We start from the raw sequence: 115,343 nt of genomic DNA on the forward strand, positions 1-115,343 counted from the left end.
AATCGCAATGCTTTTAGTAATTTATTAATACAATTTTTAATATCCTTTTGAATTTGCAACTAATAATTTAGCATAAGAAGTACTGAAGAACCAATTTATAATTTCTACTTAACAATTCCTGATTATCTAGTTAGCCAAATTGCTAATGATCAAGAGAACTTAGAGAATGAAATTCTGGAAAAGACATCCTATGTGCTAAGACCATATATGACAAATTGGTATATCAAATGCGTTGTTATATCACCGACGCTATCAAGTGACCCTCAATGGAGAGAAAAAGCAAAAGCATCGATAGAGGGGCAAGGTATCACTAATCAAGGTCGTGTACGTTCAGACAACATTGCAAATAAGTCATGTGATGGATTGTTATTCCGGTCTCAACCCGAAATATATTTGTATCAGGCGTTTAAGGCTCTTGGTGTTTCCTTTGCACCGCTTCCAGTATTTATTCGAGGAGGTAAAGATTATCGCCGTATTGAACCAGATTTTGTAATTATTAAAGATGGACTAATAATGATTATCGAGGTTGATGGTGATACTGTTCATCGAGAAACGCCCGCGGAAGCCCATACTCGTTTAACCATGCTCACTCACGAGGGAGCTATTTCAGAACGGGTATTAGCAAGCGAATGTAGCACGCCTGAAAATGCAAAAAAATGTGCATCTCAATTACTAGAAATTCTTAATAAGAGAAGAAAAGCGTAATCACTCGAATACTATGTTAATAATTGATTAAATAGCCATCTACCCCTCTTTGTTGAGAAGTAGATTACCATATTCTCGAATTAGTGGAATAGATTAAAAAATCTATGGTAATGATTAACTAAATCTCAATCCTTCTATTGATGTGTTTTCTACTGTTATCTTTGCTGTACCAGGTATAGATGCTAAATAGAAAATCCAGGCATCACCAGTATGTTCACTATATGTCCAATCTCCTAATGGTTCACCTTCTGTAGTGGTGACTTTGTATATTTTCCCTGGAATCAACGATATATTTATAACCATAATTTGTTAATACAGAAGTTGATACAGCTATTTTAGGCTTTTAATAGATTGTTTAACTAGTTATCATTTATACAATAAATTTTCAGTTTGCAAAGTGACAAAAGCCATTCTTATGTAAGAAAGGTACACAGCACTGGCTGATGCAAAACCTTATAAATAAGGCTTTGGAGCGAGTTAGAAATTTCTTTGCTTATTTTTGTTTCTTATTTACGCCCAATTTTATAAACAAATCCCTGATTAACACTATTTAGGCATTAATTATAATCTATGCCTTGTTTAATTCTTCATCATTCATATATGGGATTCAGACTTATGTATCTAATGAAGTAGTCGTAGTTTGATTAATGCGTTCTGCTTTGGTTTTCAATGTTTGGTTCATAGCTTCAAACCCTTGGCGAACGTCGATATTTAATCGACGAGCCAACAGAGGTACTAGTAAACCCTGGAAAGATTCTTGCTGAATGAAGCGAACGCGTAGGCGTAGCCCGTCGTAGACATCGCTTACTAACGGTTCAATGATAAAGCTATGTTCAACGTCAAATAACCCTGGGATCAAAAAGTGCCATAACCAGCGCAGTTTGCGATTAGGTTCTACCGTAATCACCGTAGGTCGAAAGGTCATAATATCTCTACCCGGAGGCTGAAAGTGAACGGTTAGCTGTGCCCCTTCACTCAGCAAACCACTAATTTGACGAATAAACAGATTCCAATGTGGAAAACTGGCAAAATCAGTAAGTAGGTTCCAGACTTGCTCATCGGATGCCTGAATTTCAATTTCAGTGTAGATTTTCATGGGTATGAGTTGATAGGAAAACCAAAATTAAAACGGTTATTCCTGCTAAAAACAACCCCATGTATTCTAGTCCTAGTAATCGACTAACCCAAAAATTACGGGTGAAGGTAGGTAGATAAAGCAGGGGAAGCAGGGGGAGAAAATAACTTGATTTTCCTACCATAAAATAAACCATATAAAGTTTCTTTGCTGGACTACGAGGAAACTAGATTGTTTCTTGTAAAACATAATGAATACTATTCGTAGAAAACTCACGTTTTAACAGCAAAATTCTAGTGGTTAGTAGACAGTTGTGAAGCATTGGTGTCAACTTAAGCTCAAATGTATGTCCCACAGGCGTTTTACCCCCCTTAATTCCCCCTTGTCAAGGGGGGAAACAGGAAATTTGTTCCCTATATTGATTTCGGGTGGTCATTTTATTGAATTCAGGTGGTCATTTATTGAATTCGGGTAGTGGTTTATTGAATTCGGGTAGTGGTTTATTGAATTCGGGTAGTGGTTTATTGAATTCGGGTAGTTGTTTATTGAATTCGGGTAGTCGTTTATTGAATTCGGGTGGTCATTTATTGAATTGGAGGTATCGTTCATTGAATTCAAGCAGTGGTTAGGGTGGAGTAAAACCCAAATTCTTGAACAACTTCAGACTTGTGTGTACACCGTAGCCTTGACAAGGGGAGGGTTAGGGTGGGTGATGCGAATGGTGATAGGAAGCCAGAGAATTGAATATCACGTCATTACGTTAAGTTGACACGTATGGTTCTGAAGGAACTACTGACCTTGAACAACCAGGACAGAACATGGAGCGTGATGAACTACGTGATTGCTCACACTTCCTGCTAAAAGTTCGGCAAATCCATTAAGTCCTCTACGACCAAGCACAATCAAATCTGCTCCCCAACTCCGGGCTAAATCACAGATGTTAGTACCAGGATCTCCTGTTTGATAACTGGATTCTGCCATAATGCCTAGTATTTTCGCTTTCTGATAGTACAACTGGAGTAAACTTTGTGCCTGTTGTGTTTCTATTTCCAGGTCTACTAAATTCACAGTGAGTTGACTAGAATCTGCTAGCTCAATGCTGTGACCAATCATTAACTGAGCAGCATCTTTTTGAGCTAACTCCAGCGCTTTTACAAACACTGTTGCAGTCGCAGGTGAATCATCGACCGCCACCAAAATCTTCTTAAAGGTCATATCCAGCTCCAATAATCAATAGACTTCTTGCATAAATCGGAAAAAGGTGAAGGGGGAAGGGGGAAAGGTTCTGTATTGTTCCCTTCCCCTTTAACCTTTACCCTTTTCCCCTCTTGCAAAAGTGCTTTTTGCAAGAGGTCTAATTACTTCATTCACATTTGTTGTCTTTTAGCTTGAGGGACAAATGTGATTTAAAAGTGAAATTAGGTAGACAAACGATTTATTCACTTTTCGTTCACATTCATCAGCAATCCTGAAAAAGAAGCGGATAAACGAAACTAACCCAACTGAGGTTGAAAACGAATACCTAAACTAACACGGTTCCTACTCACACTAGAAAACTATAGTTTTTTCCTATTTGGAGATTAATAAAGCTTCGTTTTAAACTTACTGATTTTTATAGGAGATATTGTTATGAATTTATGTCCAGTTAAAAATGCGATCGCCATCATTTCTACCCGTCAGGCAATAACACAGGTGCTTGATGAACTCAGAGCGATTGACTTTCCTATGCAGAAAATTTCTGTGTTCACTTTAGACTCTGAAGACGAAAAGTTGCACAAGGATGCTAATGCGGATAAACATACCATAAATACCATAACTCCTATCGAAGGTGCTAAAGCAGGTGCAATTACAGGAGGAACAGCCGGGGGCTTCCTGGCACTAACAGCCGGACTTGGCGTATTAGTTATTCCCGGTTTTGGCCCGGCATTAGCGGTTGAATCTGTGGTAAGTACACTCCTTGCGGGTGGAGCGAGTGCGATTTTTGGCAGTGTTTATGGTGCATTTCAAGGTTGGTTTGCTCCCGAAAGGCAAGCTAAACTCTGTGAGCCAACCACCTGCCAAGAAAAATTTTTGGTGAAGGTAGAGGGAACAACAGATGAAATCTGGCAAGCAGAATCGATTCTCAGTTATTGGGGTGTGCGGGAATGGCATATTTATGAACTTAGCCAAAGATTCTCGCAATAACACCAATTTCAAAGAAGAAAGATACGGATTCAAACAGATAAATCTAAATTAAATCTGTTAATTACTAATTATTTTTTGGAGACGAAAATGACAGCAAATACGATCGCTACAAATACTTTTGCTGAAACAACACAAGATTCACTCAACTATGAATGGCATACTCTCAATGAACACAAAGTTGTACAAACGTTAGCCAGCCATCCGGAAGCAGGTTTGACCCATGAAGAGGCTACGAAACGACACCAGCAAATGGGTGCAAATCAACTGACTGGTAAAAGTGGAAAAAGTCCTTGGCTGCGATTTTTAGAGCAATTTAATCAACCACTACTATATATTTTGCTGACGGCGGGAGTGGTGACGCTGCTGCTGCGAGATTGGATAGATGCGGGAGTAATTTTTGGTGTCACCCTAATTAATGTCATCATTGGCTACATTCAAGAATCGAAAGCAGAAGGCGCGATCGCTGCTCTATCCAAAGCCATCACTACCGAAGCAACTTTGATTCGCAATGGTCAAAAAACCCGTCTGGCTTCGACTGAACTTGTTCTGGGTGATTTAGTATTGCTGGCATCTGGGGATAAAGTACCCGCCGATCTGCGGTTATTAAGTGTGCGTGGTTTGCAAGTTGACGAGTCTGCCTTAACAGGTGAATCCGTTCCGGTTGAGAAAGCAACGGCATCGCTGGCCGTCGAAACACCGTTAGCCGAACGCAGCAATATGGTATATGCCGGAAGTTTCGTCAGTTTTGGACAGGCAGAAGGGATTGTAGTAGCGATCGCAGATGCCACCCAAACCGGTCGCATCTCCCAGTTAATTGAAAGCAGCACAAATCTGAAAACACCGCTAACACGAAATATTGACAAATTTAGCAAAAGCTTGTTGTATGTCATTTTAGGTTTAGCTGCCCTGACATTTGCAGTCGGATTAGGACAAGGCGAATCTTGGATTGATGTTTTCAAAGCGAGTGTGGCTCTGGTAGTCAGCGCGATTCCCGAAGGATTACCTGCGATCGTTACCGTCACTTTAGCGATCGGAGTTTCCCGGATGGCACGACGTAAGGCGATTATTCGCAAGCTACCTGCTGTGGAAACCTTGGGAAGTACCACTGTGATTTGTTCTGACAAAACTGGGACGTTAACTGAGAATCAGATGACGGTTCAAAAGATTTGTGCAGGTGGACAACATTACACCGTTAGCGGTATTGGTTATGCTCCAGACGGTGAAATCCTCATCGATCGACAACCTGTTGATTTCAATGCAGATGGACATGTTGCTCTTTGGGAATCCCTGGAAGCAGGATTGCTTTGCAATGATTCTCATATTGAATGGGGAGATGGACAATGGGACTTAGTAGGAACCCCAACTGAAGGAGCATTGATTACGGCTGCCAATAAAGTGGGATTGACGCAAGCCAATCTAGAGCAAAAATTACCTAGAATAGACACCATTCCCTTTGAGTCTCAATTCCAATACATGGCGACTTTGCATGAATTAGATGCAAAGCGATCGCTGAATGTGATTTATCTCAAAGGTTCTGTAGAGGCAATTCTCCAACGATGCGATCGCCTGCTCGATGCTCAAGGACAACAGGTTGCGCTCAATCCTGCCGCAGTGGAACAGGAAGTTGCTGCTATGGCAAACCAAGGGTTACGAGTGCTAGCTTTTGCCAGCAAAGAAGTTCCCACTAAGCGATCCTTGGATCGCAATGATATCGATCGAGGACTGGTATTTCTAGGACTTCAGGGCATAATTGATCCGCCTCGTGAGGAAGCGATCGCCGCAGTGAAAGCCTGTCAATCTGCTGGAATTCAGGTAAAAATGATTACAGGCGACCACGCACTAACAGCAGCTGCGATCGCCCGTCAAATGGGAATTTGCTCCACTGAAGCACAAGTTTTCACAGGACGGCAATTAGCTCAGATGGATGAAAAAGAATTCACCCAAGCGGCTGAACAAGGTATGGTATTTGCGCGAGTTGCTCCAGAACAAAAATTGCATCTGGTGAAAGCGTTGCAGTCTCAGGGTGAAATAGTTGCCATGACTGGAGATGGTGTCAACGATGCTCCCGCTCTCAAACAGGCAGATATTGGTGTAGCAATGGGCATAGCCGGGGCAGAGGTTGCCAAAGAATCGGCAGATATGCTGCTAACTGACGATAACTTTGCCTCAATAGAAGCGGCTGTGGAGGAAGGACGCGGGGTTTATCGCAACTTACGAAAAGCGATCGCCTTCTTGCTGCCGATCAACGTTGGCGAATCCATGACAATTTTGATTGCCATTCTCCTAGCCACCGTGCTTCCCATCTTACCAATCCAAATTCTCTGGCTCAACATGGTCAGTTCAGTAGGGTTGATTGTTCCCCTCGCCTTTGAGCCAAAATCTGGACAGGTGATGCAGCAACCACCACGCAACCCTAGAGAAAAGCTTTTATCAGGTAGTTTACTTAAGCGCATATTAGCGATTTCTGTTTTCAATTGGGTGGTAATTTTTGGGGTGTTTCAATGGATACTTCAAACTACAGGTAATGAAGCCTTAGCTCGCACGATGGCGATTAATGGATTGGTGGCAGCAGAAGTCTTTTACCTGTTAAGCATTACCCAGTTTTTACCATCTCTAGTCGTGAGAATCCAAGGTAAACGCACACCCGTAGCCTATGCACCTGCGATCGGAATTGTGGTTGTGGTGATTTTACAATGTGTGTTCAGTCAGTGGAGCATGATGAATCAAGTGTTTGACACCACACCTTTAACATTTATCCAAGCTCTCATTTGTATGGGTGTAGGTTTGCCAGTGGTGTTTATAGCTCTCATCTTGCAGCGTTTCGATCCGCTCAACTAGGGATATAGGACTTTTTTAGTAATTTCATCCAATGCCAGATGATTACGTTAGAGCTACACCCAAATAAATTAAAAACTCCATCAGTACATTTTGCTAGGTATGATATTTGATCTGAAAGCATTTACCTAGTAATAACCAGCTATGACCCAGAACTACCGCATTACTCTACTCCCCGGCGATGGCATTGGCCCTGAAATTATGGCAGTGGCGGTAGATGTGCTGAAAGTCGTAGGGAAGCAATTCGATCTGAAGTTTGAATTCCAAGAAGCCCTTATCGGTGGTGCAGCAATTGATGCCACAGGGGAACCTCTGCCCTCTCTCACTCTAGATACTTGCCGTAACAGTGATGCTGTATTACTTGCAGCGATTGGTGGTTATAAGTGGGATTCTCTGCCATCCAATTTACGCCCAGAAGCAGGTTTGTTAGGGCTACGCGCAGGTTTAGGATTATTTGCCAATTTGCGCCCAGCGAAAATTTTGCCCCAGCTAATCGACGCTTCAACTTTGAAGCGCGAAATTGTAGAAGGCGTGGATATTATGGTGGTGCGCGAACTCACTGGTGGGATTTACTTTGGTAAACCTAAAGGGATTTTTGCTACAGAAACCGGTGAAAAACGCGGTGTTAATACAATGGTTTACACCGAATCAGAAATTGAACGTATTGGCCGCGTGGCCTTTGAAGCGGCAAAAAAACGCGGTGGAAAACTTTGTTCGGTGGATAAAGCCAACGTATTAGAAGTATCTCAGTTGTGGCGCGATCGCATCACCCAACTTTCACAAGAATATCCAGATATCGAACTCTCTCATTTATATGTAGATAATGCTGCTATGCAGTTAGTACGCGCTCCCAAACAGTTTGACACCATAGTTACAGGCAACTTGTTTGGTGATATTCTCTCTGATGCTGCCGCCATGCTCACAGGTAGTATTGGGATGTTACCTTCCGCTAGTTTGGGTGCTTCTGGCCCTGGTGTATTTGAACCAGTTCATGGTTCCGCCCCAGATATTGCTGGACAGGATAAGGCAAATCCTCTAGCACAGGTTTTGAGTGTGGCGATGATGTTACGTTACGGTTTAGACCAACCAGAAGCGGCAGATCGCATCGAACAAGGAGTGTTGCAAGTTTTAGAACAAGGCGATCGCACAGGGGATATAATTTCTCCAGGAAAAAATCTCCTTGGTTGCCGTGCTATGGGAGACTCACTCATCAAAGCGATCGAACAAAAATAATTTTATATAGCAACTTGGGCAACTTGGCAACCTTTGCTATAAGTTTCGGGTAGACTAAAGGGAAATCTAGCAATCAAATAACAGTCGATAGTGTACGCATTACGACAAGGTCAAGTAAATTTTACCGCCCCAAAGAACCAATCGCCTTTGATTGATCCCTCTGTAATTAGAGCTGCTGGGCAGATATACTATACTCACTGTGAAGTCCATCCCGAAATAGCTGGGCAACCTTCCGGTGTAGCAATTAATCGTGTGACTCATCGAGGTAAGGTTATTTTTACTAACCAACCAGTTCTTTTACCTCAAGAGTGTTTTGTGCCCTTAAGTCAAATTGAATCGCACATGTATTAGTCATTGGTCATTAGACCTCTTGGCATTTGTGCTTTTTGCAAGAGGGGGAAAAGGGTAAAGGTTAAAGGGGAAAGGGACTTTTGCAGAACCTTTTCCCCTTCCCCTTTCCCCTTTTCCCGACTTATGCAAGAAGTCTATTGGTTATTAGTCATTGGTCATTGGTCATTCGTTATTGACAAAGGACAAATGACAAAGCACAAATGACACAGGACAAATGACAAAGGACAAATGACTGTATGGACATTTTGTTCGCCATCCCGGCGAGTGTAATGGTCTTTGCTTTGGGTGCATCTATTGGTAGTTTTCTCAATGTTATTGTTTATCGCCTACCTGCTGGGTTGTCAATTCTTTGGCCGCCTTCTCGTTGTCCTAAATGCTTAAACCAGCTAAAAGCTTACGACAATGTACCAGTGTTCGGCTGGATTTCCTTAAGAGGGCGGTGTCGATATTGCAAAAGCAAAATTTCTGTCCGTTATCCCGTGGTAGAAGGGGTAACGGGCATAATTTTTTTACTAATTTTTTTGGTATTTCAAGTTTCGACTTTGACAATAGGCTATTGGGCTTTTTGCAGTTGGTTATTGGCGCTATCACTGATTGACTTAGATACAATGACCCTACCCAATCCACTTACTAAGTCGGGTTTAGTGGTGGGAATTTTGTTTCAAATGGTAGTTGGTTTTCTACCAGAGGGTAGTTTTGTGGCATTGGTAAATCACCTTATGATCGCTATAGTTGGTGCAGTATTAGGCTTATGGCTGTTTGATGCGATCGCCCTTTTGAGTTCAATTGCCTTTGGGAAAACTGCAATGGGTGCAGGTGACGCCAAGTTAGCAGCAATGATGGGAGCCTGGTTAGGCTGGAAATATTTGCTATTGGCTAGTTTTATCGCCTGTGCGCTGGGAGCATTAATTGGTATCAGTGTTTTGATTATGCAGCGATCGCGACAAAAATTAGGACAAAAAATACCTTTTGGCCCTTTTCTGGCTTTAGGATCTGTGATTACGCTGTTTAGCGGCGAAGCCATTTTGTCTAGCTACCTGCGTTTATTTTTTCCAGCGTCTTGAATTGAAGTAGGGAGCAGGGAGTGGGGAAGGTAGGGGAGCAGAGGAGTTGTAGTAAGTTTTATCCCCTCTGCCCCTCTGCACCTCCGCCCCTCTGCCTCTTATGCCCGATACCGTATACCCATAACTAATACCCTTTGATAAGAAATATTTATAATTCGTGACTGTAACCAACATTACCCCATCTGCCTTTCACATTTTGATAATATTCAGCTTGTGACTTGTATTACCCTCTTAACGACGATTAACCGTTGGCAAGTACAACTAGTGCAATAGATGCTGATTGTTCAAAACCCAGCAATACAAATAATTGATTAGGGTGGGAGGGGGAGAGCATTTTATTTGGAGGTTGGTATTCTCATGGTTTTGTCACTACGTCCATATAATTAAGTCTGCTGAAAAAAAGAGCAAGAGACTTGTATTGGTATAAGTATTTTCGTTAAGCTGGCAACCAAAGACGAAAATTAAGGTCTGAATTGCTTAAAAACGTAGTTTAACGATGTAACCATTAGTCTCAATAAAGAAAAACGACTAATGACTAAGGACAACCCAATACGGTTTGACATGTTTTCGACCTCATACCCACTTAAAATAAAATAAAAAATGGCTAACAACGAAGAATCACGTGGTTTAAAGTCTCTATTTGATTGGTTTGCAAATCGAAGGAAGTCGGGATCTACCAGCCTCGAACGCCAAGAACGTGAAATTGCTGATGGTTTGTGGCATAAATGCTCTAAGTGTGGCGTGTTGGCATATACAAAAGACCTGAAAGCCAACCAGATGGTTTGTGCCGAATGTGGCCATCACAATCGAGTAGATAGTGATGAGCGCATCCGTCAATTGATAGATAACAATACCTGGAAACCTCTAGATGAGCATTTGCGTCCAACCGATCCGTTGGAATTTCGCGATCGCAAACCCTACAGCGATCGCTTGCGGGAAACACAAGATAAAATTGGCTTAATAGACGCAGTTAAAACTGGTTTAGGTCAAATCAATGGTTTGCCCATTGCCCTTGGGGTTATGGACTTCCGTTTTATGGGTGGTAGTATGGGTTCGGTCGTGGGAGAAAGACTCACCCGGATGATTGAGCAAGCCACTCAACGACGCTATCCTGTAGTTATTGTCTGCACCTCCGGTGGCGCGAGAATGCAAGAAGGAATGCTCTCTTTGATGCAGATGGCAAAAATCTCCGCAGCCCTACAGCGCCATAAAGATGCCCGACTATTATATATTCCTGTTTTGACCAATCCGACAACGGGCGGCGTTACCGCTAGTTTTGCAATGTTGGGCGATATCATTTTGGCAGAACCCAAAGCAACCATTGGTTTTGCTGGTCGGCGAGTGATTGAGCAAACCCTGCGGGAAAAACTACCCGAAAATTTCCAGACTGCTGAAGATTTACTCCAGCACGGTTTTGTTGATGATATCGTACCCCGTACCCAATTAAAGAACACCCTAGCCCAGCTGATTGCTCTACATCAGCCTGTATTAACAACACCTCACATGGTGTTGTGGGAAACAATGTCCTTGACTTCTACCGCCGCAGAATAAAGTATGGGGCATTGGGCATTGGGGATTGGGGATTAGGCATTGGGCACAAGAGGCAGAGGGGAAAAACTTACTGCAACTTCTCCTCGGTCACTGAGCGTAGCCGTTCGCGAAGCGTCTCGTAGAGAAGTGCTGCTCCCCTGCTCCCCTGCACCCCTGCCCCCCAACTCCCCACTCCCTCATCCTCTGCTTGGCTCTTGAACAAACATGAGTGGAACAAGGGCTACTAGTCGAAATATGCCTGAGAGGGCAAACAAGCCCAGTAAGCCTCCAGACTGAGTAAATTGCACGAGAAAGCTGCCTATAGTTGTGCCCAAAGCACCACTTCCTCCAGCAACGGCAGCTGCGATCGCAAAATAGATAGACTGATTTTTAGTTGGTGCAATGCCCAATTGGATATTGTTGCTGCACAAGTCAATCGCCGCCCAAGTACCTCCAGTCAAGATGTGTAGTAGTGGCAACCACAACCAGATGTCAAGGCGATCGACACTAATCCCCAACCACAATAGTGGTGTGACTCCAACCAAAATCCCAATACAGATGAGAATAGGACGATTACCAATCTTGTCTGCTAATTTTCCCCACAGGATAAGCATCAGCAAAGTTGCCCCCGCCTGAAGGCTGTTGTAGATAGTCACGTAGCTAACATCTAAATCCAGCGTGTCGAGCATATAGAGGTTAAAAAAAGGACTGCTGAGGTTAACAGCAAGCGTCCAGAAGCTGAAATACAGCAGAAATACCAAAAAGTTAGAGTTTTTCCAGATGCTATTAGCTAACTGGTCTTGTGGCGGATGAATTGATTGAGGTACTTCAGAAGATTCATCTTTTGCAACCTCTGATTGAATCTCAGTGGTTTGTGATGACTTGCCATAACAAGTATTTTGCCATAGCGGATTCATATCCACCTGGAAATACTGACATCCCAATCCCACAATCCCAAACACAATACTTACCAGTAGAACTACACCATAACCTTGGAGAGTTCCCCCATACCAATGTGATACAACTAGACCGGCCATTGGTACGCAAATCAAATTAGTTAGACTAGCAGCACTATTGCGTGTGCCAAAATACCTGCCTCGTAATTGTCGGGGAACTATCATCGCCACCCAACTGAGCCACGATGCGCTTCCTAGTCCTCCCAAAAGATTACTGAATAGAACTATCAAGAGTGTCAATATGACTAACTGGTGAGCATCAATCACTCCCAAGCTGGCGCTGACAATACCAATTACTAAAATCAGCCATAGCAACCGACCAATTCCGTGTGTCCGAAGCGAATATTGAAAGCGGCTGGTGCTGCGTTCCGACAAGTAAGCACCCAACGGCTGAATGAGATTGACCAACATGGGAATAGAAGACAGCATCCCAAATACCACTGGACTAGCACCCAATTCCACCAATAAATTGCTGAGTAAAATCCCGCCAGTTCCAAGAGAGTAAACCGATGCTAAGACAGAATCCGCAGTGGAAGCTTTTAAACTAGTGCGAATAGTATCCTTGGAAATTCGAGAGTTGGGAGAGATTGCTGTTGGTGGTAAGGCAATCTGGGGAAATTCTAGAGTTAGTGGCGCAGTTGTTTCAATCTGAACAGAATCCATCAACATAAATTATGGGTGAAGTATCCTCGAACAAATCAGGTTGGAAACGGACTCAGTATGCTTTCATTCGCATTGCTGATAATTTTTCGTTATTTTAGCTTGCAATTTTCAGCCAAAATTTCAAATAAGTAAAATATCATTCCTTAATAGCACAAGGTATAAGCGAAGAAAGAGAATATTATTTGTTTGTGAACAATAAAGGATTATTTAATTTTTTGGCTTTGGTGATGGCGATCGCGATCGCCATTATTGGTTGTCACACCCTAGAATTACCAAGCAAACTCTCAGTGTCTACCCCAGTCACCATTAAACTCAGTGGTTGGGGAGGCAATCTTGTTGAGCAAAAACTTTTGAAACAGGTTCTGCTAGACTTTGAGGCACAGCATCCAAATATTAAGGTCAAATATGAGGCGATTGCTGACCAATACATGGATGTAATCAAAACTCGTTTGGTTGGAGAAGCAGCGCCTGATGTCTTTTATCTGGAGTCGGTGGAAGCTCCTTTTTTGATGAGTCAAAATGTTCTAGAACCGCTAGAAGCTTACATTACCCCTGAATTTGACTTAGTGGACTTTGAGGATAGCTTACTTGACAGCTTCAAATACCAGAACCATATTTATGGTCTTCCTAAAGACTATTCCACTCTTGCCCTGTTTTATAATAAAAAAGCCTTTGCCGCCGCAGGCTTGAGTAATCCGCCAGCTAATTGGGAGGAATTACGTAACTACTCGAAACAATTGACAGGCAAACTTAACAAATACGGCTTTGGGGAAATTCCAGAATTAGCGCGTCAAGCTTATAAAATTAAAGCCTTTGGTGGGCAACCTGTCGATCAAAATAGTTATGCTACTTTTGCCAGCGAGGCAAGTTTACAGGGTTTAGAGTTAGTAGTAAATCAGTATCGAAAAGACCACTCCTCTGCTCAAAAATCTGATGTTGGTACAAACTCAGGTAGTGAAATGTTTGGTCAAGGTAAAGTGGCAATGGTGATTGAAGGTAACTGGGCAATTCCCTATCTAATCGAAACCTTTCCCCAAGTAGAGTTTGCTACCGCACCAGTACCTACTATTAATGATAAAAAAGGCACAATGATGCTGACTGTTGCTTATGTGATGAACAAGCAGGCACATCACAAAGCCGAAGCTTGGGAATTGATTTCCTATCTCACGGGTAAAGAAGGGATGCAAAAGTGGACAGGGACAGGGTTTGCTTTGCCAACACGTAAATCAGTGGCAAAGAATTTGGGCTATGACCAAGACCCATTGCGATCGCCATTAGTAGCGGGGGTTAAATATGCTACACTCTGGCAGGTAGGTCAGTATCCAGGTGCGATCGTCAATAATTTTGATAACCAGTTTGTCAGCGCCTTGTTGGGACAACAACCATTAAGGCAAGCGATGCTAAAGGCACAGAATGAAGCTAATCAGCAAATTAAGACGATGGAGTAAGCAATCTTTCTTACTTTCACCAAATTATTTCTGAGCAGAAATTTCCTATCTCTTTATTAGATGTCCATTCTTCAGTGGTTGGTGTAGTTAAATCCTCAAAGTACTTCACTTTACCGCGCATTTCCCCAAATAACTCTTCTGTTGAAGGTGCTTGTGCGTATTTGGAAATTTTTACAACTGGCTTACCGCGATCGGTAACTACAATTTCTTCTCCCTCTGACTCTACAAGTCGTAAGAACTCAAGAAGTTGAGATTTGAGTTTCCTTTGGGAAATTGATTTCATAATAACCGTAGTCATGACTATAGTCATATTCTAATAGGACATGATGCTTCCTAACGAAAGGGGGATGAGAGGTGATAATAGTTATTGAACAAGTAAAGGTAACTGTGATATGTCGTATAAAGTTAGCATTATTATCGAAAAAGATGAATATGGATATTATGCTTATTGTCCTGAACTTCCTGGTTGTCAATCTCAAGGTGATTCCCTAGAAGAAGTACAGGCAAATATTAAAGAAGCAGTTGAGCTTTATATAGAAACCTTGTCATATTCAGAAAAACAGGCGCTTTTTAACAAGGAGATATTCACAATAACCTTGGAGGTAAAAGTTGCCTAAGCTGCCACGTTTGACTGCAACAGAAGCTGAAAAACTTTTATTAGATGTAGGTTTTATTCAAATTAGAAGCAAAGGAAGTCACAGGATTTATTTTCGAGAAGAAGTGAGAGTAGTGATTCCTTTTCATTCAGGAAAAATATTGCACCCAAAAATAGTTAAACAGGTTTTACAAGCCATTGACATTTCTAAGAATGAAGCGACAGCAGAAGAAGTAATACCTGAGACTGATGAATAAAAATACCATCCCCTAAGCGGCGCTTTTATATCCTCCACCAAAAGACCTACAGTGTACACACAAGTGATTGAATCACCCCAAATCTCGTTTCTTCGGGTGTTTATCGCGCTAACGTAATGCACCACCAAAGATTTACGGTGCGTTAGGACGTTCCCGTTAATAACGCACCCTACAAGCTATGAGGAGCGTCTCGCAGAGAGAGGTGCAGGCTACGCCTACGCCATTTTTCTTAGCCTATTACTAATACAATCCCCATTCTAATTTCAGAGTTTCTAACTTAGGATTTTTCACACTCATTCTCCTACATTCTTCCAAAAATTCTTTGACTTGTCCTTCGTTAAGACTTAAGCCACCATCTTGTAAATTATTAATGTAAGTAATTACATCTGAAGTTGTTAAAGCCGAACTTATTTCTTCTAGTAGAATAGCATTTTTAACTTCCCGGCAAACCAACTCAATATCTGATGAAGTAAATCTCCCACTTTTATCTGCCAGAATTTCAAAGTTTACTAGCTGATTCATATCAATTTTTGATAGGTAGTGTTTGAACAAATCTATTCTTTCGACTCGATCGGGTGGAAAAACAGGAATCTTCCAATCCAATCTACCAGAACGCTTCAAAGCGCTATCAATACCACTCAAATAGTTAGTGGCAGCAATGACAATTACATCACTATTTTGCAGATTATTTAGTTCTATGAGTAATTGGTTGATAGTTGCCTTTTGGTCTGTGTGTGCATTGTCTTCATTACGATTAAACCCAATACTATCTAACTCATCAATGAATAAAAGTGAAGGAGCTTTTTTCTTAGCTTGAGCAAAGATATCTCGAATATTCTTTTGACTTTGCCCTATCCAAACACTGACTATATCGGCAGGAGAGAACTTAAAAAAATATCTTTCAGACTCATTAGCAAAGGCATTTGCTAGTAAAGTTTTACCACATCCCGGTAAACCATAGAAAAGAATTCCACCAATTGAATTCTTATATCCTTTAGATTGTAGCTTCAGAAGTCTAGTTAGTTTCTCTTTTTCTTCATTCAGCCCTTGTACTTGGCTAAAGTCAAGTTTAAATTCTTTGACGCGGTTAGTAATTGGATATGCTTGTAATAAACTAGGTTTTTTAGCTCCATAATTAAAAGATGGATAGTCGATAGAGTCAAAGGATACTGGGACTAATTGGTGTTTTTCATAATCAGGAGCCATGATTACAACTTGGAAGCGATCGCCATAATATCCAGACAACTTATATTCTAATATTTCTTTCACTTTTTTCAGTTGGTAATAGTTACGTGCTATCTCAAAACCGGGAATTACCAACCAAAGGCTTTCTAGTTGATTTGGCCATACTTTTGATTTTCTTAAAACTCTTTTAATTGAATCTAAAAAGAGATTGTTATCCTGAAACTCTTGGTATTTGAGAGTTTCTATCTCAATCACTACCTGATTTTTTACATAGACTTCTATGATTTCACTTTGGTACTCTTCATCATCGTCTGATGTTTCTTCATCTCTAGAAGTCAACTCAACTTCACAACCAATATTAGACAATCCATACCCTAGACTTTCCAAAGTTTTAATAGCAAAATACTTAAGATAGATATATTCTTTACTTTCCTGTTGCCACTTCAGAGTGTAAAAATGTTCAGTTTTCATCTTCAGCAATAATTGAGATTCAGCTTGAATTTGAGCTTTTTGTAATTCGACAAAGTAATCTTGCAAAGATGCGTCATCTTCTTCTATTTCATAATATGGAAGTTCTAATAGTAGACGAAAATGGGCATACACTTCCTCTTTATATTCAATAGATGCTTCATTTGGATATTTACACCTGAGAGTAAAAGTAAAAGGAATTTTACTAGCAACTTTATCTACCAAGTACCCTAAAGCATCTTCTTGCTGATGAGCTTGGATTTCTAATGTCGATGGACAATGAAATAAAATAAAAAACTGTTCGGAATTATATTTATTTGCATATAAGGATATTTGTTCAAACTGCCGATCGAATTTTTCGGAATCAAGCAACTCTAAACCAGTGTTACCAAGTATAATGCTGGTCATAGTTGAGCGATAAAATTGAAAAATACTAGCATCAGAGATAGGATTTTCTTGTTCGTCTTCACAATCCTTGTCTTCTGAGACAATACTTGTAGGGATTTTTCTAGTAGCAGCTTTGGGTATACTATTGTAGCCTCCATATTGAGATTTTCTAATTAATTCATAATTAAAGATTTTGACAACAATATCGCAGAAGAAATCTTCTACTTGCGGAATCAAAAAAATACCTACTGGCTGGTGAGAATCTAAACACGCTTGGAATCGTTCATATTCTTGTTCAGAACCAAAATCAAACAAGTAGTAGAAAAAATCGTGTTTAACTGAAATTGCCTCTTTTAGTTTGGCTGAAATTGATTGAGATTCAGCAACTTCATTTGTTGGTTCTACACCTTTAAGAGAAATAGCTATTTTTGTATCTAACGGAATATGCAAATCCAACCGAGGATTTGCACAAAGCCCCAATTCATCAAGAGCTATATTAAAATCATCTATGAATGATTGACTTCTACGCTGGTAGCCAAACTGTTCTATGATAGTTTTCACCCGTAGGCTTTTTTGAGTTTTACCAGTTCTCTGGAGTTGATTTTTAATCGAACGTAAGTAGGCTGTATATGACATTTTGTGTCCTATTGCTTGAATCGGGTTAATATATAGTTCCCTAAGTTGCATATCCAGCTAACTCACACAAGCGATGTCTTTTGACTTGCTACTTCGATCTACGCTTTCCAAAGGTAGAGAATTATTTGATGAGGTTAAATATTTTTGTACAGGAGTACGATAAATAATCATGCACAACCCATCGCTACAGTCTGGTGAGTGCGGGATTAAGCGGAGGTTCAGTAATGTTTGAAATTAACAGGCGGCGCAGAAACTCCAGGTGGAACATCACTGAAGACTTGGCTGGGTATATGTTTATGATGCCCACTATTCTAGTTTTGGGGACTTTTGTAGTCTTACCTATTCTCTACTCCGTATTTCTTTCTTTGCAAAAAGTGCAACTTCTTGGCGGTATTGAGTACGAGTTCATCGGTTTTCGGAACTTCACGCGATTAGCGGAAGATGAAAGAGTTTGGATTGCTTTGAGAAACACAGCCGAATATGTAGCTATTGTTGTGCCAACTCAAACTATCCTGGCTTTAATTCTGGCAGTAACTCTGAATTCTGGGATTCGCGGTAAAAACTGGTGGCGCATCCTCTATTTTTTGCCGACAGTCACTTCTTCAGCAGTGCTGACACTCATCTTTATGTGGATTTATAACACTGATGGGCTACTAAACGATTTTCTCGCTTTTGTCGGGCTACCTACTTACAACTGGTTGGGCGATCCAGCAGTTGCGCTCAAAGGCATTATGATGATGAACATTTGGTCAACTGCACCGTTTTTTATGGTGATTTATCTGGCGGCGTTGCAAGATATACCCCAAACACTTTACGAGGCCGCAGAACTTGATGGCGCAAATGGATGGCAACAATTTATCCACATTACTCTTCCCTTGCTTAAGCCTGTAACCTTCTTTGTGGTAACAGTGGGGGTAATTTGGACTTTTCAACTTTTTGACCAGTCTTACATCTTTTCTGGCGGTACTGGCGGGCCAAACAACGCTACGTTAACTGTGGTGCTGCTGATTTATCAAGCTGTGTTTCGGAATTTACAAATGGGATATGCAGCTGCGATCGCATTTCTGTTAGCAGCAGTCATCATTGCCATCACTTTGATTCAGCGACGACTTTTCGGAGGCGAACGAATTTGACTAACACCTCTGGCTTATCCTGGCTCAAAGCCTTGTTGTACGTCTTGCTGACACTCTATGCCATCATTACCCTAATTCCCTTTCTCTGGGCACTTTCAGCATCATTTAAGCCGCTATCAGAGATTATCGGCGGTGAACCCAACTTTCTCCCCAAGAATTTTACTCTTGATAACTACAGGCAAATCTTTCTCCAAGAACCGCTATTTTGGCGCTGGTTGTTTAACAGTGTGGCGATCGCCGTCAGCGTCACGCTTTTAAACTTGTTGTTAAATTCAATGGCTGGTTATGCCTTGGCTAGACTGCGTTTTGTGGGCAAGCGTTTTTGGTTCTTCCTAATTTTGGCTGTGCTGGCAGTACCGACGCAAATCACCCTGATTCCCACTTTTTTGATTTTGAAAGCGATCGGTTGGCTGAATTCTTATCAAGGCATGATTGTCCCTAGCATGGTTAATGCCACTTTTATCTTCATGATGCGGCAGTTTTTCGTTAATTTTCCTAAAGAACTAGAAGAAGCAGCTCAACTCGATGGCTTAAATACCTTTGGAATTTTTCGATACATTGTTTTACCTTTGGCAAAACCAGCACTAGCAGCACAGGCAGTTTTTGTGTTCATGGGGAGTTGGAATAATTTTTTACTGCCCATAGTTATCCTGTTTGACCCAGAAATGTTTACCCTCCCCTTGGGGCTGAACAGCTTCAAAGGTCAATACATCAGCTATTGGAACTACATTATGGCGGCTTCTATGGTCTTTACCCTGCCAGCTTTAGGCATTTATGCCTTTTTTAATCGTTACTTTATTCAAAGCGTCACCTTTACCGGGGGAAAAGGTTAATAGGCATTGGGCATTAGTCATTAGTCAAAAGTTAAAAATTCTACCCCTGCTTCCCCTGCTTCCTCTGCCCTCTGCCCCCTCCCATTCCCCAAACAGTATTTTGGGCAACAAATTGCACTCCTAACGTGATATTGGTATTACAGCGACTCAATCTCTATCTATCAGTAAACAAGCATTATGGGTTTTGCAGACCTATCGATCGCAGAGATAGCAGCCGACTACAGCATTCCTGTAGAACAAGTGTTTTCTCTGTGCAACCAACTGGGAATCGCCTACAAACACCAAAAGACCCGTTTGGCGTTAGAAGATGCAAAGGCAATTATTTCCCAAATATCCTCTGAAATACGCCCCAATGGTATTAACGACTTGGTGGGCGATCGCGAAGTCACCTGAAGGGTTATCTCAGAACTTTGGCTAATAACTGATAGCTAATGATAAAAAACAATCAGTCATTAGCAATTAGCAGCTTGGAGATTGAGAATCGCGTTCTTAGCTGTGTTGAGCGTCAAAATCTTTAAGGGGAAACATGTTTATAAGACTAATTGGCGTTGTTGTGGCTACTGTTTTACTCTCGTTTCAGTTGATTGTCGGTAGCGCGACAGCAGTGGAACTAGACGAAGCTACCCGAACAGTGCCATTAAATGCTCAGGGTGATACCGTTGTACTCAGCCTTAAACAAGTCAAAGAAGGCAAACGCTTATTTAATTACGCTTGCGCCCAATGTCATGCTGGTGGAGTTACCAAGACAAACCAAAACGTGGGACTTACTCCAGAGGACTTGGCACTGGCCACTCCTAACCGTAACAACATTGAAGGTTTAGTAGATTACCTGAAAAATCCCACTACTTACGACGGGGAAGAAGAGATTTCCGAAATACACCCCAGTCTCAAAAGCGCAGATATTTTCACAGCAGTGCGAAATCTGACAGATGATGACTTGGAGGCTATTGCCGGTCATATTCTCTTACAACCCAAAATCGTTGGTACTAAGTGGGGAGGCGGGAAAATCTATTACTAAATCCCGGAGTTGAGTCATTGGGAATAGGGCACTTGTACTGAGCGTAGTCGAAGTATTGGGCATTGGGAATAGGGCATTGGAAAGAATTTAGTCCCCGTTCCCCATTCCCCATTCCCTATTCCCCATTTACTGTTGATTAGACGGCTTTTTGCAATAAATTGCTCTCCATTCTTAAAAAAAAAATAGATATATGACAGATTGTCATACTTTGACGTTGATTTTATTTAAAATGAGAAAGGGAAAAAAATTGTTTGTTAGGAGAGAGCTATGAAATTAATTTCGGCAAGCTGGCGACGCCTTAGTTTAGCTGTGTTGACAATCCTTTTAGTTGTTAGCAGCTTTGCTGTTTTTACTCCCAGTGCTTCGGCTGAAACCTACCAGGTGAAATTGGGTACCGATAAAGGACTGCTAGCATTTGATCCGAAAAAATTGACCATTAAAGCAGGTGACACAATTGAATGGGTGAACAATAAAGTTCCTCCCCATAATGTGGTATTTGATTCTGCTAAAAACCCCTCTAAGAGCGCTGATCTAGCTAAATCTCTGTCTCATAAGAAGTTGCTCATGAGTCCCGGTCAAAAGGAAACAACCACCTTTGCAGCAGACGCACCTGCTGGTGACTACACCTTCTACTGTGAACCGCATCGTGGTGCTGGTATGATTGGTACAATTACTGTCCAATAGCTGAAACACCAGCGTTTGACACGAGATGATTACTCAGTGAAATTAGCTCATCGCCACACGCTACACTCCTAGAGTGACGCACAAAATGCAGAAATGGCGGTAACGAGTTCTATCCTTCCCTAAGACGCTAAACAATGTGTAGCGTATCGAGGAGTGAACTTGTTACCGCCAATTTCGATCAAATTTGACTTAATCAGGGATTAATCGCGTTTATACTCTTGCTGGAGGCTTGTTGCGAGGAAATACTGTTGAGAATACTTTTATTAATTCTACTGTCGGCGATCGCCCTATTCAAATTCACATTCATTAGTCCAGCACTAGCTGCCGAAACATCCAACGGTGCTAAAATTTTCGAGGCTAACTGCGCTTCTTGCCATATAGGTGGCGGTAACATCCTTATCAACCAGAAAACCTTGAAAAAGGAAGCATTGTCAAAGTACCTAGAAAATTACAATCAAGACTCAATCGAAGCGATTATCCATCAAGTACAAAATGGTAAAAATGCCATGCCTGCTTTTAAAGCCAAGTTAAGTTCTGAGGAGATTCTGGAGGTAGCTGCTTACGTTTTTCAAAATGCAGAACAAGGTTGGTAAAGTAGCTATACTGTATAGTTTTTTTATGGTGAGCGTTTGCCTATCTTTGGTTAATAGCTAGCTAGACGCTCACCCGAAAACATTGGAGAATTTATTTGTTGGAAATCCCTAAGTGCATTTCCTTCTTGAAACCTTTTAACGAACTATTAAGTATTATGTATGACGAACTAGCGATCGCTAATTCGTCAACAACTAAAAAATATTTTAAATCCAAAACCCTGATGTAGAGACGCGATTTATCCTGTCTTGAAATTACACCAATAACTCTTAACCCAAACGTATTGTATTTTAAACAGGACTTATGCAAAAAATTTTTCAGATAGGGATAATACCCTGCGGTTACTCCAGTTGAGAACTCGTAGAGTAGACGCTGCAAATGCGTCTAGCTAAATTACCCCTACCTGAATCCGAAATTATCAACGGGCGATTATTTTTCTGAATTAGACTTTTGTCTGTTTTCCTTGACTTCGCGCAACCGTTCTACTAATTTTTTATCTGATTCAACAGCAGATGTAGATTGACCCTGATTGATTTTCGGCAACAATAAAGGTTCAGCAGTAGTAGCTGCCGATGAAGGCGTAGACTGGTTATTTTTAATTTGCAGTTCCGATAATGGTTTGGGAGTAACTGTTGGTACAGTTAATGGTTTGAGAGTACCTGCTGGTGAGGACGTAGGGGGGTTATTTCTGATTTGTAAATTAGGTAATGGTTTAAAACTAGCTGCTGGTGAGGGGGTAAGCTGATTGTTATTGATTCCCGGTGCAGATAATGACGAGGGGTTTTGCTCTTGAGTAGTCCCAGTAAGATTGCTCGTGCTGTTTTGGAAACGTAGGTTGAATGGATAGGAACTAATCTGTTTATCTCCCTTGGGGGATTGCTTGTTGAAGTATTGCCTTGCTTTTAATTGCAATTCCGGGGAAATTAACTTGTCTTGAAATTTGATATCTAAGACCTTCCCATCAGGATCTACCACCAATACACCCAAAACAGCACCTTCAAGATTTGACTTATTCGTGGATAATGTTTGCCGTATGACTGGTTTTTGTTCGGCGTTGGGGTATTGTCGCTGCACTTCCTTTCTCAGGTTGGCGTATGAATCTAGCTGTGCAATTGCCTGTTGAGTTCCCTTGGTTGATAAATCCGCTGTTTGTAATGTGCTTCCCCTAGTTCCAATTAAAGTATTCCCATTGCTTGGAGCTGGTTTTAAAGAATTTATCAGTGGGTTTTGAGCAATTGTAGACGACGCATTAGGAATTGGTTGCGTCATTGGCTGCGAAGTCGTATTTACCTGTGCTGTTGCAACGGGTGTACTGTCAGATAAGATTGGAGGCTGGGGATTCCGCAGAAGATCGGCAGGTATTTGCTGCGACTGCAATTCTGGCAACCTATTTACAGCTAGCGGTTTAGGTGGCTCGTATTTGGCAACGCTCTCATTCACATTCACACGAGGAACTGGTCGAGAGAATCTAGCGCCGGTATTAAATTTAGAACTATCAATTTTGGAAGCGTCAAACCGTAAATTATCACTCGGAATCATCCGCAAAGACTGCTTTGTAGGCAAGGAAGAGACTCGATAGTTATTCGATGATGCCGGTAGCGGAGGTAATACTAGCTGACTGGATGGTGATGGCGCTAATGGGGTTAATCCCGGTTGGACGCTAAAGTTTGGAGCCGCAAGTGGGGCGACTGGAGGTAATTGTTGTAAACCAATTTGGGGTGTGGTTTGCGGCAGACGGTTTTGGTCGGCTTGACTCAATTCCAAAAGTCCGACTGTCTTGGATGATGCTGTTTCTTTGGGCTTGTTAGACTCCATCGGCATCAATGGTACGATCATGGCGATCGCACCGTGGATACCCAGGGAGGCTATAGCTGCTATCCCAATTGGCTGGCTTAAGAGTTCTGGTATATTTCTCAGCAGGGAGACGTAAGACATGGCTGTTATCGTTCACTCACTCAGTTACAGTTGACTAGCGATTTTATCTTTCCGGCATTGCAATATCTTGCAAGATATGCGTTCTTCATAAGGAAATAATAACTTCCTCTGCTGGCAATCAAAACGCCAAAATTGCCATTTATTTATTCAAGTTTTTAATTAATCAATGACGCTGTATCATATTTTCAAAATTCGAGCTTGCTAAAGAGATATTTGAAAAATTACTACTTTTGATTTTTTATTCTTATGACGCACACAATTAAAATTAATATCTAGGAGTTTTATAAAGTTTAAGTAAACGCACAAGTTTGAATACATCAAAACATCTGCCGAAGTTGCCTTGTTTTTTCAACTGTTTTTCAGTCAACTACACTTCTGTAACAGATGACACACGTGTTTGTCCGAGACTGGGCCCTATTTGAAAATACTACCACATCTGTAGCCCCTCAAACTGTTGCAAACTGTACAATTTTATTGACATTCTAGCCTTAAATTCCACCAAAGCTATTGGTTTTTTCTCTAAGGGGTGAGTCAGGCGATCGCAATTCTAACTCTTGAATATGACTACTTCTTCGTTAAAAAAGTTCAAAACCTCAATTATTGCATCCAAAATTTAAAATGCCGTTACCGACAGTTATTTTGCCTGGATATCTAGAAAGTGCGATCGCTTATCGCCAACTAGAACAATCCCTACAGCAGTTAGATTTTCCCACGGTTACAGTACCACTGCGACGGCGTGACTGGCTCCCCACTCTCGGAGTAAGACCCGTAATATCGATTTTGCAACAACTCGATTACACGATCGAGCATATATTGCAGCAACATAATGCTACTCAAATTAACTTAATTGGTCACTCAGCCGGAGGTTGGATATCCCGGATTTACATGGGAGAAAAGCCCTATTTAGTACGCGGTGATGTCAAACCATTTCTCTGGCAAGGGCATCCCTTGGTTGCTACTTTCACCACCTTGGGTACACCTCATATTAGCCAAGAACGCTGGACACGTTCCAATCTAGATTTTGTCACCAATAACTACCCAGGAGCTTTTTACAAAAACGTTCGTTACATTTGTGTGGCTGGCAAAACTATCTTTGGGAAAAGGCGGCCTGGTAGTTGGTTAGCTTACAATAGCTACCAATTAACCTGTGGTAAGGGTAACACTTGGGGAGATGGCATTACGCCCATTGAAGCTGCTCATTTGGAGGGCGCGGAAAATCTAACGATCGCAGGTGTCAAGCATTCTCCCAGAAGTCCTGGAATTTGGTATGGTTCACCAGAACCCTTAAAAACTTGGGTACAGTATTTGATTTAAAAAACTTTATTTTTATATAAGAAAAGTAAAATTTATTAAAATTTATTAGCTAAAATCGTAACAAGAATAAATACTTAGTTAAGAACAGGAGGGGTGAGCCATGCAAAGCACCCAGTTCGATCAGATTTTGCGACGAATAGCGACGATATTATCAGTCGTGATTTTGACTCTGTGTTTAATTTATATTTCTACTGGAATTTTGTTGTCTTTTTACTATGAACCGACAGCAGGCGGAGCTTATAACTCCTTAAAGATGATTAATACACAACTGCCATACGGTTGGTTGTTTTGGAGAGCGCATGAAATTGCTGGTAACGGGGTAATTGCGATCGCTCTAATTCAAATTGTGGTGATGTTTTTAGGTCGGCAATTTCGCAAGAGTTGGCTGGCTGCTTGGATTAGTGTGATTTTGTTAACCCTAAGTGCGATCGGGCTGGATTGGACAGCGATGATTTTAGATTGGACTCAGGAAGGGTACTGGCGTTTTAGCATTGAGCTAGGAACCATCGAAGCCATTCCTTTGATTGGTGGGCAACTGCGCGAAATCCTGACTGGTGGTGGAGCCATTAACACAATTACCGTCGAACACCTTTACACAATCCACAGTTATCTGATTTCGGTAGCGACGCTAATTCTCGCCATAGTACATTTGTCTGCTTTACTCTGGCAGGAATGGCAAATGTATCAAGAAGCGCCAAAACCAGAAGGCGAATTTATTCCTTCCCAAAGCTAATAAAGAGTCAGGAATTCCTCCCCTGCCCCTCTGCTCCCTTGCTCCTCTGCCCCAATCCCCTCATCCCCCAGAAGCCTCAGTAGGAGAAAGTTGAGATAACTGGGCGAGGGATAGGTCTTCAACCTCTGGTAACTTTTCTAGAGAGAGGGGAGTAGATTGGGTAGCACCAGATAAGCGTTTTAAAAGGCTAGGTCTGGGGTCATGTAACAGATAAATAATGCGATCGCCAATTTCCCAATCTTGGTTAGCTGGCATTACTTGTAAGCGTTCTGCTCGTTCTATCAATAGCGGTATTAAAGCCCCAGTCCGAATCTTTTCTTGGATGCGATCGCATTGAGTCGAAAACTCCAACTCATCTAGCGTAGTTGTCCCTAACTTCACTCGTCCATCATTCAAATATTCATTCCAAGTTTTAATTGCTAAGTCTGGAATAAAAGCTTGATTAACTTTATTACTAGTCGAGGTACTCGCTTGCGGATCGCGGGGAAAAACAGCTAAGACGCGCGGGGGTTTAAACTCCTCAGCTGCTCGTTGAGCCAAAACAAAATTCACCTCGCCATTACTTGTCATAGCCAAAAAAGTACCTATAGAGGCAAGTCCGGCCTCTTCTAAAACCGCAGCATCTAGCGCACTGCTGGCAATAACCCGGAGATTTTGCGCCTCGGCTTGCACAAGACATTCGGGATCGGTATCAATCATCACCACGTTTTCTCCCCGTTCTTGAAAGAAACGAGCAATTACAAGACTCAAGGGATTACAACCCACAATCACTGCCCCAGTTACGTCCTTGGAGGTGATTTGCAGCCATTTAGCAACCCAGCCAGCTGTTAGCCCCTGGCAGACAACAGTCATGATAATTGTCAGGAAAACTAAAGCTTTGATGGAATCACCGCCGTTAATGCCTCGCTGTGTCAACGAAATCGCAAAAAAAGAAGCTACAGAGGCAGCAACAATTCCTCTTGGAGCAACCCAGCTTAAAAACAGTTTTTGTCGCCAGTTGAGGTCACTGTTCCAGGTACACAAGAGGATATTGATCGGGCGAACGACAAACATTAGTACCAAAACAGTGAATAAACTACCCCAACCCAAAGCAAGCACACTTGCAATGGATAGGTCAGCAGCTAATAAGATAAATAGCACCGAAACGCTGAGAATTGTTAACTGACCTTTAAAGCTGCGTAACAGACGTTCTTCCGGGACTGAGGAGTTGGCAAAGACTGCTCCTGCAACTACTGTTGTCATGACTCCCGATTCACTGCGGATCATCTGCGATAAGGTAAACAAGCTCCAAAGTATCGCCAACACCACTAAGTTTTTTAGCTCAAATGACAGAAAGCTGGCGCGTTTGAAAATCAAACTCATCAGATAACCACCAGCACCACCAATAGCTGCGCCAACACCCAGGCGGATAAGTAAACCGACGATCGCATTGATCGGGTCAGCATCGCCGTTCAAAATCGTATCGAGGACAACGAAGGCGAGGATAGCCCCTACAGGGTCAATTAAAACCCCTTCTCCTTCCAAAAGTGTTGCCACTTGTCGATCTACATTGATTTGTTTGAGCAATGGGCCAACGACGGTTGGGCCTGTCACCACGACTATAGAAGCATAGAGAAAAGCTATGTTCCAGGGAAATTCACCCAGCCAGTGAGCAGCCATACTACCGCCAAGTAGGGTGATTAGCGTTCCTTGAGTGACGAGCAATTGTAGGCTGACAGAAACTCTACCTAACTCACGCAGATCCAAGTTAAGTCCGCCTTCAAACAAAATGATTGCCGTGGCGAGGGCGACTATAACTTCCAGTCCAGTGCCTAGCGAATGGGGATGCAATAGCCCTATACCATCGGAGCCAAACAAAATGCCCAACAGCAATAACAAGACGATGCTGGGTACACGAAGGTATGCAGCCAGCACTTGGGCGCTAATGCCTGCAAAGACAGCGATCGCCATCTGTATGGTGATTTCAAAAGATGCTTCCATATTGTAGATTTTGAGCGATTTATTTCAAAATCTCTTGTAAAAAACCGTAGATATTAACTCTAAAGGGTACAACATCATACCCTTTGTTCCTTGCTGTCTTCAGCGTTTTTTAGATATGTGTATACCCCGAAATTCCCAGCGCCCAACGCTGACGCACTCTGCGGCTGACCACAGAAGTATCTACGGACTTTTTTATCTGTCTCCATATCTTTGTATCTTCTTCAAGCTTTTGCTTTCACCCAGTTTAGCTGTCACAAACTTTTTTTGGCAAAACCTGTTGACAACGGCAAGGAAATTGGTTAACTTATAAAAGGTCTGAGTCCGATGCCCCCATCGTCTAGAGGCCTAGGACACCTCCCTTTCACGGAGGTAACGGGGATTCGAATTCCCCTGGGGGTACTTAAAAAAATAAAAAGCAAAAGCTTTTTTATTTGAAATGTAGCAACAATAAACCATCATTCAGGAATACATCTGAATGGTGGTTTATTGTTGTTATGCATACGGTTCTTTGCTGGCTAGTTCTTCTACACGTTGGTAAATAGCCAAAAGATTTAACCGCAAATCTTTGCTCAGACGATTTTCAATAATTCCCACTGGCATAGTGAGTTTAGGCCAAACTTGAATTGTGTAGGACAGATTTGTTCCTAAAGACTCTCCGAAAGAATAAGGCTCTAAGCACCAGCTACCAGAAAAGCCTTTAAAATCTCCCTCTACCATGCGGAAATTAATTGCTTTAGGGAAGCATTCTTCCAAATCTAGAACTACCCGCGCACAAAAGTTGAAATTCAGTAAGCGTTGGGAGCCTACTTGCTCCAGTCGAATTCCACCATCGGGATGCTCGATTAGACAACTCTTGGCGAGGTTGGGGAGGAAGTCTGGTAAGGCTTCATAATTTGTCAGAACCTTCCAGATTTGCTCCACTGGGTGAGGAATTTGGACTTTAGCAGTGATTTGCCGCTGTCGCTCTGCTATTTTCTCAATTTGAACTTCTACCTGAGCAAGTAAATCCTCTTCTAGGTTGGTGTCATCAGTGGAAGATTGCAAATCAGGGTTCTCTGTTGCGTTCTGTTTTTTAGTCACTTTCAGAATTATGGTTTGCTTTCGTCAGAAAATTGGGGCAGAGTCAAGGTGAAGCAAATTTCGCTCTGTTCAGAATCCAAGATTGGGAGACTTTCAACAGCGATCGCTCCATTTAGATGCTGCACTAAAGACTTGACCAAAGCAAGTCCCAAGCCAGTCCCTGGAGTCCAGCGCCCTTTTCCACGACGGAACTTATCAAAGATGTAGGTCGCTTCTTCTTCAGAGATGGCACGTCCTGTATTCGTCACCTTCATGATAACTCGATCGATTTGTCGATCGACTCGGTGAGCCGCTTCAAGGCGAACTATTGTATCAGGCTCTGAGTATTTACAGGCATTCGTTAATAATTCTTGCAGGATGCGGTCAAAGCTCTCCAGTTCAGTTTGCAGTTTGAGCGATTCTTCCGGCAAATCTATAGAAATTTTTAATCCTTTTTCGCCAAGTTTTTTCTCAAAAGATGCTGCTATATCCTGAATTCTAGTATTTAAATCTATAGATTCTAATTGCGGGGCTTCGTGAGGCGACTCTAGCTTTTGGAGTGTCAACAAGTCATTAATCAAGTTAATTTCTTTTGAACATTCCTGCTCAAGAATATCTAGATATTTACCCTGACGCTCTGGTGCTATTCCTGGCAAACGCAAGTTTTTTATTGACATCAGCATATTTGTCAAAGGGTAGCGTAGGCGATCGCTCATGTTACTCAAAAATTCATCTTTGAGTTCATTAAGTTTCCGTAGCTGCTCGACATACTGCCGGGTTCTTTCATGCAATTTCGCTTGCAGTTCTAGACTACTTTGAAGTTTCGCCGTCCGCTCATCTACCAACATTTGCACTTGGCGCAATGTCTGTGACTGAATTATGGCGTTACTCACTTGAGCGCAAACCATTTCCACAAGATTTAATTCTTCTGGTTGCCAATCGCGAATCACAGATTGCTGTAGCACCAAGAATCCTAAAATTTTACCTTGACTTTCCAATGGCACTAAAAGTACCGCAGGCAATTTCTCTACCGCAAATAATGAAGCAGCTGTCAAGGTATCGTTTTGATCTGTATAGTCATCGAAGATTACTGGTTTTCCAGAATCCATGAAGGCACGCTGGCATAAACCACAATCTGAAATCAAGAAAGACTCAGCTAAGGTGTCTGGTTGACTAGTGCCAGAATTTTGTGTTTCTCTAGCCCATTGGGCGATTACACTAGCTTTCGCTTTGGGGATTTGTTTTTTAGCTTGAGTCTTAAATAGTGGATCTGTATATTTTAGTAAGATGAGTAAACCCCGATCTGCCTGTAGAGATTCGGCTGTCGAGGCGATAACTAACTGGAGCATTTGATTCAGCTCCAAGTTGCTACGACTTAATATGGTTAATTGCTTGATCAAGCTTTGATGGTGCTTGCTTTTTTGCAGGGACTGCTCTTGATGAGTAATTTGTTGAGCTTGTGCCACTCCAGAAAAAGCGATCGCGCAAGCCGACTCCACTTCTTTGAGCAATTGTTTTTCTGATTCACTCCATTCATAGGGTTGGAATTTAATCAGATTAATCACTCCATTATTATTGCCACCAAAGCGAGTGGGAATTGCCAAAACCGCTTTTATCGGTAGTGGTAAATATTGACACCCAATTACCAGACTATTCTGAATGATCGAAATATCTTCAATAGTCAATGGTTGGGCAGCACATTGCAGCACTGGCGAGTGCATAAGCAACTGTTCCATCGAAAACATTTCTTCTGGGTATGGCAACCCTAGAAACTCATCAGCACACCAATTAGTAGTAGTTGCTTCATCTGATGTCTCATCCGCCACTGAAACCAAGCAGCAGCAATCTACTTGAAAAGCAACTCCTAGCAATTGGGCAATCTCTTGCAGCATCAAAGCCGTAGCAGAGCCATTAGCAATGATTTGGTTAATCTTTTGTACCAACTCGCGGGCAGGTTCTTCCTGATGCTGCATCAGCTTGACTTGGTAAGGTTGTAGTCGATCTATGTCATCTACGTAATGTGGCGGCGATGATAAAGGCTTTTTCATTTTTGGCACGCCCTCGGATAATAACCCCTTTGTTCTTGCACCCAACTTCTTGGCATATTCTTCACCGTTAGTTGTGTTGCTACACCCTGATAATTGACAAATTTTGTGTGAATACTTTCTCTCACCTGTTATAGCCCTTTTCTATCTCAGATGGCCAAATTTCCACTGCATCAAGCAAATTGCTACATTGGTACATAAGTAATAAAATACTCAAGATATCCTATAAATGCTTAAGTTAGCTTATTTTTAACTGCACTGTCTTGAAATAATTTACTAACTTTATCCTGTCTGTAAGTATACATAAACCGTAATTTCTCTGGAATTACAGCAAAATTCCCCTTTTGAGGGCGTAAAATTACGTAACTTGCTTTATAAAGCTTTATTACATTTCTTGAAAAAACTAGTAGGTTTAACAAGCTACTCCTCGATCTCCGTAACTCTCAGTAAAATATCAACAAAAGTAAAGGAGGTATGAAGAGGTTATTCTTGCAGTGTAGGCTTCTCTTCTCTAGGAGAGGCTGCATCAACGAGACGTACTCATGTTCAGACCCGATTTACACTGATAGCGTAACTATGGTAGCGAGTTCGTAAGCGTCTTGTTCCCAACCTATGGTAGAAATTTGGAGTAGAGCTTAAATTTAAATAAATTCTTGCTCACTAGAGGTTGCGGCAGTTCTGGCTAAATTGTTAATGCAGCCCAGTTATAAGTAAAAATAACTAGGCTGCATTCGTCTGAATATAAAACTAAACCACATCTTTGAAACGATCTACGTAGTCAAGGAACAGGGAACAGGGAACAGGAAAGAAGGCTTTCTAAGGTGTACTGAGTTTTTTCAGAAATCAAATATGAGTCCTATATATTTTTTAAAGTAGTAAGAGCATTTTGTACTCCCTGCTGGTAGGGCGGGCTAGATGCCCTCCCTACACCAGGTTGCAAAATAGACGAAGTTTATCCAGCCAAGCTCTCGACACTCAGAGGAACCATATCGCCATTTCTCGTTAGTCCTAACAACATCGGTTCTTGGGGTTGAATTAGTTGACCTGTAAGCACACAGCGTTCTTCTTGCTGAGCTGTGGCAGCTATGCTAGCTCGAATGTCGGATCGCGAAAATCGAGGCTTCCACTCACCTGATTTTTGCTGGACATAATTCCAAAGGATATCTCGGATCAGAGCTTGATATCCCTGATTCCCAGCTATTTCTTTGAGCTTATCTTTGAGTTCTCTCTCTAGGCGAATGCTGGTAACTTCCATATCAGTGGTTGGGGTGCGAGCGATCGTATGCATCAGTTTTTCTCCTTAAAGGTATAGACAGGATAGTAATACAAGTGTAGTATGTTTAAAGGAATGTTCAATAGGTGAAATTTTCTGTGAAATCCATTTACCCCATCTCTACTTCAATTTTGTGCGCTACCAATTGCCGAACCAATTGGGAATCAGCTGCTATGGAAGTGGAGTATTTATTTATGGGCGATGGTAGCCGAAATCATGGGCAAATCACAGAGGGTAATGATGATTATAAGTATGTAGGCTTTAGTGCACTAATTGCAAAACCACAACTAAATCAAAAAAGCGGGGGGTACAGGCGAAGGAATCCTGTACCGATATGAGACCAGAAAATTTTCCGGTCAATTCTAACCCCCGCTTCACCAAAAACTTGAAGCGGGGGTTTTTTTATAAGGAGTTAAGCTGTGACGATATCTTCCATGCGCGGCGCGAACGCAATGCAAGTGTTAGAGCAATCTGTGGTGGTGTTTTCTCAAAATTATTTGCCACTATGTCGGGTCAATATCAAGCGGGCGATTGTGCTGTTAGTAACCAACAAGGCGCAACCGCTGGGTTTTACCACAGAAAGCGGATGGCAAGTTCACTCACCCAGTTTGGTAATTGATGTGCCAAAACATATTCGCTTGACAATCACTTCTAATGAGCGGATGTGGAAAGTTCCGCCAGTGAATCGGCGAGAAGTATTGCGACGAGACCATCACAGTTGCCAATATTGCGGCAGCAGCAAACATCTAACGCTAGATCATGTGATGCCGCGTTCTAAAGGCGGTTCTCACACTTGGGATAACGTAGTCGCAGCTTGTGAAAGATGTAACTCCCGTAAAGGCGATCGCACTCTGTTTGAAGCTGGTATGCAACTGCGTACCAAACCAAAAGCGCCAATCCACCCCGCGATTTCTTTTGCTGAACAGTTTTGGATAGATATGCAAGCAAACCTGGAATAACAGGAGAGCATAAGGAATGCTGAAATTAACTTACACTGAAAGCAGTTTTGATTTGGAATGTCTCACTCTGTCGCTAGAAGAATGGGTAGCGCAACGAGTGATTTTAGCCCTGCGAGTTGGGCAAAGTTTGTGCATTGAACCCAGTACCGCTTCCTTTTTGCTTCCTGTTGATTTGCCAGGAGTAGAAGTACTCAGGTCTGAGGTAAAAAGAGATGACAGAGAAATCATTGCCCTCTGTGCCTGCGATACCGAATATATGGAAGTCACCCTGCGGGGTTCTTGGCTATCAGATAGTTCTAAGGATTCTGTCGGTGTGTTTGTCACCACTATGAGCGATCGCGCTGAGTTCTTTTTGCACAAACTTTGGCAAGAAGCTCAATCTTGTGCCTCTGTTATGAGTGAATAAACGAAATAGTCGGGTGACTCAATTTTGGATTTTGGATACTTCGACTTCGCTCAGTACAAGTTTTGGATTTTAGATTTGTTCTCACGTTGAAATTCGGGGGTAACTCTTGGAGACTTGCGAGAACAAACATTTTGGGATTTCGGATTACTCAATCCAAAATCCCAAATTTAAAATCTAAAATCAGGTGAGGAGAATTTCTCACCCTTTATTGCGTCATTTTTAGTAGTTCAGGAATTGTTACAAATCGGTAGCCTTGCTGTTTGAGTCCGTTGATGATTTGTGGCAAAGCTTCTACAGTTCTGTGGCGATCGCCACCACCATCATGCATTAAAACAATGAAACCAGGTTTTGCGCCTTTCAGGACATTATTTACAAATGCCTGTGGTTTGGCGTGAGGATCGGTATCAGCTGAAGTTAGCGACCACATAATTACAGCGTCTTTACGGCTTTTGGCGTAAGCGGCTAGTCCGTTATTTAAAAAGCCTCCAGGAGGACGAAACAGAGACGTTTTCACTCCTGTAGTTTTGTATATCAAATCGGCTGTGCGATCGATTTCACTCTTGGCTGTGGCTTCATCCATTCGCCGATACCAATGATGCCAAGTATGGTTGCCAATGGCGTGTCCCTCGGCTACTTCACGCTTGGCTAAGTCTGGATTTGCTTCTAAAGCTTGTCCTACCCAAAAGAATGTGGCTTTAACATCATTTTGCTTCAAGATATCCAGCATTTCTAGGGTTGTTTTTGGCCAGGGGCCATCATCAATGCTAAGAGCAATAACCTTTTCGTTGTTGTTGGGTTGTACCTTATAAACTGTTTTTCCCTGAAATTTATCTGGGACTGTAAAGGTAGGGCTTTCTACTTTGACTGATTGCGGTAATTGGGCATTAATGTGGCCCTTTGCTGGATCTGGAAGTGCAGTGTGGATTTTGCTTATTGGCTGGTTCAATCCCGATTGTGGAGAGATACCTGGAGCAATACTACAAGCTGTAATACTAGAGGCGATCGCGACAATACTAATTATCTGTTGTCGCTTGAAGAAGTTGTCTGTCACGTCAGGCTTTTAAAGATTCACCCAATCATAAACTGTAGTTTGACTTTTCAGAGGGTTTAGCAAGCTCAAATATAAGTGCAGAAGCTTTTCTAGACAATTTCAAAAAAACTTTCTGAAACCCCTTGACACCTTTTGTAGTATTTTGTAGTATAAATGTAGTGGAGCAGAAAACAAGCTTCCCAAGAGTCAAAGTTATGTTCTACATACAACTAAAGGACAGGCGTTGGAATAAACCAAAGTCCCCAGTCAATAAAGCTGTTTCTACTTGCAAACCATCCGCAGTAGAAGCAAGAAACGAAAAAAGTTCTAAGTTTGCACTCATCAAAACCACTGAATACATCCGTAATACACAACAGGCTTGCTACCTAGAGTTTCGGTTGTTTTCCTAATAGTAAAAAGTCAATTTTCTGAACCTTGAAAACTAAATAAGAAATGGGCAAGTTCACCAACAAAATCTGTGCCTAAAAACCTCAATGTTTAAGCACAGATTCTCAAAAATCGGGGTGTAGCTCAACTGGCTAGAGCGTTCCGTTGTCTGCGGAAATGTTGCGGGTTCAAGTCCCGTCACCCTGGTTATAGTCCTGTAGGCGAATAGTTTAAGCCGTCAGTTTCTCAAACTGAAGATTGCGAGTGCGAATCTCGTCGGGACTCCCAAATGGCTGAGTAGCCAAGTGGTCGAAGGCGTTGGTCTGCAAAACCGACATCGTGAGTTCAAATCTCACCTCAGCCTTTGGTGCGATCGCAGCGTAGCTTAATCAGCAAAGCCCCAGGTTCATACCCTGGTATATGCGGGTGCAAATCCCGCCGCTGCCACCAAATGCAGGGATGGTGTAACGGTAACACCTCGTGACTCCAAATCCGATGTTCTAGGTTCAAATCCTAGTCCCTGTGTCAGACAATTTTAGATTAAAAAATTTAATCCAAAATCTAAAATTCGGTAAATTATGCCCTCGTGGACGAATGGTTAAGTCAGTGCTCTTTCAAAGCACAGATGCGAGTTCAATTCTCGTCGAGGGAATGATTATGGGTCGGTGGCCGAGTCTGGTTGAAGGCGACAGTCTGTAAAACTGTTCTTTTTTGCACGCAGGTTCAAATCCTGCTCGACCCACTATGGAGAGGTGGCTGAGTGGCTGAAAGCGTCCTCCTGCTAAGAGGAAGCGGGTAGTTAATGCCCGTCGCAGGTTCAAATCCTGTTCTCTCCGTTTTGAGAGTGTGGTGTAACTGGATAACATCTCAGTCTACGAAACTGAAGATTTGAGGGTTCAAATCCCTCCGCTCTCGTTATATCGGAGAGATGCTGGAGTGGTTGATTCGAGTTGAATTAAACCAGTCCCTGGGTAAAACCTATCTCTCCTTCTTCTATCTCCCGGTAGCTCAGTTGGTAGTTAGCGCCTGTCTGAAGAACAGGAGGTCGTCGGTTCGATTCCGACCTGGGGGGCTTCGTTGCCTCATAGCTCAATGGCAGAGCAAGCGGCTGTTAACCGCGCGGTTGTAGGTTCGAGTCCTACTGAGGCAGCCATTCATTGCCGGGTGGACGAATTGGTAAGTCGCATCGCTCTGAACGATGAGGTTGCAGGTTCAAACCCTGCCCTGGCAATAAAGCCCTGTGGTGTAATTGGCAACATAGCGCCCTTTGAAGGCGAAGATTCCAGGTTCGAGTCCTGGTAGGGCTGCCAAACTCTGCTCTTGTAGCCCAACTGGAAGAGGCTGCCGTCTCAAAAACGGTAAGTTGTGGGTACCCTGCGGGAAGCCGCTGACGCTCCTTCGTCGCTACCGCTTCGCTAATGCGTCTACGATTCCCACCAAGAGTACCAAAATTTGCTCCTGTAGCCCAATTGGAAGAGGTGGCAGACTTAAAATCTGTTTGGTTGTGGGTTCGACTCCCACCAGGAGTACCAACGGGATGTAATTCAGTGGCCAGAAGCCATGCTTTGGGAGCATGGAGTCGCAGGTTCAAATCCTGCCATCCCGATATGCCCCTGTGACGGAACTGGCATACGTGCTGGAATCAGAGTCCAGATTTTGCAGGTTCAAATCCTGTCAGGGGTACTAAGCTCTCGTGGCGGAACGGAAGACGCACTAGACCGAGGATCTAGTTTTTTGCAGGTTCAAATCCTGTCGAGAGTACCAAAATATCTGGGTGTAGCGCAGTTGGGAGCGCAGGAGTTTCGGGAACTCCAGGTCGTAGGTTCGATCCCTGCCACTCAGACTTTGCCCTTGTAGCCCAACGGAAGAGGCGCTTCGCTTAGAACGAAGAGGTTGCTGGTTCAAATCCAGTCAGGGGTATTGACTTCTTGCAAAAATTCTTTTGCAAGAGGGGGAAAGAGAAAAGGTAAAAGGGAAAAGGTTTCTTATTACTCCTTTCTCCTTTACCCCTTACCCTTTTCCCACTTCTGCAAGAAGTCTATTGGTGAATATGCGGGGATAGAGCAACGGTGGCTCGTCAGGCTCATAACCTGAACATCGGCAGGTTCAACTCCTGCCCCCGTTACCAAAAATAGTGCTGGTGTAGCTCAATTGGCAGAGCAACTGACTTGTAATCAGTAGGTTGCAGGTTCAATTCCTGTTACCAGCTTGATGCGGGTGTGATGTAACGGCAGCATGAGACGTTTCCACCGTCTTCGTGCGAGTACCCTGCGGGAAGCAAGCTACAAATCTCGCCGTCCGCTCTGAACTTGCGGGTGTGATGTAATCGGTAGCATCTGAGTGCGCCATACTCAGTGCGTGGGTTCAAGTCCCTCCACTCGCTTGCGTAGTCCTGTAGCTTCAACGGTAGAGCAAGTGCCTTACAAGCAAGAGGTTGCAGGTTCAAATCCTGCCAGGACTACCAAATATTGGGAGTGTAGCTCAATGGAATAGAGCTTCGAGCTTCTACCTCGAAAGTTGTGGGTTCAAGTCCTACCACTCCCGCCTAAACAAGTCAAAAGTTAAAAGTCAAAAGTTAAAAGTCAAAAGTCAAAAGAATGAATTTAATATTTCTCTTTCTTTTTAGTTTTTACTTTGCTCTTTTTACTTATTTGATGGGGTCATAGCTCAAGTGGCTAGAGCGCCTGCCTTGCAAGCAGGAGGTTATGGGTTCAATTCCCATTGATTCCACTGATGATGGTGTCTGAAGCCAAAGTGGTCGAGGCGCTGGTTTGTGGAACCAGTCATAGCGGGTTCAAGCCCCGTCAGACGCCCCTCAATGGAAGATGCCGCTGAATGGACGGCAACTGGTCTTGAAAACCAGGGTATGGGCAACTGTAGGGGTTCGATTCCTCCATCTTCCTCTTTTTCCACCTGAAGCCGAAAAGTGAGGCGCTGTGCTGATAACACAGAAATAGGAGGGGCAGTACCTCCCTGGTGGATTTATATCTAGTGTTGGTGTTACAAAGATTGCGATGTAATACGATCGCACTTGCTCATTTCTTTTTCAAATTAACTAGGGTGGTTGGCATACCGGCTGTGCAGCGGGCTTTTAACCCGCAGAAATAGGTTCGACCCCTATACCACCCACTAAACAATTAAAAATTAAAAATTAAGAATTAAAAATTACAATCTTTGTTAGGCTTTTGGCAATTGCTAATATTCAACTTGAATTCACGTTGGGTTATGAATAGCAACTAGCGATCGCTAGTTGAGCGTGTTGCAATAATACATCTTTATCCAAAGCATGTATGGGATATTGCGGTGTTACTGCCAGTAGTTTCTCAATTCTTTCTCTGGCTGTTTCTACGACTGCTTCATCTAAACTACCGTTACTGAGCGAATCAGCAAAATCTTCAGCAATCCGATAAGTTCTTTCAATAGATGATGAATTAATATTACGCGACACAATAAACAGATCGCAGCCTGCATTAAATGACCGCGCCACAGTACCAGCTTTCATAAACATATCTGAGATCGCTTTCATATCCAAATCATCAGATACAACTACTCCCTCAAAGCCAAGTTCCTCTCTAAGTATGGTTTTGAGGATAGTCTGAGAAAGCGTTCCTGGCACATCAGGATCTATCTTGGGAAATAAGATATGGACAGTCATAATCAAAGGAATCTTTACTTCGATTAAAGCTCTGAAGGGTATAAGTTCTCGAAGTCGCAGGTCTTCTAGAGTTAAATTCAGTATTGGTAGCTCAATGTGAGAGTCCTTGCTGGTGTCTCCATGTCCGGGAAAGTGTTTAGCACATCCCAAAATTCCTGAATCTCGAAGTCCAAGGTAATAGTCACGGGCACCTTGAGTGGCAGTTTCGGGAGTGTTACCAAAGGCACGCGACCCAATCACGGGGTTGTCGGGATGGGAAAATATATCTGCAACAGGTGCCCAAGATAAATTGATTCCCAATGATTTGAGTTCTACTGCTGTAGCTTTTGCTACTTCATGAGCGTGCGATCGCAGCAATAAGGCATGAGGAAAGCGGGTAATTGGCGATGGTGTACGAATTACACGACCTCCTTCATGATCGAGAGTGAGGAACATGGAATCACGTTCAGTATATTCTCGTATCTGGTTATTCAAATCCTTGAAGCTTTCCAGCCAAACCTGATATGGGGTGCCATCCAAAAAGTTCTTAGCAAAAAAGATTGCCCCAATCGGTTTTAATTCATTGAGTGCGCGTTTATCGTCATCGCTTAATGTAGTGCCGGAAATACCTAAAATTAAGTGATGTCCAAAGCGCCTTAGCTCCTGCGATACACCCATAATCTTTTACCTGTTCAACCTAGAGAACATAAACATTTATCCTACACCCTTATAGGGAGAGGAAAGTTTTCTTTAAGTAATGCCCCAGATATTTCCTAATAGCAAATACACAAATTAGCCAAGAAATCAACTACTTTAAGACAACTTTTAAAATTAGCTATTTTCAGTCAAAGGAAATACTTTTGTTTCCCTAAATCACTTGCATGTAAATATAGATAAAGTGCGTGCCGCAAAGCTATTGCCAACAATGGTATTAGCAATTTGTTTGGGTAGGCGCGCGTAGGTAAAATTCCCTTTGGCAAAAGTTTTTTGGGGAAGCGATCGCACAATAGCTGCCAAATGTAACGGATTGCAACGTATAATGAGAACGATAAAACGGTTAAGAAATATTGAAGAGCAGTAGGGTTACATGCGAGTAGCGATCGCGGGAGCGGGACTAGCAGGACTTTCCTGCGCGAAATATCTTACAGACGCAGGTCACACACCCATTGTCTTGGAACGTCGAGACGTTCTAGGCGGTAAAGTGGCCGCATGGAAAGATGCTGATGGAGACTGGTACGAAACAGGTCTGCACATCTTCTTTGGCGCATATCCCAATATGTTGCAGTTATTCAAAGAACTGGACATTGAAGATCGATTGCAGTGGAAAGAACACACAATGATCTTCAACCAGCCGGATGCACCAGGTACTTACAGTCGCTTTGATTTCCCAGATTTGCCGGCACCAATTAATGGTATAGTGGCAATTCTGCGAAACAACGACATGCTGACATGGCCAGAAAAAATCCGCTTTGGCATCGGATTATTACCGGCGATGATTCAGGGGCAAAAGTACGTTGAAGAAATGGACAAATATTCCTGGACAGATTGGCTGCGTAAACACAAAATTCCAGAACGGGTCAATAAAGAAGTTTTTATTGCTATGGCCAAGTCGCTGAACTTCATCGGCCCAGATGAAATTTCGGCAACCATTCTTTTAACTGCCCTCAATCGTTTCCTCCAAGAAAAAAAAGGCTCGAAAATGGCCTTTCTGGATGGTTCGCCAACAGAACGATTGTGTCAGCCGATAGTAGATTACATCACCGAACGCGGTGGAGAAGTCCGCTTGAATGCCCCTTTAAAAGAGATTTTGCTAAACGCCGATGGTAGCGTCAAAGGATACTTGATGCGGGGATTGAATGGAAACGAAGATGAAGTTTTCACGGCGGATTTGTATGTATCTGCCATGCCGGTTGACCCTCTGAAGGTGATTTTGCCAGCACCTTGGAAAGAAATGGAGTTTTTCCAAAAGCTAGAAGGGTTGGAAGGCGTACCTGTAATTAACGTGCATTTGTGGTTCGATCGTAAACTTACGCAAATTGATCACTTGCTATTCTCGCGATCGCCCCTCCTAAGCGTTTATGCTGATATGAGCAATACCTGCCGTGAATACGCCAACCCCGAACGCTCGATGCTGGAATTAGTTCTAGCCCCGGCAAAAGATTGGATTGCCAAATCCGATGAGGAGATTGTGGCTGCAACTATTGCCGAGTTAGAAAAACTCTTCCCCGACCACTTTGGGGGAGACAATCCAGCAACATTGCTGAAATCTCATGTGGTGAAAACGCCCCGTTCAGTTTACAAAGCGACCCCTGGTCGTCAACAGTACCGTCCCTCGCAAACAACCCCCATTAGTAACTTCTATCTCTCAGGGGATTACACCATGCAACGCTACCTAGCCAGTATGGAAGGTGCCGTACTTTCTGGTAAGCTGACAGCGCAGGCGATTTCTGAGGCCCTCCCGGTAGCAAATTCCTCAAACCTGCAAACGCTCACCCGACCGCCCGCAACGAATGCTGCAACTGCCTGATTCCCCGCCGCGCATGAAAACGCTGGTCTCTGTAGACGAGTCATACAAACTTTGTCGGCATCTCACAGCAAAGTATGCCAAGACTTTTTACCTGGGTACTTTGCTAATGAGTCCGGTAAAACGTCAATCTATTTGGTCAATTTACGCTTGGTGTCGCCGTACAGATGAATTGGTGGATGGCCCTGCATCTGCTATTACCACGCCAGAAACCCTAGACCTATGGGAACAGCAGCTGGAATCGATTTTTGCGGGGCGTCCATTAGAAAATTACGATGTAGCTTTAGTTGATACCCTCCAGCGCTTTCCGATGGACATTCAACCATTTCGGGATATGATTGCCGGTCAGCGTATGGACTTATATCGCAGTCGTTATGAAACCTTTGAGGATTTATACCTCTACTGTTACCGCGTTGCTGGCACTGTTGGCTTAATGTCAACATCAGTTATGGGTGTGGATAACACCATATATGCAGCACCGTGGCAACATAACAAACAACCTTATGTTCCCACAGAAGAAGCGATCGCTCTCGGAATTGCCAATCAACTCACCAACATCCTGCGGGATGTGGGAGAAGATGCCAAACGGGGACGGATTTATATTCCCCTGGAAGACTTGGCAAAATTCAACTATACCGAGCAAGACTTCTTCAAAGGTGTGGTAGACGATCGCTGGCGGGCATTGATGCGCTTTCAAATTGACCGCGCCCGCCAATTTTACACCACATCCGACCAGGGAATTACTTATTTAGCATCCGATGCCCGTTGGCCTGTGTGGGCAGCATCAATGCTGTACGGTCAAATTTTGGAGGCGATTGAACGCAACGATTACGATGTATTCAGTCAGCGAGCTTTTGTTCCCCAGTGGAAAAAGTTACGCACCTTGCCCATAGCTTGGATGCGATCGCAAGTCCTTTAAAAAATTAGTCATTTGTCCCTAGTCCTTAGTGTTTTATAGATAACCAACGGCAAATGACAAATGACTATTGACTCTTACTGGCAATTCTGGTAACATTGATATTCGTGAGTCAGGAGAGGTGGCTGAGTGGTCGAAAGCGGCAGATTGCTAATCTGTTGTACGGCAGGCAACTCCGTACCGAGGGTTCGAATCCCTCCCTCTCCGTTTTTCGGCTTTTGATACACAGAATATATTCTGTGTAAAAAAGAAATACTAATATCGGCGTAAATATTTCTACTCCTAAAGATGGATGATATGATTTATCATTTGGAGTGCTGATAAGATCCAGCTAAGTTACAAATCTAGTTTGGATCTTATTTTTAGACTCCTAAGTATTTTGAGGAGTGAAAGTAATTTATGAGAAAAATTAGTGCCGCCTTAAGTTTAAGTATAGCTACCCTTGCGGCTGGGTTTCTACTTGGGGCTTGTGGTGATAACAGTAACCCCAACAGCACAGCTAACAACGGAAATACCGCTACCCCAGCGGCAAACTCAACTACTACAAGCAGTGCTAAAGGGCTAAAAATTGGTTCATTGCTACCAACAACAGGCGACTTGGCTTCTGTAGGACAGCAAATGCTAGGTTCCGTACCTTTACTGGTCGATACGGTTAACGCTTGCGGTGGGGTAAATGGCGAACCTGTTACTTTGGTACAAGTAGATGACCAAACCGACCCGAAAGCTGGAGCTGCCGGTATGACCAAACTAGCAACTTTAGATAAAGTGGCAGGTGTCGTTGGCTCCTTTGCCAGTAGCGTTTCTAGTGCAGCAGTCTCCATTGCCACGCCGAATAAAGTTATGCTGGTTTCTCCTGGTAGTACCAGTCCCGTCTTTACCGACAAGGCTCAAAAAGGCGACTATAAAGGCTTTTGGGCACGTACCGCTCCTCCCGATACCTACCAAGCACTAGCTTTAGCCCAACTTGCCAGAAAAAAAGGTTTCAAGCGAGTTTCTACAGTCGTAATTAATAACGACTATGGCGTAGGGTTTGAAAAAGCATTTGTGCAAACTTTTGAAAAATTGGGTGGAACTGTAGTTAATAAAGATAAGCCTGTCCGCTACGATCCAAAAGCTCAAACATTTGATACAGAAGCGTCTGCTGCTTTTGCTGGTAAGCCAGATGCAGTCCTGGCTGTACTCTATGCCGAAACTGGTAGTCTGTTCTTGAAAGCCGCCTATCAGCAAGGTGTAGCGAAGGGAGTACAGATTCTGCTGACAGATGGGGTAAAGTCACCTACTTTTCCCGAACAAGTTGGCAAAGGCGATGATGGTAAATATATTTTAACAGGAGCGATCGGTACAGTACCGGGTTCCGATGGTAAAGCACTAGAAGCTTTCAACAAGCTGTGGAAGGATAAAAAAGGTGGCGCGCCAGGGGAATACGCTCCTCAAGCTTGGGATGCGGCTGCTTTATTAACATTAGCGGCGCAAGCTGCTAAGGAAAATACAGGCGTTGGTATAGCCAGCAAAATCCGAGAAGTTGCTGATGGGCCTGGCACAGAAGTTACTGATGTCTGCGAGGGACTGAAGTTACTTAAAGATGGTAAAAAGATTAACTACCAAGGAGCTAGTGGCAACGTGGATGTTGATGCTAACGGCGATGTCGTCGGTGTATACGATGTTTGGACAGTCGGAGACGATGGCAAAATCAAGGTAATTGACAAAGTTACCCCTAAGTAGAAACTTAGGAGTTAGGAGTGATGAGTTATGAATTTAATCTTAATAACTCCTAATTCCTAACTCCTAATTCTTAAAGCCCACTGAAGTTGTAACCAACTCCTAATAACAAGCCCACATCAGTTTCATCGAAGAATCCAGCATTGATAGCAGCTGTTGCCGTAAATTGAGAAGTTAAAGGCACATCGATGCCACCAGACACCAAAAAGGCAAATTGCGAATCATCACCAGTTTTGTAAGCTGCACCTACTCCGACATAAGGTGCGATCGCTAATGGTTCGCTAAAAGCATCTGCTGATTTGAAGGTAAAATCGTAGGTGATCGGAAGTAGAACTGTGGTGTTGTCCCCAAATATGGCTGAGGGTCGCACTGATATAGAATTTGTCAGTCCGATTTTACTGACTACAGCGAAGTTACCGTCGCCCAAAGATGTGTCACCACCACTCAAACCAATGTTAGCAGCAACGCCCAGATAGCTACTACCACCACTGGTAGTTCTACCTAAATCAATATCCGATTGCGCTACTTTAGTAGCAGATGGTTGAGCAGTAGTTTGAGAAGTCGGTTGTACAGGTTCAGAGGTGAGCGTCGCAGATGAGGTTGCCACTGTGCCTGGAACGGGTATGGGTGTCACACTGGCGTTTTCTTCTATGGCAGCGTTAGGCGATTGCTCTACCTTAGTTAAATTTGTGACTGTAAAAATTTCAGTTGTTTCTGTAGAGAGATTTTGGCTAAACTCGTTGGGAGACGCTACGCTTGCGGAAGGTTCAGTTAATGGCTGATTGCTCAACTTGTTTACTGTTTGGGCGCTTGCAGATAAACCGCTACTCAGGAATGCAAGAGTAGCTATACTTGGCAACCAAAAAACACCTTTACGAAAAAAAATAGTATTCACGTTCACTCCTAAAACAATGTTGCCACGAAAAATAAAGATTTTTGTTGATTTAAGTCAACAAATTCGGGCAATATTCAAAATTTAACATCAAAAAATCGGTTTTTGCATTCTGAACTTTACTTGATTTCTCTAGTTAATATTTACTAACAAAAAATTAAATTTTATAGCAATCCTGAATCACTCATGAGAAACAAGAGACTTCTTGCATAAGTCGGGAAAAGGGAAAGGGGGAAGGGGAAAAGGTTCTGTATTGTCCCCTTCCCCTTTAACCAAAACCTTTTCCCCAAGAGTGCAAAAAGCACTTTTGCAAGAGGTCTAAGATAACCAACGACTTTTACAAGGTCGGGAATTTGTGGGTTGCAATTTTCACAAATTAAATAGAATTGATATATCTATTTAAAATATCCTGAATTTGATAGATGACAAATAGTCTCTTTGCTTAAAATTAAGATAGTGTTTGTTAAGGAGGCGATGCCTACGGCGGGCTGCGCCAACGCGATTGCCATCTCTTCCATAAACGAAAGAAGTTTGTTAGCATAACTGTCTTGCCATTAAAGGCAGCTAGATTGTGAAGTGATATTACAAAGCTTGCAAAAATATTTAGAAATTGCCTACAAGGCAAACATAGTTCTAACGTAGAACCTATTAGGAGAGACTTGAGGCAAATGTGATGAGCGAAAATAATATTCAAAAGTACCGCTTTGTCTGTACCCTGACTTTCGGTGATATCTACGGTCAAATAATTGTTTGGTTGATTACAATTACCCTAAGTTTGGCATCAGCCTTGGCGTTGATGGGTGCCAAGCGGCCCGTGTACGCTTTAGCAACAGCGGGTCTCGTTGTTCTGCTATCGCTACCTTTCTTGTTGTTCGCGTTTGTCACTACCTTGTTAAATCATATTGAAGTCAGTCCTGTAGGGCCAGGAACTAAAATGGAACCCATACCAGGTAATGTCTCTCAGCAACAACCTGTACAAGCAACTAGCTAAAGAGTTTGGAGTTATGAGTAGAGACGCGATTAATCGCGTCTCTACAAGAGTTATGAGTCACTCCATCTGTGCCATAACTCTTTGTTTTTAACTTTTCACTCCTAATTTCAAAATTTGTTACAACCTCCCTGTATAGAAGCAGGGAATTTTTTTGTAGAGATGCTACTGTTACAACCCACTAGCTGATTAATCACGTCTCTACAATAGAACAGCAGTGGTTTGCAATCAGGGAGCTAATTATGCTGGAACACGATGTGATTATTGTCGGGGGCGGATTGGCGGGATGTCGCGCTGCTGTAGAAATTGCCCGCACTGACCCTAGTTTAAATATTGCTGTGGTAGCCAAAACCCACCCAATTCGTTCTCACTCGGTTGCAGCTCAAGGTGGTATGGCTGCATCGCTGAAAAATGTTGATTCCGAAGATAGTTGGGAAGCGCACGCTTTTGATACTGTCAAGGGTTCTGATTACTTGGCAGACCAAGATGCTGTGGCAATTCTCACCCAAGAAGCGCCAGGTGTAGTAATTGACTTGGAACATCTCGGCGTTTTGTTCTCTCGCTTACCCGATGGGCGCATTGCCCAACGAGCTTTTGGCGGACATTCTCACAACCGCACTTGTTACGCTGCTGACAAAACCGGTCACGCGATTTTGCACGAATTGGTTAACAATTTGCGGCGTTATGGGGTGCAAGTTTATGAAGAGTGGTACGTGATGCGTCTCATTTTGGAAGAAAATGAGGCGAAGGGTGTGGTGATGTTCCATCTTATGGATGGACGTATCGAGGTGGTGCGAGCCAAAGCGGTGATGTTTGCCACAGGGGGTTATGGTCGCGTTTATAACACCACCTCCAATGATTACGCTTCTTCGGGTGATGGTTTAGCAATGACTGCGATCGCAGGTTTGCCCCTGGAAGATATGGAATTTGTGCAGTTTCATCCCACTGGTTTATATCCGGTAGGCGTGTTGATTTCGGAAGCAGTACGAGGTGAAGGGGCGTATCTAATTAATAGTGAAGGCGATCGCTTTATGGCGAACTATGCACCCAGTCGGATGGAATTGGCTCCTCGTGATATTACCTCACGAGCGATCGCTTACGAAATTCGCGCTGGACGTGGTATTCATCTCAATGGCAGTGCTGGTGGCCCCTTTGTCTATCTGGATCTGCGCCATCTGGGCAAAGAAAAAATTATGAGTCGCGTTCCCTTTTGCTGGGAAGAAGCACATCGTTTGGTAGGTGTTGATGCAGTAACTCAACCGATGCCAGTCCGTCCGACAATTCACTATTGTATGGGTGGTATCCCAGTTAACACCGATGGTCAAGTTCGTAGTAGTGGCGATGGTTTAGTTGATGCTTTCTTTGCTGCGGGTGAAACATCTTGTGTTTCCGTACATGGTGCAAATCGTTTGGGGAGTAATTCACTATTGGAATGTGTCGTTTATGGTAAAAGAACTGGAGCTGCGATCGCCAAATTTGTGCAAAAACGTAAGTTACCCTCTGTAGATGAGCAACGGTATGTAACAGAAGCCCAGCAACAAATTCAAGCTTTGCTAGAACAACCAGGACAGTACCGCATTAACCAAGTCCGTGAAGCTTTTCAGGATTGTATGACTGAGTACTGCGGTGTTTTCCGCACTGAGGCATTAATGACTGAAGGTTTGCAGAAATTAGAAGAAATACAACAAAAATACCCGCAAATTTATTTAGATGACAAAGGTAGTTGCTGGAATACGGAACTCGTAGAAGCCTTAGAATTGCGAAGTTTGATGGTAGTAGGACAGACTATTTTGGCATCAGCTTTAAATCGTCAAGAAAGTCGTGGCGCTCATTTCCGCGAAGATTATTCTCAGCGAGATGATACAAACTTTCTCAAACACACAATGGCTTACTATTCACCAGCCGGAATTGACATTCAATATCGACCGGTGGCTATTACCATGTTTGAACCAAAAGAGCGGAAGTATTAGTTAAAGGTAAATTTATATGAGAAATCGAGGTGATTACAAAAATTTTGTCCACCTCGATTAAAAATATGAAATGATTAAGTTATTAATCAGAACCTAATTGTTTCTGAACTAATTATACGATTACACTTGTTAAATCCCAGATTCAGCAAATGCAAAGATATTTTCTGTATGCCGTAAAATTCTGACTAGAAAAACAAGATTTTTATTTAAAATATGAGCGATTCACAAACTTGGTATATTGTCAAGCGTTTTGCTGGAAACTGTGAAATTATCCCCAGCGACCAAGTTGGCGACGATAATCTAGAAATTATAGAACAGTGGGGGCCTTTTAGTTCGCAAGAAGAAGCGATCGCTCGTCGGGTTGGACTTATTAGGGCTGGAAAATGCAAACCAGTTTAAGTTAGTAGTTAGAAGTTGACAGTGACGGTCTTTATTACTAACTCCTCACTATTCACTCCTAACTTTATTCCTAACTCTTCATTTTTCTGCTGTAGGTGTGCCCTGAGCAGCAATTTTTTTACCTATCACTTCCACGGCTTTAGCGAATTGAGGATCTTCAAGAGTCGCGAGTTTGTCGCGTTCATGGAGCCATAAATCCTCCATCTGCTTTTTGGTCAAATCCACTTTCACATCTGGCGAAATGCCTTTGTGATTGATATCTGTACCATTGGGAGTATAGTAATGAGCAATTGTTACCGCTAATCCTGAACCATCTTCTAGGGGACGCACCGATTGCACTAGTCCCTTACCAAATGTTTGAGTACCGACCAGAGTAGCACGCTTATTATCTTGCAAAGCCCCTGAGAGGATTTCACTGGCACTAGCGGAACCTTTATCTACCAGCACCACCAACGGTTTATTTGTCAAGGCTTTTCCGTTTGCCTCTTCCTTTTCTGCCTCTCCTTGGCGTTCAACAGTGGAAACAATCTTACCTTTATCTATCCACATCCGGGCAATATCTACGCTGGAGAAAAGTAAGCCGCCTGGATTACCACGCAGATCGAGAATATATCCAGCTACCTTTTTGCTTTCTAAATTTTTGATGGCGGTTTGCATTTCTTTACCAGCATTGGCGCTGAACTGGTTCAAGCGAATGTAACCAAGATTTCCGGCTGGAGTTTTCTTTTCAGAAAACTTAACTGGATGGATTTCAATTCGCGCCCGTGTAATATCAAATTGTTTTATCTGCTTGTCGCGTTGAATAGTCAAGTTGACTTTCGATCCTGCTTCACCCCTAATCAAGGCTACTGCCTGATTAGTATCCATCCCCTTAGTATCTTTGCCGTCAATTTTGAGGATGACATCTTTTGCCAAAACACCAGCTTTAAAGGCTGGTGTATCTTCGATTGGCGCAATTACAACTAATTGCTTGGTTTTTTCATCCTGGCTAATTGTGATGCCAATACCTGTCAATTCTCCAGAGGTATCCACTTGCATATTCTTGAATTCCTCTGGGTTCATAAACCGGGTGTATGGATCATCCAGCTTTTTGAGCATTTCCCGAATGGACTTATATGCATCCTGTGGATTACTGTAGGACTTGCTCAAGTATTCCTTACGAACAGCCTGCCAATCTACCTGATTAAAAGTACCGTCGACATATTGGCGTTGAACAATTTGCCAAACTTCATCTACTAATTCTTTAGGACTTGCTTTAAATAAAGCCTGACCTCGCGAATGAATGCCAAGGCTAGTAACAGCGATCGTGGAGAGTGTAACTGCCGTAGCACCCAAAACAAGCCTACTTTTTGTAATCACCATAATGACAGCTGCGTCAGAGGGAAAATAATATAGTCAGTATGCTCAATCTAACACAGGCTACCACTGTACAGACCGAATATGTATCCTTAATTTAAACAAAATACTTGACAATCCGGCGACCTTAATGATTAAAAGATACAAAGTTTTTGGGTATTGGGGATTGGGGACAAGAGGCAGAGGTGCAGAGGTACAAAGGGGCAGAGGGGAAAAACTTACTGCAACTTCAATTTTTCCCTGCTCCTCTGCTTCCCCTGCCCCTCTGCTCCTTTAAGGTTCTACCCAGCGTTCATCGGCCTTAATCAGGTTAATTAATTCCTCTACACCTTTATCTTCTGGGACTTTTTTAATTTCTTCTCGACCACGATACAAAGAAATATAACCAGGTGTTTTGCCAACATACCCATAGTCGGCATCTGCCATTTCTCCTGGGCCATTGACAATACAACCCATAACTGCGATGTCTAGCCCAGTTAAGTGTTTAGTGGCTTCCCTAACTTTGTGCAGTACTTCCTCTAGATTAAACAAAGTGCGTCCACAGGAAGGACAAGCGACGTATTCCACCATCGTTTTTCGCAATCCCAAAGCTTGGAGAATGCTGTAGCAAACGGGAATTTCTTTTTCTGGTGCTTCTGTCAATGAGACGCGGATTGTATCGCCAATGCCATCAGCAAGTAAGGTTGCAATACCAGCCGTAGATTTAATTCGCCCGTATTCGCCATCACCGGCTTCCGTAACGCCTAAATGTAGGGGGTAATCCATACCCAGTTCATCCATGCGCTTGGCAATGAGGCGATAGGCGGCTACCATCACCGGGACTCGTGAGGCTTTCATGGAAACTACTAAGTTGCGGAAATCCAAAGATTCACAGATGCGGATGAATTCTATGGCCGATTCCACCATTCCTTCGGGGGTGTCACCGTAAGTAAATAGCATTCTCTCAGCAAGAGAACCGTGATTTACGCCAATTCGCATCGATTTTCCTTGATCGCGCAAAGAAACTACTAGAGGTTCTAAGGTTTCGCGGATTTTATCGCCAATTTCGTCAAATTCGCTTTTAGTATATTCAGTTCTATTGATGTTTGGCTTTTCAAACACATACAAGCCCGGATTAATCCGCACTTTCTCTATGTGCTTGGCAACTTCCACGGCGATTTTCAGCCCGTTGTGATGGACATCAGCCACAATTGGCACGTCTTGGTAAGTTTTAATTAATTTTTGTTTAATTTCCCCTAAAGCTTTAGCATGAGCCATACTTGGCACTGTGACGCGGACAATTTCGCAGCCAATTTCGTGCAGACGACGAATACCAGCTACGGAACCATCAATATCAAGAGTGTCTTCGTTAATCATTGACTGCACTACAACGGGGTAGCCGCCGCCAATGGTGACATTTCCCACTTTTACAGGGCGGGTTTTACGCCGCTTGATGGTTGTATCAAAGGTGGCTTGAGGTGATGTGATGCTTGAAGTGTTTACTGTGGGCAGAGTTTGCATAACCTGATTAGGTAAATTTGCTGTAGCTCAAATATCAGATTTAATAAATCTCTGTTTCCCAGATTGCCACAGCTAGTGCTTTTTTGGACAATTAGTATAGAAAAAAATGGAAAATAATACAGGCGAAGAAATAAAGAGCATTTGAGGAGTTTTGCTCATTTGTAAAGATATTTTGCTTAACAATCCTTTTAATTGAGTAGCTGGAGTGCGATCGCGCAGCGTTTTGCAGAAAAGCTTAAGGAAACGATCGCATTCTTACTGTGTCATAAATACTACTAATGCTATGGTAATTCCATGACCCAAACTGCAATAATTTATTAACTATAAAAAAAATTATCATTCATTCTTTATACTACCGTCAGGCATGATTGTATTGTAAAAAATAGCACCCTCAAGGTTTGTATCTTCCAAGTCTGCTTGTTCAAGATTGGCGTAACTGAGATTAGCTTGCTGTAAATTAGCGTTTTTTAAAGAAGTATTCTTCAAGTTAGCATTGCTTAGATTAGCACCAATTAGATTAGCATTATTAAGATTGCGACCTCTCAAGTTGATATTGCTTAGGTCAAAGTTCTGTAGGTCAAAACCTCTTAGATTACATTGAGACTTTGATAAATCGGCACCAGCACCAATGTAGGTTGCGTTAGTTAAATCAATTTCAGGTGGAAAAATTGTCTTTGAACTGTAAATAGTCTTAGACAATTTTGCACTATTCAAGTTAGCACCAGTCAAGTTAGCACCAATGAGATTGGCATATTCTAAGTTGGCATAACTCAGGTTTGCATGACTCAAATCAGCACCACTCAAGTCTTGGTATTCCAGCCATGCTTTACTTAAGTTGGCACTGCTCAAATTGGCACCAGGAGCAATGAAGTATGCTTGAGAAAGTTGTTCAATATCAGCAGGTAAATCTGGATCTGTATATAGAGCATTTTTTAGAATAGTACCACTAAGATTTGCTCCAACTAAAAGAGTACCAATTAAGTTTGCATAACTTAAGTCAGCATTTGTGAGGTCAACACTACTTAAATCCATACCCCTCAAATCGGCATACTGTAAATTGGCACTACTCAAATTGACATTTTTTAATTCAAAATAATAAAAGTGACTGAGGTCAATACGGCTTAAATTAGCTCCACTCAAGTTGGAGTTTATCAGCTCACCATCCGCTAGCGTAGCCTGTCTTAGATCGGCATCACTCAGGTTAACATTGCTCCCACCATTTATCTCTGATGCTCCTTGTAAGTTGGCGCGACTTAGATTACTGTTACTCAGTTCGGCACCATCTAATTGAGCACCATACAATTTAGCATCACTCAGATTGGCATCACTCAGATTGGCATAGATTAGATTGGTATAACTTAGATCGGCTTGATGCAAATTAGTGCTTTGAAGGTTCGCATCATCTAGTTTTGCATGGCTGATATTAGCTCTACTTAGATTCGCACTGCTCAAGTCAATTCCATAGAGATTAGCACGACTAAGGTCAACTCCTGAAAAGTCTCTCTCACCTGCGGCATAGCGTTTGAGTAATTGATCTCGATTCATAAGAGCGATCGCTTCGTTAAGCTTTGCTAACGCTAAATTTATTTAATAATACAAATATACTATTAAGTAAAGAGGATGAGGAGCGATCGCCCCTACCACCAGCTAAATTAGACTTATCACCAAATGCTTTAACGCCCATGCTAGAAAAAACATCTACATTCCAGAAAGCCATAGAAGCAGTAGAAGCATTAGATCCAGAAGCTCAGGCTATTCTTGTAGATATTATCCAAAAGCGCCTCAAGCAACAACGACGGGATGACTTATTAAAAGAAATCGCGCAAGCAGAGAGTGATTATGCTCAAGGTAATGTCCGGCGTGGTTCCGTTGCAGATTTGATGGCGGAGTTAGACGAGTGAAAAATTTGGTTTGGAGTCCGACTTTTGTTCGTGCTTTTAAGCGTGTAGTCAAGAAAAATCCTGAGTTACGTTCTCAAATTGAGCAAATATTACAACAAATCGCTGAAGACCCATTTCAACTCAGTTTACGTAGTCACAAGCTAAAAGGTGATTCATCGGGTAGATACTCATGTTCAATTGATTATCGTAATAGGATTTTATTTAAATTTGTTACAAATCCTGAATCAGGAGAGGAAGAAATTTTTTTGCTAACTTTAGGTTCCCATGATGACGTTTACTAAATTCAGTATTATTTTTAACTAAGTCAAGCCTAATAATTAGAAAATAAGTACAGATTTTAGATGAACACTCAAATAATAACCCAACTACCAATTCCCTCACACTTTAACCCTGAAGAAGTCGGCGAAGTCTGGCGCGTACCTTACCAAGAACGTGCCGCCGAAGCTGAAATCTGGGCAAAACAACACGATATCAAACCAGCATCTTTAGATAAAACTCGTATTTGCCTACTGTTAATTGATGTCCAAAACACCTTCTGCATCCCTGGATTTGAATTATTTGTAGGTGGAAAATCTGGTAATGCGGCGGTAGATGATAACGTCAGATTATGTGAGTTTATCTATCGAAACTTGGGAATAATCACGAAAATTGTACCAACTCTAGATACTCACACAGCAACGCAAATCTTCCATCCCATCTTTTGGGTGAACGCTACGGGAGAACATCCAACTCCAGCAGCGACTAGCATCACACCGGCAGATATTGAAAAAGGTATCTGGAAAGTAAACCCAGCAGTTGCTAACAGTGTTACTAATGGAGATTATGAATTATTAGAAAAACACGCTTACCATTACCTGAAAAAACTTAGTCAAGATGGGAAATATCCCCTCACTGTTTGGCCTTATCATTCTATGTTGGGTGGTATTGGTCATGCTTTAGTTTCATCGGTAGAAGAAGCGATATTTTTCCACGGCATTGCGCGTCAGAGTCAAACGCAATTTGAAATCAAAGGTGAAAATCCTTTAACCGAAAACTATTCCATTTTACGTCCAGAAGTGTTGGAAGATTTTGAACAACGTCCACTTGCTCAAAAAAACACGCGCCTGATTAAACAACTTTTAGAATATGATGCAGTAATTATTGGTGGTCAAGCTAAAAGTCACTGCGTCGCTTGGACAATTGACGATTTATTAACAGAAATTAAACAGGTAGATGCTACCCTTGCCAAAAAAATCTATCTGTTAGAAGATTCCACTTCCCCCGTTGTTGTCCCCGGTGTTGTGGACTACACAGAACAGGCAGATGCAGCATTTAAAAGGTTTACAGAGGCAGGAATGCACATCGTCAAATCTAGCGAAAATATAGCATCTTTTTTTTAACGCAAAGAATCGCATTCGCAAAGCGTCTCGTAGAGAAGGTTTCGCAGAGGAACACAGAGATTTCCTCTGCGTTTCAAAACGAACTTCATTTTTTCAAATAGCTCTTTGGATCTTCTGCTACCCAACCCAGAGATGAGCTAGAACGCACTTCAAAATGGAGATGCGGTTGACTGGAACTTGGTTTTCCACTAGTACCTACTGTTCCTAGTAAGTCTCCTTTTTTTACTTGTTGACCGACAGTAACCTTGATACTGTCAAGCTGGGCGTAGCGGCTTTGGAGTCCGCCACTGTGGTTAATAATGACCAATTTGCCATAAGAACCTTGATCGCTGGCAAAGGCTACAGTTCCAGAGGCGATCGCTTGCACATTAGTACCAACTGGTGCTAATAAGTCAACACCACTGTGAAAGAAAACTTCACCTGTCGCAGGATTAATTTGCCAACCGTAAGCTAATCCTACAGCTGCTACCTGTGCCAAGGGATATCCAGACAAAGATGCACGGTTTGGTGTACCTGCATCAGTAGGTAAAGGGGACTTAGTTACAACGCCATTAGGCGACCAATTCACCCCCGGAACAAACACGATTCTGGGGTTTTGTTGGCAGCCATTCACCTCAAACAGGCTATCAGCACGAACTTTGTATTGTGCCGCCACTTGTCGCCAAGTTTGACCGCGAGGCACTTCGACTACAATCCCATTGTAGGGAGGAATTTGAAGCACACTACCAACGGCGGCAGCTGCACCATTCTGCAAAGCTGGATTCATGCCAATAATAGTTGTCGGAATGAGATTGTAGCGCTGCGCTATGCTCTCCAAAGTTTCGCCACGAACAACTTTATGGCGTTGGAAGCGAGATAGGGCTGGAGTTGAGCAACCACCCACAGCAGCGTTAGCACTGTTTGAGTTTGAGTAGGGCAGTATGCTTACTAGGCCCAAGGCGCTAACTAAGCTACAGAGAAACAGTTGACGAAAGGGTAAAGTCATGTATAAAGGTCAAGAGCGCATTAACTTTAGATTTTAAATGGGAAGAATGGGAATTGGGAAAGCAGGGGAGCAGAGGAGCAAGGGAGCAGGGGGAGATAATTAATGACAAATGACAAATGAAAAATGCCCAATCCCTAATTTCTCTTAAATTGATCTGTCCACTTGCCGTTCGCTTGACTACACTTAGAAATTAGCAACTGCATTGCTGTTCTTGAGCAAAACAATTATGAAGTTATCCTTAAAGCAACTGGCGGTTTATGTGTTTTTACTGGTAATTGGCGGTAGTGCAGGTTTGTTTGGTAGTCGCTATCTCATTCCCCAAAATCGCTCATTCCAACAGCTAAAAAATGTAACAATGGCTTCGCCTCCAGAATCCGTAGTTCCGAATTCTTCCAACGGAGCTATTGGGGCTACTGGTGGCGATAACGTGAATTTTATTGCGACGGCAGTGCAAAAAGTTGGCCCGGCTGTAGTGCGAATTAATGCGACTCGCAAAGTAGCCAATCCTATCTCTGATGCTTTGAAAAATCCCATCTTGCGGCGATTCTTTGGAGAGGATGACCAACCAATTCCTCAAGAACGCATTGAGCGCGGTACAGGATCGGGATTTATCTTGAGCGAAGATGGAGAATTACTCACCAATGCTCATGTAGTAGCAGATACAGATACAGTACAAGTTACCCTTAAAGATGGTCGGAGTCTAGAGGGAAAGGTGGTAGGAGTTGATTCTGTGACAGATGTGGCGGTAGTGAAAATAAAAGCGAATGATTTGCCGACGGTAAAACTGGGCAATTCGCAAAACCTGATCCCAGGACAATGGGCGATCGCTATTGGCAATCCTCTGGGTTTAGATAATACTGTCACTATCGGTATCATCAGCGCTACCGATCGCACTAGTACTCAAGTTGGTGTCCCCGATAAGCGAGTCAGCTTTATCCAAACTGATGCCGCAATTAACCCTGGTAATTCTGGTGGCCCCTTGTTAAACTCTCAAGGCGAGGTGATTGGTATTAACACAGCCATCCGCGCTGATGCTCAAGGACTCGGTTTTGCCATCCCCATTGAAACCGCCGCCCGCATCGCTGATGAACTTTTTACTAAAGGACGTGTAGAACATCCCTTCTTGGGTGTTGAAATGGCAGACCTTTCTCCCATCAGAAAACAGCAGATTAATCAAGAAAATCAGCTAAATATTCAACAGGATGCTGGAATTGTGATTAAAGGAGTCACAGATGATTCCCCAGCCAAGCGTGGAGGACTGCTTCCTGGAGACGTGATTCAAAAAATTAACGGAAAACCGGTCAAAACTTCAGCCCAAGTTCAGAGGCTGGTAGAGTCGAGCAAAGTTGGAGACATAATAGCGATCGAAGTCAATCGCAGCGGTAAAGTTCAAACCTTCAAAGTCCAATCAGGAGCTTATCCTGAAAAGAAGTAGTCAAAATAATTCGTAATTCCTAGAGAGCGTCATTCCGAATTACGAATTAGTGATGATTTGGTCAATATTCCCAGAATCTTTGACTACTGACTATTAATTATTGACCATTAGACAAATGCTCTAACTGCATTCTTTGTTCCATCTGGCGCAGAAAATACCCTGTCATCATGGCCGACGCTAAAAGTCCAGCTAAATTCTCCCGATCTGTTGTGATTTGCACGTTGAAATTTTCTGCCGGGAGCATTCCCACTAGCCCTTGGACATTTTGCGAGATGATTTGTTTAATTTCGGGGCTGGCGGACTGAGCAACCCTAGCTAAAACATCAGGAGACTGATGCTGTAGATATTTGAGTAACTGATTAGGGTATTCCTCAGAGTGGTCGGAAAGAAGTTGATTAGGGTGTTCCTCGGAGTTGTCATTCAAAAAGTCAGGATTAAACACCATTGGCAGTTTTATTTAGCTTAATTGCTAACTCTACTCTAAACCATAGTACAAGAGTAGCGCATTCACCACGGGTATAAGTCTAGAGGAGGGGAATGGGGAATGGGAAATGGGGAATGGGGAATAGTTTACCGTTTATTCTCCTTCTCTTTTTTATTTTTATCGCTCTACTCCCTACTCGCCACTCTCTCTAGTTCTAGTTCTAGTTCTAGTTGTTCTTCCTTCTGGCTAGTGGAAAGTATTTGCGGAAGTTGTTCGATTTGGAAATACTGATGGAATTTTGGGGTTACTTGGAGTGAGTAAGAGCGAGAATCGCTGTCTCGGCGTTTGCGGATGAAACCAAGTTCAACGAGTTCTGGGACGTGCTGATATACTCCTGAACCGCGTAGGTTAATCAAGTCGCTTTGGAGTATCGGACTATTAAGGGCGATCGCTGCCAAAGTTCGCAATGCACCTACACCCAATTCTACTGGTATCATCGTTTGCACTAAGTCATGAAAATCAGACCGGAGTTGCAAACTATAACCATCTGGGGTTTCTACTACCTCTAGGGCACTATCTCGGTGGGCATAGTTGTCCATGAGTTCAATTATGCTTTCTTTGACAGTGGCGCGATCGCACGCGGCATACTCGGCGATTTCGCCGAGCGACAAGGGTTTACCCTTTAAATAGAGAATTGCTTCTATCTTCGTCGCTGTGGCTGTAATCATTTAATCATTAGTCGTTAGTCATTGGTCATTAGTCACTTGTACTGAGCGTAGTCGAAGTATTGGTCATTAGTACATGACAACTAACAATCAACAAGTGTGTGGCATTATATCGTAAATTGTCAAAGTATTTTTTAAAACTTTCAAATTTTGTATGGGGATTAGTGGAGGAGGTGACAGGTTACAGGAAATAATCTGTAACCTATTCCCTTCTCAAAAGCCTCTACTTGTGAGAATAAATTCTGCGATCGCTAAATCTTGTGGAGTGGTCACTTTTAAATTTGTCTCCTCTCCTTCGACAATTCGGACTTCGATGCCGCACTTTTCAAATAAGGCGGCGTCGTCAGTTACTTCCCAACCTTGACGAACTCCTTCAGCATGGCACTGTTTCAACAACTTGACATCAAATCCTTGGGGAGTTTGTGCCGCCCATAGTTGTCGTCTGTCGGGTGTCTCTTGAATTATGCCTTGTTCATCAACAACTTTGATGGTGTCTTTGACCGGTACGCCAGCTATTAAACCGGGACAGTGGCGAATGGCCTCAGCACAAGAGTTAAATAAATCTGGTGTGGCCAGGCATCTAGCACCATCGTGAATCAACACTTGTTCTGCGGCTATTGGCAGAGATTGCAAGCCATTGTAAACAGATTCTTGGCGGGTGGAGCCACCTTGAATTAATTCTACTGGTTTAGTCAGCTTCAGATTGGCGAGAATTGCATTGAACTCTGGCCAATCGTTAGACTGAGAAATAATCCCGATCCAACTGATTGCACTGGCGGCTTCTGCGGCTAATAAAGTCCAAGCAATAATTGGTTGCGATCGCACGACTAGCAGGAGTTTATTGCGGTTACTACCCATTCTTTTTCCGATTCCCGCAGCTGGAATTAGTAAATACACAGAATTCCTCAATCTTTAAGCTATATATTTTCCCCTAAAATAGGGAGCGAGTAAGCGTCAATAAATATTATGCGAGTAGTAGCCCTTGTACCTGGCGGAATTGGCGACCAAGTTCTCTTCTTTCCGACTCTAGATGACCTGAAGCGCCATTACCCTAACGCTCAGATAGATGTCTTTGTTGAACCCCGGTCAAAGGCTGCCTACCGAGTGAGCAAGTCAGTTCACGAGGTGCTGAACTTTGATTTTAATGACCGTAACAGTCTGGCAGATTGGGGTAATTTAGTGGGAAGTATTCGCGATCGCGAATACGATGTTGCCATTGCTGTTAAGCAAAATTGGTTGGTAGGTCTTTTACTCTGGTTGACGGGAATTCCTATACGTATTGGCTATCAAGGCAAAGGATCGGGTTTTCTTACCCATGCTGTGCCTTTTAAATCATCCCAGTATGTGGCAGAAGTTTATCACGACTTGCTGCAACCGTTGGAAATAAATAGCCCTGTCCCAGAGTTAGCAGTAAATGTACCAAAACCAGATATTGAATGGGCACAAAAGGAACAAAAACGTTTAGGGGTTCATGAAACAGGCTATATCTTGATTCATGGGGGTTCTGGCCAGTTATCCCAGGCTAAAGAACTGGATAAAATCTACCCTGTCGAGAATTGGCAGCAAATTATTCAAGCCTTCCAACAAAAGCAGCCGGATTTACCTGTGGTTGTTATTAAGGGGCTTGATGATGAGCAGTTCGTGCGATCGCTTCTGGAGTCTTCTCCAGATATCAAGGTGACTGCCCCAGATGATATTGGTAAGTTAACTGCCATAATTGCTGGGGCAAATTTGATGTTATCGACTGATAGCGCGGCACTACAACTAAGTGTTGCAGTTCAAACCTATACCATTGCCATCTTTGGACCCAGCGATCCAGCTAAGTTGTTGCCGAAAAACGATAAATTCCTAGCTATTGAATCCCTTACGGGAAAAACGGCGGATATTTCACCAAACGCAGTTTTAGAGAAAATTTGGGGTGGCTAAACCAGTAGTTTTCCTAAACTTTGATACCTAGAACAGACAGTAAGCCTCAAAACCTCTCTCCTGGAAAGAGAGAGGTAAATATATATTGCATAAAAATAGACTTCTTGGCATTTGTCGAGAAAAGGGGAAGGTGGGGTCCCCTCTGGGGATAAGGGGCAAGGGGAAGGGGAAAAGGTTCTGTATTGTCCCTTTCCCCTTTAACCAAAACCTTTTCCCCAAGAGTGCAAAAAGCACAAATGCCAAGAGGTCTAATGAAAAGCTCTATAATTTATCACTCAGCCGTTGTCACAAGTTGGGAACGGCTTTCAGTTTTTATTTAGATAAATTTATCTCTAGCGGGTTATACCACAATACCGTTGAGTTAAACCCAAAATCTTTAGAGATGCGTTAGCCCAGGAAGATGAAGTACAATTTCGCATCTCTACAGATCGAGGTCAAATCCCTCATCTAAAATCCAAAATGGTATTAATTAGAGGCAAGCAATAAATGTCCAGCTTGCCATATATGTTCCAACAAATATACTGGGATAATCAGCACTACTATCGGAAACAAACCAGTCAGGAGTGGCTTTCTGCTGTCTAACCCTCTTTTCCAAACCAATTTGTAAAGATATATTTTCGTGAACAATTTTTGCATTAGCAATTTCTAGCATTTTTTCTATTGACTTTTGTAGCCACTCTGCTCGAACAAACAAACTGTGAGATGGATGATCGCCGTAGCAAAAAGGTACAATGAGAACAAGATATCCTTTGTCGTTAAGTATTTTATTTAGACAAAATTGAATAATTTCTTGATCGTCTTTTTTTTCTTGGGTCTCTTTGTTAATGCTGTGAAATAACAAACCCGCTAGCACGACTGCATCAAATTTTTTATTCTCTTCAACAAGTTCAGACAGGAAAAGCGATAAATCTTTGGTAACAAAGTTTCTATCAGGGTAGAGTTTTAAACATTGTTCAATAGCCAATTCACTGTGATCGACTCCTAGATAGTCACATCGAGCCGGAAGATATTTGCTTAAAGCCCCATTACCGCATCCTAAATCTAATAATGAGAATGAGTTTTCTGGAAAAGTGTTACTTAAAAAACCACCTGTAGGTGTATATCGGGTGAGATTTTCCGGGGCTTCAAAGTAAGAATAATAGTCATCTTGGAAACGTTCTTCTTCAGATGTTGCACGCTCAGGTACTAAATTTTTCATTCTAAAACCCTCATTTTCTCAAGCTTGTTTGATTACAAAATTGCTCTTTCAGGATCTTGCTAACTACTGAAAACGCTTTAACGGAAGAGTATAAAATAAAACCTGTTTCTATACTGTATAAGAAGCAGGTTTCTATTCTCAGCATATTTGCTATGGTTAATTTAAAAAATATCTTTTTAGATAGATAAAAATTTCATCCTTAGAGAATATTTTAAATATCGCAAAGTATACTATGGCTCAATACGATTCAGTTAAGTTTTTGGTATTGATTTTGGCAAATAAAGGCGCGAAATTATATTTCGTGTCAGTCAATGCGCTAACGCTTCTCTACAAAAGATTTAGGGCTTAACTGAACGATGTTGCAATATCAGAATAACTTCACACAGTCCATTAAAACAAAGAAAATTTTTTCAAAATTCTTCCATCACCTATTAGCTATTTAGAATATTTCAAAAAAAGCATCATCTAATTCATAACCTAAAATTTGCGCCATAGACTTTAGGCGCGAGAGGCTGGGTATGTTTTGTTGTTTAAGCCAATCACCTAAAATAAAGATTTTGTGCATCAAAAATATCTCTAAGGCTTCAGGATTGTACTGAATACCTTCTTGAGAACTAAACTGGTGCGGTACAAGCATGGCGGCATAACGGGCAAATTCCCCAGCTTTCCAATCTAGTAAAAATGGCAACCAGGGATATTTGGCATCTAGACGCACAAACCACAGGCGCACCTCTGGAATTTCTGAGAGTTCCCGTGGATCGCCAGGCTGGAGATCGTAATTGACATCAAAGCGTAGCTGCTGTTCGTGGGATGCAACCCCATCTTGCAGCATTTTTTCAATCACCGTTGATGCAGGGGATAGATCCAGATTGTTAATGAAGTCATTATTGAGTGCGATCGCAATTGTCATTGATTTAGCAGCCACTTTCTTGATGCTCAACTGTAGGATCGAGAATATACAGTAGCAGCTTTCAGGGATTGACGCTACATTGACTTTGGATCGCACAAAGTCTTTTTCATAAATCAATTAGTATTTACTGATACTTTTTGCTGATAATTTCGTCAACCCATACAAGGTTTAAACACAAGTCTGACCTTGCTCAAATTTATTTGATACTTTTGCTTAAATTTTCGCTGATTATAACAAATATACATCCATAGACCTCTTGGCATTTGTGCTTTTTGCACTCTTGGGGAAAGGGGTAAAGGTTAAAGGGGAAGGGGATAATACAGAACCTTTTCCCAACTTATGCAAGAAGTCTCATTAATAGCCTTGATATGAGCCACTACCGATTGCTGCGGTAAATACTCGCCTACGCGACTCACTTCACCGATATTTACTAAAATTAAATGTTACTTTTATCATTGATATAATTACTTGCATCTAATTAAATAATTACTACACGATTAATATGGTACGCCATTAGAATCAGCTTCCTTGGACAAGGCAATGGCTGCCCCAAGGTGGACATTTACAGCAAATTTAAGTTAAAGTTGTAATGAGTTTGTTTTAGATTAAGGTCTGACAAAGTAGCCGTCAACAAGCGAAAAAAATCATAATCGCCACACCTGTCACTTTCACAGCATCAAAAGCCAAAACATAAGTACAGGTGAGACAGCGGTGTGCAATATCATTGCATATATTAAATAACCAATAAACATTTAGACGGGAAAATTCCCTCCAACAGTTAACAAGCTGTAATATGCAAAAACAAACAATTACTACAAGACCAATTCGTTCTTTAGAAGATGCACTTGAGCGCTGTCAAATCCTGGGTATGCGCGTCAGTCGTCAGCGTCGCTTTATTCTGGAATTACTTTGGCAAGCAAATGAACATCTTGCTGCAAGAGAGATTTACGATCGCTTGAACCAACAAGGCAAAGAGATCGGTCATACCTCTGTTTATCAAAATTTAGAAGCATTATCCAGTCAAGGCATCATTGAGTGTATTGAACGCTGCGATGGGCGTTTGTACGGCAACATTAGTGACTCTCACAGTCATATAAACTGTGTGGATACAAATCAAATTCTTGATGTTCATGTGGAACTACCAGAAGATTTGATTCGTAAAATTGAAGAAGAAACAGGAGTGCGGATTACTGACTACAGTATTAACTTTTTTGGCTACCGCAATCCGGAGGAGGGGTAGGGAGCAGGGGAGCAGGGGAGCAGGGGAGGCAGGGGAAGATGAGGGAGTGAGGGAAAAGAATTAATAACTAATGACCAATGACCAATCCCCCATGCCCATTCCCTATTGCGCAATCGAATTAATTACCAAAAACTGTCTCATCATCGACATCATCATCATCTAAATCTACTGACAAAATTGCGCCTTCACAGCTTTCAATTAGTCCGATGGCAGGGGTTTTGTTCCAATTAACGTTTGTGTTTGGCGTGATTTTTACGGTATTTAAGAAGGGCTGCTGCGATCGCAAATGTTTCAGTTTTTGGAACAACTCTTTAGAGAACAAAGCACCATTATCAGCGGCCAATTTTTTGTCAGTCGCAGCAAGGATGGCGTCAAATAAGCAGGCGTTGGTGAGATCGGCAGAATTAAGATTTGTCCCCATCAGGTTTGCCTGTTGCAGGTTTGCGCCTGTGAGATTTGCCTGTTGTAGGTTTGCGCCTGCGAGGTTTGCATATTGTAAGTTCGCGCCTGTGAGGTTAGCTTGTTGCAAATTGGCTCCAGCCAAATTCGCACCTGTTAACTCCGCATTAGATAAATTTGTTTGCTCAAGATTTACCCCAGTTAACATTACTTGCGATAAGGAGGCTCCCGATAAATTGAGTCCAGACAGAGACTTAATTCGGGTTGCAAAAGCGCTTTTATGCAAAACCATTGTCCTAGCAATTAGCACACTCAGCACCTCTGGATTGAATTCTGTCAAATTGACTGGATTCCCACAAGGCCAAAATGGAACTTTTGTTTCTCGGTAGCAAGCACAAAGCAATAAAAATACATTCAGTCCCACCGCAGCATTCACCTGTTCAACATTCACAGGGTTTTGCAGAGCGTGAAAATTAGTCAAAGCGTTGTGGGCTATCCCCTGATCTAACCAACATCCTTGACAGTAAGCACGCCAGAAAGATAAAAGACGTTGAAACAAAACTTCAAACGAAAATTTCTGCTTTTGCTGGCGACGCAATCCGGCGATCGCTAGTTCTTCAATTTCTTGGCTAAGTATCCCGTAACCTAGTAAATTATAAATATTCTGGGCTACGCTACTGGGATCGAGTACAAAAGTGGGCGTGCCATAAGCCTCATCTTGGTACTGAGTCAGAAGTTTAAGTTGGGCAGCAATAGCATCTGCACAAAGAGATTCTCCTAACTTGAGATGCGAAAACTCAATTAAACTACTTTTCGCTGCGCTTTCGCCTGAGCTTTCTACATCCCAAGTTTTAAAATAAAACGCTGGTAAAGTATTAAATTCACCAGTTAGATTAATTTGATGACGTTGCGAGTGTAAAATTTTGAGAGCGATCGCTTGCATCTGCTCGAGTAAATCTTGGGGATGACGATCGGCGAGTAGATTAGCGATCGCTTCTGGAGTCCGATGAATATGAGCTGTACCCGAACGCAGTAACATCGTCTTGATTCCACCAATTAGCGGATAACCCAACAACCATCGACTCAGACGATGATGAATTTCCCATAACAGAAAAGACTTTTGGGTATTAGCTGCTAACTGTAATAGTTCATCATCTAGCAATCCCTCGCGGTGCAAGAGGCCCAACAAATGCAGCATTAAGGGTTGACGGATAAGGGGAGGTAATTCGCTTAACTTTGATTGGCTAGCAAATAACCCTGCCTGTTTTAATAATGTAAAGAAATTTTGAGCAATGGGTAATGATTGCACTTTTGCCCACTGTTGAAACCATTGCTTGAATTCGTCTACATCCAATGGCTGAATAATAATTCGCTTCAACAATAGCGGTAGTTCCGAGACGATTTCTGGTAAAGTCGTTGAGCGACTTGTCAACACAATTTTGTGGCGGTGCTGAGATTGAAGGTTCAGTAATTGCTGAATAAAAATTGCTTGTGCCCTGATACCCTGAGCAGAATGGGGCAATTCATCCAAACCATCCAGCAGCAACAGACAAGGGAGATTTTCTTGCTCTAACCAAGTTGAAAGATTAACACCAAAGGCAGAATTTAGAGTTTCGATTAAAGTTTTACCATATTTTACATCTCGCAACCTAATTACTATAGGCATCCAAGTAGGGTACAATTCCTGTGCTACCTGTGCTGCCCAAAGTTGGCAAAAACTAGTTTTTCCATAACCAGGTTCTGACTCAATGACAGCGATCGTTTCTAAATCAGTAAGCTGTTGCTGCGCCCATATTTTTAAATCAACTGGTTTAACAGCTTTTTTATCTTGCTCAGAAATATTTTCCTCTATTGGTAAGCCCTTTTGTGGCACATAGATATCCTTAAGCGCAAAGGATTCCATTAGCAAAGGGATACTGAGGTTTTTAATCAAACTTGCACGGTAATGTTCTCGGTGCAAATCGATTTTTTCACTGACTGTAGAACCAACTTCTGGGGTAATGAAACTGGGAGATAATGAAATCCCCAAACGGAAAAATTTTTGCAGTTGGGCTAAAGGTGCAGCATTACCCGTGACGACTACTAATATGTCACCAGGAAGTGAGTTGATTAAACGCTGCGTTAGAAGTTTAGCTTCCGGTTCCTCTGCACCATTGGCGACTAACCAAGCGATAGCAGCGTTATTTATTTGTTGCACCAGCAATGAATCTGCAACCGAAGACAGTGCTTGTTCAGCTTGAGTATCAGTCAATTTACCTGGGCTGAGAGTTTTTAGCAATCCTTGTAGTTGCGGATCTTCGAGAATGAATTTACCCACATCCTCTTTAAGTATGTGTGCTTGTATGGGTATAATTGCCCGGTCTAACCACGGTTTTTGTAGGCTTGCTTCCTGCTCTAGAATTGCTTGCAAAGCTTGGAGATAGGCAATTTGAAACGCTAGCCATGTCCCTTCGTTACGTTTTAACGGTTTTTTTTGGCTGAGGCTACGCAACAGTTTTTCTGTCAGCTGGGAAATGACACTGATTTCTTCCCAAACAATACTTAAGGGCAGTTCTAAAACCTCTACCAAGGTACATATATCAAAAGGCATCAGGCTTTTGAGTTCCATATCCTGAACAATCCGGTAGGCAATACCTGCCAATTGCCCCTCAGAAAACCCTCTGATTTGATTGATTGCGATATGGCGTTCTGCCAACCAGTGCCGAATACTCAGGTTCATTTAATCACACAGTGAAAGCTGTTTATGGCAATTACGATCGATTTATCAGTTTGCGAAAACAGGTGACAATGGGGAAGACAAAGTTTTGTATCAAAGTTGTTTTCTGATTGGTAAAAAACAGTGCCGATTTAATTGAGTGGACTATGAGCGATCGCCCTTTAAAATTATTGTTAATCGACCAAGACCCGATTTTTCGTCTGGGATTACGGATAGCTCTGGAAGCGATTCCTAACTTAGAAGCGATCGCAGTTGTAGAAACTGATACCATTGCCTTGCAGATTCTAGCAGAAATTGCCGAAAAAGACCCTAACCAGGTAAATCTGGTAGTTTTAGAATTTGGCAATGGTCACTCTACCACCAGTCAACAGCTAGGTTTACAATTCTGTCGGCAACTCAGAGCCTTATATCCCAACCTACCAATCCTGCTCCTCAGTTCTATTCAAGAACAAGGACTGCTATTAGCAGCGAAATTTATTGGTATAAATGGCTACTGTCCTAAAGGTACACCGCTTCCTGAGTTAGTCGCCGCCATGCAAGAAGTTGCAGATGGTGGTTCTTACTGGTTCCAGGACACAGAAGCAGTAAGAACTCCTAACTCCTGTAGAGACGCGATTAATCACGTCTCTACTCCTAACTCCTCACTGCCTTTCTTTAAGCTGCGAAATAATTTACGTTTGTCAGGAATCGCTAACATTAATGCTACCCTAGCCGCAGTAACAGCACAATTACAAACTCCCGGACTACCAGTACTAGATCGAGCCATTCTAGCTGGACAGCGGCGAGAACTGCTAGCGGCTCGTTGGTTGCTAAATCGGTTGTTGGTTTCATCACAAGAAAGGCAAGAGGAACAGATTCCGCTTGCTGATGAGCCACCTTTGACTCCTTTATTAAGTGGTGCCATTCAGCAAAGGCAAACTGTATCACCTTTACTAAGTCCGGGAACCCTACAATCTGCCTTGTTTACATCTTGTGTTACTAAACTTCAATTTCCTTTACGAAATGTCACAGATATACCTTTAGAAATTGATATCTTTCGTGAAGATAAAAAACGGGAATTACTTTATCTAATCCTACAAAAATTAGCTGAACAGTTGGATGAAGTGCGTACTTCTCAAATAGAGATAAATCAATTATATGAACTAAAAAATACTTTACTATGTGATTTATGGCAAGCAGCAATTACAGATTTTTTTGGAAAATTTTCTCGGATAAAAATAGTCGATCGAAATATAGAAATTGTTAATTTATTGCTGCAAAATGCAGAGGTTGTACAGAGAGAGATTCTCAATAAAATTCCGCTAGTTTGTGAGTTTTATTCTTATCTTTTATTTCAAACAGAATTGAACATTGATAATACCTCCTATCCAGTAGTGAGCGCCGAAGCTAAGTCTCAAGCATTAATGATTTTAGAGAACCTATTGATTCAGGTAGCGAATGGAGTAGTGCAACCACTGTTAAATTATTTAGCAGATGTAGAAGAGATTAAGCAAAACTTTTATGGACGCCAATTGATTTCTACAAGAGAAATTGAACGATTTAGAAATGATTTGTCGTGGAAATATAGATTAAAAAATTATATAAGCGAGCCAAAAGCAGTTTTTGAAAGTCGCTATGAGCTATTTGTAATTGCGCCTCGTGGCATTGCTAATACTTCAGTTTATGCCCCTCGAAATCAGGAGTTAGTAAAACTTTCTAATATTCCCTTAGTAGTGACATTGCTCCTAGAATTTAGTGATGCGATCGCACCGCGTTTAAAATCACTATTAGCTGTTTTCGGTAGCGGTATAGTTTTTATCCTTACCCAAATAGTTGGTCGGGGTTTAGGTTTAATCGGTCGTGGTATTCTTCAAGGTATTGGTAGCGTTTCGTCAGTAGAAAAGAACTTTAGACGAAATAGCGATCGACCTAAGTGAACCAGCAACGCACAGAGGCAGCTTTCTGTAGTTCTTTTCCCAATGATAAATGACAAATGACAAATGATTTTATCGGGCTAGCAATTTCGTATGTTTACGCTATCAGTCTGCTTGTGATTGGCGAGGGATTGCGCAAGTTGTTTGGTGTAAAGCCAGATTTGACCCGCAAGGTAATCCATATTGGTGCGGGGATGTGGGCTTTCGGAGTCCTGCTACTATTTAAGAATTGGGAAATCGGAATTATACCTTTTGCTACCTTTATCGGACTGAACTACTTGTTTTACCGCTACCGAATCATCGGTGCAATGGATACCCAGGATAGCTCACCTGGTACGGTTTATTTTGCTATTTCCGTGACACTGCTGTTCGGGCTACTGTGGCGACCAGATGGGCCAGTAGATAGCGTTGCGATCGCCGTAGCTGGGATAATGGCGATGACCTGGGGTGACGCACTAGCAGCATTAATCGGTAAACGTTTTGGGCAGCATAAATACCAAGTGGGAAGTTCTGTACGTTCCTGGGAAGGTTCAGCAGCAATGTTTATAGCAAGTACAGTGGTGATTTTCTTAGTGCTGTTACTGTTACCTGGTTCGTCGCTGAGTCCCCTAGCAAGTCCTTTAAGTTTAGGATGGGTATTGTTGACGGCGGTGGTAACTGCTACTTTTGCAACCTTAGCAGAGGCAGTCTCCCCCCACGGCACAGATAACCTCAGCGTTCCTCTAACAGCGGCGGGAGTAGTTTGGATTTTCATGCAGGGTTTTTAGGGTACTCCCAATTACCTAGTTCCCAGTCTACGACTAGAATTTCAGTCACTCATAATATAGATTCTCAATAAAAACAGCTATTTCACTGCGATGTCTGCGGCGGGCTATGACGTTCGACGGCTTACTAATGCTGCGCTATCAGTATTGCACTATTAAATCGGTGATTTATACCCCTAATTTTTAGCACCTAACTTTGGAGTACTACTCCTTCATACTACAATACTACTATTTTGAAGTTGGCAGTGTTCGTAAACACAAGGTGTTTGTGATCGAGAACACATATTTATGGATAAAGGTAACTATATGATCTTCCCCACATGGACATACAGCAAGAATACATCTTGTAACCTGATTTCCATCTTAATTTCTATTAACTCCAGCGATACACAGTTATGCTTCATTTTCTGATTGAGCAGAAATTGTCAAAGCATACTTGAAAAAATTTCCCACAATTGAAAAAGGCAGAAGCCTGTAAGTATCAATCAAAACTTTAGTAGTAGGTGATTGTCCACTACTAGAACAAAATTGTGTCGAGATATGTAACACAAGACACAAAGCATCCTTGCTTCAATCTCATGCTTTTAAGAGTGGGATTAGAGCAAAAATGCCTTCATACCTCGTACCTTCTGGCTTTTGAATGCATTTTTCATCAAAAAACAACTCTAGCAACATAGGTACAATCAATATGAACTTTAAACAATTTGGTGTATTACTGTCTATATCTACAATTCTTGGACTCAACGCGATCGCGACCAAGGTTTTGGCTGACGAGCCTAGTATTACTTTTGGAGATGCAATCGGATCTGGTGGATGTAAGGTTGCCGATCAGCTTGTTGGAGAGGATGGTAGAACCTTATCGCTCATCTTGGATAACTTTAATGCATTCAATGGTCAGCGTCAAAAGTGTATTTTACGCGTTCAAACTTTTATTCCTAGTGGTTTTATCATCCAAGATGTACAAGTACTGTACCAAGGAACTACTGATATTGATAGAGGTAGTAAAGGTACCAGCTTAAACAGAAGTTATAGCTTTAGTGGTGGTGCTCTTGGTCAAGCCGTAGCTCGCCCTAAAACTACCAATTTTACATCTAGTAAGGCATTTGCGGAGCAAGATGAGATTACTGTTCTAGCTGCTACAGGTTTATGTAGTGGTGGTGGACAAGGATTATTAGGTATTAATCTGACTGCACAATCCTCGCGAGGAAGCTCTATTTTCGTTGATACAGCCGATCTCAATGCTGGGGATGTGAAACTTTTTTTTGACCTAAAGCGTTGCTAGTCGTTACTTTTAGCGATTCTGCGGATAGATAGTGATACACCGCACCAAATTCCAAATTTGGTAGTCTTCAATGAGTGGTGAGTCTAAATCCCCCACTCATTGAATCTACCGAATGTATTCTTCTTTAAGATTACAAATTTCTGTTGATGGAGAGGAAGTTATGTTGAGATTGAGTGATGCACGTAATTTTTTCATATTAATGTGCTTGTTTTTTTTCTGTTATGATGCCAATTCATCTAGTACTGCTGCTCCAGTAAACAACCAGCCACGATTTTCGGTTAATAGGGGATGTAATATAAGTTTCAATCCGCAAATAAATCAGTTTACGCTTCGTGCTCCTATAACTGTAAAGGCACAATCGTCAAGGGCTAGGTGTATCATTAGAATTGATACCTCTAATAGTCAAAAGCAATTTAGGCTTGTGCCTTTAGTTGTAAAAGGTGTAGTAAAGAAAGCACCAGCACAAGTAGCTATCACATCATTTTTACTTGGCGATAAACCAACACCATATCAAATAAGATATGAAAGTGCTATAAATTTTGATTTGACCAAACAAATACTTCCAACTAACTATACAACTAAAGGAAAAAGTGTTTTAGGCATTAATTTAGTATTAACAACAACCGGAGGAGAATTAGAGTTGACAGATTTAAAATTTGCACTTCAACAAAAATAATAAGCTCAATTTTGAGGAATGATCCTCAATTATGATGACGTTGTGTTTGCAATCAAGGTGCTGTCAATATTGGCAAATTCAGTAATCATATAAGCACTTTCTTTAAGCTATTATAGTGATAACTCCGTGCATAAATGCTAATTCCAATTGCGACGGAAATGGAAGAAACCTTCTAAAAACTCTTGCAAAGGAATGTTAGTATTTAACTTTTGCTTACTCCACTCTCTTGCAGTTCGTTCCAGAATTTCTGAGAAACTGGGATAGGCAGGAGATAAATTTGCTAGGTGTTTGACTTTAATTTTTTGTGATATTGCCAAGGCAATCAAATTAATTAATTCTCCAGCTTCTGCCCCAAATATCGAAGCTCCCAAAATTTCCCCATTGCGTAGCACAATTAATTTACACATACCAGTGGTTTCATCCCGAAGTTTGGCTGCTGCCACTGTTTTAAAATACTGTCGCAAAACTAAAACTTCATCTCGGCTAAATAGGCGTTTTGCCTGTGCCTCTGTCAAACCCACTTGCGCCAGCATCGGCACAGAACATATTGCCCAAGGAATAGAGGAATAATTTACTCGTAATCTAGGGAAAAATAGTGCATTGTTCAAAGCAATTTTTGCTTCATAATTAGCAACATTGGCAAAGTCGTAACCACCAATTACATCACCACAAGCATAAATGCGATGGTTAGTGGTTTGCAGTTTATCATTCACCACTAAGCTACGACGATGCCATTTCACACCTACTGCTGCCAAATTTAGGGATTCAAGATTCGGCTGTTGGCCAGTCGCCACTAAAATTTCATCAGTTTCAATGGCCTTATCTCCTGCTTGAATCCACTTTTTATTTTCAATTACCCTCACCTGAGTTACTGGTTTTTCGGTGAGTACGCGTACACCTTCGACTTCTAACTGCGCCTGAAGCAATGTGGCTATCTCAGGGTCTAGATATGGAAGAACATAAGGATGTTTGACTACCAGCGTCACATTGCAACCAAAGCTTGCTAAAGTTTGAGCAATTTCAATACTTTGGGGAATTCCACCGATAATTACCCAATTTTTGGGTAATATTGCTCCCTGAAAAGATTGCCAAATATTAGAAAGGGTTAGATAGCCAGTGGCTTGTAATCCTTCAATCTCTGGAATTTCTGGACGCGAACCACTGGCTAGCAAATAAGTACGGGCGCGTAGTAGGCGATTGTTAACGGCAAAAGCCAATTGGGGTGAAGATTGAAACTGACCACTGCCTACGATCGCATCGACTCCCTGCGCAGCTAGAATGGCTGGGGAATGCTGTTCTTGGAGATTTGAAGCGACGCATTGAGCATACAGCATGGCTTCTTGCCATGCCATAGATATATGGCATTCTTCTGAGGTATCAGTGTGTGTGGCATGAATACCAAAACCAGCCGCATCCTTCAACTTCTGCGCTAGTTTACCAATTTCGGTCAGAGCATGGTGATGAGTAAACCCGTAGTCTACTTTGGGTTGTACCAGGGCAACTGTAGCACGTAGTTGGGTTGCAGCAAGTGCAGCATAATATCCAGCAAAACTGCCACCAATAATTACAACATCGTAGTCATTTGTCATTTGTCATTTGTCATTTGTCATTGGGTATTGGGCATTGGGTATGGGGGAAAATGAAAAATTACCTCATCTCCCCTACTTCCCTACTCTCCACTCCCCACTCAGCAATGAGTTTAGCGCTGTTAGTAAGCGTTGGTTATCGGACTCTTCACGTACAGCAACCCGGAAAAAGCGATCGCCTAGTTCTTTAAAACTAAGGCAATCGCGGATTAAAATCTGGTGATACTTGAGTAATTGTTGCTGTAACTGGGAAGTAGATTCTTGGGACTCAACCAGTAAAAAGTTAGCAGCACTTGGTTGGGGTTGCAATCCTGGGATTTCAGCTAAACCCTGAAACAGTTGGTTTCGTGCAGGTGTTAGCCATGCCCAAGTTTGCTGCTGAAACCCCGTATCCTGGAGTGCTGCAATTGCCGCTGCTGCCGCTAGCGTGTTTACAGGCCAAGGATCGCGCCATAGCTGCCATTTAGCTAGACAGTCAGGATGTGCGATCGCATATCCCAATCGCAGTCCTGGAAGACTGTAAAATTTGGTCAGCGATCGCAACACTACTAAATTCGGATATTCCTGCACCACCGGAATCAGGCTTTGTTCCTCATTAGGCGGCACGAAATCCATAAATGCTTCATCCACCACAACCAAAGCAAATTGCTCTAAGTAGGGCAAAATAGAGTCCCGTGAAAATAGTTTTCCGGTTGGGTTGTGCGGATTATTCAGCAATAGTCCACAGTGAGCGCTGAGTGCTAAGTGCTGAGTGCTGAGTAAAACTGGTAACTCAGCACGGGTTAAACGCCCCGCTTCCGCTAACAGCACTCGTTGCTCATAACTAATTAGGGGACACTCCAGCACATTAGCGTTGTACGCTGCCAAAGTTCGGTAGTAATCACCAAAGGCTGGAGTGATTAAAATTGTCGCGGCTAATTGAGCTAATTCCCTACCGATTAAAGTGAGTAATTCTGCGGAGCCGTTACCCGGCAGAATCCACTCAGACGGCAATTGATGGAAGTGACTGAGAGCTAGTCTCAGTTCACTATAGTTTGGGTCTGGATAGTGCTTAAGATTACCAATTTGGGACTTAATAGCAGCGATCGCGCTATTTGGAGGCCCCAACGGGCTGATGCTAGCAGAAAAATCCAGAATAGCATCAGGGGGACAGCCAGCCAGCGCTGCTGCCCAGGCTAAATTTCCCCCGTGTGCAGGTTGCCGCATTAAAAAAGGGTTCCCGAAGACAGAACCTATGCTTTTGGGGGTGCTACCTTTTCTCTAAACAGTTTTCCTGCGGAGAAGGCAGGAACCCTCGTCGCTGGAATTTCCATTTTTTCATTTGTTTTCGGGTTGCGACCTTCACGGGCTTTACGTTCCCGTGATTCAAATGAGCCAAATCCCACCAATGTCACCTTATCACCAGAAGAAACCGCTTCAATAATCGTTTCCAGAGCGGCAGTTAAGACTGCATCCGCTTGTTTCTTGGTAACACTAGCCTTTTCAGCTACGGCATCAACTAATTCACCTTTGTTCATGTCAAACTCCTGAAGGTTTACTTGAGATTTCAGTACGGATGCGCATTAATACATCTGTACTGAAATCTTTGTTCGCGGAAATACAAAAATCATCCTTTGGGAGTATTTTTACTCAAAACGGCTGTACATCCCATCGGCTCGACTTTTCAATGAATCATTCTAAGGTGTAGTAGCCTGATGTGGATAGATGAAACCATTAATTTATATAGATTTCAGGATTTTTTGTAATTTTAGGGTACTTGTTTCACTAAAAACCACCCCAAAAGTAGGAAAAAATACTTAGTAAATCCCGCAATTGCAAAGAAAACAGGGGGAGAGATGGTCAATGTTTGTTGGCATTCATTACCGATGTTGAAGAGTTATTGCTGAGATTAACCAATTTTTATGGAAATTTAAGGCTCAGATTCCCGATTTCTCTAAAAAGTTGCAGATTTTGCTCACTTTTTATCTGATGTGGAAAATCCAATGCGAAATTTAACCCCATAGCAAGCTTGTTTAGTAGCGAAGAGGGAAAATTAAAGCTTCTTCCCTAGAAAGCTATCCATTAGTCACATGTTTCTTAACATTTGTGGGGCGATGCCTACGGCGGTAAACTACGCTATGACAACTTCTTCTGATGCATCCGTTACGCCTCTAACTGTCTCCAGATACTTTGGGATTATTTATTTTTTGCAAGTTCTTTATACAAAAATGCCAGAGTGAGTCAATCCCCAGCAGAAATTTTTTGTTGCACCCAAGCCCGAAAAGCACGAGTAGTAGCAATTTCCCCATTCTTCTTCGCTTCTTGGATAAATTGAGGAATCTCCTTCACTGACACAGGCGTAAAAGTAGGGCTAGTTTCGACTTCTGAGTATTGCCCAACTTTTACCAAATTCGTTCTATATGAAGTACAAAACCAGGTAAAACATTTTCCCCAGAAATAGTTTGAGGAAATTTTAAAACTTCCACATCTTGTCCTGGACGATAAATTTCTACTTCCTGTTTTTTTCGGTTGATCAACCAACCTAGACGACAACCATTTTCGATATATTCTTGCATCTTACTCTGAGTTTTTTTCAAGCTGTCATTAGGCGAAAGTATCTCGATAACAAAATCAGGACATAAAGGAATAAATTTTTCTTTTTGTTCTTTGGTCAAAGCATCCCAACGAGATTTTTCCACCCAAGAAACATCTGGAGAACGGTCAGCCCCTGAAGGTAAAGTAAATCCAGTTGATGAATCAAAAACTTCGCCCAATTGATTTTGGTCGTTCCAGAACCATATTTGAGCGTTAATAGTAGAATTACTTTTTCCTGTTTCTCCTCCCGTAGGTGGCATTATAATTAACTCTCCTTCGGCATTGCGTTCTAATTTTAAATCGGGGTTCTCTTCACACAATTGATAAAATTGCTCTCTTGTCAGTTTAATTACAGAATTGAGGTTTAATGTAAGTGCTGTCATAAGAGTATTAGTATTTACCCACTACTGCTACTTCTATTGTGATTGGGTATTTTTATTGTAGAATGACATTTAAACTTAAACCTACTCGTAAAAAAGAAGATCCCCAACTTCTTAAAGAAGTTGGGGATCTGAGCCTTTAGCAGAGGTGACTCACCTAATCATTATCTTTATTACCTACCAGGAACCTTCAACCCACGACGCTCAAGGATTTGCCGCACTTCAGGGCTAGGGGTGTAGTTATAGCCATAGGAGGAGTTCTCAGAGTCATCCATAATCTGAGGTGTAAGCAATACAATTACCTCTTGACGCTGGTTCTGTCGGTTTGTACTTCTAAATAGCGAACCAATCAGTGGAAGATCGCCTAAGATAGGAATTTTGGAGACAGCTGTCCGGTCTTGATCTTGAATTATACCACTTAGGACTAGTGTCTGACCATCTCGTAAGCGAATTAAGCCAGAAGTAAGAGAGCGCTCAGACACTAAAATAATTTGTCCATTTCCTGTATCTGCTGGGGTGGAAGGAGCGCTGACAGTAGGAGCAACCGATAGAGAAACGAACCCATTATCGTCAATCCGCTCAATTTTTACACTCAAGGTTAAGCCCACTTTTTGTTTCTCAATTGTTCTTTCTGTTCTAGAACCACCAGAAGTATCTGTTGTTTGGAGAGTTATATTTCCCACTACTTCTTGAGTCAGATTCACCAGAGCCTGTTGACCTTCTTGCACAATTAAAGTTGGGTCTGTCAAAATCTTGGCATTGCCATTTGTAACCTGAGCCTGCAAGCTAGTAAGAAGAGACTTGGTGAACCTGTATGCAGGAGTCAAAGCAGCTCTTGGATCTAGAATCGTTGGTGTACTAGTAACGCTACTTCTTACTTCACTACTAGTAGGTGTTCTAGCACCACCAAAATTTAGAGTTGCGACACCACCATCATTGCTAAAGTAGTTGTTACCAACCCCAAAAGAAAAGCTAGTGTTGTAGTCCTGAATGTTCGAGAGGTTGACATCAATAATCTTAACGTTGACTACCACTTGACGACGGCGGATATCAAGCTGAGTTAGTTGAGCCATCGCAATCTCAATCAGTCTAGGAGAGCCAATTAAGGTCACAGAATTGGTGCGCTCGTCTCCTAATGCCTGTAAACCTCTTAGTAATGGACTAGAGTCTTGAAAATCAACGCGTAGAGGTTGAATTTGGGTTTCCGTGGTTGTCTGAGTTTGGGTGATGGGAGCAGCCACATTACCCACGGCTACGGCACTAACACTGGTAACTTGTCGTTCGCGGCTGACGGCACTTTCTGCTCCTAAGCCAACCAAAAAATTCAGGGCGACTCCTACCGTGACCTGATTGAGTCGCATACTACGTACAACCATATCACGCGTCGCATTAGGTAATTTAGCCCCGACAAAAACTGTACGACCACTGCGATTAGCTTCTAAACCACTCAGACGCAAAACGTAATTAAACACATCTTGCACTGGCTCATTTTCTATATCTAAAGAAATAGTTTGAGAAACTGCTGGTGTATTGGCACCGGCACCTGGCTTACCTCCACCACCTTGCTCACCTCCTACGTAAGCCAAGTTCAAACCAGCAGCACGAGCAAGTAATGACAAAACCTCACGCACCGGTGCATCTCGCAGTACTAAACGAGGTACACGTTCCTGAGTTCCCAAGTCAACAGTGCTAGGAGAAGCATCGGTAGCCGAAATAGCAATATCTCCCACTGGTGGAGCGACGGCTCGAGGTAAGAATGGTGGAGCCTGACTCAGAGGTTGACCTGGCCCAGCAGCTTGTGCAGGTTGTCCGTCAATAGTTACTTGCGGGTTAGGAACGAGAACATCTGGCTTTTGACCAGGTTGGGCTGGAGTCGTAACAGGTGGTGCTGTGGATGTTGGGGCTGTTGGGGCTGTTGGTGTTGGCGCTGATGCTGTAGTGCCTGTTGAAGGGCTAAAGCTGAGTGTAATTCCATTTTGCGATCGCATTACAGGTTGGCTGCCAGGTGCATCGTTGTTGCCAGTTACCGTCACCCGAACACTATTAGCATCAAGCTGACTAACCTCAACAGAGGCAATTCCTGGTGCTGGGTTATCTTGACGAAAGCTATTACCTTGTGGTAATCGTAATTGAGTGTTGATAACATCAGCGACTAAAGCCTTGCCTCTTTTTGTAGTGAAAACTTGGGCGCGCGACCCAGAAGAAGTTTTCAAAGCAACGCTAATTCCACCATTAACGGGATTTAACTTGACATCAGTAACTTGAGTAATTTGTGCCCAAACTGGTTGAGCTGCCAAAAATACAAAAGCAGCAGTACCTAAAATAAAACTATTACCGTGAAGCTGTTTCACAGTTCATTCCTCACCTTATAAAACCTTGTTTACAAACAATTTTGAGTAGGCGGTTAAAAACCACACGCCAATTGCTTATGGGGTTTTCCCATTGGCGCTAGCCTCTCCTTTTTGGAGAAGACCGCGTTGGCTCAATTACACGAGACTTTGTCCACCTACCCTACGGAAAGACCAAGGGCGAACGAAAGTTTCAAAACCCTCAATTATTTCCTGAGTCTGTGGGAAGGCTTTGTCTACGATTGTGTAGCCGCGAATTCTATTCGTCCTAGCTCTAATTTGACTATTTTTTCGGGGCAGCTTTCGCTGCTGCCGCTATTTCCTCTGGACTAAGTGGCATCAATACCTGTAACTGGAATGATGTATTAATCGCTGCTGGGCCTACCTGCATCGGCGTTTTATCTAATGGCGATCTTGTCTCTGTTGGAGCTAAAGTTGCTTGATAATCTTTAACTATTAACAAAGGCTGTAACCGCTCAATGTTACGAATTATCGATTGTGTTTGTTCATAAGTTGCTGTAATCTCAGCGCTGATAGTACTGCGTTGCAGCTTGCCGTCAACCCCTACTCCTAGACTTCCATCGACAATCGGTTCTGGTTTTTGGGAAATCGGCGCATATCTCTTCAGTTTGGCTCTTACTGCATTAATAGAAGTTGCACTATTGCCAGACTCAATTAAGCGGTTCAAATCCAACAGTAATGTATCTAAGGTTTTTTCGTTAGCAAATAAACTTAAAACCTGAACTTTTTGCTGCTTTGCCTGTGCTAGTTCGTCTTTAACTTTGTCAATCTGTTTGATATTGGCTTTTTTTTGCTCAATTTGCGCTTGCAGTTCAGAGCTTTTGGCTTGCTGTTGCTGATAGCTTTCCCAAGCTGGCATCAGCAGGTTTAACAATATATAACCTGCTCCCGCTAAACCAACTACCCCCACTAAGATCCCAATAATTTTTGGTGTGAAGGCAATACCAAATAGCACAGGGGAGGCTGGCGTTGCCTGATCGAATTCCCCACCTTGTTCGGCAAAATTTAAATCATCACTCAGCGTCATTTTGAAATGACTCCTGTTTGTTGCATATTACGAATTCGAGTTACTAACCCCACTGTGCCTTTTTTTTCCAACTCTCGAATTAATTCTGACGCTGGAACGTCGTTCATGCTCGATTGAATAGTGTATTTAACTACTTGAGGTGGCTTAATTACTACATTATTAGAAGATTGACTCGCACTTGATGTTAAGGGAGCATCTACTAACGCTGCTGTCAGAATTCTGGTTTCTGTGGGCTTCAAAAACTGAGACTGTTGTAAACTCAATAAGAAATCATTGACATCATTAAAGGAACGAGCCAATCCGTTAATTTCTAATCCCCCTGCGGGATTATTTGGTGGCTGACCTGCCGCTGCTGGAATGGGTGGAATTTGCTTGATATTCTCGATTTGCACTGCCGTTGGGATGCGATCGCGCAAATCTTGCAGCATTGCTGACCAAGGACGAATCTGGTCAAATACAGTGACTAAAGCTTGGGTTTCCCCTTTAATTGCACTTGTCTCGGCTTTGATTTTGTTCAGATTTCCTATTTCTGTATCTAATCTCTTGCTTTCTTGATCTAGTTGTGCAATTTGACCATCTAATTCAACAATCTTCCCTTGTAACAACCACCAACCAACTCCCAATAAAGCTGGAAGACCTACACCTACTGCAACTCCCACATACAGTAGTGTCAAATCTCCCGTAGGAAATTTGAAGGCTATTCCTCCTTGTTTCTCTGGCTTTTTCTGGTATGCTGGGCGGTCTTTAAGAAAGTTAACATCTAGGCTGTACATTTTATTACACCTCCCGCATTCCTAGACCGAGTACGATCGCTAAACCAGAGCGTTGTACCTGTGGATATTTATCAGTGTCCACTTCCAAAGACAAAGACCCGATTGGATCTATTTGGGTAGTTGGCAAACTCAATCGTTGGGTAAAAAATTCATCTAACTGTTGAAGTCCACCTCCTGGCCCAGCTAATAAAATCTGCGCTACCTCCAAATTTTCACTTTGATTTAGGTAAAAATCGATGGAACGGCGCAGTTCATCCGTTAGTTCTCCCAAGACTCTCAATATGGCAGCCATGCCAGGATCGAGTTCGGTAACGCCAGTTTTACCGCCGTCTATGGGAGTTGCAGGAATAACCATTCCGTGCAACATCTCCATATCTCGTGATGTAGGTAAGCTCATTGCCCTAGCTAAGGCAGTTTGCATTTGATAAGTCCCGATTGGGACTGTGCGCGAAAATTGCGGTACTCCGTTAACGATGATGGCGATTTCTGTACTGTCAAACTCGATATCAACTAGTACTGCTGCTTCTTGCGGACCAAATTGTCGCAGTTGTTCGCGAATAGTCCGAATCAGAGCAAAACTGTTAATTTCTAAAACATCAATTTGTAATCCCGCCTGCTCGAAGGTACTTATATAGGTATCCGTTATCTCCTTGCGGGTGGCCACTAAGAGTACGTGTACTTTTTCAATGCCATCTTCATCTACAAAATACCCAAGTTTCTGATAATCTACATCAGCCTCTTCACGAGGATAGGGTAAATACAAACCTGCTTCATGGTTCAGCACCATTTCTCGCAGTTCTTTGTCGTCTAACTCTGCTGGCACTGGTATAATCCGAACGATAGAATCTCGTCCTGGTACACCAGTAGCAACGTGAGAAGTTTTGATTTTGCTCTCAGCTAGCGCTTGCTGGATTAATTGCGCCATTGCTGGAGGGTCGTTGATTTGACCATCGGTAACTATCCCTTCTGGAACTGCTACCGATGTATAGATTTCTAGTTTCAAGCCTTGACCCTGCTTGCGTAGCTGAACAACATTCACCCGTTCGGGAGCAAGTTCAATGCCTACCCCTTTTTTCGATTTGCCAAACAGACTATTGAAGCTTTTTACCACAGTTGTGCCCGCTGGACTACTAAATTGAAAATTTAAATTAGTTGCAGTAAAGGCGTTATATATTACGTCTTTACGGGTAATTTATTTAGCCTATAATCTCAACAATTCTGTCTAAGCTTTTCACACCGATCAAGCGTAAAAATACTGGGAAAATGATTCAATTGCGAAAATTTAAACAACTTGTTGCTTTTGTACTGCTTGGCTTATTAACCAGTTGGATTGTAAGTTGCAGTACAGGTAATGTTAATACAAGTACAAAACAAGCTACTTCAGGAGTGGGAACTGTTGAGTTTTGGACAATGCAACTCCAACCTCAATTTACCGACTACTTCAAAAGCCTAATTGCGAATTTTGAATCGCAAAATCCAGGTATAAAGATTAACTGGGTTGATGTACCTTGGGCGGCAATGGAGAACAAAATATTAACAGCTGTCTCCGCAAAAACGCCACCTGATGTAGTTAACTTAAATCCGGGTTTTGCCTCTCAGCTTGCCGGACGAAATGCCTGGTTAGATTTAGATGCGAAAGTCCCGAATGATGTACGTTCCTCCTATCTGCCGAATATCTGGAAAGCAAGCACGCTTAATGGTAAGAGTTTTGGGATTCCCTGGTATCTCACTACACGGTTAACCATTTATAACACTGATTTATTAAAACAGGCAGGTATCAATAAAGTCCCTGCGACCTACGCAGAATTGGCACAAGCCGCGCAACAAATTAAAGACAAGACAGGTAAATATGCCTTTTTTGTGACTTTCGTACCGCAAGATTCTGGTGAAGTGCTGGAATCTTTCGTGCAAATGGGAGTCACCTTAATAGATGCTGAGGGTAAAGCGGCGTTTAATTCAGCACCAGGGAAAGCCGCATTTCAGTATTGGGTAGACCTGTATAAAAAAGGTTTGCTTCCGAAAGAGGCTTTAACCCAAGGACATCGCCACGCGATCGATTTATACCAATCTGGAGAGACTGCGTTTCTAGCTTCTGGGCCAGAGTTCCTGAAAACGATCGCTAATAATGCCCCAAAAATTGCTCAAGCTTCAGAAATAGCACCTCAACTCACTGGTGACACAGGTAAGAAAAATGTCGCGGTAATGAACATAGTTATTCCCCGCGATAGCAAACAACCAGATGGCGCTGTGAAGTTTGCTTTATTTGTCACCAATGACGAAAATCAGTTAGCCTTTGCTAAAGCTGCAAATGTTTTACCTTCTACAATCAAAGCATTATCTGATACTTACTTTAAAGATGTTCCAGCTAATGCTTCAACAATAGAAAAAGCGCGAGTAATGAGTGCTCAAGAACTGCCAAAGGCAGAAATATTGACCCCTACTTTGAAGGATTTTAATAAACTGCAAAAGGCAGTTTATGAAAACTTGCAAGCAGCAATGTTAGGCCAGAAAACTGTAGATAAAGCTGTAGAAGATGCGGCGCAAGAGTGGAACAACAGATAAATTCGTAATTCGTAATTCGTAATTCGTAATTATGATTTACGAATTATATTGGTGGTTGATAAAAAATCGCCTACTAAATAAAGGGAACCACACAAAACGATTAAATCGTCTGTGGTAGCGGTTGAGGTTGCGGCTTCTAGTGCTGTGAATAAATCTGGATGGATTTGGCGATCGCTTAATTCGGGACAGAGGCTGTAAGCTAGGTTTGATAAGTAGTCTAGATCCGCAGAAGTTCTACCGGGCCAGGGTTCTACTGATATTGGCACTAAATAAAGGCGATCGCCTGGTCGCAGTAAAGCGGTAAAAATATCAGTATGATCCTTATCGGCAAACATCCCCATAACCCAATTGACAGGCTTGTGGTTAACTGCGTCTAAGCTATCAACATACTGACGGAGAACTTGGGCGGCGGCGGTATTATGAGCGCCATCAAGTAATAATTTATGGTTTTTCCAAGTAGTCCATTGCATCCGCCCCAGCCATTTAGTTTTGGCCATGCCATTAATTATCGCTTCTTCTGAAACCTGCCAACCCTGTTGTTGAAGAATTTCTAAAGCAGCTATTGCCAAAGCTGAATTAGTTAACTGAATCTGTCCCGCTAACGGCAACGAATATTTAATGGAGTGATGGGCTGATTCTATAATTTCCCCCTCTGCCCCTCGGTCACTGAGCGTAGTCGAAGTGCTACTCTGCCCCTCTGCTTCACATATATACTCTGCCCATCCTGTAGCGATTTCACGGGCGGGTTGAGGGGTAAAAATCGGGCATTGTAATTCTAAGGCACGCGATCGCACCACTTGGTCTGCCTCTGGTGGTAATGGCCCAACCACAACAGGACATCCAGGTTTAAGAATACCTGCCTTTTCTCTAGCAATGTCAGCGACGGTAGGGCCAAGTTGTTGCCAGTGTTCCCGGCTAATGGAAGTGATGAGCGTAACCAAAGGTGCCAAGCAAACATTGGTAGCATCTAACCGCCCTCCTAGTCCGACTTCTACCACAGCCACATCAACTTGCTGCTGGGCAAAATATAACCAAGCAGCCGCCGTAATTACTTCAAACTGAGTTGCCGATTCGTCATCAGGGCGAATAACCGCTTGGACTTTTTCTAATAATTGACTCAATTCCTCAGAGGAAATTGGCTGTTCATTCAGACAAATACGTTCCGTCCAATCAACTAAATGGGGTGAAGTGTAGCGTCCTGTACGATAACCAGCTTCAGTGAGTACCGAGGAAAGATAGGCACAGACTGAACCTTTGCCATTAGTGCCAGCAACATGAATTACCGGGACTTGGTGATGGGGATTGCCAAGATTTGCCAATAGATTGACAATGCGATCGAGTCCTAAATGGACACCAAAGCGTTGCAGGGGTTGTATTACAGAATCGATATCCAAGGAATGGGAGTAGGGAGTGGGGAGTGGAGACAAGAGGACAAGGGGATAAGGGGACAAGGTGAATAACAATGCCCAATGCCCCGTGCCCCATACCCGATTAATGAATTTAAGCTTCTCTATCCAAAAAGCCTTGAATTTGTCTTAAAGCCGCAGCGCCAATATTAAACACTGCCCAACTAGCGGCAATAACAACTGGTGCTAAAACGATCGCTATACGAAAATCGATATCCATATCTAGAACCCCTCTCTTAAGTAGAAATTAAAGTTTTGTCAACAGCTCTCATTTTTATTTTTAGCTGAAGTGGGCAATTTTTCCAAATACAAATGTAAAGAATATTTAAATTATGGGGCATTGGGTATTGGGAATGGGGAAAGGGAAAGGGGTAAGGGGAAAAGGGGAAAGATTAAATTTATTCCTTTTCCCTTTAACCTTTAACCTTTTCCCCTGCTTCCCCTGCCCCCCCACTCTCTAAGCCTTACTAAAACCAATATCAGTACCCCTGCCAGCATGAACTAAAGCTAACTTTTGGTAACGTTCAGCGTGTTCAATCAGTTCTGCGGCTTCAACGTCTGTTACTTGCCGTAATACTTTACCTGGAATACCGACAACTAGAGACAAAGGCGGTACATTTTTAGTTACCACTGCGCCAGCACCAATAATGCTACCAGCGCCCACTCGTACCCCATCTAAAATCACTGCGCCAATGCCAATCAAACTTCCACGCTCAATGTAAGCAGAATGTATTACAGCGCGATGCCCTACGGTAACATGATCTTCTAAGATTGTTGGAAAACCAGCATCACCATGTAGAATTGCACCATCTTGAATATTGGTGCATTCGCCAATTTCAATTTGTTCTACATCTCCCCTAACCACTGCTCCATACCAAATGCTCACTCCTGTTGCTATATTTACCGAACCCATAACAACAGCATTGCCAGCAATAAAGGCAGCTTGAGAAAAATCAGGAGATGTCCAGTAAGAAGCGGTAGACACGATAGAATATGAATATGGTACCCAGGAACACTGGAGAAACTCCAACCTTTGAGGCTGGTTGCACAACCAGGATATCACAGCGTCAAGCCTCTACGCTGAGGAAAACACTAGTGAACAATGTTCCTGCCGCAACACCGTGTCTATGCAGCAGCGAGCAAGTAACCCAAAGTGGTTGAGCCGAAGTGTATAATCCAACCCACTAGTGCTGGTGAAGACAAAACTATGTTTGTACGCACTTCATGATGAATCCAGGTTTGCAGTACCCGATGTTTGGGCCGGAAATACAGTGTCCCCATTGTCGCCAGACTATTCCGGCGTTGACACTCACAGATACCTATTTGTGTCCGCGTCATGGCGCATTTGAAGCTAATCCTAAAAATGGAGAGTTAATCCATTTGCAATCGGGGCGTCATTGGCGGAGGTGGAATAATGAATGGTATAGACAACATACTCATCCTGATGGTATTCGCTTTGAAATTCACGAAGCATTAGACAAGCTCTATACCCAAGGTTTTCGAGCAACACGAGTAATTATTGCTCGACGCTATCAGGAATTGATGAGTGGCTACTTAGAGCGCAGCACGCCTTGGCGTTCTGGACAACCAGAAGCTACTGCGGCGCGTTTGTACGGTTTACCCGTGGAGTTTAGCCCCGATACTTCAGATGATGCCTGTTGGGAAGTGATTAATTTTGACTTGGAAAAAGAGCCTGGTGTCCCTGTACGCTACCCTTATTTCAGGTTGTTTGAGTAAAGTTAAGAGTTAGGAGTTAGGAGTGAGGAGTTAGGAGTTAAATTCAATTTAGAACTCATAACTTACAACTCCTAACTTTTGTTATGCACCACGCTTCTATTCGGACTGCGAATATTCATCGAGCGATCGCTTTCTACGAACTTTTAGGGTTTACAATCTCAGAACGCTTTACCACAGGCTACACCTTAGCTTGCTGGATGGAAGGATTGGGCGGCAGAATTGAACTGATCCAAATTCCCGAACCAAAACCAGCCCCAGATGCGTTTGCTGACGAACATTATGTAGGGTATTATCATCTCTCATTCGATTTAACTGAGATTACACCAGATTTACCTAGCTGGTTGACAAATTTGCAAGAACGTGTATTGCTAGTTGCTGAGAGCCAAACTGAAGGATTAGAACCGTTGAAGGTGCTTTTGGAACCGACACAACAGCAAATAGGCGATCGCATTTATGAAGTAGCTTTCATTGCCGATACTGATGGCTTACCTCTGGAATTCATTCGGATTTTAGCAAAACTCCCGTAATTGAGCTTTTTTATTAGCTTTGTTGCTAATATATTGTTTTTCTGTATTGTTACTGAAGTCACAGATTTTTTCGCCAGATTAAAGTGTAGTGACTCTCCAAAATAACTATGTAACTTAATTTACAGATAAATCTGCTAAATACATGTATGGATTTTCCAAATTTTATTTTAAATTTTATAAATATCCCTTGCCGTTATTACTTTTAAGTTTATGGCTAGTAGCTGTTTTTTTGTTGAGCGATCGACCTGCTCATAGCCAACATCCAGTGATATCTACTAACAAAGAAAAATATCAGTCAACCTTGCTAGCAAAAAGAATAATGCCCTCAACACTGACAGAAAATGTCCGCAAGACAGTGCTGGAAAATGGCCTAACTGTCCTGACAAAGGAAGTGCATACTGCGCCAGTGGTGACGGTGCAGGTGTGGTACAAGGTTGGCTCGCGTAACGAAGAACCGGGCGTGAATGGCATTGCCCACCAATTGGAACACATGATGTTTAAAGGTACAAAAAACCGTCCAATTCAATTTGGACGTTTGTTTAGTGCTTTAGGTAGTGATTCTAATGCTTTTACCAGCTATGACCAAACTGCATATTACGGTACTGTGGAGCGAAACAAGTTAAAAGCGCTCTTGGTGTTGGAAGCAGACAGAATGCGAAATTCCCAGATTGAGCCGGAGCAATTAGTCAGTGAAAAACGGGTAGTAATTTCGGAGTTGCAGGGTTACGAAAATAGTCCAGAATATCGCCTCAACCGCGCTGTTATGCAAGCGGTGTTTCCCAATCATGCTTATGGGTTGCCTGTAGGTGGCACTAAAGCTGATGTCGAGAAATTTGAAGTTGAGCAGGTAGAAAAATATTACCGCAATTTTTACAGTCCCGATAATGCTGTCTTAGTGATTGTTGGAGATTTTCAAACAGCAAATACTCTCGAAACAATTAAAGAAGTATTTGGCAAATTACCCAGGCAGGAGGCAGGGGGCAGGGGGCAGGAGGCAGGAGGCAGAAGGCAGGAGGCAGGAGTTATTTCTCCCTCATCTCCATCACTCAGCACTCAACATGGGCTAAACCTTAGCTATCCGCTAACAGCACTCAGCACTCAGCACTCAGAACTCAGCACTCAGCACTCAGCACTCAGCACTCCCATCGTATTGCGAGAACCGGGAGCAGGGCGGCTGTTACAAGTTGTCTATCCGTTACCGGATGCAAATCAACCGGATGTCCCGGCGCTGGATGTGATGGATTACATCTTGACAGAGGGACGGAATTCTAGACTTTATCAGGCATTGGTGGAATCAGGTTTAGCTAGTGAATTAACAGCATCCGTCACCAGTTTGCGAGAATCTGGCTGGTATGAGTTGTTGGTGACGGCTGGAGCTAAACAAGATTTGAAAAAAATTGACTCAATGTTGAGTAGTGCGATCGCCAATGTAGCAGAAAAAGGTGTGACATCTGAGGAAGTAGAACGAGCTAAAACTCAATTAACAGCAGATGTAATTTTGAGTAACCGTGATATTACTTCTCAAGCAATGCGATTGGGCACTGATGAGACAACTGTTGGTGATTATCGCTACACAGATCGTTATTTGGCAGCTGTCCGTCTGGTGAAGCCAACGGATGTTGTTGCTGTGATTAACAAATACTTGACAAAAGAAGCGCGGACAGTTGGCTTTTTTGAACCAACCCAGAAGCGGATAATAGAAGTTGCTGACAAACCACACTCAGCCCAAACTACAGAAAATTTCTCTCCTGGCGCACCTGTGCTTCCTTCTGAGGTGATGAAATACTTACCACCTGTGGATTTGGCTACAGATGCGATTGCCCAAGTCTTACCCCAGGAATTTAAATTGACTAACGGATTGCGGATATTACTGTTACCCGATCGCAGTACTCCCACCGTTACCTTGAGCGGTTATATTCAAGCTGGGACAGAATTCGATCCAGAGAACAAAGCTGGATTAGCTGCTTTTGTCGCAGATAATTTGCTAAATGGTACTAAGAGTAAGGATGTTTTAACTATTGCTAAAGTCTTAGGAGAACGAGGGGCAAGTCTAGACTTTCAAACCTACCGCGAAGGTGTGCATATCGAAGGTGATAGTTTAGCTGATGATTTGCCTATACTCCTGGAGATATTGGCAGATGTTGTGAAAAATAGTAGCTTTCCAAGCAAAGAGTTAGAACTGCATCGCCAACAAACTTTAACTGATTTGCAACAGGAATTAGATGAGCCATCAGAAGTAGCCAGAAGAGTATTTGTTCAGTCAATTTATCCGAAAAAACACCCCTTACATACTTTTCCCACAGAGGAGAGTTTACAGCAGATTCAGCGCCAGGATGTGATTGATTTCAAAGCTAAACATTATCGTCCAGATACAACAGTGCTAGCGCTGGTGGGAGATTTCGATCTAGACAAAGTGCGATCGCTGATAAAAAATAAGTTTGGAGATTGGGAAGTTAGCGGAAAAGCACCCACATTAAAATATCCCCCGGTGGCAATGCCGGAAAAAATAGTGAGTGTCAACCCAGTTTTACCAGATAAAGCCCAAGCTGTAACTTATATGGGTTACACAGGCATTAACCGTTACGATCCTCGATTTCATGCAGCCTTAGTATTGAATCAGATTTTAGGAGGCGATACCTTATCTAGTAGACTGGGAGCAGAAGTGCGCGATCGCCAAGGTTTGAGCTATGGAATTTATAGCTCGTTCCAAGCTGGGAAGAATGTAGGGACATTTTTGATTGAGATGCAGACTAGTCCTGAAGATAGCAGTAAAGCGATCGCTAGTACCCGCGAGATGCTACAGCAAATTCATCAACAAGGCGTAACTGCATTAGAAGTAGAAACAGCTAAACGCACCCTCATCAGCAGCTACAACGTTTCCCTGGCAAACCCAGAGGAATTAACAGATAGAATTCTGATGAATGAGGTGTACGGACTAGATAAAGTAGAATTGCACTCCTTCACTGATAAAATCCAGAAAGTCACTCTTGCCCAAGTTAATCAGGCGGCTCGTGAGTTACTCCACCCAGATCGAATCGTAGTCGTTACTGCTGGGCCATCTGTGTTAGCAGAGAAAAGTATTAGGTAGAGATAGGCACTGGGCATGGATAATATAAAGAATAGGTAAAGTGGTTTTCCCCGCTACTTATTAATTGTTATTGCTCATCAGCATTGCCTTTTGAGAATTAGTGATGAAAATTTATAACTATTTTTACGAAGTTGTAATTAAATCCCTTAGTTTCACAATTCCTACTTGGGTACAAATATTACGGTGTAACTACGTGATATTAACATTGCTTTTAGCTCTAAATTTCATCGCTGCTACTCCAGCAATGGCGGCGAATAAGTCTTTTGATTTGCTCAAGCAACCAGCTACAGAAATTACAGTTAGCTTGGGTAATGCGGCTAATGAACTCAAGTTTGAGCCAAATCATTTGGAATTTGAGGTTGGTAAACGCTATCAACTACGGCTTACTAATCCCAGCCAACTGAAGCACTATTTTACTGCTAAAGATTTTGCCGATGGCATCTGGACACAAAAAGTTGAAGCAGGCAGAGTAGAGATCAAAGGAGCCATTCACGAACTGGAACTTAAGCCCAGTGCTGAAGCCGAATGGGTATTTGTGCCCTTGAAATCTGGTACTTATGGCTTACGTTGTACAATACCAGGACATACAGAAGCGGGTATGATTGGAGAAATTGCCATCAAGAATTAAAAATTAAAGAGAATTGAGCTAAATACAACATTTCATTAATTAGTAGCAAATTCTCTGCGTACCTTTGCGTTTCTCTTTGTGTCCCTCTGCGTTTAAATTTCAACCCTGATTTTAGACAAAGTAGTACTAACTCCCACAGTGTATCGTGAATAACTTAGGGCGTTTTTGATTCAAGTCCAACATATTAGCAGTATGCAAATATGTTATTCTATATACATTAGCTTAGCGCCAAAAATAGAAGAATCCGTATCAGGGATTAAAATAACTTAAATTATAGATATTATTTCTCAATTAATCTAGAGAAAGCATTCATACTTCACCGTCAAAGCCACCAGTAATTATTAATTTCCATGAACATTTTCAGTAATTTACTTTCTCAAGCGACTCAACCTGCACCTGCGAAAAAACAGCGCCGAGGAATTGAAATTAAATCGCCGCGTGAAATTGAAATCATGCGGCAATCATCGGCAATTGTCGCAACTGTCCTAAAAGAAATTTCCGAGCTAGTAAAGCCAGGAATGACCACGGCTGATTTGGATGCTTATGCAGAAAAACGCATCCGCGAAATGGGTGCGACACCGAGTTTTAAAGGATATCACGGTTTTCCAGGTTCTATTTGCTCCAGCATTAATAATGAAGCAGTACATGGCATTCCTAGCCCCAAAAAAGTGATTCGCGTCGGGGATGTATTAAAAGTAGATACAGGCGCTTATTTCCAAGGCTTTCATGGTGATTCTTGCATTTCAATTGCTGTCGGTGAAGTGACAGAAGAAGCGGCTAAATTAATTCGTGTAGCGGAAGAAGCTTTATATAAAGGCATTGAGCAAGTAAAGGCTGGTGTATACCTGCTTGACTTAGCTGGAGCAATTGAAGATCATGTGAAATCTAACGGCTTTAGTATAGTTGAAGAGTTTACTGGGCACGGTGTCGGTCGTAACCTGCATGAAGAACCTTCAGTATTCAACTATCGTACTCGCGAGATGCCAAATGTTAAACTTCGGGCAGGGATGACGCTGGCAATTGAACCAATTTTAAACGCGGGTTCTAGACACACGCGGACATTATCTGACCGTTGGACAGCAGTCACTATGGATAATTCTTTGTCTGCTCAGTTTGAGCATACAGTTTTGGTGACAGAGACTGGTTATGAGATTTTGACTGACCGTTCTAAGCTGTAATTGTCAGTTGTAATTATCTGTTGTTGAGAGAGGTAAAGCGTTGAAAAAGGGCGATTTACCTCTTTATTTATTCAATAACCGCTATATAGAAATCCTATCCAATACCAATTCAATTAATGATTGCAACACATCCTTGGGTAAAGACGCGATGAATCGCGTCTCTACAAATGGTCTATTTGTCGCATTCTTTTTTCAAATTGGTATAATTTTCACAAATGATTTAGGACTGCTGACTAGTAGCCGCATAGTTAGTTTTATAAATAGAAAGCATCTCTTTAGCTTGTACAGAGACAGACGTACTCTCTGGAATAGCTTCTAATAAACTAATTGCTTGCTGCCATTTATTTTGTGCTTGCTTTCGACTTAGTTGTGAATGAGGTGAATTTTGAACAAATAAATTAGCTTCTGTTGCTAGCTTGTGGGCTGATTCTAAGTTTGCTAAAGCTTTCTTTTCAATTAAGACTCTTTTACTGATAAATTTATAGTTAATTTGATAGTAAGCTAATTTCTTCGTTGCCCGGTCATAAACTGATGTTTCATTAGGAATACTATCTAGCAAGATTATTGCCTGATGCCATTTATTTTGTGCTTGTTGCCAGACTTTTAGAGGATGCGGCGGCTTTTGAACCAGAGAAGCAGCTTCCATACCGAGTTTTTGAGCAGATTTAAACTTAGTGTTTGCACTTCCTTCTTGAGTTAAACTTCGGCTCATTTGCTGTAATTGTGGACTTTGCTCTCTATTTTTCAAACCAGCAAAAGTTAAGATTAATAAACTTGAGGCGATAATCAAAGCTGAACATATTATTTTTGGTGTTGAAAACTTTGTTAATATTCCTACTTCCTGGCTACTGATTGCTTCTTTACTACTTTCCTGTTCAATCTTTTTTAGGGCTTGTTCTCCCTGCTGAGTTAAAGTATTACCCCGAATAATTAAAGCAGCAATTTGTTCTTGGAAACAATCACAATCATTGAGAATATCTGTCAATTCTTGAAATTTTCCTTCACTCGATATAATTAATTCGTGGTCATCGTCTAACCACTCTAAAGCGAAACCAGATTTACCATAAAAAGCTGAGACACCTAATAAAATATTTAATAAACTACGACTATTTTTAATAGTATCAAAAATATAATTTAGTTTTTGCTGTAACTGTAATAGGTTTTTTTGATAATCGTTAATCTTTTCAATTTGATATCTTAAAATATTAGATTTAGCCAAGGGTAGGTCAATTTGTAAGCTGTCATTTAAGGTTTGAAATTCATTCGATATACTTAAATTAATAATATCAGAATTCAGTTGATTTACTAATTGAAGATCGCTAAGAATATCAGTGGCTATTGCTTGCAAAAAATAACCCCATTCAATCCAATCATCAATTTTGGATTGTAAATCAGTCAATGAAATTTTAGTTTCTGAGTTTCCAAACTTTTCTGCGATCGCTGGATCGACTAATCCCAAATTAGGTATAAATAAAGTAGCTACTGCGCTCAATCGAGGAAGTGTAGCGATCGCAGAATTATCGTTCAGATCGAATCTCAATTCTTGAGCGATTAATTTTTTAATATTCCGTAGCTGTTCCTGAGCATTATTGATTAGGATAATTTGTTCCATGATTTGATTAGAATCGCCAATAGTCAGTCTTAAATTCTGAATTAGTGTTGGCAATTCACTAACAAGTATTTCTAGGTTAGCCATAAATACCCCTTGGGGATTTGTCGAAAGTTTATGCGGAACAATTAAAATGGCTTGAGTAAGAATACAACCACACCTATTGCATCTGAGCATCCTAAATGAGTCACAAATCTTAGGAGCTATAAAATGTATAGTTCCCGGAAATCCTGCTAAAGTAACAATTTCAGTTTAAAAACCCCAGAGAAAGACAAAATTACCCATTCACTAACCTATGAATGAAGTTGATTTAGCATTTACCCCAGCACTAGAGTTGGCGCAATTAATTAGTCGCCGGGAAATATCACCGCTAGAGTTGGTAGAAATATATTTAGAACGGATTGGGCAATTAAATCCTCAATTAGGAAGTTATTTTACGGTGACGGCAGAATTAGCGATCGCAGATGCCAAAGCCAAAACAGAATTATTGACAACTACCTCAGAACTACCGCCATTTTTTGGCGTGCCGATTTCCATTAAAGACCTCAACTCGGTAGCAGGTGTTACCTGTACTTACGGAAATCCGGCATTACTTAACAATATCCCAAACTATGATGATGGTGTTGTAAGTAGGATTAAGCAAGCTGGATTTACTATTCTCGGTAAAACAGCCACTTCCGAATTAGGTTCTTTTCCCTACAGTGAACCTGCGGGTTTTCCCCCAGCGAGAAATCCGTGGAATTTAGAATACACCCCTGGCGGTTCCAGTGGTGGCGCGGCGGCGGCGGTAGCAGCTGGACTATGTGCGATCGCTCAAGGTTCTGATGGCGGTGGTTCAATTCGGGGGCCTGCGGCTTGTTGCGGTTTGGTGGGAATTAAGCCATCAAGAGGCAGAGTAAGTAAAGCACCTGTAGGCGAACGCCTCGCTGGAATTGCCGTCAACGGGCCGATCGCTCGGACTGTCGCTGATGCTGCTGCCCTTTTGGATGCCATATCTGGATACATGACAGGCGATCCTTACTGGTTGCCAGATCCCGAACCATCATTTCTCGCCGCAACTAAGACAAAACTCGGTGCTTTGCGAATTGCCTTTGACACTAGCATTTCTCCTTTGGGAGAAGCTGACGCCAACTGTCAGCAAGGTGTCCGTCAAACAGTCCAGTTATTAGAACAACTCGGCCACCACGTTGAACAAAAATCCCCAGATTTTAGTGGTTTAGTTGAACCATTTCAAATCGTTTGGCAAGCTGGAGTAGCTGCATCGGGACTTCCTGTTGAAGCTTTGCAGCCATTGAATCGCTGGCTATTTGCACGTACAGGTTCCGTTGGAGAATACCTGCAAGCAGTTTCCCAAATGCAGGTAGTGGCACGTCAAATTGTGGCGTTTTTCGATACCGTGGATGTGCTGGTATTGCCAGTTTATCTACATTCACCTATCCGCGTTGGGGAATGGGCTTCGCTCAGTCCAGAAGAGACATTCCAAAATATTATTAAGTGGGTTGCTCCTTGTCCGCCTGCAAATGCAACTGGACAACCTGCGATCGCCATTCCTGTTGGCTTTGATAGTAAGGGTTTACCTATCAGTGTGCAGCTAATTGGTAAGCCTGCCGCTGAAGCCACAATCATCAGCCTAGCAGCACAATTAGAAGCGGCTAATCCTTGGATTCATCATCGTCCAGCCTGGGCAATATCAGGCTGATCGTGCAGGCATCCCTGGAACAACTTTCGCAAATTATCGTGTTTGCGGGTTTAGAAACAGCAGATAAGATCGGTTTGCAACCTTACACTCAGGTACAAGGCTATCGCAAAAAAGAGATTATTCTCCATGAAGGCGATCGCTTACCAGCAAAACTCTATGCTGTTGTCAGTGGATCGATTCAAGTTACTAAAACAGCAACAACGGGGAAAGAAACAATTCTCCGTGCCTTAGCTGCTGGGGAAATTTTTGCGGCTCCTGCAATGTTAGGAAATGGAATTTCTCCGGCAACTGTTACTGCTGAATCTGATTGTGAAATCCTCACTGTAGAGCGAGATGCTTTATTAAAAACTATTGGCGAAAATCCTGAAATCGCCTTACGAATGCTGATGGTTTTTAACAGTCGGATTCAGCAATTACATGAAACAGTCCACGGATTAGTTTCTGAAAGAGCGATTGTTCGCCTTGCGAGATTAATTCAATATTTTGCTGCTGAATCTGGAACTGAATCTACTTCCGAAGGCAAATGTTTAAAAGTCAAATTATCTTATTATCGAATGGCTCGAAGTAGCGGCATTACTTACGAAGAATGCGTGCGATTAATTAAAAGCCTCAAGTCAGTAATTGCTTATCGTCGGGGTGGGACGATTACAATCCTTGATGTTGAAAAATTGGATGCGATCGCATCTGGAGATATAGATTAGTAGTGGCGCACAGATGTGCGCCCTTACACGCGCAAGACAACAATTCAGACTGCTACAGCTGCTCTATCTTGTTCGCGTGCAGCAACAACTAAAACTAGACATAGAGCTGCGATCGCTTTTTGCCATTCTTGCCGAACTTGCGCATCTTCGACACCTTCAAACATCCCTATCAAGCGGGGAATAGAAGCTTCTAAAGCCGGACGAGGTACTGGACGGTGCAACTCAACCAAATGAGTTAGACTTTCTTGATTATGGAGAAAACCAATTACCCATGTTGTTGTGTGATCGGGACTATCAGGAACCCGCTTTACTCCCAACTCATTTTTTAGCCAGTTGTAAAAAGGTGGTAATTCTTTAGCTAAAACTCCTCCTGCTGTGGGTAAAGTTTCTTTAAGAAAATTGGTATCTAAGCTCTTTAGTTCTTGTTGCAATCCAGGCGAATTGAGAACTTCAGTTAAAGGTTGTGATAGTATTTCTTCCAACTGAGCTTCAGAGAAATTTAAATTTTCAGCAAAAGTTAAAAGTAGCGATTTCATTTTTTTAGACTCCAAAATTAACTAATTTTTATCTGTGACTTTCTCAGAAAGTGTGAGTAGGAATGTCAGGTTTTCTTCAGCTTTTAAGGCATGAGGTGCGTTAGCAAGCAACAAAACGAAAACACCAGGTTCAAGTACAATATCTTCTCCAGATAAAGTGAGTAGACCTCTGCCTTCAATTACGTTGATAGTGGCATTCCGAATAGAGGTATGCTCAGAAATATCAGTGTTAGCTGCTAGGCAAAATAAAGTGTATTGACAAGCGTTATCTTTCACCAGTACTTTGCTGAAAACTCCTGCACTGGGATATTCAATTTGTTCTCGTAGTTGAGTAATGAAAGATGGAGTAGTTGCGATTAAATTGGTCATAGTATTTTGGGATGATGAATCGAAAAGAAGACACAAGCTAAGTCTATTACCCAGATATAAAGCATGTTTTACTGCTGTTAGCGCAGCGGAACCTAGCCCATTCTGAATTCTGCTGTACGTTACTGGGCAACAGCACACAAAACTATGTAGCCTAATTCGTGTTGGTATTTATGAAAAACTTGGTGAATTTCTAAAACCCGGTTGCGGATATTTCTTTGCGTCAAGATATTCCACAAAATTCGAGTTGTGTTGAGAAAACCTTCATCTTGAAATATCCGCCCTAAATTCAATAAATTCATTGAGTCAGTTTGGCATTTTTCTACTTGCAATCCTGCTGTTGCAAAAGCTGTAATCCAGTTGGATTCTGATAGTGGCGTAGAATTAACTCGAATTACTCGTGCTAAGTCAACCCGAATTTGTTCTTCTTTGTCAGTGGCTAACAGTTCATGGGAGAGAAATTTACCTCCCGGTTTGAGCCGATTATGAATTTCAGCTAAAATCTTCGCTTTTCCCAATGGGGATTGCATTGTGAGAATGGCTTCTGCCAATACATAATCAAACTTTCCTGAAATTGCCTCTAGGTTGAAAATATTACCTTCAATAATTTCAACTTGATTTTCTAACCCAGCAGCACAGATATTAGTACGCGCACGAGCTACACTATGAGGATTTTTTTCAATGCCTACTACTTTGACATGGTAGCTTTTTGCTAAAGCGATCGCACTATATCCAAAGCTAGAACCTAGCTCTAAAACTGTCTCTCCAGGCTGAAAGTTTGCCCACTGAAATAATTTTTCGGTGGCTATTCGTCCACCAGGACGGAGATATTTTTTACCCGCTGCTGCTAATACTTCGTGTCCTGTAGCTGTTTGGAAATTGAGGATAGTGTTGGTCATGTCTGTGACCCTCTGAACTTGTCTTACCCTCAATTTCTCAGTAATTTATGATATTGTCTCTGAGGTAGCTCATAGAAGCAGTATTACTTTGCTTTCCATTCGTGGTCAAGGATAGCGTAAAGAAAGTTGTCGTACCATCTGCCTTTGATTAACTCTTTTTCCCGCAAATGACCTTCACGACGCATACCAATTTTTTCTAATACCTTTACAGAAGCAACATTCTCTGAAACACACCAAGACCAGATACGATGCATTCTCAATTCTTCAAAGCCAAACTTTAAAATTGCCTGTGCTGCTTCTGTTGCATAACCTTGTCCCCAATATTGAGTATTTAGTTCATAGCCAATATTTGCTTCCCGCATTTCTGGATCGTTTACACGGATACCACAATTGCCAATCAGCCGATTTTCTTCTTTGAGAACAACGGCTAACTGAAACTTAGTCCGAGGTTGCTCTTTTTGCTGATCGATAAACATCTGGATAAACTCGCAAACATCTTTTTGTGTGCGTTGTGTCCAGTAGTTATAAAGCAAGTACAAAGGGTCGGATTGATACGTAAAAACCGCCTGCCAGTCTGTCTCTACAAAATCACGCATTAGCAAGCGGTGTGTTTCTAATATCATGTGTTTTTATAGGCAAGTTCTACTACATCTACATTAGCCAGTAGAATAATTAGCGTTGCTAAATTCAGATATGAAAATGATTTGGCATGATTTCAAAATCTTTGTAAAAACGTTACATAGCAACGTCTTTCTAACCAGATCCATACATTTAATTAGCAACGCCAAATAATTAAGTTGCCCGATCAATTTTTTGCACTTCTTCCTCAGATAGTTTCACGTTGATAGCACGTGTTGAGTCTTCAATGCTGGAAACCTTGCTAGCACCAGGAATAGGCAAAATAGCGGGCGATTTCGAACGCAACCACGCTAGAACGATATTATATACCGACACGCCTTTTTCTTTAGCTAATTTAGCGATCGCAGAAATATCCTGCAAATCCTGATGGCGACGCCTACCACCAAACGGACTCCAAGGTAAAAAAGTCAATCCTTGCTGTTCGCAATATTTTAATACGCCATCATTTTCTGGCTGTCGTTGCCAAGGACTGTATTGATTCTGTACTGAGACAATATCCACCACATCCCGCGCCCGCTTAATTTGTTCAACGGAAAAGTTAGAAACTCCCACAAACCGGATCAAACCAGCCTCTACTGCTTCTTTAACTGGTGTAAGAGATTCTTCAATGGTGTAATTAGTATCGGGAGAATGGTACTGCCATACATCGATGGGTTTAGCACCACCCAACGCCTCAAAACTGGCTCGAATTGTTTGGCGCAAATGTTCTGGGTTGCCGTTGCTTGTCCAGTTGCCATTGGGACGCATCAACCCACCCTTAGTGGCTACAATCACTTGGCTAACATCGCCTTTGTAACTACTAAGTGCTTTGTGAATTAGCTGCTCATTGTGGTGCTTATCTGACTCATCTTTACAGTAAGAATCGGCAGTGTCAATAAATGTAATACCCAAATCCAAGGCACGATGAATAACTTGGATTGATTCCGATTCAGGAGGACGATTAGCAATTGACATGGGCATACCACCCAAACCAATCGCACTTACAAAGATACCAGTTTTTCCTAGTTGTTTGGTTTCCATGCTTTTAGCTATAGCTTTCTGCACCAATTATCTATCAGTTAGTTATTCACCATAAATCCTCCCTAGTACTTAGACTTGAGGATACGTGAGTGTAATTATTCTTTCTGCTAGGTGTGAGAATACCACATTATTTAACAGACAACCGTTGTTACCTCTAACTTCTACCTAATAATGACTACTAATAGACTTCTTGCATAAGTCGGGAAAAGGTTCTGTATTGTCCCTTTCCCCTTTAACCTTTACCCTTTTCCCCCTCTTGCAAAAAGCACTTTTGCAAGAGGTCTAATATAAGATTTAGTATTTAATTTTATTCAAGTCATGTTTGATTGCAGTTTTGGTGAATTTAATTTTTATTCACGCTTACTAATATTTAGATCCGTTTGCCATCCTAGTAGAACAGAGAGTACTTATTAATATTTACGCCCTGAAAACGGACGTAAATATCATTAAGTAATTCTGCTGGCTATTAATTATTTTCTCTAAATTTATTAGAAAATTTAGAGAAAATAATTAATAGCCCTCTATAGTATAACCAGCAGATTGAACCATCTGTTTAATTGACTCTTCAGAAGCGGCAGCATCTACAGTTACAGTTTTAGTATCAACATTTACATCTACTTTGGCATCAGATTCCATAGTCAGAATAGATTTAGTTATTTTTTTGGCGCACTCATCACCTTTAATATCTGGAACTTTTAATTGAATTGCCATTACTTACCTCATTACGTAAACTGAAAATTACCTTTAAGAAATATAATATCGATTTGAAGACCGAGCCACATCTTACTTGAGTTAGGGAATTGAGCATCACAAGAATAGTAACAACTAATAGTTATATCTAAATCATTATTGACAAATTATTTAGTTAGCAAAACAAAAATAAAATACCAAAATATATAAAGTTATTTATGAAAATGCACTTAGTGCTACTAACTTATAAAAAGCCGCTCGTTTACTTTCTTATGAAGACTCCACCAGACATTCCCTCTGTTTTTCTAGGCGTTAATGTTCGACGTAAGTGTTCTTATAGCATTGCCCGATTGTACAAGCGTCTATGCGTAATTCACAAAACCTTTTTATCTGTAGTTTTTAATTTATTGTATACTTCAGGTACTTTTGCCCAACATTTGGAGTACATATAGATTCAAAAAACAGCTATCTTGCGGCATAAATATACTGTAGGTTCCCAACAAAGACTTTCAGCGACACAATTATGATTAGAATGTTAGACACTGCTAATTTGGGTATTTAAGCTAGAGAACGATTCCTGAAATGTACCAGTAGTTGAAATGCGATCGCTAGAAGCAACGAAAAAATTAGCATTTCTTGTTTGATTTATTTTTCAATCTCTATGACGAACTATGGCCCTCGAAGTAAAACTCGCTAACGCAACTCTTGGAGACGCTACGCATAGCTTGCTTACGCTATCGGTGACGCAACTTCAGGATGCTGAAGTCATCTTGCTTATAAACACAACCTAGTCAACTACAAATACCCACTTTGTCAGTTTGTCTAATTAAGATATGTTTGGTAAATAAAATAAGTAGCCTACATCATCGGCTGTTATTCCACACTTGACATAAAGCATTGTGAGTGCAAAACGTCTGCCAGAAACCATTGCCCATGTCAGAATTACCCGCCAATCCTGGCAACACGGCTTCCTAGAAGGCGAAGTGAATGCGGGTGAGTTTGAGTGGCATTTCCAGTGGCATTTTCGCCGGGGAGAACTTGCCGTCAAGCCTTCCCAAGGCCGCGCCTTAATCAAAGAACCCCTCGGTCGATTTTTGGAGCAACAAGATTATCAGCTAGAGCCTGGAGGAGACTATGCTTTTACGATTCGGGCGGAACTTTAAAAGTTAGGAGAGACGCGATTAATCGCGTCTGTACAGGAGTTAGGAGTTAACCATCTAAGTCTTCACTCCTGACTGCTTAGTGTTGATTCCGTGAGGCGATTTAAGTATCTTTCGATTAAGAGGATGGCAACAATGTCATCTATGGGTCTTGGAGGCTGTCGTAGACCCTGTGGCAATAGCTTGATTAGCCCTTTGGGCGGGAACATTTGCCAATAGCGATCGCGCGCTTCTAAAGTTGTGTAGCGCTCATCCACTAAAATAATACTCAACGGTTCTGTCAATTCTTGATATAATCTCTGTCTCCACTGTTTGGCTGTAGTTTGGTCGCCCATGACCATCAAAGAGATCGGAAACTTTTGGCGCAGTGTCTCAATGCTAGCGATCGCCTCTTTTGCTAGCACGACTTGATGATAATACAGTTGCCGATCCAGTCCCATCACCGCTAAACCACACTTATCTCGACCTGGATCGAACCCCAAGATGACTGGTTGCGTTGCTGAAAATTCACGGAAATTCATAATAAATAAAAAATAAAAAATAAAAAATGTACCCTTATAGGGATCTTGCTACGCGTAGTGTCTGCTAAACAAAAATGCAGCTACAGCAACTATTCTGGCTGCTGTTCAATATGTTTAAATCTTACTAATAACAGCGTGCAAATAATTTTTTAAGTACTAAAAATAATTTTTCCGTTAACTATTGCCACCAATTTTACTCTCAATGGCCCGGCTGTATAAGTATCCTCTGCTGCGATCGCTTTGATCTCCAAGGGTTGATTATACTGTCTTAATTGAGTGACAAAGCGCAGAAAAGTCCCTTCTACTTGCACATTTTCGACAATTCCAGCATTACGGGCACGAAATTGGGAGGCAGAAATTAGTATTTCTAGCCGCTGCTGTAACTGATAAGATGTCATGGTTTTGGAATCAGCAGTAGTCGTGGCTAACACCGCGCCTCCCGAAAAAACCAGTTGATTCTGGGCTGTATCCGCGAAAAATTCTATCTGCTTTTCTCCCCTAACGTAATTACCAGCCGAGAAAATTCGCACAACGTATTCTTTACCATCCTCAATCTGCTTGCTTAATTGATCGACCCTATCCTGGGTGACGCGCAGTAGCTCTACATTCGCCGGATTTGCACCAGGCTCGCTTAATTCGAGGTTGGCATTGCGATTGGCTTCTTGTAAGAGTTGTACCACTGCCTGACGAGCAGCAGCAGGTTGAGTAACACGAATTACAGCAGCAGACAGAACTTGACCGCGAACTAAGGCCAGCTTACCCAAACGCAGGTCGCGGTAGGACTGATAATATTTTTCCAGCCTGGCAACTTCCTGTTCTAGTTCCTCCTGTTGTGCTTCCAATTCTTTGAGGCGCGATTCCCGTTTGGCAATCACTTGCTCTCGTGCTGCAACTTCTACATTACGTTTTTGAATTAGTTGATCTAGTTGGGCAATTTTTCGATCGCGCGCTTCTATGGCTTCTTGACGGTTAGCAAGTTCGCGATCGCGTTTTTCAATTGCTGTTTTGGCTTCGTCAATGGCTTTTTTCGCTTCTGCATAAAGTCTTTGACGTTCTGTCTTCAATAGTTCAACTGCCGCTTGTAGTTCCTTTCTCTGGTCGTAAACGCTTTGCAATTCAGCTATGGCTTTTTGATATTGAGTTACAACCCGATCTAGCTGACCTTGAGTGCGTTGGAGTTGAGTTTGGGTTTGGGCTTGTTGACTAATGGTGCGGTTTAGCTGGGCTTGCGTTTCCCTCTGTTTGGCATTTGCCGCCTGCAAGGATTGGTTAATTGCCTGCAAGTCTTGTTGTGCCTTTGCTTGGGCAATTCTTGCTTGGTTTAGCTCGCCCTCTACCTGACTTTTCTGCGTTTCTGCGGTTTTTAGCTGTTCCCGCTTCTGTCTGAGGTCTGTTTGAATATCTTCTAACTCAAAGACTCCTTTTCGCAAGCCTTCGTCAGCAGCGAATAAAATCCCTAGAGTTGATGCTGAAATCAAACCACCAGTAAAAATTGTTACTAGTACAGCAGTATTTTTCGGACGAAGCTTAAAAAGTGAGAGGCGGGCTTTGCCAACTCGTGTGCCGATGCGATCGCCCACGGTGGCAATTACGCCTCCCAGAATCAAAATTGCTGCGATGAGGATGTATCCGGTGGTCATCTTTAGCTACCGAAATCCTTCCTGATACAGCCTACTACTTTTAAGCATTGTCTGGAAAGAAGTGGAAATTGGCAATAGCTGAAATTATTCAATTTTAGATTTACCTCTAGCTATTAGTGTCATTTTTCAAAATAGAACACGCGCCGATTCCCCTTTCTCCAATTGTTTTTATGTGAACTGCCTACTTAAGGTAACAGGTTTATGCACAGTAATCTTCTTTTTGTGGATAGAAATCATTTTTTTCTCACGCAAATCTCCTAGTAGCCTAGTAACGGTAACACGAGTTGAACCAATTGCTTCTGCGATCGCTTGATGAGATAATTTCAAATCAATAGTGATCCCATCTGCACAAGGAACGCCAAAATCCCGACAAAGAATTAACAAAAAACTCACCAACCTAGAACCCATATCTCGGTGGGCGAGAGTTTCAATCATCATCTCTGTTTGTAAAATTCGCGAAGACAGACCTCGCAGCATTAACATTGATAATTCTGGATTTTCCTTGAGTGCTACCTCCACCTGTTCAATTGGTGCCGACAGTAATTCCACAGGAGTAAATGCAACCGCATGGTAAAACCGATCCGACTTATTTCCTGTCAGCAATGACAATACACCAAAAACACTATTTTCCCGCAGCAACGCTACCGTTATTTCCTCTCCTGCCTCATACACCCTGGAAAGTTTAACAGCACCTTTCAAAAGAAAATAAACTCGTTCGGCAGGATCGCCAGGAAAAAAGATCGTTTTATTGCGTTCAAACGTTTCCACAACTGGCGGAAACGCCCCGGTCGCCATCTGACGAAAAACATTTGCTAGGGCTTTATCTTGTGTCACGATCATCTCCCTTCCCCTACCCAATGCCGGAAAAACAAAAACTGATTACCTAAGAATACACCCGAAAAATGAATAAAGCACCGTCAACCTTTCTGTACTTTCCTATACTCAAACTAATCTCTTCATAACTCTTTGTTTATAATGATACATAATTGTTGATCCTTTCAGCTACAACTTGTTGATAAGTAGTTCCAATAGCTATATTCAAAAGGTTTTTTGAAGAACAAATAAAGATATCTTGAGAATATCTTTATAAAAAATCAAGATTTTTGTCACAGTAAACACCCTTATCAATATTCATTTTTGTCAATCCTGTATAAAACAAAGACTAAACGTGCCTCAGATTCTAGTATGCTCCTAAATGATCGATCGCATTAACAATTTATATGCTAAATCTGACTGGAAAAAATGCCCTTGTTACAGGTATTGCCAATAACCGCTCGATCGCCTGGGGGATAGCCCAACAACTGCACAAAGCCGGAGCAAACCTGGGTATTACCTACCTGCCAGATGAACGTGGCAAGATGGAGAAAAAAGTCGCGGAGTTGGTAGAACCTCTTAACCCCAGCTTATTTCTTCCCTGTAATGTCCAAGATGAAGACCAAATTAAATCTACTTTTGAGACAATCCGCGAACAGTGGCGAAAGCTAGATATCCTCATCCATTGTCTGGCCTTTGCCAGCAAAGACGATTTAAGTGGAGATTTTAGCCAAACTTCTCGTTCTGGCTTCAACACCGCCTTAGAAATTAGTACTTATTCGCTGGTGCAGTTAAGTGGTGCAGCCAAACCTTTGATGACAGAGGGAGGTAGCATCGTCACCCTGACATATTTAGGTGGTGTTAGGGCAATCCCCAACTACAACGTTATGGGAGTTGCCAAGGCGGGGTTAGAAATGAGTGTGCGTTACCTAGCTGCTGAACTAGGGCCGCAAAATATTCGCGTGAATGCCATCTCCGCAGGCCCCATCCGTACTTTGGCATCTTCAGCAGTGGGTGGGATTTTGGATATGATTCATCATGTAGAAGAAGTAGCTCCCCTACGACGCACCGTCACTCAGTTAGAAGTAGGCAACGCTGCGGCTTTCTTGTGTAGTGATTTGTCCAGTGGGATTACCGGACAAATTCTCTATGTAGATGCAGGATATGAAATTATGGGAATGTGACGCGATAAAGTTAGGAGTTAGAAGTTGAGTTATGAATTTTTAACTCCTAACTTCTGACTCCTAACTCTTTTCACTCCCCATGCAAACAACCAATCGCCAAGTTAATTCCAACTACGATCGCTTAACTGAAACCCCTCGCATTGCCACTGTTCACCGCACCACTGGTGAAACTAATGTGCAAGTTACCATCAACCTGGATGGTAGAGGAACTTGCACAGCAGCAACTGGTATTCCGTTTTTGGATCACATGTTGCATCAAATTGCCTCCCATGGGCTGATTGATATAGATGTCCAAGCCAAGGGAGACTGGGAAATTGACGATCATCACACCAACGAAGATGTAGGCATTACTTTAGGGCAAGCTTTTAACCAAGCACTAGGCGACAGAAAAGGTATTGTCCGCTTTGGTAATTTTCTTGCACCATTGGACGAAGCCTTAGTGCAGGTAGCGCTAGATTTTTCTGGACGGCCTCACCTCAGCTACGGCTTGCAAATTCCTACTCAGAGGGTAGGAACCTATGACACCCAACTGGTGCGAGAATTTTTTGTGGCTTTGGTGAACCATAGCCAGATGACACTGCACATTCGGCAATTGGATGGCATTAATTCCCATCACATCATTGAAGCGACATTCAAAGCCTTTGCAAGAGCAACACGGCAGGCAGTGGAAATTGACCCCCGACGTGCTGGCTTAATTCCCAGTTCTAAGGGAGTTCTATGAAAGGAGTCAAATTGGGCATTGAAAAGACGCAGAGGTGCAAAGGGGAGAAAACTTACTACAACTTCTCTTCTCCTCTGCTCCCTTGCTTCTTCCCCAGTCCAATTGACACACGAGTTGTTGATGGTTATTATCAGCCTACCGGGTAATTTTTAATTAATACCAAGCTGATAAATAGTGATTTAACCGAGATGAAGTCTGTTGCAGATGACCCTAATTCTCAACTTAATACGACAGACATTCCGCCAGTAGTCCTAACTTCTGAGTTGCGAAAAGTCTATCGTACTGGTTTTTGGCTAAATCAAAAAGTCGTATCTCTCAAAAACTGTTCTTTAACGGTTTACAAAGGCGAAACCTTTGGTTTGTTGGGGCCTAATGGTGCTGGAAAAACTACCCTTTTAAAATTGTTGCTGGGAATTATTCATCCCACCTCTGGACGAGGATCGTTGTTGGGTAAACCAATAGGCGATCGCAGTGTTAAGCAACATATCGGCTATCTGCCAGAAAATCCCTATTTGTATGACTATCTCACTGGTTGGGAATTTTTACAGCTTGCTGCTGGGTTATTCCAAATTCCCCAAAGTGTCCAACGCCAACGTATTCCCCAATTGCTGGAATTAGTGGGTTTATCGCAAGCCGACGCTCGTAAAAAGCTGCTGCGCCGCTATTCCAAAGGAATGCTACAGCGTGTTGGGATGGCACAGGCACTAATTAATGAGCCAGATTTAGTTTTTCTGGATGAACCAATGTCTGGTCTCGATCCAGTGGGACGCTACCAAATGCGAGAAATTATTTTGGCGCTCAAAGCTGCTGGTAAGACGATTTTTTTCAACAGCCACGTTCTTAGTGAAGTAGAACAGATTTGCGATCGCATTGCCATCCTCGCTCAAGGTGAACTAATTTGCTCTGGTTCCCTCAATGAACTCTTAGGCGTAAACAACACATATCAAGTAAAAGGTCAAGGTGGTGACTGGGAAATTCTCCAAAAATGGATACCCACTCTCATATTTGAGCCTGATGGTTCCTGGCACGGTACACTACAAGACGGTTACTATGATTTTCTTGCCAGTCTTCGTCTTATGGAAGGTAAAATTATCGCCATTAACTTGTCACGTCAATCCCTAGAAGAATTTTTTATTCAACAGATCCAAACAAAAAACAACCCCTTGAATTAGTCTTGTTGCCAAATAGTAAATTGTCGACTGGCTTGAAGAATAAAACCCAAAATTCTGCCTTTTTGAGTTCTCTTTGCCAACGCAATCCACAAAAAATAAAATTCCAACATTTTTTCAAGGTTATTTGTATTTATTTAATGAACTTGTTCCTAATTTTAGTAGTCCCTTACTACTCATTGCAGATTTTAAATGTCATCAAATTAACTTTGACAATAAAAATTTATTCATGGCTACTTTATTAGACCTCTTGCAAAAATGTATTTTTGCATTCTTGGGGAAAAGGGAAAAGGTTAAAGGGAAAGGATTTTGAGTTTATTTACCCTTTACCCCTTCCCCTTTTCCCCCACTTTTGCAAGAAGTCTATTGTTAGCTAACAGACAATTTCTTGTAGAAACTGGGTTTATTTGCGTAAATCCTATATTTTTTGATATTGCTCTATTCAAGCAACATTAACTTTAAGCTAACTTCACTAAAAATTTAACTTCAATAAACAAATTTCCTCCGGAAAATCACACTTTTCTAGGAAAATAAGAGTGTCGGGGAACATGAATACTTAGGTATAGTCAAAATAAAAATGTTTAGACAGTACTTTATTGATTGTAGTTTCAGAGTCTCAGGTAAATATGCTTAACAAAAGTTTGTCTAAATTCCTAATTCAGCCAGCTGTAGGTATGGCTTTGTTAACTGCTGTCAATGCCGCTGTGTCATCTGCCAGTCTAGCTCAGGGACAACCATTACCACCAACAACACAACCACCAATTACACAAACACAATTAGATACTAATTATTCATTAGGAGGCGGCGATCTCATCCGTGTAAATGTATTTGAAGTACCTGAATATACAGGTGAATACCAAATTCCCCCAGGTGGAGCAATCAACCTACCCTTAATTGGCAGTGTATCGGTACTAGGGCTAACAACTGAACAAGCTTCTGACGAAATAGCGAGAAGATATGCTCGCTTCCTCAAACGCCCCTTAATCTCAGTCAATCTGTTGTCTCCTCGTCCCATCAATATTTTCGTTGCTGGAGAGGTGACACGTCCTGGAGCTTACACTCTAAGCTTGAGCGGAGGCGCCGGGAACAATCCAGGCGTACAATACCCCACTGTTTTAGCCGCATTAACAACAGCGCAGGGGGTAACTTTAGCTGCGGATGTGACTCAAGTTCAATTACGGCGTAGAATAGGACGTTCTTCAGAACAAGCTGTCACCCTCAATTTGAAAGAACTCATTCAAACAGGCAAGTTATCGCAAGATATTACCTTGCGGGATGGAGACACTATAGTTGTGCCAACAGCAACCAACTTCAACGTAGCAGAATCTCGCAATATATTTGCATCCAACTTTGCCGCCAGTCAAACCACACCCCGCACAGTAACAATTATTGGTGAAGTTAACCGTCCCGGTTCGTATCTTGTCACCCCAGCCAACACAGATGCACAGGGGGGCGCAACCCCTAACAGTGGCACTACCACTCCCAATGGTTTACCAAATGTGACACGGGTAATTCAATTAGCAGGCGGAATTACAGCACAAGCTGATGTGCGTAATCTCAAGCTACGCCGACCTACAAGAACTGGCTCAGAACAATCTATAGATATTAATCTTTGGCAACTGTTACAGAGTGGTGATGCCAATCAAGACATCATTGTGCAAGACGGAGATACGATTGTTATTCCGACGGCAACTGAAATTAACCCCGCAGAAGCGACTCAATTAGCTACCACTACTTTGTCTCCTACACGGATTCAGGTTGGTGTGGTTGGCGAAGTTAAAAAACCAGGTCTAACAGACGTTCAACCAAATAGCTCTTTAAATCAAGCTATACTCGCTGCTGGCGGATTTAATGATGCCAGAGCTAGTAGTAGTGCTGTTGATTTGATTCGCCTCAACCCTAATGGTTCTGTCACTAAACGTATAGTAAAAGTAGATTTCTCCGCTGGGATTAATGAGCAAACTAATCCTATACTCCGCAATAATGACGTTGTAGTAGTCAACCGATCTGGTTCAGCTAAGACTGGCGATACCGTCAACACCATAACTGGACCTTTAGGTGTTATCTTTAATCTTTTGAACTTATTCGGACTTTAGTTTAAAAGATAGATGCAAATTGGGGACGTTAGCCAACCCTCTTCGTCCCTCAAATTGCACTATCCTTTAATCAAAAGCAAGTTACACATAACAAACGTTTCACAAGACATTGCTTCTTCCAAATTGCGTTTTATAAATGCTGCGATTCTGGTTAAGACAAGTCTGCTATAAATACTCTGACAGCCATTCTCTTCTGATTTGCCAATGTTCTAAGCTATCTGACCACTGTTATATATTTTATATATCCGTCATTATAATAATTTTAAGTAATATTACTCATAGAAAAACACTGTAAACTTTAAAACTCTCACTGTAAATTCATAATGTGCATTGATAGGCTTTTGAAATCTTTATTGTAGGTACTCGGATTTCTTATGATAATGAGAATATTTTAGAAAGCAGATTTCGTAAATACTAGTTCATCACTGATTTTTAGTCATCCAGTGATTCTTATTATCATAAGAATTATTTAAGTAAATTAACTAATTGATGACAGATATACTATTTTAACCACAGATACCGCGTATACACAGTAGAATGATGTCGAATTGGAAATGACGCCATTTGTACGGTTGCTTGGTGTTCATGAATAGGGTAACTCTGGATACTGATATTTTTGATTCAGTGATTTTATCAGATGTTTGCAATTTTTTGGAACACAGGCTCAAAAGGTGGTTCAGCCATATTTACGCGAAAATGCGCAGGTTTAAACCTATAAAACCGTGTATAAACTTACAAGTGGCAGTGATACGACCGTATCCAATACTGGGTTATTAACTAAGGCTAGAGTTACTAACCGTTAACGATTGAGTTTTTGCAACATACCCTATTTTTCCCTATGATGATTCATGGTTTCGGTTTTCTCAGTTTGAGCGCATCTCTTGTACTTCCCTGGGCATTAACAGGTCTGGTTCAAGGACAGAGAATAACAGAGTCTTTCTTTAAAGATGTTCCTCAGCCATCCACTATTCAGGAAATACCACTACCTAACCGCAAGCTGATTAGTGGTATTTCAACTGGGACAACATACTATGTTAGTGGTAACGGAAACGACAGAAATAGCGGACTCTCTACCTCATCCGCTTTTAGAACACTTCAAAGAGCAGCAAACCTTACTAATCCTGGCGACACGGTACTTATTATGAACGGGCAATACAAGAATGGGCCCAAAAACGGTGCTGTACTAGGTATTAGACGTTCTGGAACTGCAAATGCATGGATTAAATATAAAGCATATCCTGGACATTTTCCAAAAATTCAGCACAATACATGGAATGGTATCTCAATTTCAAATGGAGCTTCATACATCGAGATTGACGGGCTAGAGGTTATAGGGAACAATGCTAACATCACCCGTGATTATGCATTAAGTCAGAAATATAACAGATCAAATCCGCTTACTAACGGAAATTGCATAAGCATTGAAGGAGGAAACAAAGGCCGTTCTCATCACATAAATATTTTAAACAACAAAGTTCATGATTGTGGAGGAGCAGGTATCTCAGCAGTCCAAGCTGATTATGTGAAAGTGGATAATAACACTGTTTTCAATAACGCTTGGTACACAGTTTATGGTTGCAGTGGCATTTCCATGCTTAATAATTGGAGTTCTGACAACAAACAGGGATACAAGATATTTGTGACCAATAACAGGAGCTACAACAATCGAATGTACGTTCCTTGGATTGATGCCGGAACGATCACAGACGGTAATGGCATTATTGTTGATGTTTCAAAAGGATATAAAGGACGGATTTTAGTTGCGAACAATCTTACCTACAATAATGGCGGTTCAGGTATTCATGCCCATGATAGTCAGCATATCGATATTATCAACAACACGGCATATTTGAATCAGCAAAGTTCAGATGTTAAAAAAAAGGGGAAGGGCGAAATTTATGCAGGTTATTCGTATGATGTCAAAATTTTCAATAACATTATGTATCCTTCCCCTGGTAATGCTGCGAATAGCAATATGAAAAACGTCAACGTCAATTATAACTACAATGTTTATCGCAATAATTCGACGATCAAGATTACAGGATCTGACGATATGATTGCAGATCCACAGTTTGTTAATGCCTCGGCTGGTGACTTTAGATTGAAATCAACAAGTCCGGCAATTAATAGTGGTTTAAAGTGGAATAGTTTGAAAACCGATTTTCTAGGCAATCCTCGTGTGTCCGGTAATGCACCTGACAGAGGAGCATACGAAAATCGGTAGTGGTTAATAGTATGGCATTGGGTTGTATTATAAAGTTATTATTGATACATAGCTTTTATCTACAACCCAATTGAAGAAACCCAGCAAGAGCCTTAGGCGTTCGCCTTGCGGCAAAAATGGATAAAGTCAAGCTAATATAGCTTTTCCTATGCTGGTAAGAGAAACCTTATCCGATTTAGGAGCGCTATATAAATAATTCTCAGTCCGGTTAATTACTTATTATTTAAAACTTCTTGCGTATTTGCGCCAGTCTTTATTAATAAATATTTATCCGGACTTGATGTAACTCCTAAAATAATTTTTTAGAAGCTTTATTTCTTCGCCAGTCCCTTAAGCTCTTTTGTCAACTCTCTTGGTTTATAATATTCGTGAGAATGATATCGATAACTACTAGATTCATTTTTATCAATTACTCCATTGACAACTAAACCTAGAACGTTGTAATTGGATCTTTCTAATATCTCTTGAGCAGCATTAGCACTGTTGGAATCAATTACACCAGGTCGGGCTACTAACAAAATACCATCAGTCATTTGGCTTAAAGTCAAAGCATCGGCTGCTAAAAGTAGTGGTGGGGCATCAATAATCACAAAATCATATTTATACTGAGATGAGAAACTCTCAATGAGTGATGCCATCCGTTTTGAGTCAAGCAAAGCAAGTGGGTTGGGAGGTCTAACTCCAGCAGTTAAAACATCAAGGTTGTCCATTACCTTAGATAGGGCAATGTCAAATTCAGCCTGTCCTACAAGAACCTCACTCAAACCAACTTCATTGGTTAGTTGCCAGAGATGATGTTGAGAAGGAATTCGCATATCTGCATCGATTAGTAAAACTCGGCGTCCTAGTTGAGCGATCGCTGCTGCTAAATTAGCTGAAACTGTAGACTTGCCTTCTTTAGGAATTGCACTAGTTATCACAATGGTTTTGAGCAAATTATCTGAACTTAAAAATTTCAGATTTGCTTGAATCATTCGGTACATTTCACTGGTTAAAGAGTGAGGAGTATCCCTGACTGCAACTGTTTGAAATGTTGATTCTGCATTTGAATCACGGGAACGAAGCTTTTTAACAGATAAAGGAACAATTCCTAGCAAAGTATATCCAAATACATCTCTAATTTCTTTAAGTGTTTTTAGAGATCTATCTCTCATCGCGAGAAAGAGTACAGTTGTGGTGGCAAAAAATAAACCGAACATGACTCCTAGCACTAAAACAATTATTGTTTTAGTTAATGTAGGATCTTCGGGCACTAAAGCCTGAGCAATAATCCGGGAACTAGGTGTATTTGTATTTTCAACTAACTGTAGCTCTTGAACCTTTTTCAATAGAGTTTGATAGGTTGATTCTGCAACTTCAACTTTCCGTTCTAACTCCCGCTGGTTTTGTGCCAACTGCGGTATGAGTTTCACCCGCTGTTCGTAGCTGGCACGAGAATTATATAGAGAGGAGAGTCTTTGAGTTAAACCAAAACGTTGTATTTCTGATTGCAGAAAGTTTTGTATCAGGCTTTGTCTGAGTTCTCCAATCTGCAATAGGTTCTGGGGAACTTGTGTTTGATTGCCAATAGTCTGACCAACTTGCTGTTGCAGGAGAGATTTTAAATTTGCTTTTTTTGCTTCTAGGTTAATAATTATAGGGTTGTCATCTAGAAAACGGCTGCGCTCAACCGCTAGCTGCCGATCGGTCTCTTGGAGTTGTGTAAGAATTCCCTGTACTGCTGGTGACTGACTTAGGGCACTTACAGCGATCGCTTCCTGAGAATTTAGCTCTACTTTCTTCCGCAGTTCATTGGTTTGGGCATTTACCTCATTGAGTTGAGCCTTGACAGTATTCATCTCATTGTCTAGATTTCCAATAGTCGCAACAGCTGACCTTGTCTCTTCGGATAAATCTGCAATCTGATGCTTTTGTTTAAATATACGTAGCGCTACTTCTGCATTATTAACAGCAGCTTGAGTTGTAGGAAGTTGCTTGGCCATAAACTGACGAGTCGCTCCTGCCTCAGAGCGATTTGTCAGAATATCATTTTCTAAATAAAACCTCATAATTGTGTTGACTACTGCTGCTGCTTCTTCAGGATTGTGACTTTTATAAGTAATACGCAATACATCTGTCCCACCAACAATTTTTAGGTTCAGGGCTTTTAGTAGTTCTTTCACCTCCAAAGGTTCACCTTCGTTGTCTTTGAGTTGTAGTTTATCTATTGTCCGTTGTAATAAAGCTGGGGAAGAAATAACTTCTATCTGACTGCTTATGGGATTTTGAGTTGCTACCAATGGTTTCAAATCTCCTCCTTCTCCTCCTTCAGAGGTATCAGGGTAAAGATTATTGCCTGCTACTTTAAAACTGGGAATCCTGAATAACAGTTTTCCTTCTGCTTCATAGTCTGGCTTCAGAAATTGTGTAGATATCGCACTCAGAATAACTGTCGCCACAAATATACTGAAAGCAGGCAACCACCAGCGTTTCAATATCAATAAGTAACGATTAAGGTCTAAATCAATAGATTCTCTAGATTCCATAGATTTTTCTGACATAAATCTTCCAAAGTACAGGTCTTAAGCAGGAAACTCAAAATTGACTTATAACAGCCACAAACCAGTGCAATTTACAATCTTGATTATGTATAATTTTACAATATAAAATATAGTATAGACGAATACGGTTCAGTTAAAGCCTAACTCTTTATCGTCTTTATCGAAATCCTTTTTTTAACGAACCGCCAAAGACGCAAAGAAAAGAAGCAAGAAGTGCTTAAATGAAATGTATTGTAGTAGATATTTAAGAAGTGAAAAATTTAGTCCCCATTGAGTACAAATGTGTGTGCAACGGTGGTGTATGTACCTTGATTGAGCAAAACCTTTGTTGTTTTTGGGATTTGAGGTGAGTTAACTACGTCCTAACTATAACTGCCTTCCCATAAATCAACCCTTTAGTAACAGGACGTTCAATTAAAAGTTTTTGCATTAGCCATCACCCACTAATATTCATTCAAATTTATTTCGGGGTTATCAAAGATTTGACTTGAATTTTTTACTTGGGTATTATACGGCTATATTCCTTGTCATATCAACTCTCTTAGCTAAAAAAAAAATTTCAAAGTCAAGTAAAAAACTTAATCTTTAGTCAGTTTGTAATTTTTGACCATAAACATCTATTCATTACTCAACTCACTTACTTAATATAGTAATTCTGAAAGTTAAAGTTAAAGTAGTTATCTACTTTGCCAAACTTTATCGTAAGCATCTAACAGTTTTGGAGCTTGATATTGCCATTCAAGAATCTCCTCCATTCTGCGTCGCCCCTCAGCTCCGATCTTTTGTCTGCGTTCAGGAGAATCTAAAAGTTCCAAAATTTTCTCGGCAAATTCTACCTCGTCGTTAGGCTTGGCATAAAGAGATGCTTCTTGTGCAGAACGTCTTCCCTCTCGTAAATCAAACTGGACAATTGCTTTTCCCATTGCCATGTATTCAAGGATTTTATTCATGGTGCAGTTTTCGTTATAAGCAGATGTTGGAGAAGGTTCTACACACACGTCGCAGCTGGAAAGCCGCTCTAAAAGTTCTTCACCTTGCTTAAAACCTGTAAATTCTACAAACTCATTCACTTCTAACTCTTTAGATAAGTCCTTGAGCTTTTCTGCCATAGGACCACTACCAATTAGCATAAAGTGAATATCAGAGCGATTTTTTTTGTGGACAATGTAATATACCATTCTTAAGAGATAATCAATACCCTCTGGTTCTCCCATGACACCCATGTAACCTATCAAATAGTTTCTACCTCTACGGTAATTAGGATTTGGAGGCATTCGGCGAAAGCGCGAAAGGTCTGGCGCACTACGAACTACAAATACTTTCTCTGGTTTCTTGTGCCCACGCTTAAGAGCTACCTCTCGGTGTGACTCGTTCGTTGAAATTACCATGTCTGCTGTGGCATAGGTCAAGCGTTCAGCCCAGCGTAATCCATGATAAAAAATATCGCGCCGCCGATACTTAGCTTCATACATTTCCGGACTGAGGTCATGATGATCGAAGATGATAGATATACCATGAAATAATTTGAACCATGCTGCTACCAAGAAAAGTAAATCGGGTGGATTACAAATATGTATGACATCAAAACCACGCTCTCGCCATACCCTTTGAGCTAGACGGAATTGCCAGTTAATTGCCCAACTGTACTCTCGGAGATAGCCAATGACAGAACTTTCTTCCGGTGGTAGAGGATGACGGTAAATGTGAATCTGTTCAATAATTTCATAATCTTTATCAAAGCCATTACCTGTAGGTGAAATTACGCTAACTTCATACCCAGCTTTTTGCAAAGTAGTTGCTTCCATCCATACCCGTCTATCAAAGGGAACTGGAAGATTTTCAACGATAATTAGTACTTTCTTCGGTGATGCCATAATAATTTCAACTTTTAATTAGTGTCGTAAGTAATTATTCACTCACTTGGCAGAATGGTCGAAACCATTAATTTATGGGTGATAGGCAGGGGAAATGTGAAACGTTACTTTAGAAAAACACTCACTTGTCAAGTCTAAAATATACCTTATTTATGTAACCTATAGTCATAACTTGGCGAAACTGGGTTGAACAATAAATATGCATATCTACATCATAATAGATATCACTGTTGCAGTTACTAGCTGGTCACAGTTCTATTGATTAATCATCTGGTTTTTACTTCATCTTTACATTCTGACTGAGAGACATGCTGCCACATAAAGTATCCAAGTCAAACTATTTGATTCCATCAAGTTAGACTCAGTGAGACTAGATAAGACTATAAATGTCATATGTATAAGTGGCCAAATATCAAATGCTGTTTTATGACTACGCACCCAAGCAAATCCTTGCAGATAACTGCGCCAAAATCCTAAAAAGAATACTGCTAACCCTAAAAGACCCAAATCTAGGCAAAGAGCCAGATAGCCATTATGGGGGTGGTTTGGTGTCCATGCAGCTGCAAGCCAAATATCGGCAGATTCGCCATTCCATCCTTGCCAGAATCCACCATAACCATACCCAAGCCAAGGATGTTTCCAAATCTTATCAATTACTAATGGCCACAACTCTGTTCGACCCGT

Annotated in this window: 97 protein-coding genes, 31 tRNA genes and 1 pseudogene (1 of these 129 running past the window's edge); 81 read left to right on the forward strand and 48 right to left on the reverse strand. The window is 41.9% G+C overall.

The window, feature by feature from the left end:
• The first annotated feature begins 207 nt into the window (after nucleotides 1-207).
• On the forward strand, nucleotides 208-705 hold the full coding sequence (locus tag V7K45_RS16870; protein ID WP_335005362.1) for a hypothetical protein: 498 nt from the start codon (nucleotides 208-210) through the stop codon (nucleotides 703-705).
• A gap of 613 nt (nucleotides 706-1,318) precedes the next feature.
• Here the strand turns inward: V7K45_RS16870 and V7K45_RS16875 are convergent.
• Both V7K45_RS16875 and V7K45_RS16880 read right to left on the reverse strand, forming a co-directional pair.
• Nucleotides 1,319-1,801 carry an SRPBCC domain-containing protein gene (locus V7K45_RS16875; protein WP_335005364.1) on the reverse strand — a complete coding sequence of 161 codons (483 nt, stop codon included), beginning with the start codon at nucleotides 1,799-1,801 and terminating at the stop codon, nucleotides 1,319-1,321.
• Nucleotides 1,802-2,569: 768 nt separating this feature from the next.
• Nucleotides 2,570-2,995, reverse strand: coding sequence for a universal stress protein (locus V7K45_RS16880; RefSeq protein ID WP_335005366.1), 426 nt, complete (start codon nucleotides 2,993-2,995; stop codon nucleotides 2,570-2,572).
• Between the two features lie 414 nt (nucleotides 2,996-3,409).
• Between V7K45_RS16880 and V7K45_RS16885 the strand changes: the two genes are divergently transcribed.
• From V7K45_RS16885 to accD, 6 genes are all read left to right on the forward strand, one after another.
• On the forward strand, nucleotides 3,410-3,964 hold the full coding sequence (locus V7K45_RS16885) for a hypothetical protein (protein WP_335005368.1): 555 nt from the start codon (nucleotides 3,410-3,412) through the stop codon (nucleotides 3,962-3,964).
• An 87-nt stretch (nucleotides 3,965-4,051) separates the two neighbouring features.
• Nucleotides 4,052-6,802: a cation-translocating P-type ATPase gene (locus V7K45_RS16890; RefSeq protein WP_335005370.1), complete on the forward strand. Its 2,751-nt coding sequence runs from the start codon at nucleotides 4,052-4,054 to the stop codon at nucleotides 6,800-6,802.
• A 141-nt stretch (nucleotides 6,803-6,943) separates the two neighbouring features.
• Complete coding sequence (gene leuB, locus V7K45_RS16895; protein ID WP_335005372.1) at nucleotides 6,944-8,032, forward strand: 3-isopropylmalate dehydrogenase; 1,089 nt, start codon at nucleotides 6,944-6,946, stop codon at nucleotides 8,030-8,032.
• A 90-nt stretch (nucleotides 8,033-8,122) separates the two neighbouring features.
• Nucleotides 8,123-8,383: a hypothetical protein gene (locus tag V7K45_RS16900; RefSeq protein WP_094347451.1), complete on the forward strand. Its 261-nt coding sequence runs from the start codon at nucleotides 8,123-8,125 to the stop codon at nucleotides 8,381-8,383.
• 236 nt (nucleotides 8,384-8,619) lie between these two features.
• A complete protein-coding gene (locus V7K45_RS16905) occupies nucleotides 8,620-9,447 on the forward strand; it encodes a prepilin peptidase (RefSeq protein ID WP_335005374.1) in 828 nt (275 codons plus the stop codon).
• Nucleotides 9,448-10,047: 600 nt separating this feature from the next.
• Nucleotides 10,048-10,998, forward strand: coding sequence for an acetyl-CoA carboxylase, carboxyltransferase subunit beta (gene accD / locus V7K45_RS16910; RefSeq protein ID WP_335005376.1), 951 nt, complete (start codon nucleotides 10,048-10,050; stop codon nucleotides 10,996-10,998).
• Between the two features lie 176 nt (nucleotides 10,999-11,174).
• On the opposite strand, the gene V7K45_RS16915 is transcribed toward accD, so the two are convergent.
• Nucleotides 11,175-12,596: an MFS transporter gene (locus tag V7K45_RS16915; RefSeq protein ID WP_335005378.1), complete on the reverse strand. Its 1,422-nt coding sequence runs from the start codon at nucleotides 12,594-12,596 to the stop codon at nucleotides 11,175-11,177.
• A gap of 227 nt (nucleotides 12,597-12,823) precedes the next feature.
• Between V7K45_RS16915 and V7K45_RS16920 the strand changes: the two genes are divergently transcribed.
• Complete coding sequence (locus V7K45_RS16920) at nucleotides 12,824-14,044, forward strand: ABC transporter substrate-binding protein (RefSeq protein WP_335005621.1); 1,221 nt, start codon at nucleotides 12,824-12,826, stop codon at nucleotides 14,042-14,044.
• 16 nt (nucleotides 14,045-14,060) lie between these two features.
• On the opposite strand, the gene V7K45_RS16925 is transcribed toward V7K45_RS16920, so the two are convergent.
• Entirely contained in the window at nucleotides 14,061-14,342 is a 282-nt protein-coding gene (locus V7K45_RS16925; protein ID WP_335005380.1) for a type II toxin-antitoxin system Phd/YefM family antitoxin, read from the reverse strand.
• A 94-nt stretch (nucleotides 14,343-14,436) separates the two neighbouring features.
• Between V7K45_RS16925 and V7K45_RS16930 the strand changes: the two genes are divergently transcribed.
• Together V7K45_RS16930 and V7K45_RS16935 are read left to right on the forward strand one after the other, a co-directional pair.
• A complete protein-coding gene (locus V7K45_RS16930; protein WP_335005382.1) occupies nucleotides 14,437-14,661 on the forward strand; it encodes a type II toxin-antitoxin system HicB family antitoxin in 225 nt (74 codons plus the stop codon).
• Nucleotides 14,654-14,896: a type II toxin-antitoxin system HicA family toxin gene (locus tag V7K45_RS16935; RefSeq protein WP_335005383.1), complete on the forward strand. Its 243-nt coding sequence runs from the start codon at nucleotides 14,654-14,656 to the stop codon at nucleotides 14,894-14,896. Before V7K45_RS16930 ends, V7K45_RS16935 begins: the two co-directional genes overlap by 8 nt.
• Before the next feature lie 240 nt (nucleotides 14,897-15,136).
• Here the strand turns inward: V7K45_RS16935 and V7K45_RS16940 are convergent, their stop codons facing one another.
• Complete coding sequence (locus tag V7K45_RS16940; protein ID WP_335005384.1) at nucleotides 15,137-17,497, reverse strand: ATP-binding protein; 2,361 nt, start codon at nucleotides 17,495-17,497, stop codon at nucleotides 15,137-15,139.
• 299 nt (nucleotides 17,498-17,796) lie between these two features.
• Here V7K45_RS16940 and V7K45_RS16945 point away from each other — a divergent pair, with 299 nt between their 5' ends.
• From V7K45_RS16945 to petJ, 6 genes are all read left to right on the forward strand, one after another.
• Nucleotides 17,797-18,705 (forward strand): carbohydrate ABC transporter permease, encoded by a 909-nt coding sequence (locus V7K45_RS16945; RefSeq protein ID WP_335005386.1) that lies wholly within the window; start codon nucleotides 17,797-17,799, stop codon nucleotides 18,703-18,705.
• Entirely contained in the window at nucleotides 18,702-19,538 is an 837-nt protein-coding gene (locus tag V7K45_RS16950; RefSeq protein WP_335005388.1) for a carbohydrate ABC transporter permease, read from the forward strand. The genes V7K45_RS16945 and V7K45_RS16950 overlap by 4 nt, the downstream gene beginning before the upstream one ends.
• 177 nt (nucleotides 19,539-19,715) lie before the next feature.
• Nucleotides 19,716-19,931: a hypothetical protein gene (locus V7K45_RS16955; RefSeq protein WP_335005390.1), complete on the forward strand. Its 216-nt coding sequence runs from the start codon at nucleotides 19,716-19,718 to the stop codon at nucleotides 19,929-19,931.
• A 133-nt stretch (nucleotides 19,932-20,064) separates the two neighbouring features.
• Nucleotides 20,065-20,556 carry a photosystem II cytochrome c-550 gene (gene psbV, locus V7K45_RS16960; protein WP_289795867.1) on the forward strand — a complete coding sequence of 164 codons (492 nt, stop codon included), beginning with the start codon at nucleotides 20,065-20,067 and terminating at the stop codon, nucleotides 20,554-20,556.
• 267 nt (nucleotides 20,557-20,823) lie between these two features.
• Nucleotides 20,824-21,240 carry a plastocyanin gene (gene petE / locus V7K45_RS16965; RefSeq protein WP_335005393.1) on the forward strand — a complete coding sequence of 139 codons (417 nt, stop codon included), beginning with the start codon at nucleotides 20,824-20,826 and terminating at the stop codon, nucleotides 21,238-21,240.
• Nucleotides 21,241-21,488: 248 nt separating this feature from the next.
• On the forward strand, nucleotides 21,489-21,833 hold the full coding sequence (gene petJ, locus V7K45_RS16970; protein WP_335005395.1) for a cytochrome c6 PetJ: 345 nt from the start codon (nucleotides 21,489-21,491) through the stop codon (nucleotides 21,831-21,833).
• 427 nt (nucleotides 21,834-22,260) lie between these two features.
• Here the strand turns inward: petJ and V7K45_RS16975 are convergent, their stop codons facing one another.
• Nucleotides 22,261-23,766 (reverse strand): hypothetical protein, encoded by a 1,506-nt coding sequence (locus V7K45_RS16975; protein WP_335005397.1) that lies wholly within the window; start codon nucleotides 23,764-23,766, stop codon nucleotides 22,261-22,263.
• A gap of 618 nt (nucleotides 23,767-24,384) precedes the next feature.
• Between V7K45_RS16975 and V7K45_RS16980 the strand changes: the two genes are divergently transcribed.
• Together V7K45_RS16980 and V7K45_RS16985 are read left to right on the forward strand one after the other, a co-directional pair.
• The gene (locus V7K45_RS16980; RefSeq protein WP_335005399.1) at nucleotides 24,385-25,080 is read left to right on the forward strand and encodes an esterase/lipase family protein; all 696 of its coding nucleotides are present in this window, start codon (nucleotides 24,385-24,387) and stop codon (nucleotides 25,078-25,080) included.
• Between the two features lie 100 nt (nucleotides 25,081-25,180).
• Nucleotides 25,181-25,813 carry a cytochrome b N-terminal domain-containing protein gene (locus tag V7K45_RS16985; protein ID WP_335005401.1) on the forward strand — a complete coding sequence of 211 codons (633 nt, stop codon included), beginning with the start codon at nucleotides 25,181-25,183 and terminating at the stop codon, nucleotides 25,811-25,813.
• A gap of 60 nt (nucleotides 25,814-25,873) precedes the next feature.
• Here V7K45_RS16985 and V7K45_RS16990 read toward each other — a convergent pair whose 3' ends face one another.
• Nucleotides 25,874-27,793: a cation:proton antiporter gene (locus V7K45_RS16990; protein WP_335005403.1), complete on the reverse strand. Its 1,920-nt coding sequence runs from the start codon at nucleotides 27,791-27,793 to the stop codon at nucleotides 25,874-25,876.
• A gap of 326 nt (nucleotides 27,794-28,119) precedes the next feature.
• Between V7K45_RS16990 and V7K45_RS16995 the strand changes: the two genes are divergently transcribed.
• Nucleotides 28,120-28,192, forward strand: a tRNA-Glu gene (locus tag V7K45_RS16995).
• A 93-nt stretch (nucleotides 28,193-28,285) separates the two neighbouring features.
• Here the strand turns inward: V7K45_RS16995 and V7K45_RS17000 are convergent.
• The 3 genes from V7K45_RS17000 to V7K45_RS17010 form a co-directional block, all read right to left on the reverse strand.
• Entirely contained in the window at nucleotides 28,286-28,873 is a 588-nt protein-coding gene (locus V7K45_RS17000) for an SRPBCC family protein (RefSeq protein WP_335005406.1), read from the reverse strand.
• Between the two features lie 8 nt (nucleotides 28,874-28,881).
• Nucleotides 28,882-30,900, reverse strand: coding sequence for a GAF domain-containing sensor histidine kinase (locus tag V7K45_RS17005; protein WP_335005408.1), 2,019 nt, complete (start codon nucleotides 30,898-30,900; stop codon nucleotides 28,882-28,884).
• Between the two features lie 949 nt (nucleotides 30,901-31,849).
• Complete coding sequence (locus V7K45_RS17010; protein WP_094347436.1) at nucleotides 31,850-32,185, reverse strand: hypothetical protein; 336 nt, start codon at nucleotides 32,183-32,185, stop codon at nucleotides 31,850-31,852.
• Between the two features lie 437 nt (nucleotides 32,186-32,622).
• Here V7K45_RS17010 and V7K45_RS17015 point away from each other — a divergent pair, with 437 nt between their 5' ends.
• Nucleotides 32,623-33,129: an HNH endonuclease gene (locus tag V7K45_RS17015; protein WP_322689471.1), complete on the forward strand. Its 507-nt coding sequence runs from the start codon at nucleotides 32,623-32,625 to the stop codon at nucleotides 33,127-33,129.
• A 16-nt stretch (nucleotides 33,130-33,145) separates the two neighbouring features.
• Nucleotides 33,146-33,535 (forward strand): alr0857 family protein, encoded by a 390-nt coding sequence (locus tag V7K45_RS17020; RefSeq protein WP_335005410.1) that lies wholly within the window; start codon nucleotides 33,146-33,148, stop codon nucleotides 33,533-33,535.
• 205 nt (nucleotides 33,536-33,740) lie between these two features.
• Here the strand turns inward: V7K45_RS17020 and V7K45_RS17025 are convergent, their stop codons facing one another.
• Nucleotides 33,741-34,586 carry a polysaccharide deacetylase family protein gene (locus tag V7K45_RS17025; RefSeq protein ID WP_335005412.1) on the reverse strand — a complete coding sequence of 282 codons (846 nt, stop codon included), beginning with the start codon at nucleotides 34,584-34,586 and terminating at the stop codon, nucleotides 33,741-33,743.
• A gap of 499 nt (nucleotides 34,587-35,085) precedes the next feature.
• Here V7K45_RS17025 and V7K45_RS17030 point away from each other — a divergent pair.
• From V7K45_RS17030 to V7K45_RS17170, 29 genes are all read left to right on the forward strand, one after another.
• A tRNA-Asp gene (locus V7K45_RS17030) sits at nucleotides 35,086-35,159 on the forward strand.
• Between the two features lie 4 nt (nucleotides 35,160-35,163).
• Nucleotides 35,164-35,240: transfer RNA gene (locus tag V7K45_RS17035), tRNA-Glu, on the forward strand.
• A gap of 3 nt (nucleotides 35,241-35,243) precedes the next feature.
• A tRNA-Cys gene (locus V7K45_RS17040) sits at nucleotides 35,244-35,316 on the forward strand.
• Between the two features lie 10 nt (nucleotides 35,317-35,326).
• A tRNA-Met gene (locus V7K45_RS17045) sits at nucleotides 35,327-35,402 on the forward strand.
• 3 nt (nucleotides 35,403-35,405) lie between these two features.
• Nucleotides 35,406-35,477, forward strand: a tRNA-Trp gene (locus V7K45_RS17050).
• 56 nt (nucleotides 35,478-35,533) lie between these two features.
• Nucleotides 35,534-35,604 (forward strand) — tRNA-Glu (locus V7K45_RS17055).
• 7 nt (nucleotides 35,605-35,611) lie between these two features.
• Nucleotides 35,612-35,694, forward strand: a tRNA-Tyr gene (locus tag V7K45_RS17060).
• 4 nt (nucleotides 35,695-35,698) lie between these two features.
• Nucleotides 35,699-35,788, forward strand: a tRNA-Ser gene (locus V7K45_RS17065).
• 4 nt (nucleotides 35,789-35,792) lie between these two features.
• Nucleotides 35,793-35,867: transfer RNA gene (locus V7K45_RS17070), tRNA-Arg, on the forward strand.
• Between the two features lie 82 nt (nucleotides 35,868-35,949).
• Nucleotides 35,950-36,024: transfer RNA gene (locus tag V7K45_RS17075), tRNA-Phe, on the forward strand.
• Between the two features lie 6 nt (nucleotides 36,025-36,030).
• Nucleotides 36,031-36,105 (forward strand) — tRNA-Asn (locus tag V7K45_RS17080).
• A gap of 5 nt (nucleotides 36,106-36,110) precedes the next feature.
• A tRNA-Gln gene (locus V7K45_RS17085) sits at nucleotides 36,111-36,183 on the forward strand.
• 3 nt (nucleotides 36,184-36,186) lie between these two features.
• Nucleotides 36,187-36,262: transfer RNA gene (locus V7K45_RS17090), tRNA-Gln, on the forward strand.
• Nucleotides 36,263-36,268: 6 nt separating this feature from the next.
• A tRNA-Leu gene (locus V7K45_RS17095) sits at nucleotides 36,269-36,400 on the forward strand.
• Between the two features lie 6 nt (nucleotides 36,401-36,406).
• Nucleotides 36,407-36,484: transfer RNA gene (locus tag V7K45_RS17100), tRNA-Leu, on the forward strand.
• A gap of 1 nt (nucleotide 36,485) precedes the next feature.
• Nucleotides 36,486-36,558: transfer RNA gene (locus V7K45_RS17105), tRNA-Pro, on the forward strand.
• Between the two features lie 3 nt (nucleotides 36,559-36,561).
• Nucleotides 36,562-36,635 (forward strand) — tRNA-Leu (locus V7K45_RS17110).
• A 4-nt stretch (nucleotides 36,636-36,639) separates the two neighbouring features.
• Nucleotides 36,640-36,716, forward strand: a tRNA-Leu gene (locus V7K45_RS17115).
• 6 nt (nucleotides 36,717-36,722) lie between these two features.
• Nucleotides 36,723-36,795 (forward strand) — tRNA-Pro (locus V7K45_RS17120).
• A 4-nt stretch (nucleotides 36,796-36,799) separates the two neighbouring features.
• Nucleotides 36,800-36,872, forward strand: a tRNA-Leu gene (locus tag V7K45_RS17125).
• Nucleotides 36,873-37,004: 132 nt separating this feature from the next.
• Nucleotides 37,005-37,076, forward strand: a tRNA-Met gene (locus V7K45_RS17130).
• A 12-nt stretch (nucleotides 37,077-37,088) separates the two neighbouring features.
• Nucleotides 37,089-37,161: transfer RNA gene (locus V7K45_RS17135), tRNA-Thr, on the forward strand.
• Between the two features lie 102 nt (nucleotides 37,162-37,263).
• A tRNA-Gly gene (locus V7K45_RS17140) sits at nucleotides 37,264-37,335 on the forward strand.
• 5 nt (nucleotides 37,336-37,340) lie between these two features.
• A tRNA-Val gene (locus tag V7K45_RS17145) sits at nucleotides 37,341-37,416 on the forward strand.
• Nucleotides 37,417-37,422: 6 nt separating this feature from the next.
• Nucleotides 37,423-37,496: transfer RNA gene (locus V7K45_RS17150), tRNA-Arg, on the forward strand.
• 112 nt (nucleotides 37,497-37,608) lie between these two features.
• Nucleotides 37,609-37,682, forward strand: a tRNA-Ala gene (locus tag V7K45_RS17155).
• Nucleotides 37,683-37,691: 9 nt separating this feature from the next.
• Nucleotides 37,692-37,765 (forward strand) — tRNA-His (locus V7K45_RS17160).
• A 7-nt stretch (nucleotides 37,766-37,772) separates the two neighbouring features.
• Nucleotides 37,773-37,855 (forward strand) — tRNA-OTHER (locus tag V7K45_RS17165).
• Between the two features lie 155 nt (nucleotides 37,856-38,010).
• Nucleotides 38,011-38,081, forward strand: a tRNA-Lys gene (locus tag V7K45_RS17170).
• A gap of 94 nt (nucleotides 38,082-38,175) precedes the next feature.
• Here V7K45_RS17170 and V7K45_RS17175 read toward each other — a convergent pair.
• Nucleotides 38,176-39,264, reverse strand: a complete 1,089-nt coding sequence (locus V7K45_RS17175; protein ID WP_335005414.1) for a glycoside hydrolase family 3 protein — start codon at nucleotides 39,262-39,264, stop codon at nucleotides 38,176-38,178.
• A 409-nt stretch (nucleotides 39,265-39,673) separates the two neighbouring features.
• On the opposite strand from V7K45_RS17175, the gene pds reads away from it, so the two are divergent.
• The 4 genes from pds (at nucleotide 39,674) to V7K45_RS17195 (ending at nucleotide 43,748) form a co-directional block, all read left to right on the forward strand.
• Nucleotides 39,674-41,113: a 15-cis-phytoene desaturase gene (gene pds / locus V7K45_RS17180; protein WP_335005416.1), complete on the forward strand. Its 1,440-nt coding sequence runs from the start codon at nucleotides 39,674-39,676 to the stop codon at nucleotides 41,111-41,113.
• Entirely contained in the window at nucleotides 41,097-42,029 is a 933-nt protein-coding gene (crtB, locus tag V7K45_RS17185; protein ID WP_335005418.1) for a 15-cis-phytoene synthase CrtB, read from the forward strand. Before pds ends, crtB begins: the two co-directional genes overlap by 17 nt.
• 112 nt (nucleotides 42,030-42,141) lie before the next feature.
• A tRNA-Ser gene (locus tag V7K45_RS17190) sits at nucleotides 42,142-42,233 on the forward strand.
• Between the two features lie 192 nt (nucleotides 42,234-42,425).
• On the forward strand, nucleotides 42,426-43,748 hold the full coding sequence (locus tag V7K45_RS17195) for an ABC transporter substrate-binding protein (RefSeq protein ID WP_335005420.1): 1,323 nt from the start codon (nucleotides 42,426-42,428) through the stop codon (nucleotides 43,746-43,748).
• Nucleotides 43,749-43,818: 70 nt separating this feature from the next.
• Here V7K45_RS17195 and V7K45_RS17200 read toward each other — a convergent pair whose 3' ends face one another.
• Entirely contained in the window at nucleotides 43,819-44,640 is an 822-nt protein-coding gene (locus V7K45_RS17200) for a hypothetical protein (RefSeq protein WP_335005423.1), read from the reverse strand.
• 670 nt (nucleotides 44,641-45,310) lie between these two features.
• Here V7K45_RS17200 and V7K45_RS17205 point away from each other — a divergent pair.
• The 3 genes from V7K45_RS17205 to V7K45_RS17215 all read left to right on the forward strand — a co-directional run bounded on the left by V7K45_RS17205 (nucleotide 45,311) and on the right by V7K45_RS17215 (nucleotide 47,994).
• Nucleotides 45,311-45,628: a hypothetical protein gene (locus tag V7K45_RS17205; RefSeq protein WP_099102821.1), complete on the forward strand. Its 318-nt coding sequence runs from the start codon at nucleotides 45,311-45,313 to the stop codon at nucleotides 45,626-45,628.
• Nucleotides 45,629-45,867: 239 nt separating this feature from the next.
• Nucleotides 45,868-47,595, forward strand: a complete 1,728-nt coding sequence (locus V7K45_RS17210; RefSeq protein ID WP_335005425.1) for a succinate dehydrogenase/fumarate reductase flavoprotein subunit — start codon at nucleotides 45,868-45,870, stop codon at nucleotides 47,593-47,595.
• 213 nt (nucleotides 47,596-47,808) lie between these two features.
• Nucleotides 47,809-47,994: a DDE transposase family protein gene (locus V7K45_RS17215; protein ID WP_335005427.1), complete on the forward strand. Its 186-nt coding sequence runs from the start codon at nucleotides 47,809-47,811 to the stop codon at nucleotides 47,992-47,994.
• Between the two features lie 78 nt (nucleotides 47,995-48,072).
• Here the strand turns inward: V7K45_RS17215 and ctpC are convergent, their stop codons facing one another.
• The 3 genes from ctpC to V7K45_RS17230 all read right to left on the reverse strand — a co-directional run bounded on the left by ctpC (nucleotide 48,073) and on the right by V7K45_RS17230 (nucleotide 52,395).
• Complete coding sequence (ctpC, locus tag V7K45_RS17220; RefSeq protein WP_335005430.1) at nucleotides 48,073-49,356, reverse strand: carboxyl-terminal processing protease CtpC; 1,284 nt, start codon at nucleotides 49,354-49,356, stop codon at nucleotides 48,073-48,075.
• 267 nt (nucleotides 49,357-49,623) lie between these two features.
• Nucleotides 49,624-50,850: a (E)-4-hydroxy-3-methylbut-2-enyl-diphosphate synthase gene (ispG, locus tag V7K45_RS17225; RefSeq protein ID WP_179065930.1), complete on the reverse strand. Its 1,227-nt coding sequence runs from the start codon at nucleotides 50,848-50,850 to the stop codon at nucleotides 49,624-49,626.
• Nucleotides 50,851-51,186: 336 nt separating this feature from the next.
• Nucleotides 51,187-52,395, reverse strand: a complete 1,209-nt coding sequence (locus V7K45_RS17230; protein ID WP_335005432.1) for a pentapeptide repeat-containing protein — start codon at nucleotides 52,393-52,395, stop codon at nucleotides 51,187-51,189.
• 23 nt (nucleotides 52,396-52,418) lie between these two features.
• On the opposite strand from V7K45_RS17230, the gene V7K45_RS17235 reads away from it, so the two are divergent.
• The 3 genes from V7K45_RS17235 to V7K45_RS17245 are packed head-to-tail and all read left to right on the forward strand — an operon-like array spanning nucleotide 52,419 to nucleotide 54,130.
• Complete coding sequence (locus tag V7K45_RS17235; RefSeq protein WP_335005434.1) at nucleotides 52,419-52,751, forward strand: hypothetical protein; 333 nt, start codon at nucleotides 52,419-52,421, stop codon at nucleotides 52,749-52,751.
• Nucleotides 52,748-53,032 (forward strand): type II toxin-antitoxin system RelE/ParE family toxin, encoded by a 285-nt coding sequence (locus V7K45_RS17240; RefSeq protein ID WP_335005436.1) that lies wholly within the window; start codon nucleotides 52,748-52,750, stop codon nucleotides 53,030-53,032. Before V7K45_RS17235 ends, V7K45_RS17240 begins: the two co-directional genes overlap by 4 nt.
• 60 nt (nucleotides 53,033-53,092) lie before the next feature.
• Nucleotides 53,093-54,130: an isochorismatase gene (locus V7K45_RS17245; RefSeq protein ID WP_335005438.1), complete on the forward strand. Its 1,038-nt coding sequence runs from the start codon at nucleotides 53,093-53,095 to the stop codon at nucleotides 54,128-54,130.
• An 85-nt stretch (nucleotides 54,131-54,215) separates the two neighbouring features.
• Here the strand turns inward: V7K45_RS17245 and V7K45_RS17250 are convergent, their stop codons facing one another.
• Complete coding sequence (locus V7K45_RS17250; protein ID WP_335005440.1) at nucleotides 54,216-55,115, reverse strand: LysM peptidoglycan-binding domain-containing M23 family metallopeptidase; 900 nt, start codon at nucleotides 55,113-55,115, stop codon at nucleotides 54,216-54,218.
• 226 nt (nucleotides 55,116-55,341) lie between these two features.
• Between V7K45_RS17250 and V7K45_RS17255 the strand changes: the two genes are divergently transcribed.
• Entirely contained in the window at nucleotides 55,342-56,550 is a 1,209-nt protein-coding gene (locus V7K45_RS17255; protein ID WP_335005442.1) for an HhoA/HhoB/HtrA family serine endopeptidase, read from the forward strand.
• A 97-nt stretch (nucleotides 56,551-56,647) separates the two neighbouring features.
• On the opposite strand, the gene V7K45_RS17260 is transcribed toward V7K45_RS17255, so the two are convergent.
• From V7K45_RS17260 to ispD, 3 genes are all read right to left on the reverse strand, one after another.
• On the reverse strand, nucleotides 56,648-56,995 hold the full coding sequence (locus V7K45_RS17260) for a DUF760 domain-containing protein (RefSeq protein ID WP_094347414.1): 348 nt from the start codon (nucleotides 56,993-56,995) through the stop codon (nucleotides 56,648-56,650).
• Between the two features lie 164 nt (nucleotides 56,996-57,159).
• Nucleotides 57,160-57,702, reverse strand: a complete 543-nt coding sequence (gene scpB / locus V7K45_RS17265) for an SMC-Scp complex subunit ScpB (protein ID WP_335005444.1) — start codon at nucleotides 57,700-57,702, stop codon at nucleotides 57,160-57,162.
• A 210-nt stretch (nucleotides 57,703-57,912) separates the two neighbouring features.
• Nucleotides 57,913-58,596, reverse strand: a complete 684-nt coding sequence (gene ispD, locus V7K45_RS17270; protein WP_335005446.1) for a 2-C-methyl-D-erythritol 4-phosphate cytidylyltransferase — start codon at nucleotides 58,594-58,596, stop codon at nucleotides 57,913-57,915.
• Nucleotides 58,597-58,665: 69 nt separating this feature from the next.
• On the opposite strand from ispD, the gene V7K45_RS17275 reads away from it, so the two are divergent.
• Complete coding sequence (locus V7K45_RS17275) at nucleotides 58,666-59,625, forward strand: glycosyltransferase family 9 protein (protein WP_335005448.1); 960 nt, start codon at nucleotides 58,666-58,668, stop codon at nucleotides 59,623-59,625.
• 469 nt (nucleotides 59,626-60,094) lie between these two features.
• Here the strand turns inward: V7K45_RS17275 and V7K45_RS17280 are convergent, their stop codons facing one another.
• Together V7K45_RS17280 and V7K45_RS17285 are read right to left on the reverse strand one after the other, a co-directional pair.
• Nucleotides 60,095-60,823 (reverse strand): class I SAM-dependent methyltransferase, encoded by a 729-nt coding sequence (locus V7K45_RS17280; RefSeq protein WP_335005450.1) that lies wholly within the window; start codon nucleotides 60,821-60,823, stop codon nucleotides 60,095-60,097.
• Nucleotides 60,824-61,262: 439 nt separating this feature from the next.
• Complete coding sequence (locus V7K45_RS17285; RefSeq protein ID WP_335005623.1) at nucleotides 61,263-61,733, reverse strand: CRR6 family NdhI maturation factor; 471 nt, start codon at nucleotides 61,731-61,733, stop codon at nucleotides 61,263-61,265.
• Between the two features lie 793 nt (nucleotides 61,734-62,526).
• Here V7K45_RS17285 and V7K45_RS17290 point away from each other — a divergent pair.
• Nucleotides 62,527-62,973, forward strand: coding sequence for a Fur family transcriptional regulator (locus V7K45_RS17290; protein ID WP_322710661.1), 447 nt, complete (start codon nucleotides 62,527-62,529; stop codon nucleotides 62,971-62,973).
• Between the two features lie 118 nt (nucleotides 62,974-63,091).
• On the opposite strand, the gene V7K45_RS17295 is transcribed toward V7K45_RS17290, so the two are convergent.
• Nucleotides 63,092-66,091 (reverse strand): pentapeptide repeat-containing protein, encoded by a 3,000-nt coding sequence (locus V7K45_RS17295; RefSeq protein WP_335005456.1) that lies wholly within the window; start codon nucleotides 66,089-66,091, stop codon nucleotides 63,092-63,094.
• A gap of 143 nt (nucleotides 66,092-66,234) precedes the next feature.
• Here V7K45_RS17295 and V7K45_RS17300 point away from each other — a divergent pair, with 143 nt between their 5' ends.
• The 4 genes from V7K45_RS17300 to V7K45_RS17315 all read left to right on the forward strand — a co-directional run bounded on the left by V7K45_RS17300 (nucleotide 66,235) and on the right by V7K45_RS17315 (nucleotide 70,723).
• The gene (locus tag V7K45_RS17300; RefSeq protein WP_335005625.1) at nucleotides 66,235-68,004 is read left to right on the forward strand and encodes a DUF3685 domain-containing protein; all 1,770 of its coding nucleotides are present in this window, start codon (nucleotides 66,235-66,237) and stop codon (nucleotides 68,002-68,004) included.
• 56 nt (nucleotides 68,005-68,060) lie between these two features.
• Nucleotides 68,061-68,768 (forward strand): diacylglycerol/polyprenol kinase family protein, encoded by a 708-nt coding sequence (locus tag V7K45_RS17305; RefSeq protein ID WP_335005458.1) that lies wholly within the window; start codon nucleotides 68,061-68,063, stop codon nucleotides 68,766-68,768.
• A 685-nt stretch (nucleotides 68,769-69,453) separates the two neighbouring features.
• Complete coding sequence (locus tag V7K45_RS17310) at nucleotides 69,454-70,047, forward strand: DUF4360 domain-containing protein (RefSeq protein ID WP_335005460.1); 594 nt, start codon at nucleotides 69,454-69,456, stop codon at nucleotides 70,045-70,047.
• Nucleotides 70,048-70,159: 112 nt separating this feature from the next.
• Nucleotides 70,160-70,723: a hypothetical protein gene (locus V7K45_RS17315; RefSeq protein WP_335005462.1), complete on the forward strand. Its 564-nt coding sequence runs from the start codon at nucleotides 70,160-70,162 to the stop codon at nucleotides 70,721-70,723.
• Nucleotides 70,724-70,860: 137 nt separating this feature from the next.
• Here the strand turns inward: V7K45_RS17315 and V7K45_RS17320 are convergent, their stop codons facing one another.
• From V7K45_RS17320 to pilM, 9 genes and pseudogenes are all read right to left on the reverse strand, one after another.
• Nucleotides 70,861-72,312 carry a dihydrolipoyl dehydrogenase family protein gene (locus tag V7K45_RS17320; protein WP_335005464.1) on the reverse strand — a complete coding sequence of 484 codons (1,452 nt, stop codon included), beginning with the start codon at nucleotides 72,310-72,312 and terminating at the stop codon, nucleotides 70,861-70,863.
• A gap of 72 nt (nucleotides 72,313-72,384) precedes the next feature.
• Nucleotides 72,385-73,515, reverse strand: a complete 1,131-nt coding sequence (gene cobD, locus V7K45_RS17325) for a threonine-phosphate decarboxylase CobD (protein WP_335005466.1) — start codon at nucleotides 73,513-73,515, stop codon at nucleotides 72,385-72,387.
• A 26-nt stretch (nucleotides 73,516-73,541) separates the two neighbouring features.
• A complete protein-coding gene (locus V7K45_RS17330) occupies nucleotides 73,542-73,826 on the reverse strand; it encodes an HU family DNA-binding protein (protein WP_010998076.1) in 285 nt (94 codons plus the stop codon).
• A gap of 703 nt (nucleotides 73,827-74,529) precedes the next feature.
• Nucleotides 74,530-74,685, reverse strand: a pseudogene (locus V7K45_RS17335) (Uma2 family endonuclease); the annotation flags it as partial.
• Nucleotides 74,686-74,690: 5 nt separating this feature from the next.
• A complete protein-coding gene (locus V7K45_RS17340; protein ID WP_335005468.1) occupies nucleotides 74,691-75,266 on the reverse strand; it encodes a Uma2 family endonuclease in 576 nt (191 codons plus the stop codon).
• Nucleotides 75,267-75,436: 170 nt separating this feature from the next.
• On the reverse strand, nucleotides 75,437-77,614 hold the full coding sequence (locus tag V7K45_RS17345; protein WP_335005471.1) for an AMIN domain-containing protein: 2,178 nt from the start codon (nucleotides 77,612-77,614) through the stop codon (nucleotides 75,437-75,439).
• 280 nt (nucleotides 77,615-77,894) lie between these two features.
• Nucleotides 77,895-78,659 (reverse strand): pilus assembly protein PilO, encoded by a 765-nt coding sequence (locus V7K45_RS17350; protein ID WP_335005473.1) that lies wholly within the window; start codon nucleotides 78,657-78,659, stop codon nucleotides 77,895-77,897.
• Entirely contained in the window at nucleotides 78,656-79,432 is a 777-nt protein-coding gene (locus V7K45_RS17355; RefSeq protein WP_335005475.1) for a PilN domain-containing protein, read from the reverse strand. The genes V7K45_RS17350 and V7K45_RS17355 overlap by 4 nt, the downstream gene beginning before the upstream one ends.
• A gap of 4 nt (nucleotides 79,433-79,436) precedes the next feature.
• Complete coding sequence (gene pilM, locus V7K45_RS17360; RefSeq protein ID WP_335005477.1) at nucleotides 79,437-80,543, reverse strand: type IV pilus biogenesis protein PilM; 1,107 nt, start codon at nucleotides 80,541-80,543, stop codon at nucleotides 79,437-79,439.
• A 152-nt stretch (nucleotides 80,544-80,695) separates the two neighbouring features.
• Here pilM and V7K45_RS17365 point away from each other — a divergent pair, with 152 nt between their 5' ends.
• Nucleotides 80,696-81,994, forward strand: coding sequence for an ABC transporter substrate-binding protein (locus V7K45_RS17365; RefSeq protein WP_335005480.1), 1,299 nt, complete (start codon nucleotides 80,696-80,698; stop codon nucleotides 81,992-81,994).
• Between the two features lie 29 nt (nucleotides 81,995-82,023).
• Here V7K45_RS17365 and V7K45_RS17370 read toward each other — a convergent pair whose 3' ends face one another.
• The 3 genes from V7K45_RS17370 to V7K45_RS17380 form a co-directional block, all read right to left on the reverse strand.
• Complete coding sequence (locus V7K45_RS17370) at nucleotides 82,024-83,388, reverse strand: bifunctional folylpolyglutamate synthase/dihydrofolate synthase (protein ID WP_335005482.1); 1,365 nt, start codon at nucleotides 83,386-83,388, stop codon at nucleotides 82,024-82,026.
• A gap of 106 nt (nucleotides 83,389-83,494) precedes the next feature.
• Complete coding sequence (locus V7K45_RS17375) at nucleotides 83,495-83,620, reverse strand: photosystem II protein Y (protein ID WP_099101230.1); 126 nt, start codon at nucleotides 83,618-83,620, stop codon at nucleotides 83,495-83,497.
• A 237-nt stretch (nucleotides 83,621-83,857) separates the two neighbouring features.
• Nucleotides 83,858-84,385 (reverse strand): gamma carbonic anhydrase family protein, encoded by a 528-nt coding sequence (locus V7K45_RS17380; RefSeq protein ID WP_335005484.1) that lies wholly within the window; start codon nucleotides 84,383-84,385, stop codon nucleotides 83,858-83,860.
• A 242-nt stretch (nucleotides 84,386-84,627) separates the two neighbouring features.
• On the opposite strand from V7K45_RS17380, the gene V7K45_RS17385 reads away from it, so the two are divergent.
• The 5 genes from V7K45_RS17385 (at nucleotide 84,628) to map (ending at nucleotide 90,558) form a co-directional block, all read left to right on the forward strand.
• Nucleotides 84,628-85,137: a TIGR02652 family protein gene (locus tag V7K45_RS17385; protein ID WP_442939936.1), complete on the forward strand. Its 510-nt coding sequence runs from the start codon at nucleotides 84,628-84,630 to the stop codon at nucleotides 85,135-85,137.
• 83 nt (nucleotides 85,138-85,220) lie between these two features.
• Nucleotides 85,221-85,664 carry a VOC family protein gene (locus tag V7K45_RS17390; protein WP_335005486.1) on the forward strand — a complete coding sequence of 148 codons (444 nt, stop codon included), beginning with the start codon at nucleotides 85,221-85,223 and terminating at the stop codon, nucleotides 85,662-85,664.
• Between the two features lie 142 nt (nucleotides 85,665-85,806).
• Entirely contained in the window at nucleotides 85,807-88,752 is a 2,946-nt protein-coding gene (locus tag V7K45_RS17395; RefSeq protein WP_335005488.1) for a M16 family metallopeptidase, read from the forward strand.
• A gap of 103 nt (nucleotides 88,753-88,855) precedes the next feature.
• Nucleotides 88,856-89,380 (forward strand): plastocyanin/azurin family copper-binding protein, encoded by a 525-nt coding sequence (locus V7K45_RS17400; protein WP_335005490.1) that lies wholly within the window; start codon nucleotides 88,856-88,858, stop codon nucleotides 89,378-89,380.
• Nucleotides 89,381-89,730: 350 nt separating this feature from the next.
• A complete protein-coding gene (map, locus tag V7K45_RS17405; protein ID WP_335005492.1) occupies nucleotides 89,731-90,558 on the forward strand; it encodes a type I methionyl aminopeptidase in 828 nt (275 codons plus the stop codon).
• A 220-nt stretch (nucleotides 90,559-90,778) separates the two neighbouring features.
• Here the strand turns inward: map and V7K45_RS17410 are convergent, their stop codons facing one another.
• Nucleotides 90,779-92,254 (reverse strand): hypothetical protein, encoded by a 1,476-nt coding sequence (locus V7K45_RS17410; protein WP_335005494.1) that lies wholly within the window; start codon nucleotides 92,252-92,254, stop codon nucleotides 90,779-90,781.
• Between the two features lie 208 nt (nucleotides 92,255-92,462).
• Between V7K45_RS17410 and V7K45_RS17415 the strand changes: the two genes are divergently transcribed.
• Both V7K45_RS17415 and V7K45_RS17420 read left to right on the forward strand, forming a co-directional pair.
• Nucleotides 92,463-93,866, forward strand: coding sequence for an amidase (locus tag V7K45_RS17415; RefSeq protein ID WP_335005496.1), 1,404 nt, complete (start codon nucleotides 92,463-92,465; stop codon nucleotides 93,864-93,866).
• A 2-nt stretch (nucleotides 93,867-93,868) separates the two neighbouring features.
• Nucleotides 93,869-94,567, forward strand: coding sequence for a Crp/Fnr family transcriptional regulator (locus V7K45_RS17420; RefSeq protein ID WP_335005499.1), 699 nt, complete (start codon nucleotides 93,869-93,871; stop codon nucleotides 94,565-94,567).
• 44 nt (nucleotides 94,568-94,611) lie between these two features.
• Here V7K45_RS17420 and V7K45_RS17425 read toward each other — a convergent pair whose 3' ends face one another.
• The 6 genes from V7K45_RS17425 to V7K45_RS17450 form a co-directional block, all read right to left on the reverse strand.
• A complete protein-coding gene (locus V7K45_RS17425; protein ID WP_335005501.1) occupies nucleotides 94,612-95,103 on the reverse strand; it encodes a hypothetical protein in 492 nt (163 codons plus the stop codon).
• 21 nt (nucleotides 95,104-95,124) lie between these two features.
• Entirely contained in the window at nucleotides 95,125-95,472 is a 348-nt protein-coding gene (locus V7K45_RS17430; RefSeq protein WP_335005503.1) for a cupin domain-containing protein, read from the reverse strand.
• A 119-nt stretch (nucleotides 95,473-95,591) separates the two neighbouring features.
• Entirely contained in the window at nucleotides 95,592-96,368 is a 777-nt protein-coding gene (locus V7K45_RS17435) for an SAM-dependent methyltransferase (protein ID WP_335005505.1), read from the reverse strand.
• A gap of 83 nt (nucleotides 96,369-96,451) precedes the next feature.
• Entirely contained in the window at nucleotides 96,452-96,991 is a 540-nt protein-coding gene (locus V7K45_RS17440; RefSeq protein WP_335005507.1) for a GNAT family N-acetyltransferase, read from the reverse strand.
• A gap of 169 nt (nucleotides 96,992-97,160) precedes the next feature.
• Complete coding sequence (locus V7K45_RS17445) at nucleotides 97,161-98,027, reverse strand: aldo/keto reductase (RefSeq protein ID WP_335005509.1); 867 nt, start codon at nucleotides 98,025-98,027, stop codon at nucleotides 97,161-97,163.
• 510 nt (nucleotides 98,028-98,537) lie between these two features.
• A complete protein-coding gene (locus V7K45_RS17450) occupies nucleotides 98,538-98,738 on the reverse strand; it encodes a heavy-metal-associated domain-containing protein (RefSeq protein ID WP_099104264.1) in 201 nt (66 codons plus the stop codon).
• An 878-nt stretch (nucleotides 98,739-99,616) separates the two neighbouring features.
• Here V7K45_RS17450 and V7K45_RS17455 point away from each other — a divergent pair.
• Complete coding sequence (locus V7K45_RS17455) at nucleotides 99,617-99,880, forward strand: DUF3146 family protein (RefSeq protein ID WP_118171445.1); 264 nt, start codon at nucleotides 99,617-99,619, stop codon at nucleotides 99,878-99,880.
• A 62-nt stretch (nucleotides 99,881-99,942) separates the two neighbouring features.
• Here the strand turns inward: V7K45_RS17455 and V7K45_RS17460 are convergent, their stop codons facing one another.
• The 3 genes from V7K45_RS17460 to ntcA form a co-directional block, all read right to left on the reverse strand.
• A complete protein-coding gene (locus V7K45_RS17460) occupies nucleotides 99,943-100,398 on the reverse strand; it encodes a pre-16S rRNA-processing nuclease YqgF (protein WP_335005511.1) in 456 nt (151 codons plus the stop codon).
• 149 nt (nucleotides 100,399-100,547) lie between these two features.
• Nucleotides 100,548-102,038 (reverse strand): DUF3084 domain-containing protein, encoded by a 1,491-nt coding sequence (locus tag V7K45_RS17465; protein WP_335005513.1) that lies wholly within the window; start codon nucleotides 102,036-102,038, stop codon nucleotides 100,548-100,550.
• A 168-nt stretch (nucleotides 102,039-102,206) separates the two neighbouring features.
• Nucleotides 102,207-102,878 (reverse strand): global nitrogen regulator NtcA, encoded by a 672-nt coding sequence (gene ntcA / locus V7K45_RS17470; RefSeq protein WP_292854711.1) that lies wholly within the window; start codon nucleotides 102,876-102,878, stop codon nucleotides 102,207-102,209.
• Nucleotides 102,879-103,258: 380 nt separating this feature from the next.
• Here ntcA and fabI point away from each other — a divergent pair, with 380 nt between their 5' ends.
• The 5 genes from fabI to V7K45_RS17495 all read left to right on the forward strand — a co-directional run bounded on the left by fabI (nucleotide 103,259) and on the right by V7K45_RS17495 (nucleotide 110,245).
• Nucleotides 103,259-104,035, forward strand: coding sequence for an enoyl-ACP reductase FabI (gene fabI / locus V7K45_RS17475; RefSeq protein ID WP_335005515.1), 777 nt, complete (start codon nucleotides 103,259-103,261; stop codon nucleotides 104,033-104,035).
• Nucleotides 104,036-104,114: 79 nt separating this feature from the next.
• Nucleotides 104,115-104,756, forward strand: coding sequence for an imidazoleglycerol-phosphate dehydratase HisB (hisB, locus tag V7K45_RS17480; protein WP_335005517.1), 642 nt, complete (start codon nucleotides 104,115-104,117; stop codon nucleotides 104,754-104,756).
• Between the two features lie 188 nt (nucleotides 104,757-104,944).
• Entirely contained in the window at nucleotides 104,945-105,928 is a 984-nt protein-coding gene (locus V7K45_RS17485; RefSeq protein ID WP_335005519.1) for an ABC transporter ATP-binding protein, read from the forward strand.
• A 623-nt stretch (nucleotides 105,929-106,551) separates the two neighbouring features.
• The gene (locus tag V7K45_RS17490; protein ID WP_335005521.1) at nucleotides 106,552-108,021 is read left to right on the forward strand and encodes an SLBB domain-containing protein; all 1,470 of its coding nucleotides are present in this window, start codon (nucleotides 106,552-106,554) and stop codon (nucleotides 108,019-108,021) included.
• Nucleotides 108,022-108,835: 814 nt separating this feature from the next.
• Entirely contained in the window at nucleotides 108,836-110,245 is a 1,410-nt protein-coding gene (locus tag V7K45_RS17495) for a right-handed parallel beta-helix repeat-containing protein (RefSeq protein ID WP_335005523.1), read from the forward strand.
• Between the two features lie 311 nt (nucleotides 110,246-110,556).
• On the opposite strand, the gene V7K45_RS17500 is transcribed toward V7K45_RS17495, so the two are convergent.
• The 3 genes from V7K45_RS17500 to V7K45_RS17510 all read right to left on the reverse strand — a co-directional run.
• A complete protein-coding gene (locus V7K45_RS17500) occupies nucleotides 110,557-112,785 on the reverse strand; it encodes a GumC family protein (RefSeq protein WP_335005525.1) in 2,229 nt (742 codons plus the stop codon).
• Nucleotides 112,786-113,462: 677 nt separating this feature from the next.
• Entirely contained in the window at nucleotides 113,463-114,659 is a 1,197-nt protein-coding gene (locus V7K45_RS17505) for a glycosyltransferase family 4 protein (protein ID WP_099102864.1), read from the reverse strand.
• 288 nt (nucleotides 114,660-114,947) lie between these two features.
• A protein-coding gene (locus V7K45_RS17510) for an O-antigen ligase family protein (protein ID WP_335005528.1) crosses the window boundary here: on the reverse strand, nucleotides 114,948-115,343 show its end. Its footprint extends 819 nt past the window's final position; the window shows 396 of its 1,215 coding nt (coding positions 820-1,215); its start codon lies beyond the right edge, outside the window; the stop codon is at nucleotides 114,948-114,950.

The sequence above is a fragment of the Nostoc sp. genome, from assembly GCF_036917375.1.
Lineage (GTDB): Bacteria > Cyanobacteriota > Cyanobacteriia > Cyanobacteriales > Nostocaceae > Nostoc.

Bases quoted from the DNA above. Each gene is read 5' to 3' on its own strand.
- V7K45_RS17445 (WP_335005509.1), bottom strand. From the start codon at position 98,027: ATGGAAACCAAACAACTAGGAAAAACTGGTATCTTTGTAAGTGCGATT.
- V7K45_RS17175 (WP_335005414.1), bottom strand. From the start codon at position 39,264: ATGGGTGTATCGCAGGAGCTAAGGCGCTTTGGACATCACTTAATTTTA.
- cobD (WP_335005466.1), bottom strand. From the start codon at position 73,515: ATGCGGCAACCTGCACACGGGGGAAATTTAGCCTGGGCAGCAGCGCTG.
- ispG (WP_179065930.1), bottom strand. From the start codon at position 50,850: ATGCAAACTCTGCCCACAGTAAACACTTCAAGCATCACATCACCTCAA.
- V7K45_RS17350 (WP_335005473.1), bottom strand. From the start codon at position 78,659: ATGACGCTGAGTGATGATTTAAATTTTGCCGAACAAGGTGGGGAATTC.
- V7K45_RS17365 (WP_335005480.1), top strand. From the start codon at position 80,696: ATGATTCAATTGCGAAAATTTAAACAACTTGTTGCTTTTGTACTGCTT.
- V7K45_RS17330 (WP_010998076.1), bottom strand. From the start codon at position 73,826: ATGAACAAAGGTGAATTAGTTGATGCCGTAGCTGAAAAGGCTAGTGTT.
- V7K45_RS17425 (WP_335005501.1), bottom strand. From the start codon at position 95,103: ATGAAATCGCTACTTTTAACTTTTGCTGAAAATTTAAATTTCTCTGAA.
- V7K45_RS17395 (WP_335005488.1), top strand. From the start codon at position 85,807: ATGTATGGATTTTCCAAATTTTATTTTAAATTTTATAAATATCCCTTG.
- accD (WP_335005376.1), top strand. From the start codon at position 10,048: ATGGCTAACAACGAAGAATCACGTGGTTTAAAGTCTCTATTTGATTGG.
- V7K45_RS17485 (WP_335005519.1), top strand. From the start codon at position 104,945: ATGAAGTCTGTTGCAGATGACCCTAATTCTCAACTTAATACGACAGAC.
- V7K45_RS16920 (WP_335005621.1), top strand. From the start codon at position 12,824: ATGGCGATCGCGATCGCCATTATTGGTTGTCACACCCTAGAATTACCA.
- V7K45_RS17450 (WP_099104264.1), bottom strand. From the start codon at position 98,738: ATGGCAATTCAATTAAAAGTTCCAGATATTAAAGGTGATGAGTGCGCC.
- V7K45_RS16990 (WP_335005403.1), bottom strand. From the start codon at position 27,793: ATGGAAGCATCTTTTGAAATCACCATACAGATGGCGATCGCTGTCTTT.
- map (WP_335005492.1), top strand. From the start codon at position 89,731: ATGAACATTTTCAGTAATTTACTTTCTCAAGCGACTCAACCTGCACCT.
- V7K45_RS16880 (WP_335005366.1), bottom strand. From the start codon at position 2,995: ATGACCTTTAAGAAGATTTTGGTGGCGGTCGATGATTCACCTGCGACT.
- V7K45_RS16925 (WP_335005380.1), bottom strand. From the start codon at position 14,342: ATGACTACGGTTATTATGAAATCAATTTCCCAAAGGAAACTCAAATCT.
- V7K45_RS16870 (WP_335005362.1), top strand. From the start codon at position 208: ATGACAAATTGGTATATCAAATGCGTTGTTATATCACCGACGCTATCA.
- V7K45_RS17410 (WP_335005494.1), bottom strand. From the start codon at position 92,254: ATGGCTAACCTAGAAATACTTGTTAGTGAATTGCCAACACTAATTCAG.
- V7K45_RS17250 (WP_335005440.1), bottom strand. From the start codon at position 55,115: ATGACTTTACCCTTTCGTCAACTGTTTCTCTGTAGCTTAGTTAGCGCC.
- V7K45_RS17305 (WP_335005458.1), top strand. From the start codon at position 68,061: ATGACAAATGATTTTATCGGGCTAGCAATTTCGTATGTTTACGCTATC.
- V7K45_RS16890 (WP_335005370.1), top strand. From the start codon at position 4,052: ATGACAGCAAATACGATCGCTACAAATACTTTTGCTGAAACAACACAA.
- V7K45_RS16975 (WP_335005397.1), bottom strand. From the start codon at position 23,766: ATGTCTTACGTCTCCCTGCTGAGAAATATACCAGAACTCTTAAGCCAG.
- V7K45_RS17505 (WP_099102864.1), bottom strand. From the start codon at position 114,659: ATGGCATCACCGAAGAAAGTACTAATTATCGTTGAAAATCTTCCAGTT.
- V7K45_RS17340 (WP_335005468.1), bottom strand. From the start codon at position 75,266: ATGACAGCACTTACATTAAACCTCAATTCTGTAATTAAACTGACAAGA.
- pds (WP_335005416.1), top strand. From the start codon at position 39,674: ATGCGAGTAGCGATCGCGGGAGCGGGACTAGCAGGACTTTCCTGCGCG.
- scpB (WP_335005444.1), bottom strand. From the start codon at position 57,702: ATGATTACAGCCACAGCGACGAAGATAGAAGCAATTCTCTATTTAAAG.
- V7K45_RS17500 (WP_335005525.1), bottom strand. From the start codon at position 112,785: ATGTCAGAAAAATCTATGGAATCTAGAGAATCTATTGATTTAGACCTT.
- V7K45_RS17415 (WP_335005496.1), top strand. From the start codon at position 92,463: ATGAATGAAGTTGATTTAGCATTTACCCCAGCACTAGAGTTGGCGCAA.
- V7K45_RS16955 (WP_335005390.1), top strand. From the start codon at position 19,716: ATGGGTTTTGCAGACCTATCGATCGCAGAGATAGCAGCCGACTACAGC.
- V7K45_RS17260 (WP_094347414.1), bottom strand. From the start codon at position 56,995: ATGGTGTTTAATCCTGACTTTTTGAATGACAACTCCGAGGAACACCCT.
- V7K45_RS16930 (WP_335005382.1), top strand. From the start codon at position 14,437: ATGTCGTATAAAGTTAGCATTATTATCGAAAAAGATGAATATGGATAT.
- V7K45_RS16885 (WP_335005368.1), top strand. From the start codon at position 3,410: ATGAATTTATGTCCAGTTAAAAATGCGATCGCCATCATTTCTACCCGT.
- V7K45_RS17255 (WP_335005442.1), top strand. From the start codon at position 55,342: ATGAAGTTATCCTTAAAGCAACTGGCGGTTTATGTGTTTTTACTGGTA.
- V7K45_RS16915 (WP_335005378.1), bottom strand. From the start codon at position 12,596: ATGGATTCTGTTCAGATTGAAACAACTGCGCCACTAACTCTAGAATTT.
- fabI (WP_335005515.1), top strand. From the start codon at position 103,259: ATGCTAAATCTGACTGGAAAAAATGCCCTTGTTACAGGTATTGCCAAT.
- V7K45_RS17440 (WP_335005507.1), bottom strand. From the start codon at position 96,991: ATGATATTAGAAACACACCGCTTGCTAATGCGTGATTTTGTAGAGACA.
- V7K45_RS17300 (WP_335005625.1), top strand. From the start codon at position 66,235: ATGAGCGATCGCCCTTTAAAATTATTGTTAATCGACCAAGACCCGATT.
- ntcA (WP_292854711.1), bottom strand. From the start codon at position 102,878: ATGATCGTGACACAAGATAAAGCCCTAGCAAATGTTTTTCGTCAGATG.
- V7K45_RS17285 (WP_335005623.1), bottom strand. From the start codon at position 61,733: ATGACAATTGCGATCGCACTCAATAATGACTTCATTAACAATCTGGAT.
- V7K45_RS16945 (WP_335005386.1), top strand. From the start codon at position 17,797: ATGTTTGAAATTAACAGGCGGCGCAGAAACTCCAGGTGGAACATCACT.
- hisB (WP_335005517.1), top strand. From the start codon at position 104,115: ATGCAAACAACCAATCGCCAAGTTAATTCCAACTACGATCGCTTAACT.
- V7K45_RS17385 (WP_442939936.1), top strand. From the start codon at position 84,628: ATGAATCCAGGTTTGCAGTACCCGATGTTTGGGCCGGAAATACAGTGT.
- psbV (WP_289795867.1), top strand. From the start codon at position 20,065: ATGTTTATAAGACTAATTGGCGTTGTTGTGGCTACTGTTTTACTCTCG.
- V7K45_RS17230 (WP_335005432.1), bottom strand. From the start codon at position 52,395: ATGAATCGAGATCAATTACTCAAACGCTATGCCGCAGGTGAGAGAGAC.
- V7K45_RS16980 (WP_335005399.1), top strand. From the start codon at position 24,385: ATGCCGTTACCGACAGTTATTTTGCCTGGATATCTAGAAAGTGCGATC.
- V7K45_RS17355 (WP_335005475.1), bottom strand. From the start codon at position 79,432: ATGTACAGCCTAGATGTTAACTTTCTTAAAGACCGCCCAGCATACCAG.
- V7K45_RS17295 (WP_335005456.1), bottom strand. From the start codon at position 66,091: ATGAACCTGAGTATTCGGCACTGGTTGGCAGAACGCCATATCGCAATC.
- V7K45_RS17020 (WP_335005410.1), top strand. From the start codon at position 33,146: ATGCTGAAATTAACTTACACTGAAAGCAGTTTTGATTTGGAATGTCTC.
- V7K45_RS17490 (WP_335005521.1), top strand. From the start codon at position 106,552: ATGCTTAACAAAAGTTTGTCTAAATTCCTAATTCAGCCAGCTGTAGGT.
- V7K45_RS16875 (WP_335005364.1), bottom strand. From the start codon at position 1,801: ATGAAAATCTACACTGAAATTGAAATTCAGGCATCCGATGAGCAAGTC.
- V7K45_RS17375 (WP_099101230.1), bottom strand. From the start codon at position 83,620: ATGGATATCGATTTTCGTATAGCGATCGTTTTAGCACCAGTTGTTATT.
- V7K45_RS17015 (WP_322689471.1), top strand. From the start codon at position 32,623: ATGCAAGTGTTAGAGCAATCTGTGGTGGTGTTTTCTCAAAATTATTTG.
- V7K45_RS17400 (WP_335005490.1), top strand. From the start codon at position 88,856: ATGAAAATTTATAACTATTTTTACGAAGTTGTAATTAAATCCCTTAGT.
- V7K45_RS17215 (WP_335005427.1), top strand. From the start codon at position 47,809: ATGAGCGATTCACAAACTTGGTATATTGTCAAGCGTTTTGCTGGAAAC.
- crtB (WP_335005418.1), top strand. From the start codon at position 41,097: ATGCTGCAACTGCCTGATTCCCCGCCGCGCATGAAAACGCTGGTCTCT.
- V7K45_RS16985 (WP_335005401.1), top strand. From the start codon at position 25,181: ATGCAAAGCACCCAGTTCGATCAGATTTTGCGACGAATAGCGACGATA.
- V7K45_RS17460 (WP_335005511.1), bottom strand. From the start codon at position 100,398: ATGAATTTCCGTGAATTTTCAGCAACGCAACCAGTCATCTTGGGGTTC.
- V7K45_RS17320 (WP_335005464.1), bottom strand. From the start codon at position 72,312: ATGACAAATGACTACGATGTTGTAATTATTGGTGGCAGTTTTGCTGGA.
- leuB (WP_335005372.1), top strand. From the start codon at position 6,944: ATGACCCAGAACTACCGCATTACTCTACTCCCCGGCGATGGCATTGGC.
- V7K45_RS16905 (WP_335005374.1), top strand. From the start codon at position 8,620: ATGGACATTTTGTTCGCCATCCCGGCGAGTGTAATGGTCTTTGCTTTG.
- V7K45_RS17310 (WP_335005460.1), top strand. From the start codon at position 69,454: ATGAACTTTAAACAATTTGGTGTATTACTGTCTATATCTACAATTCTT.
- V7K45_RS17245 (WP_335005438.1), top strand. From the start codon at position 53,093: ATGAACACTCAAATAATAACCCAACTACCAATTCCCTCACACTTTAAC.
- V7K45_RS17275 (WP_335005448.1), top strand. From the start codon at position 58,666: ATGCGAGTAGTAGCCCTTGTACCTGGCGGAATTGGCGACCAAGTTCTC.
- V7K45_RS17435 (WP_335005505.1), bottom strand. From the start codon at position 96,368: ATGACCAACACTATCCTCAATTTCCAAACAGCTACAGGACACGAAGTA.
- V7K45_RS17280 (WP_335005450.1), bottom strand. From the start codon at position 60,823: ATGAAAAATTTAGTACCTGAGCGTGCAACATCTGAAGAAGAACGTTTC.
- V7K45_RS17315 (WP_335005462.1), top strand. From the start codon at position 70,160: ATGTATTCTTCTTTAAGATTACAAATTTCTGTTGATGGAGAGGAAGTT.
- V7K45_RS17465 (WP_335005513.1), bottom strand. From the start codon at position 102,038: ATGACCACCGGATACATCCTCATCGCAGCAATTTTGATTCTGGGAGGC.
- petE (WP_335005393.1), top strand. From the start codon at position 20,824: ATGAAATTAATTTCGGCAAGCTGGCGACGCCTTAGTTTAGCTGTGTTG.
- V7K45_RS17430 (WP_335005503.1), bottom strand. From the start codon at position 95,472: ATGACCAATTTAATCGCAACTACTCCATCTTTCATTACTCAACTACGA.
- V7K45_RS17210 (WP_335005425.1), top strand. From the start codon at position 45,868: ATGCTGGAACACGATGTGATTATTGTCGGGGGCGGATTGGCGGGATGT.
- V7K45_RS17195 (WP_335005420.1), top strand. From the start codon at position 42,426: ATGAGAAAAATTAGTGCCGCCTTAAGTTTAAGTATAGCTACCCTTGCG.
- V7K45_RS17005 (WP_335005408.1), bottom strand. From the start codon at position 30,900: ATGAAAAAGCCTTTATCATCGCCGCCACATTACGTAGATGACATAGAT.
- V7K45_RS17205 (WP_099102821.1), top strand. From the start codon at position 45,311: ATGAGCGAAAATAATATTCAAAAGTACCGCTTTGTCTGTACCCTGACT.
- V7K45_RS17010 (WP_094347436.1), bottom strand. From the start codon at position 32,185: ATGCATACGATCGCTCGCACCCCAACCACTGATATGGAAGTTACCAGC.
- V7K45_RS17390 (WP_335005486.1), top strand. From the start codon at position 85,221: ATGCACCACGCTTCTATTCGGACTGCGAATATTCATCGAGCGATCGCT.
- ctpC (WP_335005430.1), bottom strand. From the start codon at position 49,356: ATGGTGATTACAAAAAGTAGGCTTGTTTTGGGTGCTACGGCAGTTACA.
- V7K45_RS17290 (WP_322710661.1), top strand. From the start codon at position 62,527: ATGCAAAAACAAACAATTACTACAAGACCAATTCGTTCTTTAGAAGAT.